Consider the following 81,108-nt stretch of genomic DNA (forward strand, 5'->3'; position numbering starts at 1 on the left):
ATGACCGAAGTCGACATGATGAATGTCCTTGCGATGGTGTCTGATGGGATGAAAAAGCCCGGAACGGCGCCGGTTCTGGCCTGTGGCCGCCGGGCTGTCCCGCGCCGGCCACCGGGCCGCGCCCGTGTCCGGGATCGGTTCTCCAGTGGCGAAACGGGTGGGGTTCAACCCCTCTCCCGCGGGGAAGAAGACCCGCGGGAGAGGGGGCGGCCGGCGCTCGACGGCGCGCCGCACGGGCAGCGCGCCGAAGCGGCCGGGCCAAACTGTTTGAAATGATGAAAAATCCCGCTGTTGCGGGGCGTGAAAATGTTTATGATCAGGGTCGCAGCGGGTAAGGTTTTCCCGGCCTAAAAGGGGATTGCTGAAACGTCATGACTCAAGTCGAAACTTCGGCGCGCAGCGCCTCCGGTACTCAGCGCACCGAACGCATTGAAGCGCGCGCTAATGCATTGCTCAGCGATTGCCGTCGTGCCTTTCACGCCTTTGGCGAATTGGACGAATTGGCGGAAAATCTGCGCATCTTGTCCTTGAACGCCGAATTGGCCGCCGGCCGCGCCGGTGATAAGGGCCGCGCGGTGCGGGCGTTGACCCAGTACACCCGTGAACTGGTCAATCGTTTGGCCCAAATTCGGGGCGAGATGAACCAGTTGCGGACGCGCACCGAAACCTTGTCGCAAAAGATCGAAGACGAACTCAAGCAACTGCGCAGCATCGAGGAATCCTCGGCGGGGGGGGCGGACAGCGCCCAGTTCAGCGAAATGATGCGGTCGTTGGTGGACAAGCTCGACGATCTGTCGACCAATGTCGAAGATTTGTCGCGCCGCGCCCACGGCGTCGAGGAAGTGGTCAGTCAGTCGGATTCGATCGCGACCAACATCGCCATTGAAGCCGCCGCCGCCGGCGTCCATGAAAAGGAATTCCGCACGGTGTCCGACACCATGCGGCGGTATGTGGATAATCTGCGCACCATGATTGATGATGCCTCGGACGCCGTCCGCCGCGCCTTGGAAAAGGTCGATTCGCTGCGCCGCCTGGGGATCGAGAATTTGCAGGGACTGCGCTAAGCGCAATCCGGGAATGGTTTGAAGCGGCCCCAGAGCGATCTGGGGCCGTTTTTCGTTGGCCCGACACCCTTGCGCCTTGGCCTGAGCTGCGGACGCAAGTGTGGCGGTGATAGGAACATACATAGAACAAAATTCGAGGCTCGTCAAGGGCTGAATATTGCCGGGCGATGATGACGGCCTGTTATTCCCCTGGAATGATTGTGCGGGGTCGGGTTGCTGCGTTACTCTGCTCTTTGTGCTGTGACTTGGACAAGGGGGGCTGTAGATGGCTGCCGTGTACGGAAAAATTCAGGAATTGGCCTATCGCCTGTGGCAAGACGACGGCGCGCCGGAAGGTCGGGCGATGGATTATTGGCTGCAAGCCGAGGCTGCGTTGACGGCTGTCGCGGTCACCGCCGAAGCGAAGGCCGAGGCCAAACCGAAAGCGGCGCCGAAGCCAAAGGCCCCCGCCAAACCCAAAGCCCCCGCCAAAGCAGAGGCCAAGCCCAAGGCTGTGGCGAAGACGAAATCGGCAAAGGCCTGATGCCGGCTTGAGACGAAAACAGCCCGGCTGCCAGACCCATCAGGTCGGTTGCCGGGCTGATTTAGACGGTGACGCCTTGAATGTGCATCACGGGCTCGGTTTTCGTTTGCCCCTGGTCAAGCGCACCCCTTCCAGGGGGCTTGGCCGCTCGCTCAATTCTGGCCAAGGCAACGCGCCTGTGATGGAAGGCGCGTTGCCTTGGACGATGCGATGTCAGTTAACGGTGGCGGGAACTTCGTCGTCAGCCGACAGGATTTCGCTTTCGACGGGGATGTTCTTGCTTGCGGGTTTTTGCGGCGGTTCGGTCACCATCACCTCGCTGGCCTTGGCGGCGGGCTTGGGCAGGGCGACAGGGGGCTCGGCCGGAACCGTGCCTTTGCGCAGGAAGTGACCTTCCACCTCGGCCCCTGATTCAATTTCCAGGCTGCCATGACACAGATCGCCGGTAACCCGACCGGTGCGGCCGATGGTGATATGCTCGGCGGTCAGCTTGCCGGCGACTTCGCCATGAACACGCACGGTTTCCGCCGTCACTTCGCCGATGATGTGGCCACTTTGACCGATCACCAAGGTCTTACAGCTGATGTCGCCTTCGATTCGGCCATCAATCTGCATTTCGCCTTCGGTGGTGATGTTGCCGACGATGCGGACATCAGAGGCGATGATCGACAGCGGGACGGTGGCGATATGAGTGGGTGTCTTAGTAAGTTTTCGCAGCATCACGACCTGCCGAGATAAATTTCAGGGGATCACGGGGAACATTGTTCAGGCGGACTTCGTAATGCAGGTGCGGCCCCGTGGAGCGGCCGGTACTGCCAACCAGTCCAATGATGGTCGCACGGGTCACCTTTTGCCCCGGCTGCACCTTGATCCGCGACATATGGGCATAGCGGGTTTCGATGCCGTTGCCGTGATCGATATCGACGGTCAGGCCATAGCGGGCCTTGACCCCGGTTTCCGCGATCACGCCGTCGCCGGTGGCGTAGATCGGGGTGCCGCTCGGCGCCCCCAGATCGATTCCTTCATGGATGCCGGTGCGGTTGTTCAGCGGATCGTTGCGCGCGCCGAATCCACTGTTGAATTCATAAATGCCATGGATGGGCTCGGCCAACGGCAGGCGTTGCAATGTCGCCTTGACGCCGATCCAATGCTGCACCTTGGTGATCATCGTCCCCATCGAGCCGTCGGAATCGGCGCTGCCGCGTAAGGGGATGAAGGGGCCGCCTTGGCCGGGCAAGCGCTTGCTGTCGGCGAACAGCCGCATGGGGTCCAGGCCCAGGCGGCTGAGACGGTTTTCGGTTTCGCTGATGCGCGCCCCGGCACTGTCGGCGACTTGCTGCACGGCCTTGCTATAGGCGAGTTGCAGGCGCGCCAGTGACGCCTCTAATTCGCGCACGCGCATGCGCGTGCGCCGGCTTTCATCGTTCTCGTTCGTCAGATCCTCGGTTTCGGTCGCAGCGGCGGTTCGCGGCGTCACGCGAACGGCGCGTTCCCGCGCCAGCACATCCGAGGATTCCGCCAGGGTCTGTAAATTGGCGTGGACGGTATCGACTTCACGGGCGATGTCGCCGACCAGTTTCTCCGCTTCGAGCAATCGGCTTTGGGCCGCGCGGTTGGTGGCCAGCATTTCGTCCAGCCAGCGTTCTTTTTCCGCCAGCTCGGTCGGGCGTTGGCTCAGCAACGTGGTGCTGGCGCCGGCCCAAAAGGCCAGCCCGATGGCGCCCACCAATCCCAACGCCTGCACGCGGCGCGACACGATGAAATGTTTGGCCTGGCCGTTTCGGTCGCGGGTAAAAACCTGCCATTCAGGCAGCAAGCCATGAACGATGCGTCGCATCGTATCTTGGCCTTTACCCCCGATTTTTAGGCCCCGCATCTTTTCCGGCACCAGACAATATCCCCTGCGATTGCGGCCAATCGTCACATCCTTGGACAGGGCGGCAGTGTACTGAGCCAGCGGCCGTTAATCTATAGGTAATGACTCCAAACGATTGGTTAAATCGGGATAAGTAATGTTAGCGGCTCTCGCGCTTCCACCCCAACAGCAAGGCTCCAACCGCCACGATCAGCATCAGTGCGGCGGGTAGCAAGGGTGTTTGTCGAACGCCTTGGACAACGTAATCATCGCGGCGGATCAGGCCCAACCAGTGCGGGCCGCTGGTGGCGGTGCTAACGCCGATCTGGCGGATATCGGGCACGTCATCGGCAAAGAGGAAGCGGATCGAGCCGGCGCTGGCCGCCACCGCCGGGGTCAGGGCGGTGGCACTGGCCGTTACTTCGGCCCATTCGGGATTGCTGAGGCTGCCTTGGGCGGCCAAGGCGGTATGGGGACCGACCCGGATGGCCCACAATCCAGGTTGGGCGGCGTTCATCTGGCCGACCCAGCGGCCATCCTCCTGATCCGCCAGTGAAAGGGCGGTGGTGGAGCCATCGGGGGCCGTGACATTGGCTTGGGCGCCATCGGTGGCCAACGAGCGTTGCGTTACGCGCAATTGTCCGCCTTGAATTTCGGCGCCGAGTGATTCGGCTTCCAGTTCCGGTTCGTGCATCAGCCAATGGGCCAACCGGCGCAGCAATTCGTCATGGGGACCGCCGCCTTGAAAGCCGCGTGCCCACAGCCAAAAGGTATCGGAAAGCACCTGTGCCACCCGCCCTTGACCGATTTGGTCAAGCACCAGCAGGGGTTTGCCGTCGGCCCCGGTCAGCAAGGCCTGTCCACGGTTCTGCGCCACCGATATCTGTCGCAGCCACGGCCCCCAGGCGGCGGGATCGGGCAGTCCCGAGGTCACCGGGTGCCGTTTGCCCAAAGCGGTCAGCGTCGGCACAAACGGCGTTTCCAGCAATTTTCCATCGGGGGTGGCGGGCAATATGTCGCCCAGGGCGGAATCGACGATGCTGTCGGGTTCGGCGTATTCCGGCCCCACCGCCGCCAACAGCGCCCCGCCCGAGCGGACATATTGGGTCAGCAATTGATAATAGGGCGCCGCCATGATGCCGCGATGGCGATAGCGGTCAAACACCACCAGATCGAAATCCTTGAGTTTTTCCTCGAACAATTCCCGCACTGGAAAGGTGATCAAGGCCAATTCGCGGATCGGCGTGCGGTCATCCTTTTCCGGGGGCCGCAAAATGGTGAAATGGACCAGATCCACCGCCGGATCCGATTTCAGCAGATTACGCCATACCCGCTCGCCGGCATGGGGTTCGCCCGAGATCAGCAGGACCTTGAGCCGGTCGCGAATGACCGGGATGGCGATGGCGGTGCGGTTGTTGGCGGCCAGCAGATCGTCATCGGGGATATCGGTGCTGAGTTCGACGATGGCCGAACCGGCGTGGCGGACCGGCACCTCGATCGCAACCTCGCGGTTGAGCGGCAGGATCGAGGTCAGGAAGGCGACGCCATCGACGCGGACGGCGATGGCGGCGGCGCCGTCGTGGCCGCTATCGTCGATACGCAGTTTGATCTGGGCATTGCGGCCGACCAGGGCGAAGCCGGGGGCGCGGGTGACGACGATGCGGCGGTCGCGTTCCTGGGGCTGGCCGGTCAGCAAGACGTGGAGAGGGGCGGGCAGGGGGGCGGCGCCGGGCAGGTCGTGGACGCGGCCATCGGTGATCATGACGATGCCGGCCAGACGGCGGCGCGGCACATCGGCCAAGGCGGCTTGTGTCGCCTCGAACAATTTGGTGCCATCGGGGCCGCCGGCGACGCGGCGGACGCGGATGTCCAGATTGGGCAGGCGGCTCAGCCGTTCGCGCAATTGGGTCAGGGCCTGTTCGGTTTGCGCCGGACGCTGTCCCAGACGTTGCGAGGGGCTGTCATCGACCACCACCAAGACGATATCGGCCAAGGATTGGCGCTGTTCCGCCACGAGCCGGGGGCTGGCCAGGGTAACCAGCAGCGTCGCCAAAGCCAGCAATCGCCAGCCGGTGCCGGCGGCGCGGCACCACAGGGCGACGATGCCGGCGATCATCGCCGCCGCCGACAGCGCCAGCAGCCAGGACAGCGGGATCAGGGGCGAGAATTCCAGGGCGGCGATGGCGTTCATTGGCCCAGGCGCTCCAGGATTGCCGGTAAATGGACCTGATCGGCCTTGTAATTGCCGGTCAAGGCGTACATCACCAGGTTGACGCCGAAACGCCAGGCCAGTTCACGTTGGCGTTCACCACCGGGCACGCAAGGATATGACGGTCGCCCTTGGCCATCCATGGCCCAGGCCCCGGCCCAGTCATTGCCGCCGACCACGACCGGCGACACCCCGTCATGGTCATCGCCGCCCGCTTCGGCCACCCAGACCGGGCCATCCCAGCGGCCGGGCAATTCCTTGAGCAGATAAAACGAGCGGGTCAGCACATGCTCGGCGGTGACGGTGGTCAGCGCCGGGATGGCCAAGCCCTCGGTCAAGCTGCGCAAGGCGGCGGTGTTGCCGGCGCCGGCAGCCTCGGCGCCGGTGTCCAGCACGATCATGCCGCCGGCCCGCATATAAGCGTTCAGCTTGGCGATGGCGGCGGCCGAGGGGGGGGCTTGCGCCGCCGACAAGGGCCAATAGACGATGGGGAAGAACAGCACCGGATCGCGTTCGAGGTCCACCGCCATGGGGCTGTCCAGCCGGGCGGTGGAGCGTTCGCTCACCAATCGCGACAAGGCGGTCAATCCCGCCCGCGTCTTGCCGTCGACGAAGCCGTCGCCGGTATGGACAAAGGCCAGGCGGGTGGCAAGGCCGGCGCGCAGGGCAAAGTCGAAACCGTCATCGGCGCGGGCCGGCGGCGCCAGGGCAATGACCAAAAGCAGAACCAGCGGTGCGGTGCGGCGCCATAAGCCGCGCAAGCGCAGGGCGATCAGCATGTCGACGATCAGCAGCAAAGCCGCACTGGCCAACAAGGGGCCGGTCAGATCAAGGGGGGCGTCGCGTTGGCTCAGCCGGCGAAGTTCGATGCCGGCGGGAAGGCGAAGCGGGTGGGGATCGTCCAGGTGCGGCGACAGGTTGAAGGCGACGCGGCCGCCATCGGGGCCGTAAAGGCCGGGCGGATGGCGCGGGCCGGGAATGATCTTGGCGGCGTTGGCCGGCAAGGCTTCGACCAGACCGCTGGCCGGCTGGCGGTGGCCAAAGCCGTCCAGCACCTCGCTGGCGGCCAGCGCGCCGCTGGTCGTGCCGGCGCCGCGACCGAGCACCGTCAACCGGCGCAACATCCCAGGAAACAGCCCCGACAACGGCAGATTGCTCCAGGCGGCGTTGGCGGTGGTGTGGATCAGCACCACCCAGCCTTGGCCGCGCGGGGCGGCGGTGACCAGGGGCGTGCCATCGGCCAGATGCGCCCAGGTGCGATCCGACAGATCGGCATCGGGTTCGGCCAGAACCTGGGCTGAAATTTTCACTTCGGCATCGGCGGCGAGGTCGGAAAAGGGGGAATGGGCGGGAAATGGCGCCAGTCCTTGCGGATTGGTCCACGACATGGCGCCGCCCAGCGACCGTCCGCCAGATCGCAACCGGACCGGCATCAACCCGTCGGGCACGCCGCCGGCGGAAATGGCCCGGGCGGTCAACGGACCGGCGAAACGGATCAGCACGCCACCGGCTTCGACCCAGTTGGTCAATTCGGCGGCGGCGGCGGGCAGGGGCATGTCGGCCAGGATCAAGGCATCGGGACGGCGCTGCAACAACGCCGGCAAATCGCCGCGCGGCAAATCGGCATGGGGGGCCAAGGCGCGCTCGACGTAATAGAACGGTGACAGCAGGGGGGCGCTGGCGTTGTCATCGCCAACCAGGCCGACCACTCGGCGTTTCCAGCTTTCGTCCAGCAGCAAGACCGCCCCGGCGCCGGCTTCATCCTCGATGTCCAGCCGAGCCAAGCGGTTGCGCAATTCGGTGGGCAGGCGCAGGGGCAGTGACACCCGGTCCTGGCCGGCGGCGATGACCGCCTCTTCCCGCCCCAGCACTTGGCCGCCGCCATCGACGGCACGGATGACCAGACGCTCATTTTGGGTGGAGTTGGGCAGGCGGGTGACGGTCAGGAGCGGGCGCTCGTCGTTGCCCAAGCCTTGCCGCAACAACCGGCCGCTGGCCCCGGTCAGCACGGTGACGCCGCCGCCCAGGCCTTGTAAGGCGGCGGCCAAGGCTGGACCATGGCCGGAATCGATGCCGTCACTGATCCAGATCGCCTGGGTGACGGTGTCGTGCGACAAGGCGGCGACGGCGGTCGTCGCCGCCCTTTGATCGCTGGCCCAAGGTTTGGGAACCAGCCCTTGCGCCAGCGAGCGGGCGGCGGCGGCGGTCATCGGTCCTTGGACAGAAAGGGGGCTGCCATCGGCGGGCGGGGCGGTGCCCAGCAACAGCACCGGGCGCTGTTGACGGGCGGCCTCGCCCAGGATTTCGTCAAGGGCGAGGCGGCGGGGCGTCCAATCGCGCGCGGCGGCCCAGCCATCATCGACGACCACCAGCAGGGGCGACGCGGTCGGTGCTGCCGGGCTGGGGCGCAATACCGGGCCGGCGGCGGCGGCGATGATCAGCAGCAAGATCAGCAGACGCAGCAACAACAACCACGGTGGTGTGCGGGCGGCGCTGTCTTGGTGTTCACGCAATCCCCGCAACAGCCGAAGAGCGGGAAACCGCACTCGCCTGGGGGCTGGCGGCAACAAACGCAGCAGCCACCACAGAACCGGCAGCGTCACCAGCGCGACCAACAGCCAGGGGGTGGCGAAGGCGATCATGTGCCGTTTCCCCGACGCGGTAACGCCAGACGGGCATGCAGCGCCAACAAGGCGTGCTGCGGCGGCTGAGTGGTGTGGTGGACGGCAAAGCTCCAGCCCTGGGCGGCGGCGATGGCGGCGACGCCGTCGCGATGCCGGCGCAAGCGCTCTTGATATTGCGGGCGCAAATCTTCGGCTCGGCGGACCAGCAATTCATCCTCGCCTTCCAGCCCGGCGAAACGGATGCGGCCGGCATAGGGCAGACTTTCCTCTGCCGGGTCGAGAACCTGGAGCAGATGGCCGCTGCCGCCCTGGGCCGCCAAGGCGGCGAGTGCCGCGGCGATGGCGTCCAATGGATGCAAGAAATCCGAGACCAGCACCATTTCGCCGTGGCGCGGCCGAAGGCGGGGGGACGGCAAGGTGGTGGTGGCCGGGGCGTTCAGCATTTGGCCGGCCAGACGCGGCAAGGCGCCAGCGCCCGAGGACGGGCCGCTTTCGCCATCCAGCAGGGCCACCCGCTCGCCGCCGCGCAGCAAGGCGGCGGCCAGGGCCAGAACCAGCAGACGGGCGCGGTCCCGCTTGGAGGGCAGCCCCGCCTGCGAGTGCCAATCCATCGAGGCCGAGGCGTCGGCCCACAGCCAAATCCCTTGCGCCGCCGACCATTCGGTTTCGCGCACGTACAAGCCCTGGCCGCGGGCCGAGCGACGCCAGTCGATGGAACTGGCGCTGTCGCCCGGCTGGGCCCGACGGTATTGCCAAAAAGTTTCACCGCTGCCGGCGCGCCGTCGGCCATGGGCGCCGCCGGCAAGTGATGCCGCCACCCGTTCCGCCGCCGCCAATAAGGGCGGCAGGCGGGCGGCCAGTTCCTGTGCCTGGGCGAGCTGGCGTTCGGCCGTCACGCCACCGACTCGATCAGACGGGCAATGATGTGATCGACGGCAACGCCATCGGCGCGGGCGGAATAAGACAAGGCCATGCGATGGCGCAAAATGGGCGGAGCCAAAATGATGACATCGTCCACCGACGGGGCCAAACGTCCGTCCAGCAAGGCGCGGGCGCGGGCCGCCAGCATCAGCGCCTGGGCGGCACGTGGGCCGGGTCCCCAGGCGACGTGGCGTTGCACGTCGGCAATTTGGCTGGTTTCGCGCCGTCCGGCGCGGACCAGGGTCAAGATGGCGTCGACGACGCTGTCGCCGACCGGCAATTGCCGGACCAAGGTCTGGGCCGCCAGCAATTGGCCGGCCGCCAATACCGGCTGCGCCACCGTTTCGGTGGTGCCGGTGGTGGCGATCAGCATGCGCCGTTCGGCCTCGAACTCGGGATAGCCGACGTCGATCTGCATCAAGAAGCGGTCGAGCTGCGCTTCCGGCAGCGGATAGGTGCCTTCCTGTTCCAGCGGATTTTGCGTCGCCAGCACATGAAATGGCTGGGGCAGGTCATGATAATGGCCGGCGATGGAAACCCGGCCTTCCTGCATGGCCTGCAACAACGCCGCCTGGGTGCGCGGGCTGGCCCGGTTGATTTCATCGGCCATCAGCAATTGACAAAAGACCGGTCCCCGGATGAAGCGGAACGAGCGGGTGCCGTCGCTGGCTTCTTCCATCACTTCCGAGCCCAAGATGTCGGCAGGCATCAGATCGGGGGTGAACTGCACCCGCTTTTCCGCCAACCCCAGCACCGAGCCCAGGGTTTGCACCAGCCGGGTCTTGGCCAAGCCGGGGACGCCGATCAACAGGGCGTGACCCCCTGCCAGCAGCGTGATAAGAGTTTCATCAATGACACGGTCCTGACCGAAGATCACCTGGGCGATTTCCGCCCGCGCCTTGACGATCAGGGTGTTGAGGTCGGCGGCCTCGTGCTCCAGATCGGTGCCATGGGGGCTGGGGTTCACCGGGATCTCCTGTCGGGTTTGAATGAAATGGGCCAAGGCCCAGGAGGTTGCGTACTTGGTCAATCCGCCTGCCAACAGGCCGCCGCGGCCACCCGAGCCGGACAATTGCGGCGACCTGGGAATCCGTATCGACCGCAATGGCCGTTGGTTTTACCATGGCTCGGCGATCAATCGCAAAGAGATGGTCTGCCTGTTCGCCTCGGTCATGCACCGGGACGAAAACGGCGCTTATTGGCTGGTGACGCCAGAGGAACGCGGCACCATCGTCGTCGATGACGTGCCGTTTCTGGCGGTCGAGATGTTCACCTGCCAGTGCGGGCGCGACCTGGTCATCAGTTTCCGCACCAACGTGGATGAACTGGTGACCGTCGATCAGGCCCATCCCCTGCGGGTGGATGAATGCCCCGAGACCGGCGAGCCGTTGCCCTATGTCATGGTGCGCGACGGATTGGAGGCGCGTTTGTCCCGATCGGTCTATTATGAACTGGTGGCCTTGGGCTTCGAGGAAATCGTCAACGGCGAGCGATTGTACGGGCTATGGAGCAGCGGCACATTCTTTCCCCTGGGGCGCCTGGGCGACCTCGATTGACCCGCGAGCGGATCCGGGCGCGCCTGGCCGACGGTTTCAATCCGGCGGGCCGTGGCGACGCCATGCTTGAGTGTCGTCTTGACGGTGACGACGCCCCCGGCCGCGCCGCCTTGATGGCTGGGCCGCCCCGGCCGGCGCCCCGGCCGGCGGCGGTGCTGGTGCCGCTGGTTGAGCACCCCGAGGGCATGACCGTGCTGTTGACCCAGCGCACGGCCCATCTGGCCCATCATCCCGGCCAGATCAGCTTTCCCGGCGGCCGGCTGGAAGATGCCGATCAGGGGGATTTCGTCATCGCCGCCTTGCGGGAAACCGAGGAAGAAATCGGCCTGCCGCCCGACCGGGTCACCATCTTGGGACGGCTGGACGATTACATCACCGGCACTGGATTCATCATTACCCCGGTGGTCGGGGTGATCGTACCGCCGGTGGAAACCATCGCCGATCCCTTCGAAGTGGCCGAAGTGTTCGAGGTGCCGCTGAATTTCCTGCTTGATCCGCAAAACCACAAGCTGCACCGCCGGGTGGTGGAGGGACGGCATCGGCCGTTCTGGGCGATGACCTGGGAAGAGCGGATGATCTGGGGCGCCACCGCGGGCATCTTGGTCAACCTGTCCGAAGTGCTGGGATCGTCATCATGAGGCTGCTGAGTGACGGCAGCGAGCCCGTCGGGCAATTGTCGCCCCAAGACTGGATGGCGGCGGCGGAAACCCAAACGGTGATCGCCGCGCTGGTCGCCGATGGGGCCGAGGTGCGTTTCGTCGGCGGCTGCGTGCGCGATTCCGTGCTGAAGCGGGCGATCAAGGATATCGACATCGCCACCCATGATCCGCCGGATCGAGTGATGCAATTGCTGACGCGCGCCCAGATCCGGGTTATTCCCACCGGTCTTGCCCATGGGACGGTGACGGCGGTAATCGGGCCTGCCCATTTCGAGATCACCACCCTGCGCGAAGATGTCGAGACCTTTGGCCGCCACGCCCGCGTCAGCTTTACCGACGATTGGACCGCCGACGCGGCGCGGCGTGATTTCACCATGAACGCCATGTTCGCCGATCCACAGGGGCGGGTTTACGATCCATTCGGCGGTTTGGCCGATCTGGCGGCCGGCCATGTTCGCTTTGTCGGCGATCCGATGATTCGCATCGCCGAGGATGTGTTGCGGCTGCTGCGGTTCTTCCGTTTCTTCGCCCATTACGGCCGTCCGGCCATGGATGGCCGAGCCCTGACCGCCTGTCGCAAGCTGGCGCCACGGCTCAAGGAGCTTTCGGGGGAACGGGTGGCCGGCGAGCTGATCAGGCTGTTGCAAGCGCCCGATCCGGCAATGGTGCTGCTGGTGATGAAAAGCGAAGGCATCTTGTCCCAGGTGTTGCCGGAAGCTCTGGAACTCAGCCGGTTGAAGATGCTGACGTGGTTGGAAAGCCGGGCCATGGTCCGGCCCGGCATTCGACCGGATGCGCTGCGACGGCTGGGGGCGATCTTGGTCACCGATGCCGCCGGTATCGCCGTGATGGGCGAGCGTCTCAAGCTATCGGCGGCTCAGGTGGCCCGACTGGCCGCCATCGCCGTCCCCAAGGTCGAGATCACGCTCGGCATGGACGACATTGCGGCCCGACGGGCATTGCGCAGGGTCGGGGCCGATACTTTCCGCGATCTGGTGCTGGTGGCTTGGGCCGATCATCGGTCGCGTTCGGGGCTGGTGGATTCCCACGAAAGCGCGCTGTGGCAAAATCTGTTGGATCTGGCCGATGGCTGGCAACCGGTTGAATTGCCGGTGCGTGGCGCCGATTGTCTGGAATTGGGCATTCCCCCAGGTCCCGGCATTGGCCGCATGCTGACGAGGGTGGAACAATGGTGGGAAGCGGGGGATTACCGCGCCGACCGGGCCGCGTGTTTGGACTATTTGCGCCGCGTCGTCAGGGAAGGGGACGCCGAAGCGTCCCCCGAAACGTAATCAGCCCTTGGCCGGCACCATCAAGGTGGCTTCGCCGTCCAGAACCACCTTGCCGGCCACCGTGCAGGTGGTCTTGAAGGTGACGAACTTCTTTTCCGGCACCATGGCGGTGATTTCGACGCGGGCGGTGACGGTGTCGCCGATGCGGACCGGCGCCTTGAATTTCAGCATCTGCGAGACATAGATGCAGCCCGGTCCAGGCAGCTTGGTGCCGAACACGGTGGACACGAACGCCGCCGACAGCATGCCGTGGGCGATGCGGCCCTTGAACATGGTCTGGCTGGCGAATTCTTCGTTCACATGCACCGGGTTGAAGTCGCCCGACACACCGGCGAAGGCGGCGATGTCCGCTTCGGTGACAGTCTTGGCGAAGATGGCCGACTGGCCGATGCTCAGTTCTTCGTAATAGAAGCCGTTCAGGGATTCGCCGCTCATGGTCAACTCCTCAGGGTCATTGTGCGGCGCAGTGTAGTCGCCTGACGCCGGCCTGACAATGCATGGATCGGCGGGTGAGCGTTACAATTCGAATCAATTGTGTACTTTATATGCTCATTTTACTTTGTTATAGATTCGGACTCATACCATGGTGGTGGGGACCCCAATGAGCATTCGCGCGATAATCAACGCCCTGTTGGGTTCTCTGGCCATTGTGGCGATTTTGGCGGTTACCACGATTGCGGTTGGATCGCTGCGCCAATGGCAAGGGGCCGAGCGGGCGGCGTTGCAGGGCCGGCTGTCCGATCTGCTGTTGCAGGCGTCGGGACAATGGGCGGCGGAACGCGGTTTGACCGCCGGGGCCTTGGGGGCGGAACAACCGGCGACGGCCGATCTGCTTAAGCGCGTCGCCGAACGGCGTGCGGCGGGGGATGCCGCCATGGCCGAGGCTTTGGCGGCCATGCCGCAATTGGAATTTTCCACCCGGGGCGATCTGTCGGCGCGGGTGCAAGAGCGCCAGCGCCAGATCACTGATGTGCGCCGCACCGTCGATGCGGCCTTGGCCGAGGGCAAAACCAAGCGCCAGGATGCGGTGATCACGGCGTGGTTTCCCACCTCGTCGGGGTTGATCGAAAGTGCCTTGATGCTGCGTCTGGGGCTGATCCAGGCGAATTCGCAAACGCCGTTGATCGCCATGACCGAGGATTTGCGCTCGCAATTGGCGGTGATGGAGGAATATGCCGGGCGTGAACGCGGCTACGCCAATGGGGTGATTGCCGCCGGCCGGCCGCTGACCGGGGCCGACATGGCGGTGCTGGGCGAATTTCGCGGCCGGGTGCTGGGGGCGTGGGAATTCGCTCGCATTTTGGCGCGCCAACAAAATCTGAACACGGCCATGGCCGCCCCCGTCGCCGAGATCGAACAGCAATATTTCGGCACTTTCGAACGTCTGCGCGCCTCGGTTCATCAGGCGGGGCAAGCGGGACAGGCCTATCCGCTTGCGGCCGGCGATTGGTTCGCCGCCGCCACCGCCGCCATGGCCACCATAACCAAGGCGCAGGCGGCGGCGGCGCAGTTGGCGGTCACGGTGACCGCCAACCAGCAGACCGAGGCTTCGCGGGTTCTGATCATGTCCATTGGCGCGGCGGCAATCGCCTTGTCTCTGTGTCTGTTGGGGTTGGTGGTGACCCAAAACCGGGTGATCGGTCCGGTCCGAGGCATGGAGCGGACCATGACCCGATTGTCCGGCGGCGATCTGGACGCCGAGGTGCTGGGTGACCGGCGTCATGACGAAATCGGGGCCATGGCGCGGGCGCTTCGGGTGTTCCGCGATACCATGCGTGAGGCGGCGGGCTTGCGCCAACAGCAGGAAAATGCTCGGCAATTGCAGGCCGAGGAACGCCGTCAGGCGCTGTTGGAGATGGCCGACACCTTAGAGGTAAACGTTCAAGGAATTGTCGGCGAGGTGGTGACCGCAGCGACCCAGCTGAATTCCCATTCTCTCAGCCTGTCGGCTTTGGCCCGTCAGGCGCAGGAACAGACCGGCGCCGCCGCCGGAGCTTCGGAAGCGGCCTCGGGCAGTGTGCAGACGGTGGCTTCGGCCGCCGAGGAATTGTCGGCGTCGATTGCCGAGATTTCCCGTCAGGTGGGCGATTCCGCCACGTTCTCGCAAGAGGCGGTGGCGGAATTGGGGCATACCAATGCCAGTATGGAAAGCCTGCTGGAGGCGGTCAGCCGTGTCGGCGAGGTGACCAGCCTCATCAGTCAGATTGCCAGCCAGACCAATCTGTTGGCGTTGAACGCCACCATCGAGGCGGCACGGGCGGGCGAAGCGGGCAAGGGATTCGCCGTGGTCGCCAACGAGGTCAAGGCCCTGGCCAATCAGACGGCCAAGGCCACCGACGAGATCGCCCAGCAGATCAGCGCCATTCAGGCCACCACCTCGGTCGCCGCCGGGGCCATGGATCTGGTCGGCGGCACCATCCGTCGCATCCATGAAACCGCCGCCGCCATCAGTGTGGCGGTCGAACAGCAAGGGGCGGCCACCAGCGAAATTGCTCGGTCGGTGTCCATGGCCGCCGCCGGCTCGCACCAGGTCTGCGACAATATCGGCGGCCTTTCCCAAGCCGCCAACGAGACCCATGCCCAGGCCGATCACGTCCATGACGCTTCGGAAGTGCTGTCCAGCCAGGCCGAACGCTTGCGCGCGGCTTTGGGCCATTTTCTCGATGGTTTGCGCGCGGCTTGACCTGGGGGCGGGGGTGTGGCGCAATGCGCCCATTCTGACGGAGGGTCTGTCTTTGTTTCCGCGTCTTGCCGCCTGCTTGTGCTTGGTCTTGGCTGGGGCCGGTTGTTCCGCCGCCTCGGTGCCCTGGCAACATCCGACCGCGCCGAAGGATCAATGGAGATCCGATTACAATAGCTGTCGCCGATGGGCCGACGAGCAGGTCGGCTATCGGGAAAGCGAAGCCGACAGCAATTTCCGCGATTATGACCGCGCCCAGGCGCGCAAGCGCATCAACGCCTATTTGGATATGTGCATGCGTGACCGCGGCTACGTTCCCGTTCGCCCCAGCCGATGAAAAGGATGTCCATGCGCGTTTTCGCTTTGGCGCTTTGCCTGTGCGCGTCCCTGCCTGCCCTGGCGCAGGAATTGCCGCAATTCCCCAAGGCCGGCCCGCCCGGTTCCCTGCCCGAGCCGCTGTGCGACACCGCCTTGGCCAATAATGGCGAATGGCTGGTCGGGCGTTGGGTCAGTCCGCAAAGCCGGTGGGAATTTCATCGCCAAGGCACCGCCCTGGTGTGGTCGCTGGAACGCAAGGGCAGCATCAATGACGGCCTGGGCTGGAGCGAAGGCACCCGCTTTGACGGTAATGTCGACGCGGTCAGCGGCTGCACCTTCTCCATCAGTGCCGGCGGTGGCCAATTCGTCATGGAAGGCGTGCTCACCGATGGCGGCAAGGTGTTCGGCGTCGCCGCCAACGCCAAGGGCAACAGCGCCCGCTTCATCCTGCGGCGCGAGCGCTGATATGACCAAATCCCGATGAGGTGGGGCCTCATCGGGATTTGGTCTCAATAGGCGCGCAGGTCGGCGGCGATCTGGCGGCTGCGGCTCAACTGACGCGGGGTCATGCCCTTGGCCAGCGTGTCGCGGGATTCTTCCGCATCCTTTAAGCCGGCGCTGGCGGCCATGTCGTAATTGACCCAGGCCCGCACCGGATCGGGGGCGAAAAATCCTTGGCCGACGACGGCCAGGTCAGCCAGCCATTTCATCGCCTGGGGCTCGCCGGCCAAGGCCGATATGGACAGCCAACGGATGGCTTGCGACAAGTCGAAAGGCAGATCGCGGCCGTTCAGATAAGCCTCGCCCAAGATCAGCGCCGCCTGCGGGTGTCCGTGCTCGGCCGCGTGGGTCAGCCAGAATTCGCCATGGATCATCCCCGGACGCATGATATCGGCCCGCCGGTCGCCGCCGGCCGCCTGTTCGGCCGCGTCGCGGGTCGGATACAGGCGGTCGCGCTCGGTGTTGTCCTTTTCGCGTCCGGCATCCTTGAACAACAAACGCCATGCCGCCGGTTCGGCCAGCAGCATGCTGCCCAGGCGGTATTGCGCCTCGGCGCTGCCGGCGATGGCGGCGATGCGATACCAGCGTTGCGCCTTGGCGTGATCGACGATCATGCCTTCGCCGAATTCGTAGATCCGGCCCAAGGCCAGGATGGCGCGGATGTTGTCCTCGCCAGCCATCTGTTCCAGCCAACGCACCCCGGCGGGACCACCGATGGAGCCGGTCTGGCCGTCCAAATACAGGCTCAGGAAGCGTTGCCGGGCTTCGGCCTGCCCCAGATCGCCGGCGCGGTACCACCAATTGGCCGCTTCCTGCGGGTCGCGCTTGCCGAACCAGCCTTGTTCGAAGCCCTTGGCCAGGGCGGCGGCGGCGGCGGCGTGGCCGTTGCTGGCGGCCAGGGTCAGCCAATCGACCGCTTGCGCCGGGTTCTTCTTGATACGCTTGTCGCCGTTCAGCAGGCTCATCCCCAGATCATATTGTGCCTGGATATCGCCTTCGGCCGCCAATTGAACAAGGCTGGGCTTGGCCGGGGTGGCGGATTTGGCGACGGGCTTGGCGGTGGGGGCCGATTTGGCGGCCGGCTTGCCTTGCGCCATGGCCGGGCCAGAGATGGCGGCGGCGAGCACGGCGACGATGACGGCAATCCTCATGGAAGCGGCGCTTTCGTGAAAAACGTGAAGGTCGGGGCGCATGATTCCACAGCCCCCGGTCAGTGTAAATGAGCCTATGAAAGGATTGTGTCGATCGTATGAGCGAGCGTGATGTCCTTGCCGCTTAACCCGTTGCAATCATGAGTGCTGAGGATGATGGTGACACGGTTGTAGACGTTGCTCCATTCCGGGTGGTGGTCCTGCCTTTCGGCAGCCAAGGCGACGCGGGTCATGAAGGCGAAGGCTTGGGAAAAGTCCTTGAAAGTAAAAGATTTCTCGATGGCGTCGCGGTCCGGGCATATTTTCCAGCCGGAAAGTCCGGCCAAGGCCCGGGATCGTTCGTCATGGCGCAAGGATTGGATCATGATGGAACTCGCCTGCGGTTTACCCATTTGGTAATGGGCACCCTTCACGGCAGGTTCAAGGCAGGGTAAGGTAATAGCCATGTCACGTCTCATCCCCCCGCACACGGTTCCGCCGACTTTGGCCGATCTGGAAACCATCGCCCACGCAGCCTTCGCCGAAATCCCCGAGGAATTGCGCGCTTATGCCGCCGACGTGGTGATCCGGGTCGAAGATTTCCCCGACGAAGACACCGAGCAGGAAATGGAGCTGGAAACCCCGTTCGACCTGCTGGGGCTGTATCGCGGCGTCGCCTTGCCGTTGACCAGTTTTTCCACCACCGGTCCGCGGACCGATGTGGATATGATTTACCTGTATCGTCGTCCCATTCTGGATTACTGGTGCGAAACCGGCGAGGACCTGACATCGCTGGTCATGCATGTCTTGATTCACGAGATCGGCCATCATTTCGGTTTCAGTGATGACGACATGGAGCGGATCGAGGACGAAGCTTGAGCGGAGATCAGCCGGTGTCGTTGTCGCCTTTGCCGCCCGAACGCCTGTTCACCCGTTGCGACCCGCACTCGCTGCCGTTCCAAAGCACGGCCGAATTGGCCGATGCCGATGACGCCATCGGCCAAGAGCGGGCCATGGAGGCGATCAGCTTTGCCATGGGCATGCGCCATCGCGGCTTCAACCTGTTCGCCCTGGGGGCGGAAGGCACCGGCCGGCGTTCGCTGGTCATGCGTCTGCTGAGCCGGCAAGCAACCGAGCGCCCGGCGCCCGGCGATTGGGTCTATATCAACGATTTCGAGCAAAACCAGCGCCCGAAAGCCCTCAGCTTGCCCGCGGGCCGGGCGATCCTTTTGAAAAAGGACATGGATTGGCTGATTGGCGAGTTGGGGCAGGCCTTGCCCGCCGCCTTCGAAGCCGAGGAATACCGCAACCGCCGTCAAGCCATCGAAGACGCGCTGAAGGAACGGCAAGAGCAAGCCTTTGGCGCCATCGCCCATGACGCGGGGAAAAATGGCGTGGCGCTGGTCCGCACGCCGGTGGGGCTGGCCTTGGCGCCGATGAAGGACACGGAGGTTTTGTCGCCCGAGCAATTCAAGCAATTGCCCGACGACCAGCAAGACCGTTTCAAGACCGATATGGCGGCGTTGCAGGAAAAGCTGGAGGCCACCCTTAAGCTGGTGCCGAAATGGGAGCGTGAATCCCGCGCCAGCTTGCGGGCGTTGGATCATGACGTGGTCGCCTTCGCCATCGAGCATCTGCTGGACGAACTGATCGCCAAATATTCCGATCTGCCGGCGGTGTTGACCTATCTGACCGCGGTGGCCGCCGACGTCGCCGCCAATGTCACTGATTTCCTTGGCGATGACGACCGTTCCGCCAAGGTGCGGCGGAGCTTGGGCGGGGACGCCTTTCGCCGCTATCGGGTCAATGTGCTGGTCGATAACGATCAGACCCAAGGCGCCCCGGTGGTCTATGAGGATTATCCAACCCAGCCCAATCTGATCGGGCGGATTGAGCATCTGGCCCAGTTCGGGGCGCTGATCACCGATTTCAATCTGATCCGCGCCGGCTCGTTGCATAAGGCCAATGGCGGTTTCCTGGTCATGGACGCGCGTAAGCTGCTGATGAATCCCTTCGCCTGGGAGGATTTGAAGCGGGCCTTGAAGGTGCGTGAAGTGCGGATCGAAAGTCCGGGCCAGTCCATGGGGATATTGTCCACGTTCAGTTTAGAGCCCGCGCCCATCGCCTTGGATCTCAAGGTGGTGCTGATCGGCGACCCCATGCTCTATTACCAATTGTCGCACCATGATCCGGAATTTTCCGAGCTGTTCAAGGTTGCCGCCGATTTCGACTGGCGCATGGATCGCTCGCCCCAGGCGGTGCTGGAACTGGCCCGTTCAGTGGCGACGCTGACCCGCAAGGAAGGTCTGTTGCCGCTGGATCAAGGCGCCATGGCCCGCGTGGTCGAACAGGCGTCGCGGCTGGTCGAGGATGCGGAAAAGCTGTCGACCCACATGGCCTCGCTGGCCGATCTGGTGCGCGAGGCCGATCATTGGGCGATGCAAGACAAGGTCGGCATCATCGGTGCCGGTCATGTCCAGCGGGCTATCGACGCCAGCATCCGCCGCCAGGACCGGGTGCGCGACAACGTTCAAGAAGAAATCCGCCGCGGCATCATTCATGTCGCCACCAGCGGCAGCGAAACCGGGCAAATCAATGCCCTGGCGGTACTGGAGCTGGGGAACTTCGCCTTTGGTCATCCCGCCCGCATCACCGCCCGCATCCATGCCGGCAAGGGTGACGTCATCGACATCGAGCGCGAAATCGATTTGGGCGGGCCGCTGCACGGCAAGGGGGTCTTGATCCTGTCCGGCTTCCTGGCCGCCCGGTTCGGCGAAACCGAACCGCTTTCCGTATCGGCGTCGCTGGTGTTCGAACAATCCTATGGCGGCGTTGACGGCGATTCGGCCTCGTCGGCCGAACTTTACGTCTTGCTGTCGGCTTTGTCCGGGGTGCCGATCCGTCAGGATTTGGCGGTGACCGGCTCGGTCGATCAGTTCGGCCGGATCCAGGCGATCGGGGGCGTCAACGAAAAGATCGAGGGCTTTTTTGATCTTTGTGTCTCGCGTGGTCTGAGCGGCAGCCAAGGGGTGCTGATTCCGGCCAGCAACAGCGCCCATCTGATGTTGCGCGCCGATGTGGTCGAAGCCTGCCGCCAGGGTCGCTTCGCCATCTATCCGGTTGAGCATGTGGATCAAGGCATCGAAGTGCTGACCGGCGTACCGGCGGGCGAGGCTGACGAGAACGGGCGTTATCCGGTGGGGAGCGTCAACCGCAAGATCCAGGCCCGCTTGGCGGCCTTCCTGCATCGGCCAGAACGATTGTTGGACCGCGATAAAAAGCCCGAGCTGGATTGATGCTGGTCGCGACCTGTTGCGTTTGGGCAACGCTGTGATTCATTTGACTCGGATTCGCACTCAGGGGCTTTGCACCGGCGGCGGCAACATTATATGAGTCCGCAATACATAGTGTGTCGTTGAAGGCCATGATCCGAAATCTTGTCGCTTTATCCGTATGCCTGGTGATCGCCGCCCCCGCTTGGGCCGGCGAGGCGGTGCGGCCGCGTCTGGTTCCTGGCGGTGGCTCCATCGGCTTGCCGGCTTTGGCTGGTGACAATAAAGTGGCGGTTTATTCCCTTGGCGGCTTTAGTCTGGGTTCCATCGCGGCGCCGCTGGCGACGGCGGCCGATGGCGTTGCCGCCATCGACGGTATGGCGGTCGGCGGCTATGCCGCTTATTCCAGCGATTGGGGCCGGGTGACGTCGTCGTTGAAAAGCGGCAACGGCAACGGCGTTGCCGATCTTACCGCCAGCCAGCACGTTTCGCCGTTGGGCCTGGACGGGCTTGCCGCCCTCAGTCTTGGCTATCAATGGACCCAAGCGGCGGGTTTCAGCCTTAATCCGGCGCAGATGGGCGTTTCCAGCGGCGCATTGGGCCAAGCCAGTGACCTGTCGCTATCGCTGTCCTTCACCCACGAACTGACGCCGTCCTTCAGCCTGGGCGGTTTCGCTGCCGCCAGCCGGGGTGAGGACGCCGCCAGCCTGCCTAATTCCGGCCTGCATTTCGGCGCCGGGCTGGAACTGAAGTTCTGATGCGTTCGGTCTGCGACGCATTTCCTGTCAAAGCAGAATAAGTATTTATTGAGCGTCGCTATCCCAGGCATTGCTGAAAATATCCCGCAATTCCGGTATTTTATTTGGAATGGCATGGTATTGAATTGCCGCATTCTTAATTGCTTTGTATCTGTGGTCTAATTCGTTCCAGGCATTCTTGTCTGTCCTCGGCCATATGTCTTGCACATGTCCGGCTTCATTTAGCCTGAATGTTGCGATAATAGAATCATCACAGATCATGAAAGTTTCCTGGAGTGGCCAGGATAGTTGTTTCTTGACTAATTCAATACTTTCGTTCGCGAACAAAATGTGGAATTGAACCCCATATTTCAGGTGGAGTTTGAATGCTTCTCTAAATGTCAGGCAGTCTTCTTTGTCCTTTACAATAAATATTCTTTCCATGCTGACAGATGATTCGAATGGCTTTAGTTGAATGTTGTGTGCTGCAAATATTTTTAATGTTTCTTCGAGTGCGCCATTTCCCATTAATCGTTCTGCGCAAATTCCATTGATAGCTCGGATGGAGCTCATGGATGAGGCTATAATCCGAGACCAAAATTTTGGGAATTCTTCAGCTGTGTAAGGGTGCTCAAGAAGTTTTGAGAAGCTTAGGTGGGCGCTGGCGTTTAAAACTATTTCCGATAAGTGGTTTATGTCTTTGTTGAAATTGGTGATGCTGGATTCTATATCAGATTTCATTTCTTTTATTGAATTTTCGATGTTAGTAAAGGTCTTGGCGTGAATTGCATCGTATTCTGTTGGTTCTTTCTCTTTTGATTGCCTTTGCATTGCGAGAAGGGCGAACATGTAAAGAATAATTGTTAGAAGGATCAAGTCTATAGTAATTTCTGAAATTTTATCTTTAACGATCCATGTAATAATCACCAGAGCTATGGGGGGGATCGTCGACATGAAGCCGGCCAGGGCAGTGTGAATGTTTTTGGATGCGCCCGTGGCAAAAATTTTGTGTATTTCAGCCACTTCCTTGATGCCATTCTCGCTCATCTCTACAATCGCCATACATTTTGTTGAGTTAACTCAATAATATTTTTGTTCCGAGTGGATTGCAATCAAAGATGCATGTTCATAACGTGGTGATCTTCATTTAGGTTTTATCAATATTGATTCTCGTTCTGAATGACATTTGTTCTGTGGTTAAGGTGACAAAAAACCCCGCCGGATTGCTCCGGCGGGGTTTTCTTTACGGCGAAGCCGAAAGGGGTCAGGCGACGCCCATCTTCTTCTTCAGGTTTTCGTCCAGCTTGTCCAGGAACTGGGTGGTGGTCAGCCACGGCTGCTTGGGGCCGATCAGGATGGCCAGATCCTTGGTCATGAAGCCCGATTCGACCGTTTCGACGCAGACTTCTTCCAGGGCGGTGGCGAACTTGGCCACTTCGGGAGTGTTGTCGAACTGGGCGCGGTACAGCAGGCCGCGGGTCCAGGCGAAGATCGAGGCGATCGGGTTGGTCGAGGTTTCCTTGCCCTTCTGGTGCTCGCGGTAGTGACGGGTCACGGTGCCGTGGGCGGCTTCGGCCTCGACGGTCTTGCCATCGGGGGACAGCAGGACCGAGGTCATCAGACCCAGGCTGCCGAAGCCCTGGGCGACGGTGTCGGATTGCACATCGCCGTCATAATTCTTACAGGCCCAGACGAATTCACCCGACCACTTCAGCGCCGAAGCGACCATGTCATCGATCAGGCGGTGTTCGTAGGTCATGCCGTATTTGTCGAACTCGGCCTTGAATTCCTTCTCGTAGACTTCCTGGAAGATGTCCTTGAAGCGACCGTCATAGGCCTTGAGAATGGTGTTCTTGGTCGACAGATAGACCGGCCACTTCTTGGCCAGACCGTAATTCATGCAGGCGCGGGCGAAACCACGGATGGATTCATCCAGGTTGTACATGCCCATGGCAACGCCCGAGCTGGGGAAGTTGAACACTTCGTGTTCGATGACCTGACCATCTTCGCCGACGAACTTCATGGTCAGCGTGCCGGGACCGGGCACCTTGAAATCGGTGGCGCGGTACTGGTCGCCGAAAGCATGGCGACCGATGACGATGGGCTTGGTCCAGCCGGGGACCAGACGCGGCACGTTGGTGCAGATGATCGGCTCGCGGAACACGGTGCCGTCAAGGATGTTGCGGATGGTGCCGTTGGGCGATTTCCACATCTTCTTGAGGTTGAATTCCTTCACCCGCGCTTCGTCGGGGGTGATGGTGGCGCATTTGACGCCGACGCCGTACTTCTTGATGGCTTCGGCGGCATCGACGGTAACCTGATCGTTGGTTTCGTCGCGGTATTCGACGCCCAGATCGTAGTACTTCAGATCCACATCCAGGTAGGGCAGGATCAGCTTGTCCTTAATGAATTTCCAGATGATGCGGGTCATCTCGTCGCCGTCGAGCTCGACGATAGGATTGGTGACCTTGATCTTATTCATCGACGTGTTCCCCGTGTTGACGGTATTGGCAAACATTCCGCTGGGGCGCGGCTCACGTCACGCGGAGACCTGACAAACCCCGGACAGCGGGGCACGATAACATCCTCGACCACGAACGCAAGCGGCAAAAACTACACCTATGGATGGGAAACGGGCAGGGCGGGCAATTCGGTATTGTTTTTCCGGCACCCATAAATTTCACAACTCGTGATATTGTCACAGACGTCCGGTCGGGCTTGGGATATAGCCCCCGACATTCAGATCAATTGGACGGAAGGATTTTCCGATGCGTTCCATCACCAAGGCTTTGACCGCCGCTGTTTTCGCCATTGCCGTGACCGGCCTCGCCACCGAGGCGCTGGCTCAGCAAAAGCCGGATGAAGCCCTGAAGATGCGCCAGGGCTTGTTCCAGGCGGTAAAGATGAATTTCGGCCCGATCGGCGCTTTCGCCCAGGGGAAGGGCGATCTGCCGGCCGACGCCGCCGCCAAGGCCGAGAATTTGGTGGCCCTGGCCAAGATCCTGCCCATGGCCTTCGCCAAGGGTACGGAAAACCTTCCCCACAGCGACACCAAGGCGGAAGCCTTCACCTCGGCCGATTTCCTTAAGGGCTTCACCATGCTGGAAGAAGCCTCGGCCAAGCTGGCCGTCGCCGCCAAGGCCGGTGACGCCGATGGCATCAAGGCCGCCGTCGGTGGCGTCGGCAAGGCCTGCAAGGGCTGCCACGACAATTTCCGCAAGGATTAATGTCGGGTCGTCCGGCCAGGACGTTCTTGTGATGAAACAACCCCGCCGGAGACATCTGGCGGGGTTGTCCTTTTGCGGGGGGTGAACACGTCTCCCCGCGAGGTCTTGTCCCTTAAAACGCCGGAGCCGGGTCTTTAAAACGCCGGAGCCGGCAAGGCGGCCAAGGTGCCCCAGACCAGGGCGGCGCACACCGCCAACGCGGCCAAGGCCAGCAAGGGGTTGCGGAAACGGATGCCGGCAACGGTGGTGGGAACTTTCTTGGTGCCGGTGATCATCGCCTCGACCATGTCGTCTTTCTTGACGAAGCGGTAAAACGCCACCGCCGCCAGATGCAGGACGATGAAGGCCAGCAACAACTTGAAGCAGATGCGGTGGACGGTCGAGATCAGGGCCACGCTTTTGGCCGACAACAGATGGGCCAGCGGCCCTTCGCTCAGGATGTCGTCGCTGGTGAACAGGCCGGTAAGGCTTTGCACCAAGACCAGACTTAACAGCGCCAAGACGCTGAACGCGCCCAACGGGTTGTGGCCGACCGAGCGCACGGCGCCGGTGCGGGCGGCGCTCAGATAGGCGCGAATGGCCTTGGGGCCGCGGACAAAGTGGGAAAAGCGAGCGGTTTCGCTGCCGATAAGGCCCCAGACCAGGCGGAACAGGATCAACACCAGCACCGCCGGGCCGATTATCATATGGAGATCAAGTTTGCCTAATTCGCCGCTGACCCCCAACGCCACGATCAGGGCCACCAAAAGCCAATGGAACAGGCGGGTTGGCAGGTCCCAGACCTTGACCCGGTGGGAGTGATCGGATGGGCGCATGATACTTCCTCCTGTTAATTCGCCCTGATTTTCCCGCCTTGCGAGGGGGCGGTCAATGGCCTGAACCGCAGAGAGGCCATGCTGCGCTTGCTCCCAGGGACGCAAGGCGTTAGGTTTGAGGCATATTTCATAGCCACTCAGGTGGACCGCTTGACCCGACCCGTACTCATATCTCTTATCGGATTGGCCGCCGCCGTGCTGGCCATCATCCTGGCCCTTAGCTTGGGTAAGGATGATGACCCCAAGACGGTGGCGCAGCCGTCATCGGCGGTGACCGCACCGGGAGTATCCGGGGATGCCGCCTCGGGCGAACCCAGTTTCGATGTGGTCCGGATCGGCGAACGCGGCGATGCGGTTCTGGCTGGTCGGGCGGTGCCCAAGGCGGAAGTGGTGATCTTGGATGGTGGCGTCGAAATCGGCCGCACCATTGCCGATGGTCGGGGGGAATGGGTGTTCGTGCCCAATAATCCCATGGCGCCGGGGGCGCGGCAATTGACCTTGCAGGCGCATAACCCCGACGGGTCCGTGGTCGGTTCCGGGGCTCCGGTGGTATTGGTGGTGCCGGACCGGCCGTCTGAGCAGATTCTTGCCTTCAAGCCGCTGCCCGGAGGCGGCGCCAAGCTGTTGATCGGCCCGCCCTTGGGCGAGGGCGGCATCTCCGTCGATATTGTCGAGACCGACGACAAGGGCAAGTTGTTCATCGGCGGTCGCGGCCCCAAGGGCGGCAAGGTGCACGTCTATGTCGGCAATAATTTCGTCGGCGCCGTCGTCATTGATGGTGATGGCAATTGGAAAACGCTGAGTGCGGCCCCCAAGGCGGAAAATATCACCGTCCGGGCCGATCTGGTCGATGACAAGGGCAAGGTCCTGGCGCGGGTGGAAATGCCGATGGCGGCGCAAGCCGGCCTGCAGGCGACCGCCGATACCGCCATTGTGGTGTCCGCCGGCAATTCGTTGTGGCGGATCGCCCGGCGGATTTATGGAACGGGCGATGCCTATACGGTGATCTACAAAGCCAATAAGGACAACATCCGCAATCCTGACCTGATCTATCCGGGCCAGGTGTTCCAGCTGCCCAAGCGCTGATCAGGCGATCAGCGCCGCGTCGCGGCGGGAAGCGCTTTTTTTCGCCATTCCGGCCGCAGGGCTGCGTCGCCTTTTTTCGCCGGCGCCATGGGCGGGCGAATGTACAAGGCGATCAGATCCAGATAGGGCGTGGCCGGGATCAGTTGTGCCGCTACCGTGGCGATCAGTTTGGTGGCGGTGACCGGGCGTTCGATGGCCATCTCGGTGCCCAGGACCATCCGGCCCAAGGCGACGCGGAAACTGGGGCTGAGAACGTCGTTGGCGCGGCGCATGATCTGGTTCAATCCAGCGCGGGCCACCGGGGATTCGGCGGAAAACGGCATCGGCCCGACATCGCCGACGATGCGCAGGGCGCCGTGTTCCTCGGCCTCTTCGTAGCGGATGGCGAAGCGGATGTCGTGGAAGGTGAAGTCGAATTGAAACACGCCGCCCGGATTGATGGGCAGCGCTTCCAGGGCTTCGATATCCAACGGCAGACACATGCCGCCGATAATGAGGTGCTTGGGATCGGACATGGGCGCTTTGATTGTTTCACGGACACTGCGGTGACCGTAGCACGTCCGGATTCCGGATAAAACCGCCATAAGCCTATTAACGGCGGGCGCTGCCACGTTTACAATGCGCCGCCATCCAACGCACGAGGTTTACCTTGCAGTCTCAAAATCTTTCGATGTCCAGCTACATCATGGTTCCCATTCATCGGGAAGGCTGGCCGTTCATCGCCTTGTTCGCGGTCGCGGCCCTGTTGCTGGGGTGGCTGTGGGGGCCGCTGGGCTGGTTGGGGCTGATGGCGACCTTGTGGTGCGTCTATTTCTTCCGCAATCCCGACCGGGTGACGCCGACCCGCGAGGGGCTGGTGATCAGCCCCGCCGATGGCGTCGTCTGCTTGGTCGGCGACGCGGTGCCGCCGGCCGAGTTGGGGTTGGGGGATCTTGCGCGCCCGCGTGTTTGCGTGTTCATGAGTGTGTTCGACGTTCACGTCAATCGTGCGCCGCTGAGCGGCCGGGTCACCAAACTGGCCTATCACGCCGGCAAGTTCGTCAACGCGGCGCTGGACAAAGCGAGCGAAGAAAACGAGCGGATGGCCGTCGCCCTGGAATTGGCCGATGGTCGCTCGATCGCTTTTGTCCAGATCGCCGGTTTGGTGGCGCGGCGGATCAAGTGCGATCTGGTGGAAGGTCAACAAATCCGCGCGGGCGAACGCTTTGGTTTGATCCGGTTCGGATCGCGCGTTGATGTTTATTTCCCCGATGGGGTGCAGCCGCAAGTGGCCTTGGGGCAGCGCTGCATCGCCGGCGAGACGGTTCTGGCCGATCTTGCCGCCGCCGAGCCGGCCCGTCTGGGCGAGGTGCGCTGAGATGTTCCGGCAGCGCGCGCAGGAGGGGCAAAAGCGGCGGCGGATCATTCGTCCGCCGAAGCTGCCGGGTTTGTCGTTGAACAAGTTGATCCCCAACATCCTGACCGTGTTGGCCTTGTGCGCGGGGCTGACCTCGATCCGCTTCGCCCTGCATGGCAAATGGGAACATGCGGTGCTGGCCATCGTGTTGGCGGCCATTCTCGACGGTCTGGACGGACGGGTGGCGCGGTTGCTGCAGGGGACGTCGAAATTCGGCGCCGAGCTTGACTCGCTGTCCGATTTCGTCAGTTTCGGCGTGGCTCCGGCCATGGTGCTGTATTTTTGGACCATGCAGGGGGCGGGGGGCTTCGGCTGGGCCTTGGTTCTGCTGTTCGCGGTTTGCTGCGCCCTGCGTCTGGCCCGTTTCAACACCATGTTGGGGCAGGCCGATCTGCCGCCTTACGCCTATAATTTCTTCACCGGCATTCCGGCGCCGGCCGCCGCCGGGGTGGTGCTGCTGCCCATGGTCGCCAGTTTCGAATTCGGCCCGGCCTTTTTCGCGCGGCCCAGTGTGGTTTCGGTGTTTTTGCTGGGCGTGGCGTTTCTGATGGTCAGCACCATTCCGACCTTTTCCTTTAAAAAGGTGCGGATCCCCAATGCCTGGGTGTTGCCGGTGCTGTTGATTGTTGGCTTGCTCGCCGCTTTTTTGGTGACCGAGCCGTGGTTGACCCTGGTGGTGCTGGGATTTGCCTATCTGGGTTTGATTCCGGTCAGCATCCGGGCCTTCCGTCATCTCAAGCGTCAGGCCGAGCAAGTCGTTCACCCGTTGCCGCCCGAGGGGGCGGATAGTGGCGAAAATGCCACGGCGCCGTGAAACATTGAAGCGCCTCTAAGACGGCTGTTGCGGGCGGGCGTCGTCTTGCGGTAGAAATCCCGCTAATAGTTTGCGAACGTGATTAATGCACAAGGAAGACCTTTCAATGCGCACCATGAAGACTCTGCTGGTTGCTGGCGTTCTCGCCGCCCTGCCTGTCGCCGCCAATGCCCAGTGGTATATGGGCCTTGATGGCGGCGCCAATTATCTGCAAGACCCGGGTTCGGCCACTGGCAGCGATTCCGATTGGGGTTGGGTTGGCTTGGGCCAGGTCGGTTACAGCTTCGGCGCCCCCAAGGTGGAATTCGAAGTCGGCTATCGCTCCAACGACAGCATCGACTCGGTCAGCACCATGGTTAACGGCCTGTACGATTTCATGCCGAACAGCAAGTGGCATCCCTTCGTCGGCGCCGGTATCGGTTGGGCTTGGTTGGACGGTGATTTCGCCGGCAACAACGCCCGCAATTCCGACAATTCCTTCGCTTACCAGGGCATTGCCGGCGTCGGTTACGACATCGACAGCAACTGGGCTTTGAAGGCTCAGTATCGCTACTTCGCCACCCTGGACGCCGATGTGGGCACCGCTAATTCCGGTGACTCGGATTACCGCAACCACTCGATCCTGGCCGGCTTCACCTATAAGTTCGGCGCTCCGGCTCCGGTCGTTGCCGCCCCGGCCCCGGCCCCGGTTGCCGCCCCGGCTCCCGCTCCGGTCGCCAAGCCGGCCCCGGCTCCGCTGAAGAACTTCATCGTGTTCTTCGACTTCAACAAGTCGGACATCACCCCGGAAGCGTCGAAGATCATCACCCAGGCGGTTGATACCGCCAAGAAGGGTGGTTCCAGCCGTGTTGAACTGACCGGTCACGCCGACCGTTCGGGCCCGGACAAGTACAACATGGCTCTGTCGCTGAAGCGCGCCAATGCCGTCAAGGCCAACATGGTCAAGCAGGGCATCCCCGCCGACCAGATCTCGGTGGTCGGCAAGGGCGAAACCGCTCCGCTGGTGCAGACCCCCGATGGTGTGCGCGAGCCGCAGAACCGTCGCGTCGAAATCGTCCTGCCCTAATCGGCTGCGACGTTACGATCAACCCCCGGCCGCAAGGCCGGGGGTTTTTTGTTGTCTTCGCGGTGGGGCGCGTCTTGTATCGCTTGTTTTCGGCGAGGGGCTTCACCAGGGGGCGGGGCGTGGGCTTCCGGTTCGGCCCACTCAAGGGGCCGTGCCGCTCATGCCAGGGGGGGCAGGGGGGCAGGCAGCCCGTCCGGCTGCCGCCGATTGACGCCCCCGATGATCGGTTCGGATCAGCGGGATATGGGGGAAGACTGAAACCACGCCTGCCAGTGTGGCCAATCTTCGACCAGAGTGGCCAGGGCGGTGTAGCCACCGATCGCGGGATGGGCGCCGTCTTGGGCGCGGGCTTCCTCCATCCAAGCGGAGGATTGGCGTAATCGGGCATGCACCGGCAAATAGGCGATACCCAAGCTGTGGCAAAGGGATGCCATGTGCGGGCACAAGCTGGCGACGCGGTCATCGCTGACATCATCGTCAGCGATGGGGGCGGGGCCGATCATCAGGGTTGGGGCAAAGGCCAAGGCCGCCCTGAGAATACGGGCTGTGTGATCCAGGCTGATGGCACGGGGAACGTTCTGGGCGGCATCGTTGGCCCCGAACGAGAAGACTAATCGACGGTTGGGGTGGGCTTTGAGCCGGCTTTCGGCCTCGGCCACCCAACGGGCCAAGACGTCGCGACTGGTGTCGCCGCGAATTCCCAGATTGTAAAGGGTCAGGTCATGGCCGCCTTGGCCTTGGCGGGCACAGACGCGCCCGACCCAGCCCAGCATGGCGGGGTCGCCGCAGCCATTGACGAAGCTATCGCCAAAAAAACAGATGCGCATGGCCATGACGGCCAGACCTTAGCCCTTGGCGTCGGCGGTGCGCGTCGGCTTGGGCTTGTCGGCCTTGGTCTTTTCCACCTTCGCCTTGGTCGGCGCCGGGGCGATGACCTTGGCTTGCTTGACCGGGCTGGCGGGCGTGGTGGCCGCGCAATTGGCGGTCGCCGGCATGGGCTTTTCGATGCTGTCGACGGCCCAGGCTTCCATTTCGGTCGGCGACAGGGCGAGCACGGTGTCGAACAGCTTGGCTTGGGTGTCGCAGTAATCTTCCACATGCTGGGCGCGCATGGAGGCGTCATTGGACAATTGCGTGACATAGCGGTCCATGCCGCTTTGACCCTTGCCCAGGCGGCTGAACAGACCGCGCAGCTGATTGGCGTTGCTGTTCATCATCGGGCCGAAGCGGTTGACCCAGGAAGACCACTTGTCGTGGAAATTCACCTCGCCGCCCTGACATTTCAAGGCGGCGACCATCAGTTCGTAATGCAACTGACGGACCTGCATCGCCCTGACATCTTGGTGGGTATAGCATTGCGGCTTGGCAAAGGCCGGGGCGGCAATGGTGACGCAAAGAAGGGCGGCAATGGCACTGCTGGTCTTACGGCTCACTCAGGCCTCGCTGGGGTCAGGGGAGATTGGCGGCGCCAGTTTGGCGAAGCGCTGGGGAAATAGCAACATTTCCTGCCGTCCTATTTGCGGTCAAGTGGCTTTTCCCGCCGCTTTGCCGATGGGGTGCAGCAAGGTCAGGAATTGTTCGGCCACTCGGTCCCAGGAAAACAGGCCGGCATAGTCGCGGCAGCGTTGGGGCGAAATATCCAGCGCGGCCAGGGCGGCGGCGCGCAAATCCTGGCTGAGGACACCGATGGGGGCGTTGCCGATGACGTCTTGGGGGCCGGGGACCGGAAAGGCGGCCACCGGGATTCCGCAGGCCAGCGCTTCCAGCATGACCAGCCCGAATGTGTCGGTCAGCGACGGAAAGACGAAGCAATCGCCAGCGGCGAAGTAGCGCGATAATTCCTGATCGCCATTGGCGATGCGCCAGTGAACTTGGGGGAAGCGCCGCATCAGGCTGGCGCGGGCCGGGCCGTCGCCAACGACCATCTTCGAGCCCGGCAAATCAAGCTCAAGAAAGGCTGGAAGGTTTTTTTCCACCGCCACCCGCCCGACATACAGAAAGAGTGGGCGGGGCAGGTCGATAAAATCCTTGGCTTGTGGGTGAAAGGTGGCGGCATCGACGCCATGGCACCATTGCACCGCATTGTGAAAGCCCCATTCTCCCAATTCGCGATGAACCGATGGCGACGGACACATGACCGCCGCTGACGGAGCGTGAAAGCGTTGCATCAGGGCATAGGGCCAAGCCAAGGGCACGCCGGTGCGGGCGCGGACGTAATGGGGGAATTTGGTGTGATAGGCGGTGGTGAAAGGGACGCCTTGTTTCAGACACCAGCGCCGGCCGGCCCAGCCCAAGGGGCCTTCGGTCGGAAGGTGAATGGCGTCGGGGGCGAAATCGCGCAAGGCCCGGTCGATGCCGGCGGCGGCGAACAGCGACAGGCGAATTTCAGGATAGGAAGGGCAGGGGATGGACCGAAACAATCCTGGCTCGATGACCACGATCTGATGCCCCTGGTGCCGCAAGGTGTCGCACAAGCTCGTCAAGACGCGGACGACGCCGTTCCTTTGGGGGTGCCAGGCGTCGGTAACGATGGCGATGCGCATGTGCGGCTTTCCTGATGGCGGCGTTGCGCATGCCTAGTCCGGCGATCCGTTGCCGGCAAGTGACAGAGTGATGAATTTACAGATCGACCAGCTCGACCATCGGGGCGTCGCCAAGACCGGGGAAAAAACGGCCGGCGCTGGCGGAAAAGCGGCTGGCGGCATCGGTGGTGAACAAGTCGATGCGGCCCGCGCCCGTCGCCAGCAAACCTTGTTGGGTCAACATGGCGGCGGCTCGTTCGGCCACGGCTTCGGCGCAATCGACAAGAACCGGGGCTGGTCCCAAGACCTTGCGCAGCGATGCATGCAGCAAGGGAAAATGGGTACAGCCCAAAACAAGGCAATCAGCGGCGGTGGCGCCTTCGAAATACGCGCCCAGATATTGGCGGATCATGGCTTCGGCGATCGGGCCTTCTGTCAGCCCTTCTTCGACCAGGGCGACAAACAGCGGGCAGGGTACCGGGTGGATTTCCGCCTGCGGGCGGTGGGCGGTGATGGCGCGGTCAAAGGCGCCGGAGCGGCAGGTGCCTTCGGTGGCGGCAACGACGATGCGGCCGCGCGGGGATAGGGCGGCGGCCTGTTCCGCCCCGGAATCGATAACCCCCAGAACCAGCAGATCGGGGTAATGCTGCGCCAGGGCGGCGGCGGCGTGGGCCGAGGCGGTGTTGCAGGCCAGCACCATCATTTTGATGTTGCTGGTCATGAAAAACTTGGCGGCCCTGAGGGCATATTGAATAATCGTCTGCGGGGCCTTGGTGCCATAGGGCAGGCGCGCCACATCACCAAGGTAAAGCATGCTCTCGGCGGGAAGGCGTCGGCGAAGAGCCGCGGCGACGGTCAGACCGCCAACACCGGAATCGAACACGCCAATAGGGCGGTTGCGTCCAATGATATCTAAGGTATTCACCGGAGTATCTCTGAGATTATCCACAATTAAGACCTTATTACCTGTTGAGCACAGGTTCCATTTCAAAAGTATATGCCGTTATTTTCAGGCGCGGATTATCGAACCCTTGGCGTCTTTATGTAAATAGCCTATAAACCTATCAGGGTGCATGGCCGGCGTCACGCAGGCGCAGGGCTGTCGGGAAGGGAGGGCTGGGGTGGTGGACAAGATGCAGTACATGCATTTGTCATCGGCTGGTGGTGCCGTCAAGCCGGTGGGGCGAGGATAGCTCATGTCTTGGTCCCTGGCGCGCAAGGTCTCGGCCGCGTTAATCGCCATCTTGGTGTCCACCATGATGGTGATGTCCCTTTTTGGCTTTTTCAAGTTCGAGGAGGTGATGTCCTCGCTGGTGCGCTCGCGCTATAGCTTTGTCGCCTTCACCATCAAGAAGAAGGTTGAAGATAGCCTCAACCTTGGTTTCGCCTTGCGCCAATTGCGTCAGGTGCAAGAGACCATCGAATTGGAAAAGGCGCGTGACGAGCAGATTCAGGGAATCGAGATTTACGACGCCCGTGGCGAGATTTTGTTCAACAGTGATCGCGGCCGCATCGGCGCGTCGGTTCCGGAAACCTGGCTTGATCCGCTGACGGCGACTTCGTCGCAGCCTTTCGCCTTGATGGATGAGGATTCCAACGTCGTCGGTCTGCCGCTGGTCAATAATCTGGGCAAGGTGGAAGGCGCGGTGGTCCTGCTTTATCCTTCGGGCTATGTCGAGCGCGAATTGGGGGCGATGCTGGGGCGGCTGGCGCTTGAGATTGGCGGTTTGGTTGTTGGCTTCAGTCTGTTGACCTTGGTGGTGGCCAGTCTTGCCCTCAGGCCGGTGCGGCGACGTTTGGCGGCGATGGAGGCGGGCTTGGATCGGGCCTTGATGAAGGATGGCGACGTGGCGATCGCCGGTCTTGGCGATCTGGGTGAGTTCGATGGTCAATTCGATGAATTCGTCGGCAAAACCCGCGAAGCGATTGAACATATCAAGACATCGACGGACGAAGTCGAACGCCTTGATCGGCTGGCGTGAGGGGCGACATGCGTCTGGATAGTTCTCGCTCATTGTTGCTGCGATTGCTGATGCTGGCGGTGCTGGTGCTGGTGCCGCCCATGGCCATCGCGTCATTGCGCGCCCTTGATCGCTTTGAAGAGGGCTTGAGCCCGGAAATGGATCGCAAGGCCGCCGCCATCGGTCGCGATCTGCTGGCCCAGGTGGATCGCGCCGTCTCGTATGGCATTCCCATCGACAAGCTGGTCGGGGTCGATGAGTTCTTTACCACTCTGCTGAACGGCAATCCGGAAATTCGCTATTTGGGTCTGACCACGGCCAGCGGCGATATCTTGTTCCTGAGTGGAGCCTTGTCCGATCAATTGGCGGGACAATACCGTGCGCTGCACCTGACCGAGGCTGATATGACCGGCCGCAAAACCGATATCGGCGCGTTTGTCGATCTGGCGTTGCCCGTGCGCGGTCGCGACGGTCTGGTCGGGCAGGTTCACGTGGGCTTTGATCGCGGCTATATCGCCGCGCAATTGTTTGGCATCTTTTATGATATTGCCGTGGTGCTGGGCACCTCGCTGATCATCGCGTTCGAAATTTTGCTGTTTGTCGTTGTGTTCAATATCTCCGGGCCGATGAAGCTGGTCGCCGAAGTGGTCCATCAGGCGCGGCGCGGCGATTTTACCCGGGTGCCCGGAATCACCTCCGCCGACGAGGTCGGCCATTTTGTCCGCGCCTTCAATGGCGCCGTGCGGCAGGTGGACAACGCCTATCGTGGCCTGATGGCCTATATCGACGAAGTGCGGACCGGGCATTTCGACCGCAACGTCGCCGAAAAAGTGGGGGAAGTCGCCGACCGCGTGCGCTTCTTGTTCCGCTTCAATCCCTCGGGGGCTCCGCAGGTCCTGCGTGAGAAATTGTCGTCCGACGTTCGCTTGCCGCTGTTCTTGTTCGTCTTCGCCGAAGAAATCAGCCGTTCGTTCTTGCCGCTTTATGCCCAGGCGCTGCCGGCGCAGGTGGCCGGACTTTCGCCGGAACTGATGACCGCCTTGCCCATCGCCGTGTTCATGGCCGGGATCGCCCTTGGCTCGCTGTGGGCGGGGGCGGTGACCGAACGTCTGGGCAGCCGCAAGGTGTTCCAGTTCGGTTTGTTCCCGGCGGTTCTGGGCTGCGTCATGAGCGGCCTGTCCCATGGCGTTATCGAGCTTAGTCTGTGGCGCGGCATTGCCGGCCTGGGCTACGCCCTGGTGACGGTGGCGTGCCAAAGTTACATCTCAAAGACCACCTCCGACAGCAACCGGGCCACCGGCTTGGGCGGCTATGTCGGCGCCGTGTTGACGGCGGCCATTTGCGGCACCGCCGCCGGGGGGGTGTTGGCTGATCGCATTGGCTATGCTCCGTCCTTCTTCGTTTCCACGGCCCTGATTCTGGTGTCGGGTTGGCTGCTTAGCCAGTTGCTGTCCATGGCGGAAATACCTCAATCCGTGGTCATGGCCGAAGAACGGCACGGCACCCATTTGCTGCGTATTTTCTCTAATTGGCGGTTTTCCATCCTGGTGCTGTTCGCGGCGATCCCCGCCAAGATGGCCTTGACCGGCTATTTCTTTTTCCTGGTGCCGCTGTCGTTGTGGGATTCGGGCCATTCGCTGCCCGAGATCGCACGGGTCATGGTGCTTTATCCCGTGGTCATGCTGGCGGTGTCGTCGTTATCGACCCGGCTGGCCGATCAGATGGGCTGGCGTATCGGCCAGGTGGCCTTGGGCGGCTTGGTTGGCGGGGCGGGGATTTTGGCGGCTTTGGCTTTTGACGGCACCTTGCCGCTGGTGATCGGGATCGTCGGCCTGGGGATTTCGCATGGGATGTCGGCGTCGCCGCAACTGGCCTCGATTCCCGATATCTGCTGGATTGAATGTCAACGTCACGGCCGCACCCAGGTTCTGGCGCTGTTGCGGACGCTGGAACGGGTCGGGTCATTTGTTGGCCCGTTGCTGGCGGCGGTTTTTCTCCAAATGTGGGGTGGCCGTGGGGCCATTATCGGCCTGGGCGCGGTGGTGTTGGTGATGGCGATGGTCTTCGCCATGGTCGCCGGGGCCTATGGCAACGGCCCCCATCTGGAAACCGAGGAGGACGCGCCATGATCGGTCGGCTGTTCTTTGGCGTCGTCACGGCGGTATTGCTGATGAGCGGACCCGTCGCGGCCGAGCCGGCGGCGAAGCCCTATCGGATCTACATGGCGCTGTGGCGCGGTTGGGAAGACGCCGCCCAGGGCTTCAAGGATTACTTCACCAACCAGAATATTCCGGTTGAGCTGATTATCCGCGATGCCGGCCAGGACCGTTCGAAATTGCCGGAATTCGTGGCCGAGGCCAAGCAATTGGGCGTCGATCTGGTGTTCACCTGGGGGACGACGGTGACGGTGGACATGCTGGGGACCTATGACACGGTCGATCCGGCCAAGCACATCACCGATATCCCGGCGGTGTTCGCCATCGTTTCGCAGCCGGTGGGGGCCAAGGTCGTCCCCAATCTGGCGTCGTCGGGGCGCAATATCGCCGGCACCAGCTATCTGGTGCCCATGGATACCCAGATCAACCTGCTGCAATCCTATCGGTCGGTGCGCAAATTGGGCATGGTCTACAATCCGCTGGAAAAGAACTCGCTGGTCGCCGCCGACGAATTGCGCGATTTGGGCAAGCGTGATGGTTATGATTTGGTGGTGGCGCCGGTAGAGGTGGTGGACGGCAAGCCGGTGGTGGAAAGCATCGCCAGTAAGGTTCGTGACCTCAAGGCCGCCGGGGTGGATTTCCTTTATATTCCCCCCGACACTTTCTTGAACATCAATCGCGATGTGTTGACCTCGGCGGCGCTGGCCGAAAAGATTCCCAGCTTCGCCGCCGCCGAAAACCCGGTGTTGTCGTCCAAGGCCATGCTGGGCGGTGTTTATCGCTATTACACCGTCGGCCAACTGACGGCCTATAAAGCCGAACAGATTTTGGTCCACAAAATCGCTCCGGCGGATTTGCCGGTCGATCCGCCCAAGCGCCTGTCCATCATCATCAACATGCCGGTGGTGCGGGCCTTGGAAGTCTATCCGCCCATGAGCCTGCTCAGCTTGGCGGAAGTGGTCGATAGCGGCGTCGAGGTGCGACCATGAGCAAGGAAGCCATGCCGTTGAGGGTTGTTATTTGCACCAAGCGTGATTTGGCCGGCGCCTTGATTCTCAATCAGATGTTGCCGCGTCTTGCCGGTGACACGGTGATGGTGCTGCTGTCGGACAAGACGCGGGCAGTGGAAAATGCCGTGCCGGAATTGGCCGAGATGAAGTTTCTTGAGCGCGATCTGCCCATCGACACGTTGTTTCCGCTGATCGACCGCGACCATGGCGATGACGCCGCTTTGGCCACCTTCGCAGGCTTGGCGCGCCGATATGGCGTCACCATCCAGGTGGTCGAGGACATCAATGGGGCCGAGGGCGAGTCCCTGTTGCGTGGATTTTCCCCTGACGTGTTGCTGTCGGCGCGGTTCTCCTTGATCTTCCGCCGCAACGTCTTCGACATCCCCCGCTTCGGCACCTATAACGTGCATCCTGGGGCGTTGCCCCGCTATGCCGGCTTGTTCGCGCCGTTCCGCTGCATGCTTGACGGCGGCGACGCCATCGGCTGCACCCTGCATCGGGTCGATGACGGTATCGACACCGGCCCGGTGGTGGGCATTGGCTGGTTGCCGGTCAAGCCGGAGCGGTCATTGCTGTGGCACGTGCTCAACACCTACCAGGCGGGGCTGGATCTCTTTTTCACCATGCTGAATGGTTTGCGCCACGGGGTGGTGCCGCGGCATTTGGAACAAGATCGCAGCCAACGGGTCTATGGCTCGCTGCCGGGGCGCGAAGCCTTTGACGCTTTCCGCGCCAAGGGGCTGCGATTGTTCGATCCCCAAGATTACAAAGAGATCCTGCGCGGCTTTGTGCCGACGGACGGAACGGTGTTGGAACATGTCATCGCCGGAGCGGCGTTGGAACACGATATCGCCGGAGCGGCGTCGGAACACGATATCGCCGGAGCGGCGGTTGAAAAGGGGGAAGCGTCATGCTGCTGCGCACACGCGTAACGCTGATCGTTTCCATCACCTATTCGCTGTTGGTCGGAGGCTTGACCTTCGCCGGCCTGAAAAGCGAGGAATTGGCCGATGAACGCTATGCCCAGGCAACGCTGAACGGCCAGGAAATCTTTTGGCGCAAGCTGGTGGAAAACACCGTGCAGCGCCTGGAAACCGATGCTCGGGCCATTGCCGCCGATCAAGGGATCGTGACGGCGGTGGACCGGCATGATCCGGCCCAGACATTGGTCCATGTCGGCCCGCAGGCCGAGGCCATGAAGGCGCGCGGGACCATCAGTCGCCTGGAAGTGTTGGACCGCGACGGCGAGCTTTTGTACAGCTCACGCGGGTCGTTGCTGGATCCGCCGATTTTGGATGCCGGCACCATTCGGGCGATCGTCGATGGCAAGCGGCCGGTGCGGGGGGTGTTGCAAGATGCCTCGCGCACCTTTACCGCCACCTTGGCCTTTCCGCTCCAGGGCAAAGACGACGTGGTCGGGATCGCCGTGCTGGCCGCCGACATGCAGCCGCCCTTATCCGAGTTCAAGGCCTCGACCGGCTCCGATATTTTCCTGGTCGATCGCAACGGCCAACTGGCTCAGGGCACCAGCGAGGGCCTGTGGTCGGTGTTCAACGGCAAGATCACCGTGCGCAAAAGCCGCTTGCTGACCTGGCAGGACGGCGAGAAGTTCTATTCCGTCGTCGTGCTGCCGGTGCAAGATGGTTTCAACCGGGTCATCGGCGCCTTGGTCACCGCCCGCGACGTTTCGGCAACCCAGGCGCGCCAACGCTTGATCCGGCTGGTCTCCATCGGCGCGGTGGTCGGCTTCCTGGCGCTGGTCCTGGGCATTTTCTATGTCTATCTGCGCCGTTCGTTCCATCCGCTGGACGAAGCCATCGCCGTGTTGAATGCCTTGTCACGCGGCGATACCTCGGTGACGCTGGAAGTGCGTAACGACAAGGACGAAATCGGCCGCATCGCCGGGACCGTCGGCGTGTTCCGCGAAAACACCGTCAAGCTGGACCTGTTGCAGCAGCGGCGTGAGCGTCAGCGCCGCCGTCAGGAATTGTTCATCCGTCTGCAAATGCTGAAATTGTCGGAAATGCTGGAGGAAGAGGCCCGTGCCGCCATCCTCGCCGACATGAAGCAGATTGAGGCGATGGCCGAAAGAAAGCCGGGCGAAGACGAAGCCGCCGATAGCGGCAAGGGCGAATTGGAAGTGTTGGGCGTGGCCTTTCAGACCATGTCGGACCGCATCCGCGAACAGCATCTGTCTTTGGAAAAACTGATCGCCGAACGCACCCGCGAGGCGGAAGTCCTGCGGGAGGCTTTGCGCACCCGCGACCAGTTGAACGCGCTGCGTCAGGAATTGGATTTCGCCCGCGAACTGCAATTGTCGTCGCTGCCGCAGGTGTTTCCGCCCTTCCCCGAGCGCGACGAGTTCCAAATTCACGCCGCCATGGTTCCGGCCAAGGAAGTCGGGGGCGATTTCTACGACTTCTTCCTGCTCGATCATCATCACCTGGGCATCGTCATCGGTGACGCCTCGGGCAAGGGGGTGCCGGCGGCCATGTTCATCGCCATTGCCCGCTCGCTGATCAAGGCGGTGGCGCCGTTGTCACGTTCGCCCGGTGAATGCCTGGCCTTCGTCAACACCATGTTGTCGGCCGATAACCCGCAGACCTTGTTCGCCACCTGTTTTTATGCGGTCGTCGATACCCGCTCGGGCGAGGTGGCCTTTTGCAACGCCGGCCACCCGCCACCGTTGATCCTGCGCCAAGGCCGTGATGTCGAGGCGATTCGCGATGTTTCCGGCGTCGCTTTGGGGGTGCTGGAAGATCTGGAATACGATACCGGCATGTTCGTCATCGCGCCGGGCGACACCATTTTGCTGTACACCGATGGCGTCACCGAAGCCCAAGATGTCGGCGAGGTTCTTTACGATGAACCGCGTCTGATCCGAACCCTGGGCGGCTTGGGGACGATTCATCCGCAACAGATCATCGACACCGTTCAGCATTCGGTCGAGGCCTTTGTCGGCGACGCCCCGCAATTCGATGACATCACCATGCTGTCATTGCGCTTTGACCGCATCAGCGCCAGCGATTCCGCCGCGGAATCGCCACAGCGCCGGCTCATGTTGACAGGGTTCCAAGGCAGCGGCGGTGAGCCCGAATCCGCCTCCGCCCCTCGCGTCGAGCCCCCCGCACAGCAAAATACGCCGCCAGCACCGCCCGCCGCGCCGCCGCTGTCCGTTACCGCCGTCAAGACGGTGAAGCCGGTTGCGGCCAAGGCATCGGGGGCGGTTCGGTTGGTCAATCGACCGAAGGTGGTGGTGCGGCCGGCCCCGCCGGTCCAAGCGCCGGAACCGGAAGCAATTTCAGCCAAGCCGCCGATCGCGGCGGTGACCTCGGTGCAAATGGCCCGGCCCTTGGCGGCCAAGGTGGTGAGCACGCCACGGGTGGTCAAGCGTCCCAAGGTGGTGTTCCAGCCCAAGCCGGCCCCGGCAATCGCGCCAGCGGCGCCGCATACCCATCTGGAACTGACCATCGCCAATGATCTGGACGAATTAGCCCGTCTGGCCGGATTGGTTGAAGACTTTGTCGAACGTCTCGGTCTATCCGAGCGGGTGGCCTTTAATCTGAACCTTTGCCTGGACGAATTGATTACGAATATCGTCTCGTATGGCTATGACGATAGTCATCACCATGACATCCATGTGCGTTTCTCGCTGGACAACGGGCGGCTGATAACCGAAATCATCGACGACGGCAAAGAATACAACCCCTTCTCCGAAGCCCCAGAGCCCGATCTTGGTCTGAACGTGGACGACCGCCCGATCGGTGGTCTCGGTGTGTTTTTGGTGAAGGAATTCATGGACCGCACCGATTATCGTCGGGACGGCAGCAAAAATATCGTGACGCTGGAGAAAAACGTCACCGAGCAGGAGAGTTAAGGATATGGAGATTCGGGAAGAACAAGCCGAGGACGTCGTGGTTTTGGTTCCTGTTGCTCGCGTCGACAGCGCCACCGCCAAGGCTTTCGAAGGGCGGGTTCTGGCGGCCGTCAATACCGGCGCGGCCAAGATCATCATCGACTTCGCCGAGCTCGATTATATTTCCAGCGCTGGTTTGCGCGTGGTGTTGGTGGGGGCGAAAATGACGCGGGCGCCGCGCAAATTCTCGTTGTGTGGGATGAAGCCGCATATCCGTGAAATCTTCGACGTATCCGGTTTTGCCCGCATCTTGACCATCTTGCCCGACCGCGCTGCCGCCTTGTCGGCATAGGGTGGGGGGGCTTGGGTGGCACCAACAGGCGTCCTCTGATATACTCAAGCCTTGTTCGACCGGTTTTGTTCAAGCCGGAACCTGCATCGGGAGGATGCCATGGCTGATCCATTCAAAGGATTCTCTGAGTTTCAGACCGCTTGGCTGAAAGCATGGATGAATTCCGCCCAAAGCATGGCGGCGATGTTCCAGCATATGGTGGAGACGCAGCAGAAGTTTTTGGGGCAGGCGGCGAAATATCATCGCGATCATGTGGAAATCGCCACCGGTGCGGCTTTGACCGACAAATACGGCAAGCGGGCGCACGATATCGACCCGGAACGGGACGTCTGATCGTATGGATGATGTGACGTGTGATGAAAGCATCCGCGAGGCGGCCAAGGATGCGGCGACAGAGTTGCGTGAAGTCGCGGAATTGATTGGCAACAGCAGTGCCGGTCTGACCGCCCAGTTTTTCGATCTGGCCCGCACCACCCAAAGTCAGACGGCTTGCCTGCGCGAGGTTCTTGATATTGCCGGGGCCGCCGCTTCATCGCCTGAATCGGGGGATTTTTCCGCAGTCATCGGCCATTTGGGCGGGACACTGAGCGAATTCGTGCAAGAAGTGCTGCACCTGTCCAAGCAGGCGGTCAGGATGGTGCGTTCCATCGATCTGGTCATCGAGGATTTATCGCGACTGCGTCATTCGGTGGATGGCATCGACCGCATCACGGCAAAGACAAATCTGTTGGCTCTTAACGCCCGGATCGAAGCGGAACGGGCCGGCGATGCCGGGCGTTCCTTTGGCGTCGTTGCCGGCGAGGTCCGCGATCTCTCGCGGGCGACCTCGGATTTGGCGGCCGGCATCAAGCAGGAAATCGCCGCCATCACCGATGCGCTGAAAAATGGTCATGCCGCCCTGGCCGAAGTCGCCTCCATGGACATGACCCGGCAGGTGGAAGCCAAGGACGAAGTCGAACAGACCTTGGTGCTGCTCAAAGAGCGCAATCGACGGCTGACCGGCGCGGCCCATGCCAGTATGGAAAATGCCGAGGCGATCGAGGCGGCGGTCTCGGGCATCGTCACCGACATGCAGTTCGAAGATCGCACCCATCAACGAATAGAGCGGGTCGCGGCGGCCTTGGATGATCTGGCCAAGACGGGAACGCTGACTTTGTCGACCGCGACTCGCAATGTGACGATTTCCGCCCAGGATGAAGACGACGTCACTTTGTTCTGAGCTTTAACCCAGACAAAAAGGCCAGGTTTGACGCCCGGCCTTTTTGGCGGCCACGGCCCCGCCTCAGCGTGCGTTCAAATGAAACGCACGCTTTATACCGCCCGGCGCATGAACTGATCCGCTGGATCACCTCATGCCGCGCGGGCATCGCAGGCCTTATTTTGTCTGGTAGAACCTGATCCAGCGCGTCAGCGCTTCATGCGGGTCAGCACGAAGTACAGCAGACCACCGGTAACGACCAGAATGCTGACCAGAAAGCCCAAGGCGATGATGGCTTCAGTGTCCAAGACCATGACAAATTCCCCCTTGCACGTTGCACTGTCCGGGCAACCTAGCACCATTAGCCGTGACCTGCTTTGACATGGATCAGAGATGGGCAGGGATAAGCGTGCCGGTGTACGGATCCGAAAGGTATGTGCTTTAGGTATTGGCTAAGGTCTTCTATATTTTTTAATTCAGCTTGGGAAAATCCGTGGCGGGCGCTCGGATCGCTGATTTTGTTTACACCCTGTTTATATGCTGCCTTGGTTGATAGGCACAATGCGTCACAATTTGTGTGTGGTTACTCTTTGGAGCGTTGTTTATCATACTAAAGAGGCAATTTAGGGAATTGGTTAGGTCCATGCGCATGGATGCTCAGCAAGGTGGTTTGGCGCCGGTACCTTACAGTGGCTTGCGCCGCGGTGGGTTCTATGTCGGCTTGGCCTCGGTCTTCCTGAATATCTTGGCCTTGGCCCTGCCTTTGGCATTGCTGCAAATCTATGACCGCATCATTCCCAATTCGTCGCTGGGGACGTTGCTGTTGTTGCTGGGGGGCGTGATTGCCGCCGTGGTGCTGGAAGGATTGTTGCGGGTGGCGCGGGCCGAGATCGTCGGCTGGATTGGGGTTCAGTTCGAACATGCCGCCAGCTGCCAGGCTTTTGCCCATGTATTTTCCGCTCCCGCCGACGAACTGGAAAAGGTGGGGCCGGGTGAATTGATCGAACGGCTGGCCGGTTTGCCCACCGTGCGTGAGGTTTTCTCGGAAAACTGGACCCTGGTGGTCTGTGATTTGCCCTTCGTGCTGCTGTTCTTGGGCGCCATCGGTTATCTGGCCGGGTGGCTGGTGCTGGCGCCGGCTTTGGTGTTGCTTGCCTTTGCCGCTTTTGTCCTGCTGGGCAGCAAGTCCTCGGAAAAGGCGATCACCGATTTCAACACGGTGCGGGATCGCCGGCAAAATTTCAGCATCGAGGTCATTCACGGCGTCCATTCGGTCAAGTCCATGGCCATGGAAGCGCAAATGATCCAGCGCTATGCCCGCTTGCAGGAAGCCGTTGCCCGCAATTCCCATCGTGTCGTTCAGGTCAACACCAATTCCCTGGGCGTGGCCGGCGTGTTCTCGCAATTGCTGACCTTGTCGGTGGTGATCTTCGGCAGCCTGATGGTGGTTGACAACGTCCTGACCGTCGGCGGCTTGTCGGCTTGCACCTTGCTGGCGGGGCGGGCCTTGCAGCCGGTGCAAAAGGCGGTGGGGCTATGGACCCGCTGGCAGACCGCCAAGCTGATGCGGGCGCGCTTTGAAACCATCTTCCAATTGCCGGTCGAACCCCAGGCCGAGACGCCGGTGGTGCGGCCGATCAAGGGGCAAATAGATCTGCGCGGCGTGGTTTTCCGTCATGCCGAGGATGCCGAACCGCTGTTCAAGGGCATTGATCTGCATGTCCGCCCGGGGGAACGCATCGCCATCGGCGGGGATAACGGCTGCGGTAAATCGACGCTGCTGCGCATGTTGCATGGCTCCATCGCCCCGTCCGAGGGACAGGTGTTGCTGGATGGCACTCCCTTGCAGGAACACGAACGCGACCATCTCTTGCGCTCGGACGGCATCGCCTTCATTCCGCAACGCGGCGAATTGCTGCGTGGGACGATTTTGGAAAACCTGACCATGTTCCGCGCTGACCGGCGCAAGGAAGCCCTGCGCTTGGCCGGGGTGATGGGGCTGGATGAGGTGGTTTACCGTCTGGCTCAGGGCTATCACACCCGCGTTGGCGACGGTTCCAGCGATATTTTGCCGCGCGGCGTGGTCCAGCGTATCGCTGTCATTCGCGCCCTGGTCAGTCGTCCGCGGGTGCTGTTGTTCGACGAAGCCAATGCCGCCATGGACGGCCCCGGCGATGAACGGTTACGCCAGTATTTTGAATCCATGTCCCGCGACACCACTTTGATCATGGTGACGTTGCGCCCCAGCATGCAGCGTCTGGCCGACAAGGTCTTCCGCATCGAGGGGGGCACTTTGGTCAAGGCGGCGCCGCCACAGGCGCCGGCGGTCAGTAACGATACCGGCGTTGATGGAAAGGTGACCGCATGACCGCCCCTTCGCATCATGGCGCCGCCCCGAGTTGGGATGCCCCGCCGCCGCGTTTCGACCTGAACGAGGATCGCGCGGCCGAAGGGCATTTGGGCGGGTTCGAGGCGGTTACCGACGTCGCCGCCTGCATCTTGCCGTTGCTGTCCTCGCTGGGCTGGGAAGGCGATCTGGTTCATGTGGCGGAATCGTTGCCGCACTTCGCCGATACCTTGGACCTGACCGATCTTTTGAACATCTTGGCCAATCTGGGCTATGCCAGCCGCTCGTTGGATCTGGCGCCGTCGCGGATGGATCGGCGCCTGATGCCCTGCCTGTACATGGCGCCGGGCGAGTTGGCCATGGTGTTGGTGCGCGAGGCCGAGGACGACAAGATCGTCGCTTTCGACGCAGCCCAGCGGGCCTATGTGACCATTGATCCGCCGATTCTGCGCGGCCGCATTTACCGCTTTGCCCAACTCGACGATGACGAGCGCGCCAAGCTCGAGGAATCGCCGAAGAATTTCGTCTTCGCCGTCACCGGCCGCTTCAAGCCCTTGTTCGTGCGCATGCTGGCGGCGTCCTTGGTCTCGAACCTGCTGGTTCTGGTGACGCCTTTGTTCATCATGGCCATTTATGACCAATTCCTGCCCACCGGTTCGGTGCCTTTGCTGGTGTCGCTGCTGGCTGGTTCGGTCATCGCCATTTTAGGCGATTACGCCATCCGCGGCGTGCGGTCGCGGATGATCGCCTATATGGGGGCGCGGCTGGATCACCTGCTGGGTTTGGCCATTTTCCGCCGTCTGCTGATGCTGGCGCCGCCTTATACCGAACAGGCCAATTCCAATTCGCAGATCGCCCGCTTGCGTGATTTCGAGATGGTGCGTGAATTCTTCACCGGGCCGCTGGCCACCACCTTGGCCGAGGCGCCTTTCATCATCGTCTTTCTGATCGCCATGGCGTTGCTGGGCGGGCCGCTGGTGTTCGTGCCGCTGGGGGCCTTGTGCCTGTTTACCCTGATCGCGGTGACCACCCGGCCGGTGGTCGAGCGCAAGGTGTCGGCGGCCACCCGCGCCGCCTCGCGGCGGCAGGAATTCCTGGTCGAGGCCCTGTCCAAGCCCCGCGCGATCAAGGAAGCCGGCGCCGCCGGCATCTGGGGCGAACGGTATCGGGCCTTGTCGGCCGATGCCGCCCTGAAGAACCACCTTTCCACCCGCGCCAACGTGGTGGTGGCCACCGCCTCGCAGGGCTTGGTGATGCTGACCGGCATCATCACCCTGGGGTGGGGAGTCGACCGGGTGCTGGGGGGCAACATGACCGTGGGCGGCCTGATGGCGTCGATGATCGTGGTGTGGTGGGTGCTGCGGCCCTTGCAGACCGGTTTTACCCTGGCGGCTCAGATCGAGCGGGTGCAGGCCTCGATCACCCAGATCAACCGATTGATGCAGTTGAAGCCGGAACGCATGCTGGCGCCGTCGATTCAGACCTTGCCGCAATTCCGCGGCAAAGTGACCTTGACCAACGTGTCGTTGCGGTATTCCGCCGATGCCGATCCGGCCGTGCTGGGCTTGGCCTTGCAGGCCGAGCCGGGCGAGGTGGTGGCGTTGATCGGCCCCAACGGTTCGGGCAAGTCCACCGTGCTGAAATTGCTGTTGGGTCTGTACCGGCCGCAGACGGGTGCGGTGATGATCGACGATATCGATATTCGCCAGCTTGACCCCATCGAATTGCGCCGGCTGATCGCCTATGTGCCGCAGCAACCGGATATGTATTTCGGCACGGTGGCGCAGAATCTGCGTCTGGTGCGGCCCGAGGCCAGCGACGAGGAAATGCGCTGGGCCTGCTCCGAGGCTGGGTTGCTGGATGACATCTTGGATCTTCCCCGGCAATTCGAAACCAAGCTGGGGGACGGCGCCACCGACCGCTTGCCGGCCAGCTTCCGCCAACGCCTGTCCTTGGCGCGGGCTTATCTCAAGCGCGCGCCGATCACGCTTTTTGACGAGCCGGCATCCAGTCTGGATTTCATGTCCGACCGTCAATTCATGAAAACCCTGGAACGCATGAAGGGACACAGCACCGTGTTCTTGGTCACCCACCGCCCCAGCCATTTGAAATTGGCCGACAAGATCGTCGTGCTGGTTCAGGGCCAAGTGCGCATGGTCGGGCCAGCCAAGCAGGTGCTTGACCGCCTGCCGCCCAATTTCTTCTGATCTCGGGAAAAGTGATTATGTCCGAAGCCGCCGCCATCGTCCCGACCCCGCCGAACATGGGTCCGCCCAAGCTGGAAAAGGCCGCCCGCCAGATTCGCCACCTGGCGCAATTCGCCATCGTCGAGGAATCGGGGATTTCGGCCGTCTCGCGCGCGGCGGTGGTCATCGTTTCGGCGGTGGTCGCGGCCTTTATCGTCTGGGCCAGCTTCATGCGCATCGACGAAGTGGCGGTAACCTTCGGCACGGCCGTGCCGTCGCGTTCGGTTCAGGTGGTTCAACATCTGGAAGGCGGGATCGTCCGCGATATCTTGGTCGAGGACCGGGCCATGGTCGAAGCCGGCCAGGTGCTGGTGCGGCTTGATCCGATCCAGGCCACCGCCGAATTGGATCAGGCGCAAAGCCGTCGCGCTGGTCTGGCCGTCAAGGCAGAGCGTCTGCGCGCCTTTGTCGAGGAGCGGCAGCCTGATTTTTCCGCTTTTGACGGCAAATACGCGCCGCTGGTCAACGACCAGATGGAAATCTTGCATGCCAATGGCGAACGTTGGAAATCCCAGCGCACGGTGTTTGACGAACAGATCATGCAAAAGCGCGAGGAAATCCGCGCGGCGCAAAATCAGCAGCGTTCGGCCGAGGAGCAGCTGAAGCTGGTGACCGAAGAGGTCGGCATGCGCGAAACGCTGTTCAATGCCGGCTATTCCAGCAAGGTCGATTATTACGCCGTGCGTCGCCAGCGCGCCGCCGTCGAAGCGGAATTGTCGCGGTTGAAGGGCCAGGAAGCCACTGCCGGCAAGGCCTTGGAGGAATTGTCCCGGCGGATCGGCGATCTGGACAATAACATCCGCCAAGATGCGTTGGGCGAATTGGGCACGGTCAGCGCCGAGATGGCGCAAATCGACGAATCGCTGGGCCGTTTGCAAGATCGCGTGCATCGTCTGGAAATCATCTCGCCGACCAAGGGTTTCGTTCAAAACCTCAAGGCCAAGACCGTCGGCGCCGTGGTGCCGGCCGGTGGCATGCTGATGGAAATCGTCCCGGTCGATGATGAATTGCTGGTGGAAACCCGCATCAGTACCCGTGACGTCGGTCATCTTCACAGTGGTCAAAAGGTCATCGTCAAGGTGGCCAGCTATGATTTTGTCCGTTTCGGCAGTGTCGAGGGAACGCTGCGCGACATTTCAGCCACCACCTATGTGGATGAAAAGGACAACCAGCCTTACTATAAAGGCTGGGTGCTGTTGCAGCATCCTTATGTGGGAAAACAAGAAGGAAAAAACCGCATTCTGCCCGGTATGACCGTGCAGGCGGACATTATTACTGGTGACAAAACCTTGCTGCAATACTTGCTCAAGCCGTTGCAAGCATCGTTCTCGCAGGCGTTCCGCGAACGCTGAGTTCTTGATCTTTGGGGGGAGTGGAGAAAATCATGGCTGAAGATAATGTGAACCAGCCCGAGAACGAAGCACCGAGCAATGAAGGTGCCGAAATTTCCACTTTGGATGCCTTGCATCTGGATGGGAAAGGCACGGATCGTCTGGACGACGCCGAAGAGCAGGAGATGCCCGAAGGTGGCGCCGGCGAGAAGGAAGACGTCAAGGGCTTCGCCAATGTGCAAAGCGCCAACCGTGAAACCTTTGAGAAAATGCAGGCCGGCGCGCCAGCCGAGCGGGGGGCTGCTCCGGTTGGCGATCAGGTGATTGCGGACGTCTATACCCCGAGCGAGCCCGACAATACGGTCGTGGCTCAGTTCGAGAATCCTTTCCCGCAATTCCCGCAGGAAAGCATCGCCGAGACAGAACAAAGAGATACTTCCGCCAGCCGCGAAGCGCCGCGTCCGGTCGATGGGCAAGAAGCGCCGCGCCCCACCGCCAATGGCCCTGGCGAGGATGACGGGGAAGATGCCGCCCCGGTGACGACGTTCGCCGATCAGCCCTTGCCGGAAGACGCGCCGTTACCGGTACCGCCCGCCGTTACGCCCGAACTTGATCCCAATCCGCCGGTGGCCCAGGCTCCGGTTCTGACCGTCACCGCCGCTTCGGGCACCGAGGACGTGCCGACCAAGCTGAACATCACCGCCAGCACCGCCGACACCGATGGCGGTTCGGAAAGCCTGTCTTCGATCAGCATCAGCGGCATTCCCGATTACTTTGTTATCGTCGATAGCCATGGCAATCCGATCGGGACATTGAGCGGCGGCACCTGGACTCTGTCTAATCCGACCCAGGCGCAACTGGACGATATCTATCTGAAAAATCTTGATGATGACGATGACGGCGATTTCAGCGGCCATCTGGACCTGACCGTCACCGCGACCTCGTCCGATACCGGCACCACCGCGACGTCATCCCAGGCTTTGGCCGTCGACATCGTCGCCGTCGCCGACGCGCCGGGTCTGAGCGTCGAAGATTCCGCCGGCATGGAAAACAGCTGGATTGATCTGTCCATCAACGTCGTCGACAAGGATGTGGGCGTCGATAATTCGGAAACCCAGACCATCTATGTCTCGGGTCTGCCCGATGGCGCCACCTTGCGCTATACCGATGGTGACGGCACTGTCCACAATGTCGGGGCCAATGTGGTCAGTGGCGACGCCCATTTGCCCGACGGTACCTATTACCAGATTCCGGCCGAATTCCAGGGCTCGGTCGAGGTGCTGCCGCCGACCAATGACAGCCATGACTTCAACCTGACCGTTTACGCCAAAAGCGTTGAGGATTCCAACGGCGATACCGCGTTCAGCGGTCCGCAGACCATCCAGGTGGATGTCGGCGTGGTCGATCCCCTGCTCAGCGGTTCGGGCAGTGGCGATGAAGATGGCTGGGCCGATCTGACCATGTCGGCACGGGTCGATGCCGCTGATGGCACCGAGACCATCACCGTCTATATCGAGGATATGCCGGACGGCGCCATCTTGCGCGACAGCAGCGGCACCGTGCTGACCACCACCAGCTATACCGATGCCAATGGCGTTACGCACACGGGATATGACGTAACCGCCTATCGCCAGGCTGATGGCAGCGTCACCGGATTGCAGGTGGGGTGGGACACCAGCAAGCCCGCCACCACCCATCTGGACGACAACATCAATTTCAATCTGCGCGCCGTGGTCCGCGACGGTAACAGCGATAATGATTCGGGCGAATACCGCGACACCGGCACCAGTGTGGGATCCCGTGCCCCCGACGTGTCCGACACCGTGATCGCGGTGGAGGTGGTGGTCAAGGCGGTGGCCGATGAACCGCCATTGACCGCCAGCGCCATCGGTGTCGAGGACAAGTGGTTCAGCCTGAACATCGACACCGCCCTGGTCGATACGGATGGCAGCGAAACCCTGTCCATCACCGTCACCGGCGATCCCAATGACTTCACCTTGCGCAATGGCGCCACCGGGGACACCTATACCGCCACCGATAACGGCAACGGTACCGTCACCTACAGCTTGACCCCGGACGATCTGACAAATCTACAGATCAAGGGCGCCCGAGACAGCGATTCCGATTTCAATCTGACGATCAAGTCCACCGCCACGGAATCCGCCACCGGCGGCGAACTGACCACGGCTTCCGCCACCGCCACCCAGATCATCACCGTCAAGGTGTTGTCCGATGCCGATATTCCGGTGATCGAGGTGGTGCAAGACCCGCAACAGGTCAACGAGGATCAGTTCATCGGCTTGCGCGACCTGATCGCCGGCACCAGCGCCGTGCAGGGCTGGTTGGGCGAATTTGGCGGCGCCGATGGCGGTGCCCAGAGTCCCGACGTTTCCGAAACCCTGAGCTTCGTGCTGACGGCCAAGGACGAATCGCGCATCTGGATCGATGCCGATTCCGATGGCGTTCAAGATGCCGGCGAGGTCCAGGTCCTTCATCCGGGGGATTCCGTCACCCTGACCGCCGCTCAGGTGTTCGGCAATCAGGTCAAGGTCGGCGGTGCCTCCGATTGGGCCAGCACCAACGCCAATGATCTGGTGCAGTTCGACATCAAGACGGTGGCGACCGAGGCCAATGACGCCACCGATGATGGTTTGGAAAGCCAGTTGGCAGCCGGCCAGACCCGTTCCGGCGTGGCCGAAAGCGTGCCGCAGACGCTGTCGCTGTATATCGAGCCGGTTTTTGACAGCTCCAGCGTTTCCGCCAGCAATACCGGCGTCGAGGATCAGTTCGTCGAACAGGGCCAAGGCCGCATCGCCCTGACCCCGACGGTGGTGTTCACCGATACCGATGGTTCGGAACAGCCCGACCCCACCGGCACCACCACCATCACCACCACCGATCCCGAAATGCTGGGCGGTGATCTGTACGTCAATGGCACGCTGCTGACGCCGTCCAGCGTCACCTATGCCGCCGATGGCGTCACCATCACCTCCAAATCGTGGGATGTTCCCAATTCCAATTTGTCGGAAACCTCTGACAATACGTGGGTGATGAACAACCTGACCTTCCAGTCCGAGCGCCATGTCGCCGGCGAGGCCAGCTATTCCATCTCGGTCGATGTCTATGACACCCAGACCGCGGTCACCGGCACGGTCAGCGGTACCGGCACCATCGATATCCAGGCCATCGCCGATACCCCGTCCGTGGTCGGCGCCGATGTCCATACGACGGAAACCGCCGGGGCGCAGAGCATCGCCTTGTCCATTACCCCGACCATCGTCGATGGCGATGGTTCGGAAACCCTGTATGTCTATGTCACCGGTCTGCCGTCGGGGGTGACCTTGAATCACGGCACCGCCGTGGCCGCGGGCACCGTGGTCGATGGCGTTACCTTCACCGGCACCACCTATAAGCTGACCCAAGCCGAATTGTCGGGTCTGGCCGCCAACGTTCCGGCCGGCTATTCCAACGATTTCGAGCTCAGCGTCTATTCGGCCACGGTGGAAAGCACCACCGGTCAGCATGTGGCCGCCGGCCAGGGAACCGCCATCAGCGCCGTCGATACCATCAAGGTGGAAATCGGCGTGCTGGACCCCGAAATCCATGTCGGCACGTTGTCCACCACCGAGGACAGCTCGTATTCGCTGGCCGGGATCAGCATCACCCTGCCGGCCCACGATGCCACCGACACCCTGACCGTCTATATCGAAGACCTGCCGGCCGGCTTTACCCTGCATAAAGCCGATGGCACCGCGTTGACCGCCGATGCGTCCGGCAGATACACCATTCCCAGCACTCTGGTGGTCAATGGCGCCTTGTCGGGCGTTTACATCAAGGGCACCGGCAATTCCGATGCCGACGCCACCTTCACCGTGCGCGCCGTCGATCGCGACGTCGATGTCGGCACCAGCACCGAAGATGCTTTGGGCACCGCCTATCAAGATAGCGGCGAAGACAGCCAATCGGTGACGGTGACCTTTAAGGCGGTCGCCGATGCGCCGACGTTGTCGGCCACCGCCATCGGTGTCGAGGATAAGTGGATCAACCTCAACATCTCGGCGGCGCTGACCGACACCGACGGCAGTGAAAACCTGACCGTGGTGATTTCCGGCGTCCCCGACAGCTTCACGCTGAGTTCGCCCAACACCACGGTGACGGCGGTGACCAGCAACGGCACCACCACCTACACCATCGGCCCGGCGGAAGATAACGCCGAGATGCAGTCCTGGCTGTCCGATCTGCGCCTGACCGGCTTGGCCGAGAACAGCGATTACGGCCAGAACGCCAGCGACTTCACCTTGACGGTCAAGGCCATCGCCACCGAGGAAGCCAGCGGCGGCGATCAGGTCGCCAGCCAGACGGCGGAAACATCGGCCACCGTCAAGGTGGTGATCTATGGCGATGCCGACACCCCATTGGTCAGCGTGGTCGAAGGCGCCAGCGAGGCGGCGGCCGTGCAGGTGAGGGAAGATGAGTTCTATAACCTCAAGACCGCTTTGCTGGGGCAATCGGGCGAGGCCGGCAGCGTGCTGGGCGCCAGCACCAGCCTGGATGGTTCCGAGACCCTGAGTTTCCGCATCACCGCGACCGAACCGTCGCGCATCTGGATCGATGACGGCGACGGGATTCAAGAAAGCGGCGAAGTCTTCACCTTGGCGGCGGGGCAGTACAAGGACGTCAGCGCCGTCCAGGTGGCGGCCAATAAGGTGTGGGTCGGCGGCGTCGAGAATTGGGGCGACGATACCGTCCGCTTCCAGATCACGCCGAAAGCGACGGAAAAGGACGGTGATACCGGCGGTGAGCGCACGGCCGCCAATTCCGCTTTGACCGACAGCAATAATTTCGACAGCAATACCGCCAACGATTTGACCCGCTTGCATGAAAAATGGGGCGAGGCGAAGGATTTTTATCTGCGCATCAACCCGGTGGTGGATGAGACCTATATTTCCTCCAGCATCAGCGGTGACGAGGATCAGGTTGGCGGCATTGCCTTTAATCCGGTGATCCAACTGACCGATACCGACGGTTCGGAAAAGCTGGTCGGCGATGTCGATATCTTGGTCAAGCAAGGGACCATGCATGGCGATCTGATCCATGACGGATCGGCGCTGACCGTGGTCGGCACCTATACCGATCCCGATACCGGCACTGTCTATGACGTCTATCGCGTTTCCGTCGATGACCTTTCCTATAACGGTACGGCCAAGTCCTATCAGGTGAACGGCGTCACTTATGTGCCCGACGAACATTCCGATCTGGACTTCACCTATCGGGTTCGCACCACCACCCAGGACGGCGAGGGCGCGGGCGCCGACACCTATTCCACCATTACCAGCGAGGCCACCGTGGTGGTCAATGCCGTCGCCGACGCGCCGGTTCTGACCATCGGCGGCGGCGTCGCCGATGCGGGCGGCGTCATCACCGTGACCGGTGATGAAAATGACGGCAAGCCCAGCTATCACGGCATCACCTTGGATCTGTCGGCGCAATTGCCCGACAATGACGGCTCGGAATCCCTGGCCAATGCCGAATTGCGCAATGTCCCCGACGGTTGGACGGTGTCGTATTACGACGCCAACGGCACGTATCTGGGTGACGCGGTCAAGGGGGCGGCCGATGCCGAGGGTGATTTTACCTGGACCTTGAATACCAGCTACGTCAAGGACGGCTCTGGGGTTTCCGTCGTGCTGGTGCCGCCGGTCCATGCCGATGCCGATGCCGCCAACGTGGTGTTTTGGGCCAAGACCATCGAAGATACCCTGAATGACGGCGATACCGACGATCAGGTCAAGGCCGGCGCCGGTTCGGCCGAAAGTTCAGTCAGCTTCAACGTCTTGGTCAACGCGGTGGCCGATCAGCCCAACCTGCAAGTCACCAATGTCCGGGTCAACGAGGACGAGAGCGTCAAGTTGGATATCCGCGGGTCCTTGGTCGATACCGATGGCTCGGAAGTGCTGACGTATCAGATCACCGGAGCGCCCGCCGACGCCAGCTTCGTCGATGCCAATGGTCAGCCGGTGGGCAGCTATAGCGGCGGGGTGTGGACTTTCAGCGCGTCGCAGGTGGGCAATCTGTATTTCAAGCCCGGCGCCGACAGCAACGCCGATTCCACTCTGACGGTTACCGCCGTGGCGACCGAAAGCAACGACAACGGCAGCGCCGCCGATAACGTCGCCACCAGATCGGCGACCATTCAGGTCATCGTCACCGGCAAATCCGACGGCGCACTGGATCAGAACGGCAACGCCATCACCGCCACCAGCGGCAATCTGACCGCCACCGGCACGGAAGATCAGCTGATCGATCCGCAATTGGGGCAATATCGCGTCGCCGATCAGGATGTGGCCTTGGGCCGGGCGCAGTCGGAAACCATGTCCATGGTCTTGTGGGGCATTCCCGCCGGCATCGCCTTGGTGCTGGTGGACAGCACCGGGGCGGTGGTCGAGACCACGGATTACCTGAAATACATCGGCACCGCCGCCGACGGCACCGCGCAATGGTCGGTGGCGCCGGAATATCTGTCCATGGTTCGGTTCCAGGCACCGGGCAATTATGCCGGTACCTTTGACGTTAAGCTGCGGGTGATCACCACCGAAAACGACGGTGACAGCCTGGCTCTGAACAAGACGCTGACGGTGACCGTCAACCCGGTGGTCGATAATCCCAATGGTTCGGTTGTCGGTTCGACCACCGAGGATGCTTGGCTGGCCGGCGGTGTCGATCAGGGGATCGATTTCGGCTTTACCGTCGATGTCGGCGACAAGGGCGGCGGCAACGCCACCATCGGCTCTGGCGTGTCGGAACAGGTCACCGACGTGGATGTGACGGTGGATGTCAGCGAATTGGTGGCCAAGACCGGATCGGTGGCCGGAATTTCCGTCACCTATGGCGGCCAGACTTATACGCCGACCTTGGTCGGCGGCAAGTGGGTGATCGTCATCAATGATGTGCCGGTTACTCCTGGCGCCGATGTCGATGTCAGCGGCTTCAAGTTGTTCGGCGTGCCGGAAAACTGGTCCGATGACGTGCCGGTGACCCTGTCGGTGACCGCCACCGACACGCTGGGGGCGACCACCAGCAGCGTCACCAAGGACATCTCGGGCTCGATCCGCATCGCCGCGGATGCCGACGCCCCCAGCTTCAACATCAATCTTGGGGCCTCGGACCTGGATGCGTCGGACGGCACGGCGACGCTGTCGGGCAATATCGCGGTGACCGATACCGACGGCTCGGAATCCATGTATCTGGTGGTCTCCGGCGTCCCCAACGGTGTGACCATTCCCGGCGGCATCAATAGCGGCGGCGGCGTTTGGATCGTCCCCAGCACCGACGGATCGATCGAGAATCTGACCTTTAATTCCAGTCAGAAGACCGGCTCGCATACGCTGACCATCAAGGCCTTGGTCACCGACACCGATCCCGATACCGGCGCCAAGGATTACGCCGAGTCCAGCACCACGGTGACCATCGATTTCGGCACTCCCGAAGGCGGCGGCGGCACCGATCCGGGGACTGATCCCGGCACTGATCCGGGAACTGATCCTGGCACCGATCCGGGTGGTTCGACCATCATCCCGGTGGCGGTTGCCGTCGGGTCGTTGCAAGGCATTGAGGATGGTTCGCTCAATCTGTCTAATCTGAGCTTCACCATTACCGATAACGATGCCGGCACCAGCCACACCTATACCCATACCGGCGCCACCGTCTCCAACGAGTTGGGCGAGACGGTCGGCACGCTAAGCGTGTCGATCAAGCTGCCGGCGGGGTGGAGCATTTCCGGCAACGCTTATTACGACGTCGATAGCGGCAGCTACACCATCCCCTATGGTTCGCTGGCTTCGGTCAGCGTCACCCCGCCCAAGGATTATGCCGGCACCGCCTATGACCTGGAGGTGCGGGGCATCGTCACCACCACCAACGGGCTGTACGACACGTCCAGCGGCAACAGCTATGTGGATATCCCGGTGACGGTGATCGCCGAGACCGATGGCGCGACGATCAGCGCCAGTGCGGGGGCAGGAACCGAGGATAGTGCGGTGGCCATCAGCCTCAGCCTGTCGGCCACCGATATCGACTTCTCGGAAGTGCTGACCACCGGCGCCATCACCATCACCATCGACACGGTCAAGGGGGCCGACGGTCTGTACCACGCCCCCGGAACCCTGACGGGAGCCGGAGTGGTCGATAACGGCGACGGCACCTATACCGTTCAACTGTCGCCGGCGCAGATCGCAGAATTCTCTACTGCTGGCCACGGCGTGGTGACGGTCAGTGGCCTGAGCTTTGTTCCCGATGCCAATTTCTCGGGACAGGTGAAGATTCACTTCTCCACCGATGTGGCCGAGGATGATCCGGCCACCACCGGAGTGGTCGAGAATTTCGACAGCGAAACCTCAAGCACCACCTTGACCATCACTGTCGGCGCGGTGATTGACGACACCACCATCACCGCCGGAATTGTGTCGGGCAACGAAGACAGCGCCATCAGCTTGGATGTCAGCATCGCCCACCAAGATATTGCCGGCACCGACACCTGGGGATCGGAAACGGTTTCCATCGTCATCGGCGGCGTGCCGGCGGGGGCGGTGATCCAAGGCGCCCTTAACAACGGTGACGGGACCTGGACGGTCAAGGGCGCCAATCTGGTGATGACCGATAGCGGCATCACCCTGAGCGGGGTCAAGTATCTGCCGGGTCAGGATGATTCGTCCGATCATCAGTTGTCGATCACCACCTATATCTTCGAAAAGGGCAATTCCACCCCTCAGGTCACCACCGGAGATTTCTGGGTTCGCGTCAACGCCGTCACCGACGGCGCCACCGTCAACCCGTCCGACGTGACCACCACCGAGGATGCGGTGATCGGCCTGAACCTGGGGGCCCAGTTGCTGGACGTGATCGGCACCTCGGAAGCCACCTTCATCACCATCACCGGCGTTCCGGCGGGGGCAAGCTTCGCCAGCGATGGCGGCGATTTCGCCAACACCGCCGTCGGTCAGGCGGTGGATAATGGCGACGGGACCTATAGCTGGACCTTCAGCATCGCTGAAGTGAAGGCCATGGGGCTGATGAGCGGCGGCATCTTGTACTTCAAGACCGAGCATAACGCCTCGGGCAGCTGGACCATGAACGTTCAGGCCACCACCCAGGATATGGACAGCGCCAGCGATGGCACCCCGGTCGCCGGCGCGGTGGTGACCAGCAATATCTTGCCGTTCACCGTCACCCAGACCGGTGTCGCCGATGCCCCCACCTTGTCGGTGGCGGCCACCGCCTCGGCCACCGAAGAGACGGTGCAATTGCTCGATATCAGCGCCGCCCTGGCCGACGCCGATTCGGAAACCCTGGCCCTGACCATCAGCGGGGCGCCGGAAGGCACGGTGTTCTATTATCAGGAAGGCGGCAATTGGATCGCCGTCCACGCCGACAGCAACGGCGTGTGGACCATCAATGGCGGCACCGCCGATGCCCTGTCCGGCATTCGCATGCTGACGCCGACCAACTATAACGGCTCGTTTACCCTGACGGTTCAGGCCATGGCCTCGGAAGACGGCACCACCGCGCTGGATTCCCTGGCTCAGGCCGGTACGCCGCAGACCATCGCCGTGACTGTGGCGGCCGTCAACGATGCGCCGACCTTGGATATCACCACCGGCGCCGGCGCCGGCAGCGGTAGCCATGACAGCCCGATCTATGTGGTGCCGGAAAATCCCGATCCGGCCATCACCAACGAGATCGTGTTGAGCGACGTCGACAGCACCATCTTTACCAAGATGACCATGGCCATCGGTGGCGCCGGCATGGCCGGCAGCGACAGCCTGTCGTTGACCGGGCTTGATGTCAGCCTGGGCGCTGACGGCAAGCTGTACACCAGCATCGATGGCGCCACGGTGGCCATTTCCTACGATCCAGCCACCCATACCCTGACCTTTGAAGGCAATGCCAGCGCCGCCCAGTACCAGGATCTGGCCAAGCATGTGGCGTTGACCAATAGCACGGGGTCGTTGGCCGGCGGTATTCGGGTGGTCACCGTCACCGCTTATGACGATCAGGGGGCCAGCGGTTCCGACACGGCGACGGTGACCATCACCGACACCACCGGACCGGCGGTCTTGACCGGCAGCGCCTTGGGCGACGTTTCGTTCGCCGCCGATGGTTCGCCGGTTCTTGCTTCCAGTGTGGTCAGCGGGACCGAGGATCAGGCGATTTCCCTGACCCTGGACATGCCCGACGCGGTGGCGCCGACACAAAGCGTGCACCTGACCGGTATTCCGGCCGGGACCGAGTTCTTGCTGGCCGATGGCGGAACCGTCATCGCCGGGGCGGATGGGGCCACCTTGCAGGGCAGCCAGTTGACCGGCCTCAGCATGCATCTGCCCGATGATTGGAACGGCAGCGCCACCTTGGTGCTGACCGCGACGTCGGCCGGGGAAACCCTGTCGGAAACGGTGTCGGTCAATGTGGCCGCCGTCAATGACGCTCCGGTGGTGGGGGGAAGCGATCCCACCGACATTCTGGCCGGCGGCATCAATGATCCGATCCATGTGGTCAGCGGCTTCACCGTTGATGACGTGGATTCGACTTTGAACGGTCTGACCGTGCAGATGACCGGAGCGGACATGGGCGATAGCCTGGCATTGTCCGGGTTGGATCTGACCCTTGACGGCAATGGGGGGCTTAAGGTGTTCGGCACCGATATTTCGGTGGATTACGATACCGGCACCCATACGCTGACCTTTAGCGGCGCCGGTTCAGCCAGCATCTACCAAGAGATCGCCAATTCGGTGGTGCTGTCCAACGATAGCGGTACGCTGGAAGCCGGAACCCGGCAGTTCACCATGACCATGTACGATGTCGAGGGCGCGTCCGACAGCCTGACCACCGACGCCAATCTTGGCGCTCAGGTCACCTTGGCCGACGACGCCCTGGGCGATGTCCGCTGGGGCGCCGACGGCACCAGTCTGGGCGATGACATCAAGGTCATCCATACCGGGGCCGGTGACACCAGCATCAATGGGCAATTGGCCAATTATCTCAATGGCGGCGCCGGTTACGACAGCGTCACCTTGGAATTGGCCGATGGCAGCAATGGGTGGGTGTTCGATGTCGATGACGGCGATCCGACCAAGATCACCGCCACTTCGGCCACCGACGATAACTTTGTCGTTCATATCGATTCGAATGTCGCCGCCTCGGTCGACGCCAATACCGGTGATCTGGTGTTCAACGGCGACGCCAGCGGTTCGATCAGCTTTGACGACAATACCTCGGTCCATTTCGCCCATATCGAGCGTTTGGTCGGGTAGTCGGCTTTAACCAACGGAGCGGCCGTCCCCTGGCGGGGCGGCCGCTCTGTTTTTCAGTCGTAGAATCCGTCGGGGGGCCGCATCATGGTTTCGCCGCCGGAAAGCTGGCGGGCCCGTTCGGCGGCTTCCTCGCAATCGGTGATAAAGCTGCGAAGCGCCGACACGGCGCAATCGGCCGGGCTGCGGCCCAGGCGGCGGGCGATCAGGTGCAGACGTTGCTCAAGATCGCGATCAAGCTCCAGGCTTAGCATGGTCTCCTCCGTCAATTCCCTTGATTTATAGCGCTGTTCGGGACAAAAACCCGCATGACTTCACTTGCTCAAGAAACCGCGCTGCGGCGCACCTTCGCCATCATCTCTCACCCTGACGCCGGTAAGACGACGTTGACGGAAAAGCTGCTGATGTTCGGCGGCGCCATTCAGATGGCCGGCGCCGTGCGCGCCCGTGGCGAGCAGCGGCGGACCCGTTCGGATTGGATGGCCATCGAAAAGGAGCGCGGCATCTCGGTGTCGGCCTCGGTGATGAGCTTCGAGCATGAGGGCTTGTCCTATAATCTGCTTGATACGCCGGGCCACGAAGACTTTTCCGAGGATACCTATCGCACCCTGACCGCCGTCGATTCGGCGGTGATGGTGCTGGATGCGGCCAAGGGCATCGAAACCCAGACCTTGAAGCTGTTCGAGGTCTGTCGCATGCGCGATATGCCCATCGTCACCTTCATCAACAAGGTGGATCGCGAAGGGCGCGAGCCCATCGACCTGTTGGACGAAGTGGAAAAGACCCTGGCGCTGGACGTGGTGCCGGTCACCTGGCCGATCGGCATGGGCCGCGACCTCAAGGGGGTCTACGATCTGGTCAACGACCGCGTCATCATGTTCGATCCCGGTCGTGGCGATCATATCGCCGAAATGGCGGTGGACGCCCCCTTGGACAGCCCGGCCTTGGACGAGGCGGTGGGCAAGGCCGCCGCCGACCGCTTGCGCGACGAAGTGGAACTGGTCCGTGGCGGCTATCCCGAATTCGATCTGGAAAGCTTCCGTGCCGGCCATATGACCCCGGTGTTCTTCGGCTCGGCCTTGAAGACCTTTGGCGTCGCCGAGTTGCTGCGCGGCATCGGCCGGCTGGCGCCGCCGCCGCAGGCGCGCAAGACCGATGTGCGGGTGGTTGAGCCGGAAGAAGAAAAGGTCGCCGGCTTCGTCTTCAAGATCCAAGCCAACATGGACCCCAATCACCGCGACCGTATCGCCTTCTTCCGCATCTGTTCGGGCCGTTTCCGCCGCGGCATGAAGATCAAGCACGTGCGCTCGGGCAAGGTGATGGCGTTGGTCAACCCGGTGTTCTTCCTGGCGCAAAGCCGCGAATTGGCGGAAGAAGCCTATCCCGGCGATATCATGGGCATTCCCAATCACGGCCAGTTGCGTATCGGCGACACCTTGTCGGAATCGGAAGACATGAATTTCCTGGGCATTCCCACCTTTGCCCCGGAAGTGCTGCGCCGTGTCCGCCTGGACGATCCGATGAAGGCCAAGCAATTGCGCAAGGCCTTGGACGATCTGGCCGAAGAAGGTGTTTCCCAGGTGTTCAAGCCGGTGGACGGGGGATCTTGGATCGTCGGCGTCGTCGGCTTGTTGCAGTTCGACGTCCTCACCACCCGCATCGAATCGGAATACGGCATCAAGGCCGGTTTCGAGGATGGCGGCTTCGTCACCGCCCGCTGGGTGACGGCGGAAGACGCCAAGGAAATGGATCGTTTCGCCCTGGCCAATAAATCCAACATGGCCGAGGACCGCGAAGGCGCCGCCGTCTATCTGGCGCGCAATACCTGGCAATTGGGGCGAGCCCAGCAGGATTTCCCGGCCATTCGCTTCACCGCGACACGGGAACAGCACTAAAAGAAAGGGCCGGTCTCCCCCGAGACCGGCCCTTCTTCCTGATATCGTCAGATGATCAGTTGTTCTTGGCGCCCTGCTTGATCCACTTGCGGATCAGGTCGCGGTCGCACGATGACAGCTTTTTCTTGCCATGGGGCATTTGCAGCGACTTGTCGGCCTTGCCGTCGATCAGCACCATCAGGTTGCTGGTGACCGGGTCGCCGGCGACGATCATCGGACCGTGCTTGGTGCCCTTCATCAGGCCTTCATAGGAGGTCATGTCCAGACCGCTCTTTTCCAGGCCATCGCCTCCGGGCTGATGGCAGACGGCGCAGCGGATCTGCAAGATCGGCTGAATGTCCTCGGCGAAGCTGACCGGCTCTTGCTTGGCGAAGGCCGGAGTGGCGAGGCACACCGCCAGGGCGGCGGCGGCAATCGTGGTGATTTTCATAACCGGAAACTCCCCTGTCCTAAATTCACTAAAGAATGATCCCTAGAGCAATCCTAACGTAATTTGGCCCCATCGTCGCGGGGCAATACGGGGAAGCCGTGGGGCCGGACTGCGATTTCAACGGGGGCAAACCCGTCGATTGAACAAGAAAAAGCCTCCCCCCCGACGGCGCTTCATGCTTTATTAGCGCCCTTGCTCCGGTTGGATGGATTGGGATGACCAGCTTGAACACCTACCGCGCCGGCCCTGACGAGCGCGGCCATTTTGGTATTTTCGGTGGCCGCTTCGTGGCCGAAACCCTGATGCCGCTGATTTTGTCGGTCGAACAGGCCTATCAACAGGCCAAGGACGACCCCGCCTTTCAGGCGGAATTGCGCACGTGGCTAAAGCAATATGTCGGCCGCCCCAATCCGCTGTATTTCGCCGCGCGGCTGACCGAAGCCTTTGGCGGCGCCAAGATTTATCTGAAGCGCGAAGACCTGAACCACACCGGCGCCCATAAGATCAACAATTGCATGGGCCAGATCCTGCTGGCCAGCCGCATGGGCAAAAAGCGCATCATCGCCGAAACCGGCGCCGGTCAGCATGGCGTCGCCACCGCGACGGTGTGCGCGCTGCTGGGGTTGGAATGCGTCATCTATATGGGCGCCACCGACATCGAGCGGCAGGCCCCCAACGTCTATCGCATGAAGCTGCTGGGGGCCGAAGTGCGCCCGGTCACCTCGGGCGCGGCGACCTTGAAGGACGCCATGAACGACGCCTTGCGCGACTGGGTCACCAACGTCGACGACACCTATTATCTGATCGGCACGGTGGCCGGCCCGCATCCGTTCCCGGCCATGGTCCGCGATTTCCAATGCGTGATCGGCGAGGAAGTGCGGGCCCAGATGCTGGAAGCCGAAGGTCGGTTGCCCGATTCGCTGGTCGCCTGCATTGGCGGCGGCTCGAATGCCATGGGTCTGTTCCACCCGTTCTTGGACGATTCCTCGGTCCGCATCATTGGCGTCGAGGCTGGCGGTCACGGCCTGGACAAGCTGCATGCGGCGTCGTTGACCGGTGGCCGTCCTGGTGTTCTGCACGGCAATCGCACCTATCTGCTGCAAGATGGCGACGGCCAGATTCAAGAGGCTCATTCCATTTCCGCCGGCCTGGATTATCCCGGCATCGGCCCCGAACATTCGTGGCTGCATGACATCGGCCGGGTTGAATATGTCTGGGTCAAGGATGACGAGGCCTTGGCCGCGTTCCAGCAATGCACCCGGTTGGAAGGCATTATCCCGGCGCTGGAATCCAGCCATGCCTTGGCCCATGCCGCCAAGATCGCCGGCGGCTTGCCCAAGGACCACCTGATGGTCCTTAACATGTCCGGTCGTGGCGACAAGGACGTCAACACCGTCGCCCGCGCCTTGGGTGATGATTTCGGGGGATCCTTGTAATGAGCCGGCTGGCTGCGCGCTTCGCCAAACTGGCCGCCGAGAACCGGGCGGCCCTGGTGACCTATTCCATGGCCTTCGATCCCGACCGGGCGGCGAGCCAGGAATTGCTGAACGGATTGCCGGCGGCGGGGGCCGACATCATCGAATTCGGCATGCCGTTCACCGACCCCATGGCCGATGGTCCGGCGATTCAATATGCCGCGCAGCGATCGCTGGCGGCGGGCGGCACCCTGAAAGGCGTGCTGGAAATGATTGCCGCCTTCCGCCAGGGCGACAGCGAAACGCCGATCATCCTGATGGGCTATTACAACCCCATTTATTCCTGTGGGGTGGAAAAGTTTTGCGCTGATGCCGCCACGGCCGGCGTCGATGGCCTGATCCTGGTCGATCTGCCGCCGGAAGAAGCCGGCGAATTGTTGCCCTCTTGCCGGGCCAACGACATCGACTTCATCTTCCTGACCACGCCGACCAGCGATGACGCGCGTTTGCCGGTTATCGTCAGCAATGCGTCGGGCTTCGTTTATTACGTCTCCATCGCCGGCATCACCGGCACCGCCTCGGCTTCGGCTTCGGCCATCGGCGACGCGGTGACCCGGATCAAGCGTCATACGACATTGTCGGTTTGCGTCGGTTTCGGTATCAAGACGCCGGAACAGGCGGCTGAGGTGGCGCGGCTGGCCGATGGCGCCGTGGTCGGTTCGGCCATCGTCGCCGCCGCCGCCGAAGCCAAGGAACGGGGTGAGAATCCGGCCCAGGCCGCCTTGGCCCTGGTCCGCGAACTCGCTGCCGGCGTGCGCGGCGCGCGTGGTTAACAAAAAGGATTTCCCATGAACTGGTTGACCAATTACGTCCGTCCCAAGCTTCAGGCCCTGGTGCGGCCCAAGGAAGTGCCGGATAACCTGTGGCACAAATGCCCCAGTTGCGGTCACATGATCTTTCATCGCGATCTGGAAAAGACGCTGAACGTCTGCCAGCATTGCGGCCATCACATGCGGTTGGCGGTGAAGAAGCGCTTGGAAATGCTGTTCGACGACGGCAAGTACACCCGCATCGAATTGCCCAAGGTTGCCGATGATCCGCTGAAGTTCAAGGATCAGAAGCGCTATACCGACCGCCTGAAGGATACGCGGGCCAAGACCGGCGAACACGACGCCATCGTCGTCGCCCATGGCCGTTGCGCCGGCCAGAACGTGGTCATCGCCGCCTTCAATTTTGATTTCCAAGGCGGCTCCATGGGCGTCGCCGTCGGCGAGGGCATTGTCGCGGCCGCCGAACTGGCCGTGCTGCAAGACGCGCCCCTGATCGTCATTCCGGCTTCGGGCGGCGCCCGCATGCAGGAAGGCATCTTGTCCTTGATGCAGATGGCCCGAACCACCGTGGCGGTGGACAAGGTCAAGGAAAAGCGCCTGCCCTATATCGTGCTGTTGACCGACCCGACCACCGGCGGCGTCTCGGCCAGCTTCGCCATGCTGGGCGATATCGCCATTTCCGAGCCCGGCGCGGTGATCGGCTTTGCCGGCGCCCGCGTGATCGAAAGCACCATCCGCGAAAAGCTGCCCGAAGGTTTCCAGAAGGCGGAATACCTGCTGGAGAAGGGCATGATCGACATGGTCGTCGCCCGCAAGGATCTGCGCGATACCATCGGCCGCATCATTTCCATGCTGCGGAATCGCGGTTCGGCCGGCGATCTGGTGATGTTGCCGGTCGATACGCCCGATTTCGACCCGGAAACCGCTGCGCGGCTGTGACATGATCGATAGCGTCCTCGAGCGTCTCACCCGGTTGCACCCCAAGGTTATCGACCTGTCCTTGGACCGGGTGCTGACGCTGTTGGACAAGTTGGGGCATCCGCAGAACCTGCTGCCGCCGGTCATCCATGTGGCCGGCACCAACGGCAAGGGCTCGACGGTGGCGTTCCTGCGCGCTTTTTGCGAGGCCGCCGGATTGCGCGCGCATGTCTACACCTCGCCGCATCTGGTGCGTTTCGCCGAACGCATCCGCGTCGGCGGTCAGATCATTTCCGACGATGCCCTGCTGGCTCTGCTGGAAGAGATCGAGCAGGTCAATGGCGACGATCCCATCACCTTTTTTGAAATCACCACGGCGGCGGCCTTTTTGGCCTTTTCCCGCAATCCGGCCGATGTGGTCATTTTGGAAACCGGGCTGGGCGGGCGATTGGACGCCACCAATGTGGTGGAGCGCCCGGCGCTGACCGTCATCACCCCCATCGCCATGGATCATGAAAGTTTCCTTGGCGGCCGGATCGAGGCGGTGGCGGCGGAAAAGGCCGGCATCATGAAGCGCGGCATCGCCTGCATCCTGGCCGATCAGGGCCGGGCGGTGAGCAAGGTGCTGGAGGCGCGTTCGTTGGAAATGGGCGTGCCACTGATCAAGGAAGGCAAGGATTTCTTTGTCCGCGCCACCCCGGATGGCGGCACCTTGTACAAGGGGGTGGCGCAAGAGCTGGAGCTGCCGCCGCCGGCTTTGCTGGGGGCGTTCCAGATGCGCAATGCGGCGGTTGCCCTGGCCGCGCTTGAACGCCTGAGCCTGGGTGAAAAACCGCCGATCCTGCCGGAATTTGCCGCCGCCGCCCTGAGCTTGGGGATGAAAACGGTGCAATGGCCGGCGCGCTTGCAGCGTCTGACCGCCGGTCCGCTGGTCGATCTGTTGCCGGACGGCTGGGAGCTGTATTTGGACGGCGGTCATAATCCGCATGCGGCCGAGGCCATCGCCCGTCACCTGCGCTCGTGGCGCGACAAGCCGTTATTGGGGGTGTTCGGCATCCTTGCCAACAAGGATGTGGATGGTTATCTGGGGCACATGGCCACCCGCTTTCACTCCCTGCGCACGGTGGCCATTCCGGGCGAAGCCGCGACGCTGTCGGCGGAAGATGCCGCCTTGTGCGCCACCAAGCATTTCGCCATGGACGCCAAGCCGGCGGATTGCGTCGATGGCGCCCTGCGCGCCCTGATCGCCGGTCACCCCGGCCCGGCTCGGGTGTTGATTTGCGGTTCGCTCTATCTCGCCGGCACCGTGCTGGCCGACAATTCCTGAACGCAGGGCGTCCGATCTTTCAGCCTCCCTGATCGGTTGCGATCAGCGGGATAGGGGGGGCCGTCGTTTGGCGCGCTTGCGTCCGCGCCAAACGCCAAGAAACTGTGTATAGAAAAGGCGATACGCTTTTCAGGGACAAGGGGAACGGGGATGCAAGAGCAAGAGGACGTCGCCGTCGAGGTGACCGAGCGCGGCTGGATGAACCGGATTGGCGATTCCTTCAAGGCGATGCTGGTCGGCCTCGTCCTTATTGTCGTGTCCTTTCCTGTGCTGATCTGGAACGAGGGACGGGCCATCGATGCGGCTCGGTCGCTGGCCGAAGGCCGGGCGACGGTGACCGCCGTGGCGGCTGACGCGGTCAGTCCCGGCAATGACGGTCATCTGGTCCACCTCAGCGGTCGGCTGACTTCGTCGGACGTGCTGGTGCCGGCGACGGTGCTTGCCCGGCCGGCCATCAAGCTGCACCGAAATGTCGAGGTGTTCCAATGGGAAGAGTCGAGCCAATCGCAGACGCGCGACAAGGTCGGCGGCGGCTCGACGACGGAGACCACCTATACCTATCGCAAGGCGTGGTCCGGCGGTCTGAACGATTCAACCCAATTCCATAAGCCGGGCGGCCACAAGAACCCGGCCGCCATGCCGGTTTCCGATGCCACTCAGGTGGTGGAAAATGCCCGTGTCGGTGCTTTTCGCCTGACCCGCCCGGTGCTTGATCAAGTGGATTTCTATCAACCGGTGCCGGCGGAATCGCTGTCGGCGCTGGCCGCGCGTGATTTGCGCCGGTCCCTGACCGTCGCCGGCGAATGGGCCTATTCCGGCGCTGCCGATGATCCGAAGGTGGGGGATTTCCGGGTCGCCTACAGTTTGGTGCCGGCGGCCGAAATCAGCATCATTGCCCGCCAAAACCGCGCCACCCTTGAACCCCACCATACCCGCAACGGCGAAGAATTGCTGATCGTCAGGCCGGGCGTGGTCGGAGCCGATACCATGTTCGCCGAGGCCGAGCGGGATAACGCAATCCTGACCTGGATTTTGCGGCTGGTCGGCTGGCTGGTGATGTTGTTCGGCTTCGTGATGCTGAGCCGGTTGCTGGTGGCGTTGGCGGCGGTCATTCCGCTTTTGGCCGATATCGTCGCTGGCGGGATTTTCCTGGTGGCGCTGCCGTTGTCGCTGTGCCTGTCCTTGGTCACCATCGCCCTTGCCTGGATCGCTTTCCGCCCGTTGATCGGCATTCCGCTGCTGGTGCTTGCCGGCGCGGCGGCGGCGGCGCCGTTTCTGCGCCGCCGTTTCGTCAAGGCTTAAAGCAAGGCGCCTTCAATCAGCGGCGCGTTGCATCAACGACCGATATTACTTCCGCAATACGGCCACCGCTTCCAGGTGAGCGGAATGGGGGAACTGGTCGATGGGGGTGATGGTTTCCACGCCATACCCGCCCTTGACCAGGATGGCCAGATCGCGGGCCAGGGTGGCCGGGTTGCACGATACCGCCACCACGACCGCCGGGCCGGCTTCGGCCAGGTGTTCGGCCTGAGCTTGGGCGCCGGCACGGGGCGGGTCGAAAACCACCGCCTGGAATTTCTTCAATTCATGCGCCAGCAAAGGCCGGCGCGCCAGATCGCGGGTTTCCGTGGTGATCTTGAGGCCGGCATGGTTGGCGCTGGTTTCCAGACTGAGCAGAGGCGCTTCGTCGCCCTCCACCGCATGAAGGGTGGCGCCGGTCGATGCCAGCGGAAAGGTGAAGCTGCCGCAGCCGCAATAAAGATCGGCCACGGTTTTGGCCTTGCCGACACCATCGACCACCAGCCGGGCGATGGCTTTTTCTCCGGCTTCGGTCGGTTGCAGGAAGTTGCCCGGCGGCGGCTCGACGGCGATAGCGGCAAAGTGCAGCAGGGCGGGCTGACGGCGGGCGATGGGTTCGATGAAGCCGGCACCGGGGCGACGCCAGGACAAGCGGGCCAAGTTCTGGCTGTCGGCGAAGGCGGCCAGTTTCTCGCGGTCGAACAGATCAAGGCGGGCATCGGCTTCGATCAGCAGATCCAGGCCGTTTTCACTGAGATTGACGACGACGTCGCCGTCCTCGCCCTCGGCCACGGTGGTGGTCAGGATCGCGCGCAACGGGGCGATGATCGCCACCACCTTGCGGTCCAGCAGCAGACAATCGTCAAGGTCGATGATGGTGTGGCTGGCGCGGGCATTGAAGCCCAGCACGGTGGAGCCCTTGCGGCGGTGAAAGGCGAAGGCGGCGCGGCGGCGGCTGCCGGTGGCAACCCGCAGCATCGGCGCCACCGGCACCTCGCCCAAGCCATGACGGGCCAGTTGGGTGATCAGCAGGCCACGCTTCCATTCGGCATAAGAGAGGTCATCCAGATGTTGCAGCGAACAGCCGCCGCAACGGCCGTATTGGGGGCAGGGGGGCACGGCCCGGCCGGGACCGGATTGGGTCACCTCGATCAGGCTGGCGGCAAGGCCATCTCCGCGCCGGCCTTCGATGCGGGCGACGGCGCGGTCGCCGGGCACGGTGAAGGGGACGAATACCAGATCGTCACCCAAGCGGGCGACGCCGTCGCCTCGGGCGCCGATTTCGGTGATTTCGACTTCGACGTTTCGGGGCGGCGGGGTGGAACGCGGCTTGGCGCGGTTACTGCTTCTGGCGGGTTTGCGCTTGATCATGGCGAGGTCTTCATGGTTTGGGCCGCCCGGCCGAGATCGGCGAGGAAGGCGGCGATGATGTCGGAACTGGCCCGGGTCAGCGCCGCGACTTCCGCTTGCGGTCCGGCGGCGCTGCTGATATTGGCCTGATAGCTCTTAAGCAGCAGCAAACTGCCGTCGCGGGCCGAAACCACCGTCAATTCCACCGCGGCATTGGCTTGCCCCGCCGCTGTCGTCATCTCGAAGCGGTTCAGTCGGCCACGCACGATCCAATCTGGCGGCACCCGCGTTTCCGGGGTGATCACGGTGGCGGCAATGCCCGATTGGCGCAGCGCTTCGACCAATGCCCCTTGCAGCAAGGCGGTGGGCGGTTCGGCCCACAGATCATAGCGATAACGGCCCAAAGCGCCATCGGCGTCTTGATAGGCCAAGGGGCGTTCCGACAGCACGCCATCGGTGCTGAGATGGCCGACTTCGACGATGCCCAGTGCCGGCGTGCTGAAAAGGGCTGATTGGCGGGCGGTTTCCAGCCGGTAGAAGCGGTCCTTGGGCGGCGCGGGTTGGGCGCAGGCGGCCACAAGGGCGGCCATGGCGCAAGACAGAAGAAGGCGAGACAGAATCATTATGCGAATTGCCTGTTCCATGGCCGGGTCGGCTCCGCCCCGGCGGAAGGGACCCAATAAAATTAGCGCCGTCCCGGTCCGTCCTCGGCCCCTTTGGTGCCGCCGATCAGCACGCCTGGGTTATCGCGGATCTGGCGGCTGAATTCATGCACGTTGCGGCTGGTTCCTTCAAGGTTATAGGCGATGGAATCGATATTGCGAGCCAACGCTTGCAAGGTATGGCGCAAATCCTTGATGGATTGGTCGATGTTGCCTTTGTTGCCGTCAATGGTGGCGACGACATTATCCAGTTTCTTGCGTGTTTCCACCAGCCCGGCGGTCAATTCGGCGGTATTGGCCAGCGAGGCGGAGATGGCGGCGGCATTGCTGTCGTTAATCACCTGGGTTGACAGCGTGCCGGTGATTTTTTGCACATCGCTGGTGATCCGCGGCGCCTTGGCGGCCAGATCGCTGGACAGGGTAACCAGATTGGCCAGCAATTCCGGGGCTTGCTTTTGCATGATCAGCCCCAAGGCTTCGACCTGGGTATTCAACGTCGCCATCAGCGGCAACAAGCCCTGGTCGTTGAGCTTGGAGACTTCGCCGGCCATGGAATTCATGGTGGCGAAGATGTTGGCGGCGGCGCCGCCGGGAATTTCCGCGCCAGGGGGAAGCAGGATGTCCGAGGTTCCGCCCTTGATATCCAAGGTCGGCGCCGCCAGGATGCCTGGCGCGGTAATGCGGGCAATGGAGCCTTCGGGCACCGCCCAGCCTTGGCGGACGGCCATGGTGACGCGGAACCAGGTGCGGCTGTCCTTTTGATAGCCTTGGATTTCCTCGACCTGGCCGACGACGAAGCCTTCATAGGTGACCTTGCTGCCGTATTTGATGCCGCTGACATTGGGCAATTGGGTTCGGTACAGATCGACCGAACCGGTCTTGCCGGTCAACAGCGCCACCGACACGATCAGGGCCACCAGCATGGCCAGCACGAAAACGCCGACGATGATGTAATTTGTGCGTGCGTCCCTCATAGCCCGTTCCTTTTGTCGTCCGCCGTGTCGTGGTGGTTTTCTTTTTCCCCCAAGAGCCGGCGCAAATAGGCATCGGGGTCGATCTCGGCTTCTTCGGTGCGGCGGTTCAGCAGGTTCTGGATGCGCTCGTTGTCCGCGTTCTTGATCGCCTCGACCGTGTCCAGCGCCAGCACCTCGCCCTTATCGAGCACACAGATGCGGTCAGCGATCTTGAAGGTGCTGTCCAGGTCGTGGGTGACGACGATGATGCTCATGCCCATGGCGTCGCGCAGGCGCAAGATCAGGTCGTCGATGGAAGACGCCACCACCGGGTCCAGCCCCGCCGATGGTTCGTCGCAGAACAGCAGGCGGGGATCCATGACGATGGCGCGGGCAAAGGCGGCCCGCTTGATCATGCCGCCCGACAGTTCTGACGGCATCAGATCCTCGAACCCGGCCAGCGAGACCACCTCCAGCTTCAGGCGGGTGACGATGCCGATGGTGGTTTCATCCAAGGCGGTGTGTTCGCGCAACGGCAAGGCGATATTGTCGCCGACGCTCATGGACGAAAACAACGCGCCCGATTGAAAGGCGACGCCCATGCGGGTGCGCAGATCCTGGCGTTCCAGGGCGGACAGGGTGTTGATATCCCGGCCCAGGATGCGGATGGTTCCGGATGTGGGACGCAGCAATCCCAACAGGTGATTGAGAAGCGTGGTCTTGCCCGACCCCGATCCCCCCATGATAACGAAAATCTCGCCCGGCATGACGGCCAGCGACACGTTCTTGAGGACGTGGCGGTCGCCGTAATGGGTGTTGAGGTTGACGACCTCGACGCTGGGGGTGTCACGGCTCATCGGGTCACCAGGAAAACGAAGATCATGTCGGTGATGACAATGGCGGAAATGGCATGCACCACCGAGCGGGTGGTCATGCGGCCGACGCCTTCGGCCCCGCCCGACACCGAGGCCCCGTTGACGACGCCGACAATGGTCACCAACACCCCGAAGATGGCGCTTTTGGCCAATCCGTGCAGCAGGTCGTTCAGCTTCAACAGCGACAGCACCTCGTCGGCATAGCCGGCGATGGTGCCTTGCAATTCAAGGCTGATATAGAGACCGGCGGCGAACAGCCCGACCAGATCGGCCCACAGGGTCAACAGCGGCATCAAGATCATCATCGCCAGCAGCGGCGGCGCCACCAGGAAACGGATCGGGTTGATGCCCATGACGGTGAGCGCGTCGATTTCCTGGTTGATGCGCATGGTTCCCAGCCGTGCCGCCAAGGCTGAACCAGAGCGCCCGGCGACCAGGATGCCGGTGATCAAGGGGGCGAATTCGCGCACCACCGACAAGACCACGCCCAAGGTGACCCGGCTTTCGGCGCCGAAAGTCCTGAGGGTATAGATGCCTTGGATCGCCAGCATCAGGCCGATGGTGGTGGACAGCACGGTAATGATCGGCAAGGCGGCGATGCCGATATCCATGGCCTGGGCGGCGACGGCGGGGGCGCGGACCGGTTGGCGCCGCCAATGTCCCAAGACCAGCCAATAGATCGCCAGACCCAGCAACGTGGCGGCAAAGCCGAATTCGGACAATCCTCGGGCGGCGCCGCGGCCCAAACGTTCGAGAAATCGGGTGAAGGCGGACACGGCGGTTACGCTTTCAGGCCGGCCTCGACCGTGTCGGCCAGGGCGAACACCTTGTCGAGCCGGGCCAGTTGCAGAACCCGCATGGCCGGGGCGCTGACCGCGGCCAGGACAAAGCGGGTGCCGTTCTTGCGAGCCTGTTGATAGGCCTCGACCAGCGAGGCGATGCCGGAGGAATCGATATAGACGACGGCGGCCAGATCGACGATCACCGGCCGCCGTTCGAACATCAGCTCCATCAGGTGCTTGCGGATGGTGGGGGAGTGTTGCAAATCCACTTCCCCGGCCAGCGCCACCACCACGGCTCCGTCTATTTCGCGGCTTTCGATCTTCATAGCCCACCCATGCGCTTGATCATGCGTAACAGATTGCCTGCTCCGGGCGGCGGTGCCAAGAACTCCACGTCATCCATGACCATCCGCATGAAATGCGTGCCCAAGCCGCCGGGGCGGATGTCGTCGAGGTCACGGGGGCACACCCTGGCCGGATCGACCGGCGCGGCGAAATCGATCAGCTGGATATCCAGGCACGCGGCGTCGCCGCGCACCTGCACGATCAGGTCACCCTCGCCGCCGCCATAGGCGTGCCGGATGATGTTCTGACAGGCCTCGTCCACCGCCAGCACCACGTCGGGGATGACGGCGGGCGGGCACGCCAGATGCTCCAGCGCCTGAGCGACGGCGGCGCGGATCGCCGCCAGACTGGCCGGTCGGGCCTGAAATTGCCGATAGAGCGCGGGGGTCTGGCGGGCGTCTTCGATCACCACCATGGTCAGGTCGTCTTTCAACGTCATGCCATCGTCAACGATCTGGCTGACCAGGGCGCGCAGGCGGTCAGGGGCGGGGCGGACCCGGTGCGGCATCAGCCGGCGGGCGACGCCGTCGGCGCCCAGCATGCCGTGGCTGTTGCCGGCCTCGGTCAGGCCATCGGTGAACAGGTACAGCGTGCCGCCATTGAGATCGATGATGCTTTCCGGGCAGCCTTGGGCGAACAGCTCGGGGACGATGCCCAAGGGCGGCATACCGTCATCGATGCGTTCCTGACGGGCGCCGCAGCATAACAGCGGCGGTTCATGGCCGGCATTGGCCAAGACCACCGTGCCGGCGGCCGGGTCCAAGATGCCGGCGATCATGGTGACGAACATGCCGGCCGAACTGGTTTCGGCCAGTTCGGCGTCAATGGCTGACAGCACCGCCGCCGGGCCATCCAGGCGTTTGGCCAGGCACCGGAACAAGCTGGCGGTCTTGGCCATCAGCAGGGCGGCGTTCATGCCCTTGCCGGAAACGTCGGCGATGGCGAAAGCCAGCTTGCCGCCGGGCAATTCGACCACGTCGAAAAAATCCCCAGACACCCCGCGCGCCGCCAGATTGATGCCGTGAATGGGAAATTCCGCCGGCCGTTCGGGGGGCAGCATGGCGCGTTGGATATCGGCGGCCAGGGCCAGTTCGCGCCGCATGACTTGTTGTTCGGCCATGGCGGCGGCTTGGCGGGCATTGATCAGAGCCAGGGCGGCGGAGGCCGCCAAGGCCTGCAACACCCGGCGGTCGGCGGAATCGAAGCTGCCGCCGCCGATCTTGTTGAACAGCTCGATCGCCCCCAGACGTTCGTCGCGCACCGACATCGGCGCGCACAGGACCGAGCGGGTGATGAAACCGGTCTTGCCATCGACCTGATGGGCGAAATCGGGATCATTGCCGGTATCGCGCACCAGCTCGGTGGCATTGCGGTTGACGGCGCGCCAGACGATCCCTTGACCTTTGACCAGCCGCAGGCCGGTGACGTCGGTGGGGCCGGAGCAGGCGCGGCAAACCAGATCGCCGGTTTCTGGTTCCATCAGGAAGATGGACGCGGCTTCGGCGTCCATGCGGCTGGTGATGTGGGTGATGCCGATGCGCAGGGTTTCCTCGATATCCAGCGAGCGGGCGAAATCGGCGGTCATCTCGGCGATCAGGTCCAGATCGTCGGCCAAGTTTGTCGGCAAAGCGTGCGGGAGTTCTTCGATGCGCATGGAGCGATGATGCCCCGGAATGGCGAAGGGGTAAAATCCCTTTTCGCTACGGGGGTATAGTCGTGAAAAAAGCATGAAATTTCAGGCGGTTGTTCGGTGAAATTTTTGTTGCGGCGCGAAGGCTTCGTTGACTTGGCCGGTCTGGTGATGAGAATCCCCTGTGCCTAAAATCTTTAGGGAAACCGGACATGTTCACTTTGGCAAATGCATTGGGCGAAATGCCGAAGCCGCCTTCGGCTCATATCCGGGTTCTCAGCCGGGATCACCGGCCATTCCCCATTCCGGGCCGTCCATCGGTACAGCCGTCGGACGATCATTGGAATGAGATCCTGGCGACATTGGATGTGGCCTTTCAGCCCATCGTCAATATCCATACCGGCGCTTGCTATGGGTACGAGGCGCTGCTGCGCAACACCGCCGAGGCCGGTTTCGAATCCATCTCCGATTTCTTCGATACGTGCCACGCCCTGGGCGTGCTGACCGACGTGGAAATGGCGTTGCGGGAAAAGGCGGTGGCCAAGTTCCTGCAACTGGACCATTGGCGGCAAAGCAAGCTGTTCTTGAATCTGGACAATCGCGGCCTGGAACTGGAAGGCGATTTGCCGCTGCGGACCCGCAAGATGCTGGAGCGCTATGGCATCGAGGAATCCCAGGTGGTGTTCGAGGTTTCGGAACAGCACCCCTTTGGCCAGCCCAACCATGCGGCGGCCATCTTCAATCATTACAAGCGCAACAATTTCCGTCTGGCCATCGACGATTTCGGCACCGGCTTTTCCGGCCTGCAATTGCTGTATTTCGCCGCTCCGGATTTTTTGAAAATCGACCGTTTTTTCGTTTCCGACATCGCCAATGATTCGAAGAAGAAACTGTTCTTGTCGCAGATCGTCAACATCGCCCATCTGCTGGGGGTGGTGGTGCTGGCCGAAGGGGTGGAAACCGAACGCGAGTACTTTGTCTGCAAGGATATCGGCTGCGACCTGATCCAGGGCTATCTGGTGCAATATCCTGATCGCGACATGAGCTTGATGCTGCCCCATTACGACCACATTGACCGCATGTCTCGGCGCGAACGGCGGGTGGCGGTGTCGGATCAAAAGCTGATTGCCGACCAGATCGCCTATGTCGATCCGATCCGGCTGGATTGCACCATGGAGGACGTGTTCGAACGTTTCCGCGCCGACAAGACGGTGACTTTTTTCCCGGTGGTGGATGCGGCGGGCGAACCGGTGGGCATCGTGCGCGAGACCGAGCTGAAGGATTACACCTATTCGCTTTACGGCAAGGCGCTGATTTCCAACAAGACCTTGGGTCGCCGGCTCAAGAGCTTCGTCACCCGCTGCCCGATGGCCGATATCAACACCCGGGCCGAGCATATCTTGCAGGCCTATTCGGCGGTGGAGAAATCGGAAGGCATCATCATCGTCGAGGACATGAAGTATGTGGGCTTTTTGTCGGCCCATTCGCTGTTGCGCGTCATCAATGAAAAAAATCTGGCGGCGGCGCGGGATCAGAACCCGTTGACCAAACTGGCCGGAAATAATCTGATCCATGAATACGTGTCGGAAGCCCTGGGGGCCATCGACAGCGAATTCGTGTTGGCCTATTTCGATTTCGATAATTTCAAGCCGTTCAACGACAAATACGGCTTCCGCCTGGGCGACCGCGCCATCTTGCTGTTCGCCGAATTGCTGGCCAAGACCTTGCCGCGGGATACCGGCTTTCCCGCCCATATCGGCGGCGATGATTTCTTCGGCGGTTTCCGCCGCACCGATTTCGACGAAGCGTTGCGGGTTTCCGCCGAATTGTGCGCCACTTTTTCGCGTGACGTGGAAAGCTTTTACGACGACGAGACCCGCCGCTTGGGCCATATCGTCGGCCAGGATCGCGTGGGCAACGTGGTGCGTTTCCCGCTGATGACCATTTCAGCGGCGGTGGTTCACCTGCCGGCCGGTCGGCCGGTCTATTCGGTCGATGACGTCAGCCAATTGATCGCCGAGCTGAAAAAGGAAGCGAAGAAATCGCCGGATCATGTGGCCTCGGCGGCGCTGGTGAGCGGGCATAGCTGATTTCGCACTATTCCCCTTGCAATCAAACGGTGCCGCTGCTTTTATTATATGCCTAAAGGCATAGGTGATTTATGGTTCACGGCGCAGCACTTGGTCGGAAGCGGTTGGGGCGACAGATTGTCGTGGCGGCATTGGTGGCGCTGTTGATCGGGGCGGCCAACGATCTTGTCAGCCCGCTTTTTTCCTTCAGCGCAGAGGTGGTCATTGGGCTGAGCCTGCTGAGCGGGGGGCTGGTGATCGTTGGTGGTCTTGGTCGCAACGGTCTTGGTCGCAACGGTCTGGGGCCGGCGGCGGTGGTCAAGCCATTGCTGCGCTGCGCACGCGGCTCCTCGGTATGCTGTCTTGTCACCATGATCCTGACCGTGGCCGCCATGGGGCATTGGACTGTCTTGCATCAGCCGCAGGGCGGGGGGCTGGCGGCGGCGCTGCCGGCGGCCGTGACCATTCAGCATGGGCTGGGCATTACCGAGATCTGCTTGGTTGACGACGATTATCAGGTTTCCGGGGGGGCAGACTGATCGCCCTTCCGCGACAGCTTGCGCAGGACGACGACCATACCCGGAACATCGACGCCGCCATCCTTGCGGGTCACCGCATCTTCCAGCAATGCGACGGCGAAACCGGCGAAATCGGCTTGTTCGCGCACATATCTTGGCCCATGGGCATAGCGGTGCTTGGCTCCCAGCATATAGCTGTCGCTGTCCTCGGCTTTTTCCAAGGTGAAGGCCAAGACGCCGTCATCGCGCAAGGCATTGCGGGCGGCGGCCAGGACCGGGGTCAGATTGCCCATATAGACGATGACATCGGCGGCGGCGATCAGGTCATAACGATCCGGGCTGATATTCAGGAATTCTTCGAGTTCGGCTTCGTGCAGGTGATCGTATAATCCGCGTTCCCTCGCCTTGGCGACCATGGCGGGCGACAGATCCAGCCCATCAAGGGTGAGCGCCAATGGCCGCAGGACGGGGGCGGCTAATCCGGTGCCGCAGCCGGCGTCCAGAACGGTCATTCCCTCGGTCCGTTCCAGGCAGCGGGCCAGGGCATCGGCCAACAAGGCCGGGCCGCGATATTCCAGCGCGTTCACCAAGACCGAATCGAAGCGATCGGCATATTCGTCAAACAATTGGCGGACATAAGCTTGGGGGGCGCGTTGAGGGGTGTCGGCGGTGCCGGTCAGGGCCAGCCCCAGGCCGGCGCCGTGGGTGTCGTCGGGATCAAGCGTCAGGCAGTGGCGATAGGCTTGGGCGGCGCGCTCGACTTGGCCCAGGGCGCGGCAGGCCTCGGCAAGGCAGAACCATGGCTTGATGTGATCGGGGGCGATGGCGGTGGCGTGGTCAAAGGCCGCCGCTGCCCCTTCTTCGTGGCCTTGGGCTTGGCGGACCAGCCCCAGTTCGACCCACGCATCGCAATTGCGCGGGGACAGTTTCGTTGCCTTTTCCGCGTGTTCGCGGGCCTTTTCCAATTGCCCTATGTGCCGATAGACCGAAGCCAGATTGGTGCGGGTGCCGGCGTGATCGGGACGGATATCGACCGCTCCCTCCAAAATGGTGGCGGCTTCGACAAGGTTGCCGCATTCCTTTAACGCCAAGCCAAAATTATTCAACGCCGAAGGCCAAGCCGGACGGAGTTGCAAGGCGCGGCGCAGGCATTGCGCCGCTTCATGAGCCTCGCCGATTTCGTTCAGCAGAGCCCCCAAGGTGTTCCAGGCTTCGGCATGGCCGGGATCGGCGGTGACGGCATGGCGGCAATGGGTGATGGCATCGCCATTGCGGCCTTGCTGGCGCAGCAGATGACCCAGGCGGGCATGGGCTTCGGCGTGATAGGGCTGCAAGCCCAGGACGGTGCGGAAATGCAGGCAGGCTTCGGCGTGTTCGCCGCAAATGTCCAAGGCCCGCCCCATGGCCAAATGCAGGGCGGCTTGTCCGGGAGTGATGGCAATGGCGGTGGCCAGGTGTCCCGCGGCGCGCTTGCCTTGGTTTTGGTCCAAGGCCAGCAGGCCCAGCAGGTAATGGGCGCCGCCGAAGGCCGGGGATGCTTCGACCAACTGACGGGCCAGCCGGCGCGCTTCCCCCGGTTTGCCGATTTCATAGGCGCGCATGGCCTCGGTGAAAACCGTGGCTGTGCTTTTTATGGTTTTTGCGCGCATGTGGGCTCTGCTCCCCCGTCAGAATAATGACTTCTGCGATCCCCACAGCCGAGATGGTAAACCCAAGGATGGGGCGGGGGCAATGACGGCATGGGCCGGGTATCAACGCAAGGCGTTGCTGATCAGGTATTTGGCGATATCGACGGGTTTTATTTTAAAATTCTTCGGCGGTTCCTTGCCTTCCAGGGCCAAGGCGACCAGGGCGGAATTCTCGACGTTGGTGACGGTGACCTTGAAAATTCCCTGGGCGCCGCGCAGCTTCGGGTAATAATTGGGATCGACCGGCTTTTCCTTGCGGGCCAGGCGCTCAAGGGCGTCGGCCTCGGTCAGCTCGGTATCCTCGGCTTTAAGAACCTTCCAGTCGGTTTGCCCGGCAAAGCCGACGAGCGCCTCATCGGGGGTCCCTTCCCCGACCACGCCAAGCTTGTAGAGGTTCTTGCCCAGGCCGACATCGGCGCCCCATTCCTGGTTGGCCTTGCTGGTGGCGACGTAAATGACCGGCATGGCGGCCCATCCTTTTGCTGCTGCGGCGCTGGAGAAGGGCGAGGTTTAACACTAATCGGCCAAAGCCGACAATGGTCGCTCGCTCCAATGGGCGGCAAAGAATGGCGATGCCAACAAAGAGCGGCAACGCGAGAGCGGCTGCGGCCCCTGCGGACGGTACTATAATACCTTGCCTGTAACGCATTGATTTGACTTGCTTTATTTGCTGTTGACTCTGTCCGGTTCCATGGCATACTCCGCCCCCTCGAATGCCGGGGTGTCCCGGCGTTTCCAACTGGTTTTGCCGTGGGTGACATGAAGACCTTGAACGTCAAACCGTCCGAAGTGCAGAAGAAGTGGGTTGTGATCGACGCGGACGGCGTCGTTCTGGGCCGCCTCGCCAGCGTCATCTCGATGCGCTTGCGGGGTAAGCACCTCCCCACCTTCACCCCCAATGTCGACATGGGCGACAATGTGATCGTCATCAACGCCGAAAAGGTGAAGTTGACCGGCAACAAGCTGGCCGACAAGACCTTTTACTGGCACACCGGCCATCCCGGCGGCATCAAGGGCCGTACCGTGGGACAGCTGCTTTCGGGCCGCTTCCCCAACCGGGTCATCGAAAAGGCGGTGGAACGCATGATCACTCGTGGTCCGCTGGGCCGCGCCCAGATGAAGAATCTGCGCGTCTATGCCGGCTCCAGCCATCCCCATGAAGCGCAGCAGCCGGAAGTGCTGGACGTGGCTTCCATGAATCCTAAGAACAAGAGGTAGTCATGGCCGATCTCTCCAGTCTGGCCGATCTTCAGGCCGCCGTCCCGCAGGTTCAGCCCGTTTACGAGCGTAAGGTTGACGCCCAGGGCCGTGCCTATGCGACCGGCAAGCGCAAGAACGCCATCGCCCGTGTCTGGCTCAAGCCCGGCAGCGGCAAGATCGTGGTCAACGGTCGCGACGTCACCACCTATTTCGCCCGTCCGGTCCTGCGCATGCTGATCAATCAGCCGTTCCAGACCGCCCGTTGCGAAGGCCAGTTCGACATCATGTGCACCGTCAATGGCGGTGGACTGTCCGGTCAGGCCGGTGCTCTGCGTCATGGCATCAGCCGTGCGTTGACCTTCTTCGACCCGGCCATGCGTCCGGCCTTGAAGGCTGGCGGCTTCTTGACCCGCGACCCCCGCGTCGTCGAGCGCAAGAAGTACGGCAAGCACAAGGCGCGCCGGTCGACCCAGTTCTCGAAGCGCTAAACCAGCGGCTCGAAAATTGTTGGAAGGAAAGGGCTTGGAGCAATCCAGGCCCTTTTCGTTTGTGTGCCCATCTGGGGCGCATGACGGCGATAAGGCTGGTGTCGAGCTTGGCGGCTGCTTCCGGGGGCTGGGGGCCGCTCTGGCGCGGACTGGAGGGCGTGGTGCCGGCGAACCAAGACGATTTCCCATCACCCGCAAATGTTTTCGCCCAGCCGTATATAAGACTCGCGCGGGCGTGCGGGATTCATTTTGGCTGTTAGGAGTGGCGGTTTTGTTTGGTTTTGGAAAAGTGACGATGGTGTGAAAAAGGGTTTGACGGGGGCGGGGCGGGGGCGTACAAACCGGCCTCCCCGCTGGACGGAGCGATCTTGAGGGCGGGGGGCGCGGAGGGGAGCAATGGCTTCGCG

Annotated in this window: 67 protein-coding genes (1 of these 67 cut by a window edge); 38 read left to right on the plus strand and 29 right to left on the minus strand. The window is 62.2% G+C overall.

The window, feature by feature from the left end; genetic code table 11:
- Positions 1-17, minus strand: the 5' portion of a protein-coding gene (locus tag KEC16_RS05860; RefSeq protein ID WP_211546787.1) for a phage capsid protein. The gene continues 802 nt to the left of window position 1, outside the view; 17 of the gene's 819 nt are visible here — the first part of the coding sequence; the start codon lies at positions 15-17; its stop codon lies beyond the left edge, outside the window.
- Positions 18-371: 354 nt separating this feature from the next.
- Here KEC16_RS05860 and KEC16_RS05865 point away from each other — a divergent pair, with 354 nt between their 5' ends.
- Together KEC16_RS05865 and KEC16_RS05870 are read left to right on the plus strand one after the other, a co-directional pair.
- The gene (locus KEC16_RS05865) at positions 372-1,064 is read left to right on the plus strand and encodes a methyl-accepting chemotaxis domain-containing protein (RefSeq protein ID WP_211546789.1); all 693 of its coding nucleotides are present in this window, start codon (positions 372-374) and stop codon (positions 1,062-1,064) included.
- 265 nt (positions 1,065-1,329) lie between these two features.
- Positions 1,330-1,587, plus strand: coding sequence for a DUF2934 domain-containing protein (locus tag KEC16_RS05870; RefSeq protein WP_211546791.1), 258 nt, complete (start codon positions 1,330-1,332; stop codon positions 1,585-1,587).
- Between the two features lie 213 nt (positions 1,588-1,800).
- Here the strand turns inward: KEC16_RS05870 and KEC16_RS05875 are convergent, their stop codons facing one another.
- The 6 genes from KEC16_RS05875 to KEC16_RS05900 all read right to left on the minus strand — a co-directional run bounded on the left by KEC16_RS05875 (position 1,801) and on the right by KEC16_RS05900 (position 10,163).
- Positions 1,801-2,307: a bactofilin family protein gene (locus KEC16_RS05875; protein ID WP_211546793.1), complete on the minus strand. Its 507-nt coding sequence runs from the start codon at positions 2,305-2,307 to the stop codon at positions 1,801-1,803.
- Complete coding sequence (locus KEC16_RS05880) at positions 2,288-3,424, minus strand: M23 family metallopeptidase (protein ID WP_249208823.1); 1,137 nt, start codon at positions 3,422-3,424, stop codon at positions 2,288-2,290. Before KEC16_RS05880 ends, KEC16_RS05875 begins: the two co-directional genes overlap by 20 nt.
- A 178-nt stretch (positions 3,425-3,602) precedes the next feature.
- Entirely contained in the window at positions 3,603-5,633 is a 2,031-nt protein-coding gene (locus tag KEC16_RS05885) for a hypothetical protein (RefSeq protein WP_211546795.1), read from the minus strand.
- Complete coding sequence (locus KEC16_RS05890) at positions 5,630-8,293, minus strand: DUF4159 domain-containing protein (protein WP_211546797.1); 2,664 nt, start codon at positions 8,291-8,293, stop codon at positions 5,630-5,632. The genes KEC16_RS05885 and KEC16_RS05890 overlap by 4 nt, the downstream gene beginning before the upstream one ends.
- The gene (locus KEC16_RS05895) at positions 8,290-9,171 is read right to left on the minus strand and encodes a DUF58 domain-containing protein (RefSeq protein WP_211546799.1); all 882 of its coding nucleotides are present in this window, start codon (positions 9,169-9,171) and stop codon (positions 8,290-8,292) included. Before KEC16_RS05895 ends, KEC16_RS05890 begins: the two co-directional genes overlap by 4 nt.
- Positions 9,168-10,163 (minus strand): AAA family ATPase, encoded by a 996-nt coding sequence (locus KEC16_RS05900; protein ID WP_211546801.1) that lies wholly within the window; start codon positions 10,161-10,163, stop codon positions 9,168-9,170. The genes KEC16_RS05895 and KEC16_RS05900 overlap by 4 nt, the downstream gene beginning before the upstream one ends.
- A 55-nt stretch (positions 10,164-10,218) precedes the next feature.
- On the opposite strand from KEC16_RS05900, the gene KEC16_RS05905 reads away from it, so the two are divergent.
- From KEC16_RS05905 to KEC16_RS05915, 3 genes are read left to right on the plus strand one after another with little or no spacing between them, the layout of a single operon-like run.
- The gene (locus KEC16_RS05905; RefSeq protein WP_249208825.1) at positions 10,219-10,752 is read left to right on the plus strand and encodes a DUF1285 domain-containing protein; all 534 of its coding nucleotides are present in this window, start codon (positions 10,219-10,221) and stop codon (positions 10,750-10,752) included.
- Positions 10,749-11,390, plus strand: coding sequence for a CoA pyrophosphatase (locus tag KEC16_RS05910; protein WP_428846051.1), 642 nt, complete (start codon positions 10,749-10,751; stop codon positions 11,388-11,390). Before KEC16_RS05905 ends, KEC16_RS05910 begins: the two co-directional genes overlap by 4 nt.
- Positions 11,387-12,703, plus strand: coding sequence for a CCA tRNA nucleotidyltransferase (locus tag KEC16_RS05915; RefSeq protein ID WP_211546807.1), 1,317 nt, complete (start codon positions 11,387-11,389; stop codon positions 12,701-12,703). The genes KEC16_RS05910 and KEC16_RS05915 overlap by 4 nt, the downstream gene beginning before the upstream one ends.
- Here the strand turns inward: KEC16_RS05915 and KEC16_RS05920 are convergent, their stop codons facing one another.
- The gene (locus KEC16_RS05920; RefSeq protein WP_211546809.1) at positions 12,704-13,138 is read right to left on the minus strand and encodes a MaoC family dehydratase; all 435 of its coding nucleotides are present in this window, start codon (positions 13,136-13,138) and stop codon (positions 12,704-12,706) included.
- A gap of 166 nt (positions 13,139-13,304) precedes the next feature.
- On the opposite strand from KEC16_RS05920, the gene KEC16_RS05925 reads away from it, so the two are divergent.
- From KEC16_RS05925 to KEC16_RS05935, 3 genes are read left to right on the plus strand one after another with little or no spacing between them, the layout of a single operon-like run.
- Positions 13,305-15,386: a methyl-accepting chemotaxis protein gene (locus tag KEC16_RS05925; protein WP_211546811.1), complete on the plus strand. Its 2,082-nt coding sequence runs from the start codon at positions 13,305-13,307 to the stop codon at positions 15,384-15,386.
- Positions 15,387-15,438: 52 nt separating this feature from the next.
- Positions 15,439-15,720 (plus strand): hypothetical protein, encoded by a 282-nt coding sequence (locus tag KEC16_RS05930; RefSeq protein WP_249208827.1) that lies wholly within the window; start codon positions 15,439-15,441, stop codon positions 15,718-15,720.
- Positions 15,721-15,731: 11 nt separating this feature from the next.
- Positions 15,732-16,166: a hypothetical protein gene (locus KEC16_RS05935; RefSeq protein WP_211546813.1), complete on the plus strand. Its 435-nt coding sequence runs from the start codon at positions 15,732-15,734 to the stop codon at positions 16,164-16,166.
- 44 nt (positions 16,167-16,210) lie between these two features.
- Here KEC16_RS05935 and KEC16_RS05940 read toward each other — a convergent pair whose 3' ends face one another.
- A complete protein-coding gene (locus KEC16_RS05940; RefSeq protein WP_211546815.1) occupies positions 16,211-17,353 on the minus strand; it encodes a tetratricopeptide repeat protein in 1,143 nt (380 codons plus the stop codon).
- Positions 17,354-17,427: 74 nt separating this feature from the next.
- Positions 17,428-17,799 (minus strand): 4a-hydroxytetrahydrobiopterin dehydratase, encoded by a 372-nt coding sequence (locus tag KEC16_RS05945; RefSeq protein WP_428846052.1) that lies wholly within the window; start codon positions 17,797-17,799, stop codon positions 17,428-17,430.
- Between KEC16_RS05945 and KEC16_RS05950 the strand changes: the two genes are divergently transcribed.
- From KEC16_RS05950 to KEC16_RS05960, 3 genes are all read left to right on the plus strand, one after another.
- Positions 17,798-18,211, plus strand: coding sequence for a metallopeptidase family protein (locus KEC16_RS05950; protein WP_211546817.1), 414 nt, complete (start codon positions 17,798-17,800; stop codon positions 18,209-18,211). The genes KEC16_RS05945 and KEC16_RS05950 overlap by 2 nt on opposite strands.
- Entirely contained in the window at positions 18,208-20,628 is a 2,421-nt protein-coding gene (locus KEC16_RS05955) for a Lon protease family protein (RefSeq protein WP_211546818.1), read from the plus strand. The genes KEC16_RS05950 and KEC16_RS05955 overlap by 4 nt, the downstream gene beginning before the upstream one ends.
- Before the next feature lie 128 nt (positions 20,629-20,756).
- On the plus strand, positions 20,757-21,362 hold the full coding sequence (locus tag KEC16_RS05960; RefSeq protein ID WP_211546820.1) for a hypothetical protein: 606 nt from the start codon (positions 20,757-20,759) through the stop codon (positions 21,360-21,362).
- A gap of 45 nt (positions 21,363-21,407) precedes the next feature.
- On the opposite strand, the gene KEC16_RS05965 is transcribed toward KEC16_RS05960, so the two are convergent.
- Both KEC16_RS05965 and KEC16_RS05970 read right to left on the minus strand, forming a co-directional pair.
- Positions 21,408-22,388, minus strand: a complete 981-nt coding sequence (locus KEC16_RS05965) for a hypothetical protein (RefSeq protein WP_211546822.1) — start codon at positions 22,386-22,388, stop codon at positions 21,408-21,410.
- Positions 22,389-22,605: 217 nt separating this feature from the next.
- Positions 22,606-23,823 carry an NADP-dependent isocitrate dehydrogenase gene (locus tag KEC16_RS05970; RefSeq protein ID WP_211546825.1) on the minus strand — a complete coding sequence of 406 codons (1,218 nt, stop codon included), beginning with the start codon at positions 23,821-23,823 and terminating at the stop codon, positions 22,606-22,608.
- A 286-nt stretch (positions 23,824-24,109) separates the two neighbouring features.
- Here KEC16_RS05970 and KEC16_RS05975 point away from each other — a divergent pair, with 286 nt between their 5' ends.
- A complete protein-coding gene (locus KEC16_RS05975) occupies positions 24,110-24,568 on the plus strand; it encodes a c-type cytochrome (protein WP_211546827.1) in 459 nt (152 codons plus the stop codon).
- Positions 24,569-24,702: 134 nt separating this feature from the next.
- On the opposite strand, the gene KEC16_RS05980 is transcribed toward KEC16_RS05975, so the two are convergent.
- On the minus strand, positions 24,703-25,383 hold the full coding sequence (locus KEC16_RS05980) for a cytochrome b/b6 domain-containing protein (RefSeq protein WP_211546829.1): 681 nt from the start codon (positions 25,381-25,383) through the stop codon (positions 24,703-24,705).
- Positions 25,384-25,524: 141 nt separating this feature from the next.
- On the opposite strand from KEC16_RS05980, the gene KEC16_RS05985 reads away from it, so the two are divergent.
- Positions 25,525-26,469 carry a LysM peptidoglycan-binding domain-containing protein gene (locus tag KEC16_RS05985; protein ID WP_346344038.1) on the plus strand — a complete coding sequence of 315 codons (945 nt, stop codon included), beginning with the start codon at positions 25,525-25,527 and terminating at the stop codon, positions 26,467-26,469.
- Between the two features lie 8 nt (positions 26,470-26,477).
- On the opposite strand, the gene KEC16_RS05990 is transcribed toward KEC16_RS05985, so the two are convergent.
- Positions 26,478-26,984, minus strand: coding sequence for a hypothetical protein (locus KEC16_RS05990; protein ID WP_211546833.1), 507 nt, complete (start codon positions 26,982-26,984; stop codon positions 26,478-26,480).
- A gap of 134 nt (positions 26,985-27,118) precedes the next feature.
- Here KEC16_RS05990 and KEC16_RS05995 point away from each other — a divergent pair, with 134 nt between their 5' ends.
- The 3 genes from KEC16_RS05995 to KEC16_RS06005 all read left to right on the plus strand — a co-directional run bounded on the left by KEC16_RS05995 (position 27,119) and on the right by KEC16_RS06005 (position 29,745).
- Positions 27,119-27,826, plus strand: a complete 708-nt coding sequence (locus tag KEC16_RS05995) for a phosphatidylserine decarboxylase (RefSeq protein ID WP_283091881.1) — start codon at positions 27,119-27,121, stop codon at positions 27,824-27,826.
- A 1-nt stretch (position 27,827) separates the two neighbouring features.
- Entirely contained in the window at positions 27,828-28,679 is an 852-nt protein-coding gene (gene pssA, locus KEC16_RS06000; RefSeq protein ID WP_211546837.1) for a CDP-diacylglycerol--serine O-phosphatidyltransferase, read from the plus strand.
- A 106-nt stretch (positions 28,680-28,785) separates the two neighbouring features.
- Positions 28,786-29,745, plus strand: coding sequence for an OmpA family protein (locus KEC16_RS06005; RefSeq protein ID WP_211546839.1), 960 nt, complete (start codon positions 28,786-28,788; stop codon positions 29,743-29,745).
- A 233-nt stretch (positions 29,746-29,978) separates the two neighbouring features.
- Here KEC16_RS06005 and KEC16_RS06010 read toward each other — a convergent pair whose 3' ends face one another.
- From KEC16_RS06010 to murI, 4 genes are all read right to left on the minus strand, one after another.
- The gene (locus tag KEC16_RS06010) at positions 29,979-30,578 is read right to left on the minus strand and encodes a GDSL-type esterase/lipase family protein (RefSeq protein ID WP_211546841.1); all 600 of its coding nucleotides are present in this window, start codon (positions 30,576-30,578) and stop codon (positions 29,979-29,981) included.
- A 12-nt stretch (positions 30,579-30,590) separates the two neighbouring features.
- Positions 30,591-31,178 carry a hypothetical protein gene (locus KEC16_RS06015; RefSeq protein ID WP_211546843.1) on the minus strand — a complete coding sequence of 196 codons (588 nt, stop codon included), beginning with the start codon at positions 31,176-31,178 and terminating at the stop codon, positions 30,591-30,593.
- Between the two features lie 90 nt (positions 31,179-31,268).
- Entirely contained in the window at positions 31,269-32,288 is a 1,020-nt protein-coding gene (locus KEC16_RS06020) for a glycosyltransferase family 4 protein (protein WP_211546845.1), read from the minus strand.
- Positions 32,289-32,364: 76 nt separating this feature from the next.
- The gene (gene murI / locus KEC16_RS06025) at positions 32,365-33,192 is read right to left on the minus strand and encodes a glutamate racemase (RefSeq protein ID WP_211546847.1); all 828 of its coding nucleotides are present in this window, start codon (positions 33,190-33,192) and stop codon (positions 32,365-32,367) included.
- A 271-nt stretch (positions 33,193-33,463) separates the two neighbouring features.
- Here murI and KEC16_RS06030 point away from each other — a divergent pair, with 271 nt between their 5' ends.
- The 12 genes from KEC16_RS06030 to KEC16_RS06085 all read left to right on the plus strand — a co-directional run bounded on the left by KEC16_RS06030 (position 33,464) and on the right by KEC16_RS06085 (position 60,030).
- Complete coding sequence (locus KEC16_RS06030) at positions 33,464-34,249, plus strand: hypothetical protein (RefSeq protein ID WP_211546849.1); 786 nt, start codon at positions 33,464-33,466, stop codon at positions 34,247-34,249.
- An 8-nt stretch (positions 34,250-34,257) separates the two neighbouring features.
- Complete coding sequence (locus KEC16_RS06035; protein ID WP_211546851.1) at positions 34,258-36,357, plus strand: MFS transporter; 2,100 nt, start codon at positions 34,258-34,260, stop codon at positions 36,355-36,357.
- Complete coding sequence (locus tag KEC16_RS06040) at positions 36,354-37,373, plus strand: ABC transporter substrate-binding protein (protein WP_211546853.1); 1,020 nt, start codon at positions 36,354-36,356, stop codon at positions 37,371-37,373. The genes KEC16_RS06035 and KEC16_RS06040 overlap by 4 nt, the downstream gene beginning before the upstream one ends.
- A complete protein-coding gene (locus tag KEC16_RS06045) occupies positions 37,370-38,326 on the plus strand; it encodes a formyl transferase (protein ID WP_211546855.1) in 957 nt (318 codons plus the stop codon). Before KEC16_RS06040 ends, KEC16_RS06045 begins: the two co-directional genes overlap by 4 nt.
- Positions 38,305-41,271 carry a SpoIIE family protein phosphatase gene (locus KEC16_RS06050; RefSeq protein ID WP_249208833.1) on the plus strand — a complete coding sequence of 989 codons (2,967 nt, stop codon included), beginning with the start codon at positions 38,305-38,307 and terminating at the stop codon, positions 41,269-41,271. Before KEC16_RS06045 ends, KEC16_RS06050 begins: the two co-directional genes overlap by 22 nt.
- 4 nt (positions 41,272-41,275) lie before the next feature.
- Entirely contained in the window at positions 41,276-41,602 is a 327-nt protein-coding gene (locus KEC16_RS06055; RefSeq protein WP_211546857.1) for an STAS domain-containing protein, read from the plus strand.
- Positions 41,603-41,701: 99 nt separating this feature from the next.
- Positions 41,702-41,935, plus strand: a complete 234-nt coding sequence (locus tag KEC16_RS06060; protein ID WP_211546859.1) for a hypothetical protein — start codon at positions 41,702-41,704, stop codon at positions 41,933-41,935.
- Positions 41,936-41,939: 4 nt separating this feature from the next.
- Positions 41,940-42,821 carry a methyl-accepting chemotaxis protein gene (locus KEC16_RS06065; RefSeq protein ID WP_211546861.1) on the plus strand — a complete coding sequence of 294 codons (882 nt, stop codon included), beginning with the start codon at positions 41,940-41,942 and terminating at the stop codon, positions 42,819-42,821.
- Between the two features lie 622 nt (positions 42,822-43,443).
- On the plus strand, positions 43,444-45,168 hold the full coding sequence (locus KEC16_RS06070; RefSeq protein WP_211546864.1) for a peptidase domain-containing ABC transporter: 1,725 nt from the start codon (positions 43,444-43,446) through the stop codon (positions 45,166-45,168).
- Positions 45,165-47,354 (plus strand): peptidase domain-containing ABC transporter, encoded by a 2,190-nt coding sequence (locus KEC16_RS06075; protein ID WP_211546866.1) that lies wholly within the window; start codon positions 45,165-45,167, stop codon positions 47,352-47,354. Before KEC16_RS06070 ends, KEC16_RS06075 begins: the two co-directional genes overlap by 4 nt.
- 17 nt (positions 47,355-47,371) lie before the next feature.
- On the plus strand, positions 47,372-48,745 hold the full coding sequence (locus KEC16_RS06080) for an HlyD family type I secretion periplasmic adaptor subunit (RefSeq protein WP_211546868.1): 1,374 nt from the start codon (positions 47,372-47,374) through the stop codon (positions 48,743-48,745).
- Positions 48,746-48,777: 32 nt separating this feature from the next.
- Entirely contained in the window at positions 48,778-60,030 is an 11,253-nt protein-coding gene (locus KEC16_RS06085) for a hypothetical protein (RefSeq protein ID WP_211546870.1), read from the plus strand.
- A 53-nt stretch (positions 60,031-60,083) separates the two neighbouring features.
- Here KEC16_RS06085 and KEC16_RS06090 read toward each other — a convergent pair whose 3' ends face one another.
- Entirely contained in the window at positions 60,084-60,281 is a 198-nt protein-coding gene (locus tag KEC16_RS06090) for a hypothetical protein (RefSeq protein WP_211546872.1), read from the minus strand.
- Between the two features lie 54 nt (positions 60,282-60,335).
- On the opposite strand from KEC16_RS06090, the gene KEC16_RS06095 reads away from it, so the two are divergent.
- Complete coding sequence (locus tag KEC16_RS06095; protein ID WP_211546874.1) at positions 60,336-61,922, plus strand: peptide chain release factor 3; 1,587 nt, start codon at positions 60,336-60,338, stop codon at positions 61,920-61,922.
- Positions 61,923-61,977: 55 nt separating this feature from the next.
- On the opposite strand, the gene KEC16_RS06100 is transcribed toward KEC16_RS06095, so the two are convergent.
- Entirely contained in the window at positions 61,978-62,352 is a 375-nt protein-coding gene (locus tag KEC16_RS06100) for a c-type cytochrome domain-containing protein (RefSeq protein WP_211546876.1), read from the minus strand.
- A 215-nt stretch (positions 62,353-62,567) separates the two neighbouring features.
- Between KEC16_RS06100 and trpB the strand changes: the two genes are divergently transcribed.
- The 5 genes from trpB to KEC16_RS06125 all read left to right on the plus strand — a co-directional run bounded on the left by trpB (position 62,568) and on the right by KEC16_RS06125 (position 68,144).
- Positions 62,568-63,788, plus strand: a complete 1,221-nt coding sequence (gene trpB / locus KEC16_RS06105) for a tryptophan synthase subunit beta (RefSeq protein WP_211546878.1) — start codon at positions 62,568-62,570, stop codon at positions 63,786-63,788.
- Positions 63,788-64,600 (plus strand): tryptophan synthase subunit alpha, encoded by an 813-nt coding sequence (gene trpA, locus KEC16_RS06110; protein WP_211546880.1) that lies wholly within the window; start codon positions 63,788-63,790, stop codon positions 64,598-64,600. The genes trpB and trpA overlap by 1 nt, the downstream gene beginning before the upstream one ends.
- Positions 64,601-64,615: 15 nt before the next feature.
- Complete coding sequence (gene accD, locus KEC16_RS06115; protein ID WP_211546882.1) at positions 64,616-65,536, plus strand: acetyl-CoA carboxylase, carboxyltransferase subunit beta; 921 nt, start codon at positions 64,616-64,618, stop codon at positions 65,534-65,536.
- A 1-nt stretch (position 65,537) separates the two neighbouring features.
- Positions 65,538-66,842 (plus strand): bifunctional folylpolyglutamate synthase/dihydrofolate synthase, encoded by a 1,305-nt coding sequence (locus KEC16_RS06120; protein ID WP_211546884.1) that lies wholly within the window; start codon positions 65,538-65,540, stop codon positions 66,840-66,842.
- A gap of 150 nt (positions 66,843-66,992) precedes the next feature.
- Positions 66,993-68,144: a TMEM43 family protein gene (locus tag KEC16_RS06125; RefSeq protein ID WP_211546886.1), complete on the plus strand. Its 1,152-nt coding sequence runs from the start codon at positions 66,993-66,995 to the stop codon at positions 68,142-68,144.
- Between the two features lie 45 nt (positions 68,145-68,189).
- Here KEC16_RS06125 and KEC16_RS06130 read toward each other — a convergent pair whose 3' ends face one another.
- The 7 genes from KEC16_RS06130 to KEC16_RS06160 form a co-directional block, all read right to left on the minus strand.
- Positions 68,190-69,512: a class I SAM-dependent RNA methyltransferase gene (locus KEC16_RS06130; protein ID WP_211546888.1), complete on the minus strand. Its 1,323-nt coding sequence runs from the start codon at positions 69,510-69,512 to the stop codon at positions 68,190-68,192.
- Positions 69,509-70,114 (minus strand): ABC-type transport auxiliary lipoprotein family protein, encoded by a 606-nt coding sequence (locus KEC16_RS06135; protein WP_211546890.1) that lies wholly within the window; start codon positions 70,112-70,114, stop codon positions 69,509-69,511. The genes KEC16_RS06130 and KEC16_RS06135 overlap by 4 nt, the downstream gene beginning before the upstream one ends.
- A 62-nt stretch (positions 70,115-70,176) precedes the next feature.
- Entirely contained in the window at positions 70,177-71,127 is a 951-nt protein-coding gene (locus KEC16_RS06140) for an MlaD family protein (RefSeq protein WP_211546892.1), read from the minus strand.
- Positions 71,124-71,963: an ABC transporter ATP-binding protein gene (locus KEC16_RS06145; protein ID WP_211546894.1), complete on the minus strand. Its 840-nt coding sequence runs from the start codon at positions 71,961-71,963 to the stop codon at positions 71,124-71,126. Before KEC16_RS06145 ends, KEC16_RS06140 begins: the two co-directional genes overlap by 4 nt.
- Positions 71,960-72,757, minus strand: a complete 798-nt coding sequence (locus KEC16_RS06150) for an MlaE family ABC transporter permease (protein ID WP_211546896.1) — start codon at positions 72,755-72,757, stop codon at positions 71,960-71,962. The genes KEC16_RS06145 and KEC16_RS06150 overlap by 4 nt, the downstream gene beginning before the upstream one ends.
- A 5-nt stretch (positions 72,758-72,762) precedes the next feature.
- On the minus strand, positions 72,763-73,089 hold the full coding sequence (locus KEC16_RS06155) for an STAS domain-containing protein (protein ID WP_211546898.1): 327 nt from the start codon (positions 73,087-73,089) through the stop codon (positions 72,763-72,765).
- Positions 73,086-74,762, minus strand: a complete 1,677-nt coding sequence (locus KEC16_RS06160) for a SpoIIE family protein phosphatase (protein ID WP_211546900.1) — start codon at positions 74,760-74,762, stop codon at positions 73,086-73,088. Before KEC16_RS06160 ends, KEC16_RS06155 begins: the two co-directional genes overlap by 4 nt.
- Before the next feature lie 188 nt (positions 74,763-74,950).
- Here KEC16_RS06160 and KEC16_RS06165 point away from each other — a divergent pair, with 188 nt between their 5' ends.
- Together KEC16_RS06165 and KEC16_RS06170 are read left to right on the plus strand one after the other, a co-directional pair.
- Positions 74,951-76,828 carry a bifunctional diguanylate cyclase/phosphodiesterase gene (locus KEC16_RS06165; protein ID WP_249208835.1) on the plus strand — a complete coding sequence of 626 codons (1,878 nt, stop codon included), beginning with the start codon at positions 74,951-74,953 and terminating at the stop codon, positions 76,826-76,828.
- A gap of 122 nt (positions 76,829-76,950) precedes the next feature.
- Entirely contained in the window at positions 76,951-77,346 is a 396-nt protein-coding gene (locus KEC16_RS06170; protein ID WP_211546902.1) for a hypothetical protein, read from the plus strand.
- On the opposite strand, the gene KEC16_RS06175 is transcribed toward KEC16_RS06170, so the two are convergent.
- Both KEC16_RS06175 and KEC16_RS06180 read right to left on the minus strand, forming a co-directional pair.
- Complete coding sequence (locus KEC16_RS06175) at positions 77,322-78,974, minus strand: tetratricopeptide repeat protein (RefSeq protein WP_211546904.1); 1,653 nt, start codon at positions 78,972-78,974, stop codon at positions 77,322-77,324. The genes KEC16_RS06170 and KEC16_RS06175 overlap by 25 nt on opposite strands.
- Before the next feature lie 102 nt (positions 78,975-79,076).
- Positions 79,077-79,478, minus strand: a complete 402-nt coding sequence (locus KEC16_RS06180) for a hypothetical protein (protein ID WP_211546906.1) — start codon at positions 79,476-79,478, stop codon at positions 79,077-79,079.
- Between the two features lie 294 nt (positions 79,479-79,772).
- Here KEC16_RS06180 and rplM point away from each other — a divergent pair, with 294 nt between their 5' ends.
- Both rplM and rpsI read left to right on the plus strand, forming a co-directional pair.
- On the plus strand, positions 79,773-80,231 hold the full coding sequence (rplM, locus tag KEC16_RS06185) for a 50S ribosomal protein L13 (protein WP_211546908.1): 459 nt from the start codon (positions 79,773-79,775) through the stop codon (positions 80,229-80,231).
- 2 nt (positions 80,232-80,233) lie between these two features.
- Complete coding sequence (rpsI, locus tag KEC16_RS06190) at positions 80,234-80,701, plus strand: 30S ribosomal protein S9 (protein WP_211546911.1); 468 nt, start codon at positions 80,234-80,236, stop codon at positions 80,699-80,701.
- Positions 80,702-81,108: the final 407 nt, after the last annotated feature.

The sequence above is a fragment of the Magnetospirillum sulfuroxidans genome, from assembly GCF_018224925.1.
Classification (GTDB): domain Bacteria; phylum Pseudomonadota; class Alphaproteobacteria; order Rhodospirillales; family Magnetospirillaceae; genus Magnetospirillum; species Magnetospirillum sulfuroxidans.

Excerpts from the sequence above, each read along its gene's own strand:
- KEC16_RS05865 (WP_211546789.1), top strand. The coding sequence starts at position 372 with ATGACTCAAGTCGAAACTTCGGCGCGCAGCGCCTCCGGTACTCAGCGC.
- KEC16_RS05870 (WP_211546791.1), top strand. The coding sequence starts at position 1,330 with ATGGCTGCCGTGTACGGAAAAATTCAGGAATTGGCCTATCGCCTGTGG.
- KEC16_RS05875 (WP_211546793.1), bottom strand. The coding sequence starts at position 2,307 with ATGCTGCGAAAACTTACTAAGACACCCACTCATATCGCCACCGTCCCG.
- KEC16_RS05880 (WP_249208823.1), bottom strand. The coding sequence starts at position 3,424 with ATGCGACGCATCGTTCATGGCTTGCTGCCTGAATGGCAGGTTTTTACC.
- KEC16_RS05885 (WP_211546795.1), bottom strand. The coding sequence starts at position 5,633 with ATGAACGCCATCGCCGCCCTGGAATTCTCGCCCCTGATCCCGCTGTCC.
- KEC16_RS05890 (WP_211546797.1), bottom strand. The coding sequence starts at position 8,293 with ATGATCGCCTTCGCCACCCCCTGGCTGTTGGTCGCGCTGGTGACGCTG.
- KEC16_RS05915 (WP_211546807.1), top strand. The coding sequence starts at position 11,387 with ATGAGGCTGCTGAGTGACGGCAGCGAGCCCGTCGGGCAATTGTCGCCC.
- KEC16_RS05920 (WP_211546809.1), bottom strand. The coding sequence starts at position 13,138 with ATGAGCGGCGAATCCCTGAACGGCTTCTATTACGAAGAACTGAGCATC.
- KEC16_RS05925 (WP_211546811.1), top strand. The coding sequence starts at position 13,305 with ATGAGCATTCGCGCGATAATCAACGCCCTGTTGGGTTCTCTGGCCATT.
- KEC16_RS05935 (WP_211546813.1), top strand. The coding sequence starts at position 15,732 with ATGCGCGTTTTCGCTTTGGCGCTTTGCCTGTGCGCGTCCCTGCCTGCC.
- KEC16_RS05940 (WP_211546815.1), bottom strand. The coding sequence starts at position 17,353 with ATGAGGATTGCCGTCATCGTCGCCGTGCTCGCCGCCGCCATCTCTGGC.
- KEC16_RS05950 (WP_211546817.1), top strand. The coding sequence starts at position 17,798 with ATGTCACGTCTCATCCCCCCGCACACGGTTCCGCCGACTTTGGCCGAT.
- KEC16_RS05945 (WP_428846052.1), bottom strand. The coding sequence starts at position 17,799 with ATGGCTATTACCTTACCCTGCCTTGAACCTGCCGTGAAGGGTGCCCAT.
- KEC16_RS05960 (WP_211546820.1), top strand. The coding sequence starts at position 20,757 with ATGATCCGAAATCTTGTCGCTTTATCCGTATGCCTGGTGATCGCCGCC.
- KEC16_RS05965 (WP_211546822.1), bottom strand. The coding sequence starts at position 22,388 with ATGAGCGAGAATGGCATCAAGGAAGTGGCTGAAATACACAAAATTTTT.
- KEC16_RS05970 (WP_211546825.1), bottom strand. The coding sequence starts at position 23,823 with ATGAATAAGATCAAGGTCACCAATCCTATCGTCGAGCTCGACGGCGAC.
- KEC16_RS05975 (WP_211546827.1), top strand. The coding sequence starts at position 24,110 with ATGCGTTCCATCACCAAGGCTTTGACCGCCGCTGTTTTCGCCATTGCC.
- KEC16_RS05980 (WP_211546829.1), bottom strand. The coding sequence starts at position 25,383 with ATGCGCCCATCCGATCACTCCCACCGGGTCAAGGTCTGGGACCTGCCA.
- KEC16_RS05990 (WP_211546833.1), bottom strand. The coding sequence starts at position 26,984 with ATGTCCGATCCCAAGCACCTCATTATCGGCGGCATGTGTCTGCCGTTG.
- pssA (WP_211546837.1), top strand. The coding sequence starts at position 27,828 with ATGTTCCGGCAGCGCGCGCAGGAGGGGCAAAAGCGGCGGCGGATCATT.
- KEC16_RS06005 (WP_211546839.1), top strand. The coding sequence starts at position 28,786 with ATGCGCACCATGAAGACTCTGCTGGTTGCTGGCGTTCTCGCCGCCCTG.
- KEC16_RS06010 (WP_211546841.1), bottom strand. The coding sequence starts at position 30,578 with ATGGCCATGCGCATCTGTTTTTTTGGCGATAGCTTCGTCAATGGCTGC.
- KEC16_RS06020 (WP_211546845.1), bottom strand. The coding sequence starts at position 32,288 with ATGCGCATCGCCATCGTTACCGACGCCTGGCACCCCCAAAGGAACGGC.
- KEC16_RS06030 (WP_211546849.1), top strand. The coding sequence starts at position 33,464 with ATGTCTTGGTCCCTGGCGCGCAAGGTCTCGGCCGCGTTAATCGCCATC.
- KEC16_RS06035 (WP_211546851.1), top strand. The coding sequence starts at position 34,258 with ATGCGTCTGGATAGTTCTCGCTCATTGTTGCTGCGATTGCTGATGCTG.
- KEC16_RS06040 (WP_211546853.1), top strand. The coding sequence starts at position 36,354 with ATGATCGGTCGGCTGTTCTTTGGCGTCGTCACGGCGGTATTGCTGATG.
- KEC16_RS06045 (WP_211546855.1), top strand. The coding sequence starts at position 37,370 with ATGAGCAAGGAAGCCATGCCGTTGAGGGTTGTTATTTGCACCAAGCGT.
- KEC16_RS06050 (WP_249208833.1), top strand. The coding sequence starts at position 38,305 with ATGCTGCTGCGCACACGCGTAACGCTGATCGTTTCCATCACCTATTCG.
- KEC16_RS06055 (WP_211546857.1), top strand. The coding sequence starts at position 41,276 with ATGGAGATTCGGGAAGAACAAGCCGAGGACGTCGTGGTTTTGGTTCCT.
- KEC16_RS06060 (WP_211546859.1), top strand. The coding sequence starts at position 41,702 with ATGGCTGATCCATTCAAAGGATTCTCTGAGTTTCAGACCGCTTGGCTG.
- KEC16_RS06065 (WP_211546861.1), top strand. The coding sequence starts at position 41,940 with ATGGATGATGTGACGTGTGATGAAAGCATCCGCGAGGCGGCCAAGGAT.
- KEC16_RS06070 (WP_211546864.1), top strand. The coding sequence starts at position 43,444 with ATGCGCATGGATGCTCAGCAAGGTGGTTTGGCGCCGGTACCTTACAGT.
- KEC16_RS06075 (WP_211546866.1), top strand. The coding sequence starts at position 45,165 with ATGACCGCCCCTTCGCATCATGGCGCCGCCCCGAGTTGGGATGCCCCG.
- KEC16_RS06080 (WP_211546868.1), top strand. The coding sequence starts at position 47,372 with ATGTCCGAAGCCGCCGCCATCGTCCCGACCCCGCCGAACATGGGTCCG.
- KEC16_RS06085 (WP_211546870.1), top strand. The coding sequence starts at position 48,778 with ATGGCTGAAGATAATGTGAACCAGCCCGAGAACGAAGCACCGAGCAAT.
- KEC16_RS06090 (WP_211546872.1), bottom strand. The coding sequence starts at position 60,281 with ATGCTAAGCCTGGAGCTTGATCGCGATCTTGAGCAACGTCTGCACCTG.
- KEC16_RS06095 (WP_211546874.1), top strand. The coding sequence starts at position 60,336 with ATGACTTCACTTGCTCAAGAAACCGCGCTGCGGCGCACCTTCGCCATC.
- KEC16_RS06100 (WP_211546876.1), bottom strand. The coding sequence starts at position 62,352 with ATGAAAATCACCACGATTGCCGCCGCCGCCCTGGCGGTGTGCCTCGCC.
- trpB (WP_211546878.1), top strand. The coding sequence starts at position 62,568 with ATGACCAGCTTGAACACCTACCGCGCCGGCCCTGACGAGCGCGGCCAT.
- trpA (WP_211546880.1), top strand. The coding sequence starts at position 63,788 with ATGAGCCGGCTGGCTGCGCGCTTCGCCAAACTGGCCGCCGAGAACCGG.
- accD (WP_211546882.1), top strand. The coding sequence starts at position 64,616 with ATGAACTGGTTGACCAATTACGTCCGTCCCAAGCTTCAGGCCCTGGTG.
- KEC16_RS06120 (WP_211546884.1), top strand. The coding sequence starts at position 65,538 with ATGATCGATAGCGTCCTCGAGCGTCTCACCCGGTTGCACCCCAAGGTT.
- KEC16_RS06125 (WP_211546886.1), top strand. The coding sequence starts at position 66,993 with ATGCAAGAGCAAGAGGACGTCGCCGTCGAGGTGACCGAGCGCGGCTGG.
- KEC16_RS06130 (WP_211546888.1), bottom strand. The coding sequence starts at position 69,512 with ATGATCAAGCGCAAACCCGCCAGAAGCAGTAACCGCGCCAAGCCGCGT.
- KEC16_RS06135 (WP_211546890.1), bottom strand. The coding sequence starts at position 70,114 with ATGATTCTGTCTCGCCTTCTTCTGTCTTGCGCCATGGCCGCCCTTGTG.
- KEC16_RS06140 (WP_211546892.1), bottom strand. The coding sequence starts at position 71,127 with ATGAGGGACGCACGCACAAATTACATCATCGTCGGCGTTTTCGTGCTG.
- KEC16_RS06145 (WP_211546894.1), bottom strand. The coding sequence starts at position 71,963 with ATGAGCCGTGACACCCCCAGCGTCGAGGTCGTCAACCTCAACACCCAT.
- KEC16_RS06155 (WP_211546898.1), bottom strand. The coding sequence starts at position 73,089 with ATGAAGATCGAAAGCCGCGAAATAGACGGAGCCGTGGTGGTGGCGCTG.
- KEC16_RS06160 (WP_211546900.1), bottom strand. The coding sequence starts at position 74,762 with ATGCGCATCGAAGAACTCCCGCACGCTTTGCCGACAAACTTGGCCGAC.
- KEC16_RS06165 (WP_249208835.1), top strand. The coding sequence starts at position 74,951 with ATGTTCACTTTGGCAAATGCATTGGGCGAAATGCCGAAGCCGCCTTCG.
- KEC16_RS06175 (WP_211546904.1), bottom strand. The coding sequence starts at position 78,974 with ATGCGCGCAAAAACCATAAAAAGCACAGCCACGGTTTTCACCGAGGCC.
- KEC16_RS06180 (WP_211546906.1), bottom strand. The coding sequence starts at position 79,478 with ATGCCGGTCATTTACGTCGCCACCAGCAAGGCCAACCAGGAATGGGGC.
- rplM (WP_211546908.1), top strand. The coding sequence starts at position 79,773 with ATGAAGACCTTGAACGTCAAACCGTCCGAAGTGCAGAAGAAGTGGGTT.
- rpsI (WP_211546911.1), top strand. The coding sequence starts at position 80,234 with ATGGCCGATCTCTCCAGTCTGGCCGATCTTCAGGCCGCCGTCCCGCAG.